Source organism: Enterobacter cloacae complex sp. BZL2005, assembly GCF_049238885.1.
GTDB classification, from domain to species: Bacteria; Pseudomonadota; Gammaproteobacteria; order Enterobacterales; family Enterobacteriaceae; genus Enterobacter; species Enterobacter roggenkampii.
Map to the genome: position 1 here is coordinate 1 of NZ_JBMKGI010000016.1, position 103,404 is coordinate 103,404.

Genomic DNA, 103,404 nt, shown 5'->3' on the forward strand with positions numbered 1-103,404 from the left:
ACGCCGTAGCGCCGATGGTAGTGTGGGGTCTCCCCATGTGAGAGTAGGGAACTGCCAGGCATCAAACAAGTGAAGAGGCCATCCGGAAGGATGGCCTTTTTGCGTTTATGCGCCAAAAAACGGTAGGCCGGTTAAGGCAAAGCCGCCACCCGGCAAGTCAGACCGCACTCCAAGCCACAATAAACTGCGCAATCCCGTCCACATCATTTAAATCCAGCACTGGAACCTCAAGTTCCACTGCCACATCGCTGGCCACCGCAATCACATGTTCATCCAGCGTTAACTCGCTCAAATCATGCCCGGCATTGCTTCTGAAAAGTAAGATCTTAGGCACGGCCTCATGCTTAAATCCCTCAACCAGCACCAGATCCAGCGTGGAGTGATCCATCCGGCTAACCAGATAAGCGAGATTCAGCGGCGCCTCATCCGGCGTTTCTGTCATTAACGCCCAGCGCTGAGGGCTTGCTACCATCGTTTGTGCTGCTCCGGCCTTACGCAGCTCATAGCTGTCTTTTCCGGGCGTATCAATGTCCATGTTGTGATGACTATGCTTAATCAAACCAGGGCGAAGCCCTCTGGCACAAAGCGCAGGAATGAGCTTTTTCAACAGCGTGGTTTTCCCGGTCCCACTCCAGGCGGAAATGGCTACAACAGGTATCATCTTTTCTCCTGCATCATCTGCAAATCTTCACTCGTATTTACGTTCACAAACGCTGATTTCACATCGCTAAAATCAACGGAATGGCCTCCAGACTCACGCATAAAGACCATCACTCTGCGCTCTCGCGCGGCCAGGTAGGCCTGCAGAGCAGGCGCTAGCGATCGATGCATCAACGCGATAGCAGGATGGTCACGCTCGCCGTCATGCACCCAAACCACAGGAGCCGTACCACGAAGCAGGAACAGACGCTCGACAAGACAGGACGGAATAAACGGGGTATCGCAGGGGCAGAAGATGAACCACTCTCCGTGCGACTGTTGCATGACTGAAAGCATACCGGCAAGCGGCCCCGGGTAATTCTCAAGGCTATCCTGATAAACGGCGTACCCGCTTTGCCGGTAAGTGTCGATATGCCGGTTAGCGCTGATGGCCATTGCCGTCACCTGGCCGGCGAGCGTATCGGCGACATGCTGCCACAAGGGTTTTCCATTAAGAAGCTGAAGCCCCTTATCTTTACCGCCCATTCGCGTTGCTCTGCCGCCTGCCAGAACGACCCCGATGATTTCCTGGCTAACATTCACGAATATCGCCTCTTTTATTGTGGGATTGACCCTGCTAACGTGTCACTCTAAATGAAAGGAGCACCACCATGAAATGTAAACGTCTGAATGAAGTTATTGAACTCCTCCAGCCCGCCTGGCAAAAAGAGCCAGAGCTCAATCTGATGCAATTTTTACAGAAACTGGCAAAAGAGTCAGGTTTTGACGGCGATCTGGCAGACCTTTCTGACGACATCCTGATCTACCACCTTAAAATGCGCGACTCTGCCAAAGATGCTGTTATTCCTGGTATTCAGAAAGATTATGAGGAAGATTTTAAGACTGCATTGCTGCGCGCCCGAGGCGTAATTAAAGAGTAAAAGCTTGTAAGCGGCGGCACCGAAATCGCCACAAGATGATATCCTGAATCATTCGTATAATTTCCGGATGATCGGATGAACGACCAGGCTTTTACTTTCCAGACATTACACCCGGACACCATTATGGATGCCCTGTTTGAACAGGGTATTCGGGTGGATTCCGGGCTAACACCGTTAAACAGCTACGAAAACCGCGTCTATCAATTTCAGGACGAGGATCGTCAGCGCTATGTCGTAAAATTCTATCGTCCTGAACGCTGGTCCGCTGAACAAATTCAGGAAGAGCATCAGTTCGCTCACGATCTGCTGGATGACGATGTCCCCGTTGCCGCACCGCTAAAATTCAATAACCAAACGCTCCTTACGCACGAAGGGTATTACTACGCAGTATTCCCAAGTCTGGGTGGCCGTCAGTTTGAAGCGGATAATATCGATCAGATGGAGTGGGTTGCCCGCTATCTTGGGCGTATACACCAGACGGGACGCAAAAAAGCCTTTATTGCCCGCCCGACTATGGGGATTCAGGAATACCTTCTTGAACCGCGCACAATATTCGAAACGTCTGCAATGATCCCCGCAGCGCTAAAGGATGATTTCCTCAACGCCACCGATAAGCTTATTGCTGCAGTGAAAACCTGCTGGCGTGATGATATTTCCGTCCTGCGCCTGCATGGCGATTGTCACGCCGGGAATATTCTCTGGCGTGACGGCCCGCTGTTTGTCGATCTCGATGATACGCGTATGGGGCCAGCGGTTCAGGACCTGTGGATGCTGCTGAATGGCGACAAAGCCGAGCAACGCATGCAGCTTGAAACCATTATTGAAGCTTATGAAGAATTTAGCCCGTTTAATTCAGACGAAATTGCCCTGATTGAGCCTTTACGTGCGATGCGTTTTGTTTATTATCTCGCATGGTTAATCAGGCGTTGGGACGATCCGGCATTTCCTCGTAATTTCCCGTGGCTTACCGGAGAGGATTACTGGCGTAGCCAGATATCTACATTTACTGAGCAGGTTAAGGTTCTTCAGGAGCCCCCTCTGCAATTAACGCCGATGTATTAATGGACACACCCAGGAGAGAGTTAATCATGAAAAAAATTTGGCTGGCGCTGGCAGGTATGATTCTGGCATTTAGCGCTTCTGCTGCACAGTTTACCGACGGCAAACAGTACATCACGCTGGAGAAGCCGGTCGCTGGCGAGCCACAGGTACTGGAGTTCTTCTCGTTCTATTGCCCACACTGTTACCAGTTCGAGCAGGTGTTGCATGTCTCTGACAACGTGAAGAAAAAGCTGCCGGAAGGCACCAAAATGACCAAGTACCACGTCGAGTTCCTGGGCCCATTGGGTAAAGACCTGACTCAGGCATGGGCGGTGGCGATGGCACTGGGCGTAGAAGATAAGATCACTTCGCCAATGTTTGAAGCCGTACAGAAAACCCAGACCGTTCAGACCACTGCGGATATCCGTAAAGTGTTCGTTGATGCCGGCGTGAAAGGTGAAGAGTACGATGCCGCATGGAACAGCTTCGTGGTGAAATCACTGGTTGCCCAGCAGGAAAAAGCGGCTGCTGACCTCCAGCTTCAGGGCGTTCCGGCGATGTTTGTTAACGGCAAATATCAGCTGAACATGCAGGGCATGGACACCAGCAGCATGGATATTTTCGTACAGCAGTATGCAGATACCGTGAAATACCTGGTTGAGAAGAAGTAATTTCGTTAATGTAAAAACGCCGGTCACTGACCGGCGTTTTTGTATGAAGATTTTATCTTGTCTATCTGTTCGTCTTTCTCTTTCCAGAGCGTATTAAGCCACTGCTGGAAACGACGTTTGAAGTTCTTATCGTTTACGTAATCACCGTGCAGTTCAGCGTCAATCGGGACCAGGTCGACGTGCACGACAATACGCGTCAGTTTGCCGCTGAGCATATCGAAGAACGGCGTCTTATCGTTTTCCGGATAGCAGAGCGTGACGTTAAGAAGTTTATCGAACTGTGCTCCCAGCACGTTAAGCGCCATCGCAATCCCCGCTGCCTTTGGCGGCAGCAGATGCTGATACGGAGAGCGCGTTTGCTGGCGCTTCTCTTCCGTAAACCGGGAGCCTTCAACAAAGTTCACGATGGCCGTTGGATGCGCACGAAACTTTTCACAGGAGCGGCGCGTGGTCTCCACATCCTTACCGCGACGTTCCGGATGACGAATCAAATAGCTGCGCGAATAGCGTTTCATAAACGGCATATCGAGCGCCCAGCAGGCCAGCCCGATAAAAGGCACCCAGGCGAGCTGCTGTTTCAGGAAATATTTGTTCATCGGGATGTGTTTGCGAAAAAGCACGCATAACACCACGATGTCCGCCCAGCTGTGGTGATTGCAGATCAGCAGGTACCAGTTCTTTTTGTTAAGGTTCTCCAGCCCTTTGACATCCCACATCAGGTGCGGGTTAAGGCGCAACAGGATCGCCAGTCCTTCGCACCAGCAATACATCATGAAATTACAAAATGCGGACACGGCTCGCCACACCACGGGTACAGGCAGCAACAGTTTAATGATCCCGGCGAGAATGATCGGTACGGAACAGGCGATCGTCACCAGGATAGTTAAAATGATGCTTAGCAGTAATGTTATTGCAGCGAGCAATCTCGACATGATGAGCTTTTTCAGGTGGTTAGCTGTAAGTGAGCGACCGGATAGTCGACGCTGGGCGCTGATTTTACCAGAAAACAGACAAATGAATGGCGCTTTCACAGGGTGATTTGGCGGCTTTTACCCCGGCGCAGAAGATTTCGCTGTTGTTCTGCGTAAATCAAGGCTTATATCCACATAGACTAAATTGCCATCAGTTGGCCATATAGAGGCGATCTCATAACATAACAATCTGATAATTAAGATCTAAATATTGCCTTATATGTATTTTTTACGTCTGTTATTCATGTGAAGTGAAAATACTCACAAACTTATCCACAGTTTGATTTTTACGAGCGATCCTCACGATCGCAAAATCTTTTCCTGTATCGGGCCTGAATAACTGATGTTTTCATCCTTCTGTGGCATCCTTTACGCATAAATTGATTAAAGGCACGGACATTATGGTTCAGATCCCAGAAAACCCTCTTATTCTCGTCGATGGCTCTTCTTACCTGTATCGGGCGTACCATGCGTTTCCTCCTCTGACCAACAGCGCAGGGGAACCTACCGGCGCAATGTATGGCGTGCTGAATATGCTGCGCAGCCTGATCCTTCAGTATCAGCCAACCCATGCGGCCGTCGTGTTTGATGCGAAAGGCAAAACGTTCCGCGACGAGTTGTTTGAACATTACAAATCCCACCGTCCGCCAATGCCTGACGATCTGCGTGCGCAGATAGAGCCGCTGCATGCGATGGTGAAAGCGATGGGTCTGCCGCTGCTGGCCGTTTCTGGGGTTGAAGCGGATGACGTCATCGGTACGCTGGCGCGTGAAGCCGAAAAGATGGGTCGTCCGGTACTGATTAGCACCGGTGATAAAGATATGGCGCAGCTGGTGACGCCAGGGATTACCCTGATTAACACCATGACCAACACCATTCTTGGGCCGGAAGAGGTGGTCGCAAAATATGGCGTGCCGCCAGAGCTGATTATCGACTTCCTCGCGTTGATGGGCGACTCCTCGGATAACATTCCTGGTGTCCCTGGCGTCGGTGAGAAAACCGCGCAGGCGCTGCTTCAGGGGCTGGGCGGGCTGGATACGCTCTACGCGGAATCAGACAAAATCGCCAGTCTCTCCTTCCGTGGTGCCAAAACCATGGCTGGGAAGCTGGAAGAGAACAAAGAGGTGGCTTATCTCTCTTATAAGCTGGCCACAATCAAAACCGATGTCGAGCTCGAACTGGGCTGTGAACAGCTGGAAGTGCAGCAGCCTTCTGCGGACGAGCTTCTAAGCCTGTTTAAGAAATACGAATTTAAGCGCTGGACCACCGACGTGGAAGCCGGTAAATGGCTGCAGGCAAAAGGGGCAAAACCTTCCACAAAGCCGAAGGAGACGATTGTCGTTGATGCTGAAGAGCAGGCGGAAGAAGAAGCCGTGGCGCTTTCCTTCGACAATTATGAAACCCTTCTTGAAGAGTCACAGCTCATTGCCTGGATCGAGAAACTGAAAAAAGCGCCGGTCTTTGCCTTTGACACCGAAACGGACAGTCTCGATAACATCTCTGCCAATATGGTAGGCCTGTCATTTGCGACAGCGCCAGGTCATGCGGCCTATGTTCCCGTGGCGCACGATTACCTGGATGCGCCGGAACAGATCTCCCGTGAACGCGTGCTTGAACTGCTGAAGCCGATCCTGGAAGACGAAAAGGCGCTCAAGGTTGGGCAAAACCTCAAGTACGACCGCGGCATTCTGCAAAACTACGGCATTGAACTGCGCGGGATCGCCTTCGACACCATGCTTGAATCTTACATTCTGGACAGCGTCGCGGGCCGTCATGATATGGATTCCTTATCTGACCGCTGGCTCAAGCACAAAACCATCACCTTCGAAGAGATTGCCGGCAAAGGGAAAAATCAGCTCACCTTTAACCAGATTTCTCTTGAAGAGGCAGGACGCTACGCGGCGGAAGACGCTGACGTTACGCTGCAGCTCCACCTGAAGATGTGGCCAAAACTGCAAAAGCACGAAGGTCCGCTGAATGTGTTCCAGCATATTGAGATGCCGCTGGTACCCGTGCTGTCCCGCATTGAACGCAACGGCGTGAAAATCGATCCAACGGTGCTGCATAACCACTCCGGGGAGCTGGCGCAGCGCCTGACCGAGCTGGAGCAAAAAGCGCATGAGCTTGCAGGCGAGCCGTTTAACCTCTCTTCACCGAAGCAGCTGCAAACCATTCTGTTTGAAAAGCAGGGCATCAAGCCGCTGAAGAAAACCCCTGGCGGTGCGCCTTCAACCTCTGAAGAGGTGCTGGAAGAGCTGGCGCTGGATTACCCGCTGCCAAAAGTGATTCTGCAGTACCGTGGTCTCGCGAAGCTGAAGTCTACCTACACTGATAAGCTTCCGCTGATGATCAACCCGAAAACGGGCCGCGTGCACACCTCATATCATCAGGCTGTCGCGGCGACCGGTCGTCTCTCGTCAACCGATCCCAACCTGCAGAACATCCCGGTACGTAACGAAGAGGGCCGCCGTATTCGCCAGGCTTTCATCGCACCAGAGGATTATCTGATTGTCTCTGCTGACTACTCGCAAATTGAGCTGCGCATTATGGCGCATCTGTCCCGCGACAAAGGCCTGCTGACCGCGTTTGCCGAAGGGAAAGATATCCACCGGGCAACCGCGGCGGAAGTCTTCGGCTTGCCGCTGGACAGCGTGACCAACGAACAGCGCCGCAGCGCTAAAGCGATCAACTTCGGTCTGATCTACGGCATGAGCGCGTTCGGCCTTTCACGCCAGCTCAATATTCCGCGTAAAGAGTCGCAGAAGTATATGGATCTCTACTTCGAACGCTACCCGGGCGTGCTGGAATATATGGAACGTACCCGCGCGCAGGCGAAAGAGAAAGGCTACGTTGAAACGCTGGACGGCCGCCGTCTCTACCTCCCGGACATCAAATCCAGCAACGCGGCGCGCCGCGCGGGCGCAGAACGTGCCGCGATCAACGCCCCCATGCAGGGGACCGCGGCGGACATTATTAAGCGTGCAATGATCGCCGTGGATGCCTGGCTCGAGAAAGAGAAACCGCGTGTGAAAATGATCATGCAGGTACACGATGAACTGGTATTTGAAGTGCACAAGGACGACCTCGACGCCGTGTCGAAGAAGATCCACGAACTGATGGAAAGCAGCATGACGCTGGACGTGCCGTTGCTGGTGGAAGTGGGAAGTGGTGAAAACTGGGATCAGGCTCACTAAGGGTTCTTCGCATAACGCGCTTTTTATGTAAGTTTGCAACATGGCAACGCGCGTTTTGTGACGATCATTAGAATTCCCTATGTAAAGAATGAAAAAAAACTACAAAAAGTGCTTTTTCTGCAACACAAAAAGGGGTAGAGTTATCGGCGTAGGGTACAGAGGTAAGATGTTCTATCTTTCAGACCTTTTACTTCACGTAATCGGATTTGGCTGAATATTTTAGCCGCCCCAGTCAGTAATGACTGGGGCGTTTTTTATTGCGGCAAAGAAATGTTCAGGCAAAAAAAAGCGCGGCCATTGCCGCGCTCGGTATCACTCTTCTTCCGCTTCCGTCGCGGGTTCCAGCTCGCTAAACCAGGTGTCGAGCTTCTGACGCAGCTTGTCCACGCCCTGCTTTTTCAGCGAGGAGAACGGCTCAACCTGCACATCGCCGTTGAACGCCAGCACCGCTTCACGAACCATATTCACCTGCGCTTTACGCGCACCGCTTGCCAGCTTATCGGCTTTCGTCAGCAGCACCAGCACGGCGATATCGCTTGCCACCGCCCAGTCGATCATCTGCTGATCGAGATCTTTCAGCGGGTGGCGAATATCCATCAATACCACCAGACCTTTCAGGCACATGCGTTTTTCGAGGTATTCACCCAGCGCACGCTGCCATTTGATTTTCATCTCTTCGGGTACCTGCGCATAACCGTACCCCGGTAAGTCGACCAGGCGTTTGCCCTCTGCGACTTCAAACAGGTTGATCAGCTGGGTACGGCCAGGTGTTTTTGAGGTACGCGCCAGGTTCTTCTGATTGGTCAGCGTATTCAGGGCGCTGGATTTACCCGCATTAGAGCGGCCAGCAAAGGCCACTTCAATACCGGTATCAGAGGGGAGGTGGCGAATATCGGGCGCACTGGTGACAAAATGCGTCTGTTGGTAGTTCCAGGTAGTCACGTGGTCGTCTCCAAAAATCGTAATCTGAGGGGAATTATACCTGAATGCGGGCAAAAGACTTTTTTCATTGCACTCAGCTTGTAGGCTTAAGCCCTGGCCGCTGTGAGAGATTGGCTATACGTACTATGGGAGATTTCAGAGAAATCGCAGGAGCAAGAAAAAGGCAAACTGTTTTAAATCATCATCTTATTTCCAGGTAATTATCTGAAAATCCGTTTTTGTACCGTTTCGTTGCTTGTTAGTTTAAGCGAACACGGTAAAGTATGCGGCAAGGCGAGGAAGCCAACAGGATGATGACTTAAGGATAAGGGTCAGGAGCGCCAGGAGGCGAAGACGCAGGATTGTCAGGACGACCAGCGCCTGGAGGCGTTTTAACAGGAAATGGAACCGTATCACGGACGGTATTAGCCAAGGGATAAACAGGGTTTGTTGTTGGCAAACATGGAATGTCTGACCCGTTAAGGGTTGTGAGTCAGGAAAAAAGGCGACAGATTGCTCTGTCGCCTTTTTTCTTTGCTTGCTTTCTGCTAGATTTCGCCGCAATTCTATACTGAATAAAACGACTTAAAGATAAAACATCATGAAAAAACCAACCTCCGCTGCGGGCGCGAAACGCCCTGCAAAAGCACGCCGCAAAACGCGCGAAGAACTGAACCAGGAAGCGCGCGACCGCAAACGCGACAAAAAACATCGCGGTCATGCTGCGGGTAGCCGTGCCAACGGTGGTGGTGCAGCGGGCGCTTCTGCAAAAAGCAAGCAGCAGAAAGATCCTCGTATCGGCAGTAAAACTCCCATTCCACTGGGCGTGACAGACACCCCGGTCACTAAGCAGCACAAACCAAAGAGCGAGAAACCTATGCTTTCACCGCAGGCTGAGCTGGATTTGCTGGAGAACGATGAGCGCCTGGACGCGCTGCTGGAACGTCTTGAAGAGGGTGAAACCCTGACCGCCGAAGAGCAGTCATGGGTGGATGCCAAACTGGATCGCATCGACGAGCTGATGCAGAAGCTGGGTCTGTCTTACGATGACGAAGACGACGAAGAAGAAGACGAAAAGCAGGAAGATATGATGCGTCTTCTGAAGGGTGGAAACTAACATTTGCACCCGGCAGGCTCGATAGTCCTGCTTATAACCCTTCCGGTTATATGTTATCTGGTGTGGTTATTCGTTAAACTACGGCGGTTGTCGCGGCGACAGAAGTGGCTGCGCACCCGAATGATGGCCCGCAATGGGGTCAGAGCGGGCCGCCGTATACGAACGCGACACCAACGGAAGGAGTGAGCATGTCAGCACCAACTATCGACTGGGATTTGGCCCTAATCCAGAAATATAACTATTCCGGGCCGCGTTATACGTCATACCCCACCGCGCTGGAGTTCTCCGATGCCTTCGGCGAGGGGGATTTTCAGCAGGCTGTTGCGCGCTATCCTGAGCGTCCGCTGTCGCTCTACGTCCATATTCCGTTCTGCCACAAGCTTTGCTACTTCTGCGGCTGCAATAAAATCGTGACCCGCCAGCAGCATAAAGCCGACCAGTACCTTGACGCGCTTGAACAGGAAATTGTGCATCGCGCGCCGCTGTTTAAAGGCCGTCACGTCAGCCAGTTGCACTGGGGCGGCGGTACGCCAACCTATCTGAATAAAGCGCAAATCAGCCGCCTGATGACCCTGCTGCGCGGCAATTTCAGTTTTAACGACGACGCTGAAATCTCGATCGAAGTCGATCCGCGCGAAATTGAGCTGGATGTGCTGGATCACTTACGCGCAGAAGGCTTCAACCGCCTGAGCATGGGCGTGCAGGACTTCAATAAAGAGGTTCAGCGTCTGGTGAACCGCGAGCAGGACGAAGACTTTATTTTTGCCTTACTCAACCATGCGCGTGACATCGGTTTTACGTCGACCAATATTGACCTGATTTACGGTCTGCCAAAGCAGACGCCGGAAAGCTTCGCCTTTACGCTGAAGCGCGTGGCTGAACTCAGTCCGGACCGCCTGAGCGTCTTTAACTACGCGCATCTGCCGACGCTCTTTGCCGCCCAGCGCAAAATCAAAGATGCCGATCTGCCCTCTGCCCAGCAGAAGCTGGATATCCTGCAGGAAACCATCACCTCGCTGACCGACACCGGCTATCAGTTTATCGGCATGGATCACTTTGCCCGTCCTGATGACGAGCTGGCCGTTGCTCAGCGCGAAGGGGTACTGCACCGCAACTTCCAGGGCTACACGACCCAGGGCGATACCGATCTGCTCGGCATGGGCGTCTCCGCCATCAGCATGATCGGCGACTGCTACGCGCAGAACCAGAAAGAGCTAAAGCTGTATTACCAGCAGGTGGATGAGACCGGCAACGCGCTGTGGCGCGGCATCGCATTAACCCGTGACGACTGCATCCGTCGCGATGTGATTAAGGCGCTTATCTGCAACTTCCGTCTTGATTTCAGGGACGTGGAAGCGCAGTGGGCGCTGAACTTCAGCGATTATTTCGCGGAAGATCTGAAGCTGCTGGCGCCGCTGGCGAAAGACGGGCTGGTGGATATGTCGGAGAGCGCGATTGAGGTCACGCCGAAAGGGCGTCTGTTGATCCGCAATATCTGCATGTGCTTTGACGCATACCTGCGTCAGAAAGCGCGTATGCAGCAGTTCTCGCGGGTGATTTAAACGGTAATGCCGGGTGGCGGCTTCGCCTTACCCGGCCTACAAAAGTGCGAAATGTAGGCCGGGTAAGCGAAGCGCCACCCGGCTTTTCATCGCCAACTCGCTAGCTAAACAGCCCAACCAGCGCCGCACACAGCACCGCCGCAACGGCGGTTTGTGGCGTGTGGCTTTCAGCGGCTCCGCTAGAGAGCATATTCACGAATGTTTCCAGCATGATGTTCACCCCCAATTTCCGGGCACGATCATACAAAACTCATCGGAACAGTAAAGCGCAAAATAACGGCAATTTGCGCTCAATTAATAACCTTTACACAAGCGCGGATATTACTCCATTCCCAGCTCTTTCAGCTTGCGCGTCAGGGTATTGCGTCCCCATCCTAACAGGCGAGCGGCTTCCTGCTTATGACCCTGGGTATGACGAAGCGCGGTGGTCAACAGCGTACGCTCCATCTCAGGCTGAGCCTCAGACAGCAGGTTTTGATGACCGGAACGCAGCGCGCGGTCGGCCCACTGCGCCAGCAGCGTCGCCCAGCTGTCCGGCAGCGCGTGTCCGCTACTGCTTTCCGGCGCGGTCGCCTCAAACAGCTCGGCCGGTAAATCCTGAATCAGCACTTCCTGACCGGCAGCCATCACGGTTAACCAACGGCAGGTGTTTTCCAGCTGACGCACGTTGCCCGGCCACGCCAGACGCGTCAGAGCGGCATCGGTTTCGGGATGAAGCTGCTTAGCTTCCACGCCCAGCTCGCGGGCGGCCACCTGCAGGAAATGACGCGCCAGGCGGGGAATATCTTCCCGGCGTTCACGCAGCGGCGGCAGATGAACGCGAATGACGTTCAGACGATGGAATAAATCCTCACGGAATTTGCCTTCCTGCACGCGCTGCTCCAGGTTCTGGTGGGTCGCGGCGATAATACGCACGTCCACCTTCACCGGCGCGTAGCCGCCCACGCGGTAAAACTGCCCGTCGGCCAGCACGCGCAGCAGACGGGTCTGAACGTCCAGCGGCATATCGCCGATCTCATCCAGGAACAGCGTGCCGCCGTCAGCCTGTTCGAAGCGCCCCTGGCGAATGGTATTTGCGCCGGTAAACGCACCTTTTTCGTGGCCGAACAGTTCGGATTCAATCAAGTCCTTCGGGATCGCCGCCATATTGAGGGCGATAAACGGCGCTTTTGCCCGCGGGCTGTGGCGATGCAGCGCATGCGCCACAAGCTCTTTACCGGTGCCCGATTCGCCGTTAATCAAGACGCTGATGGAGGAGCGGGACAGACGGCCAATAATGCGAAACACGTCCTGCATCGCCGGCGCTTCGCCGATGATGTCGGTGGTTGGCCCAAAATCGGGCGCGTGGCGCGGCTGCTGCTGCTCCTGATAATGGCTAATCGCGCGCTCAACCAGCGCCACCGCTTCGTCGATATCAAACGGTTTGGGCAGATAATCGAATGCCCCTTGCTGGTAAGCGCTCACCGCGGCATCCAGATCGGAATGAGCCGTCATTATGATGACCGGAAGCATAGGGTGGCGTTGTTTGATCTGCTTTAACAGCGCCAGCCCGTCCATGCCCGGCATACGGATATCCGACAGCAGAACATCGGGCGTTTTAGTGGTGAGTGCGTCGAGCACTTCGCTGCCGCTCTCAAACGTCGTGCAGCTTAATCCAGCCCCTGTGAGCGCGCGTTCAAGCACCCAACGGATGGAGCTATCGTCATCGACTACCCAGACTATCCCTCGTTGCATAAACGTCACCTTTATTTTTTAATCGGCAGGAAAACCGAAAACTCGGTATGTCCCGGCCAACTGGTAAATTCAATTTTTCCAGAGTGTTGGTCGATCAAACTGCGGGCAATGGATAAGCCCAGGCCGGTTCCGCCTTCGCGGCCGCTGACCATCGGGTAGAACAGAGTGTCCTGAAGATGCGATGGAATACCGGGGCCGTTATCCTCGACGTCGATACGGGCCGCAAGCCGATAGCGCACGCCGTGTAACGTGAGCTGGAAGGCGGTGCGGGTGCGTAAAATAATCTCGCCCCCTTCCGGTCCCAGCGCCTGCAGGGCATTGCGCACAATATTCAACAGGACCTGCTCAATCTGATCCGGGTCATGGGCCAGTTCCGGCAGGCTTGGGTCGTAATCACGCACCAGCGTGACGTTCTCCGGCAGCTCCATCGAGACGAGCTTCACCACCCGCTCGGCCACTTTATGGATGCTTTCTGTGACGTGCATTCCCGGCTGCTGTGGCCCGAGAAGACGGTCAACCAGATTCCGCAGGCGGTCCGCCTGCTCGATGATGACGTTGGTATACTCCGCCAGCGCAGGGTCGGGCAGCGCCTTGGTCAGAAGCTGCGCCGCGCCGCGTAACCCACCCAACGGGTTTTTGATTTCATGCGCCAGGCCGCGCACCAGGTCTCGGGCGGCAATTTGCTGCGCATGCTGAAGCTGCTCCTGGCTCAGGCGACGCTGATTATCCATCGGCGCCATTTCCAGCAGGATCAAGCCTTCGGGAAGACGTTGCGCGGTCAGCGACAGAATGTGCGAGCGCCCGTCGATCACCAGCGTCACTTCGTTATCGGTGAAACCCTGGCCCGCCTGTAAACTTTCCTGCATCAGGCCAATATTCAGCGAAAAATAGCTCAGAAGTTCCGGAAGCGGGGTGCCGAACAGTTTGCGTGCGCTTTGGGCGAGCAGCTGCTGTGCCGCCGGGTTGGCGTAATGAACGGCCAGCTCGTCATCCACCAGCAAAATGCTGTTAATCAAAGAATTGAGGATCTGCCCAGCATCGGGCAGCGTGCCAGTTGCCATTCAGCAGTCTCCTGGAGTCGTTTGCACTAATTTAGTGCAGTATAGCGTTTTCGGCGTCAAAAGCGCGTGAGATCAGGTTGTTGGTGGAGAAAAAAGCCCATCCGGAGATGGGCTAAAAGTTTCCACGGCAACTACTCCCGGCGCTTGTCACGCCGGGTAAAACAACTTAATTAAACGCTGTAGTACAGTTCGAACTCAACCGGATGCGGAGTCATGCGCACGCGGTCGTTCTCTTCAGTACGCAGGGCGATGTAGGCATCGATAGCGTCGTCAGTGAATACGCCACCTGCGGTCAGGAACTCGCGGTCTGCGTCCAGCGCCTGCAGGGCTTCTTCCAGAGAGCCAGCAACCTGTGGGATCTCTTTCGCTTCTTCTGGCGGCAGGTCGTACAGGTTTTTGTCCATCGCTTCGCCTGGGTGAATCTTGTTCTTGATACCGTCCAGACCGGCCATCAGCAGTGCTGCGAAGCACAGGTATGGGTTAGCCGCTGGATCCGGGAAGCGAACTTCGATACGACGCGCTTTAGGAGACGCCACCACCGGGATACGGATAGAAGCAGAACGGTTACGCGCAGAGTAGGCCAGCATCACTGGCGCTTCGTAGCCCGGGACCAGACGCTTGTAGGAGTTGGTGGTTGGGTTCGCCAGGGCGTTGATCGCTTTAGCGTGTTTGATTACGCCGCCAATGTAGTACAGCGCCTGCTCGGACAGACCGGCATATTTGTCACCAGAGAACAGGTTGGTACCGTTCTTGGACAGAGACATGTGGCAGTGCATACCGGAACCGTTGTCGCCAAACATTGGTTTTGGCATGAAGGTCGCGGTTTTACCGAAACGGTGCGCAACGTTGTGCACAACGTATTTGTAGATCTGAATTTCGTCCGCTTTTTTGGTCATGGTGTTGAAGCGGGTAGCCACTTCGTTCTGACCCGCAGTCGCCACTTCGTGGTGGTGCGCTTCAACAACCAGGCCCATCTCTTCCATCACCAGACACATGGTGGAACGAATGTCCTGTGCAGAGTCGACCGGAGGAACCGGGAAGTAACCGCCTTTCACGCCTGGACGGTGACCTTTGTTACCACCTTCGTATTTGGTGGAGGAGTTCCATGCGCCTTCGATGTCGTCGATAGCCACGTGGGAGCCAGAGATAGAGGCACCAAAACGGATGTCATCGAACAGGAAGAACTCTGGCTCTGGCCCGAACAGAACGGTGTCCGCGATGCCGGTAGAACGCAGGTACTCTTCAGCGCGTTTCGCGATAGAACGTGGGTCGCGGTCGTAGCCCTGCAGCGTGCCTGGCTCGAGGATGTCGCAACGGATGATCAGGGTAGGTTCTTCGAAGAACGGATCAATGACCGCAGTGGTTGCATCTGGCATCAGAACCATGTCGGATTCGTTAATGCCTTTCCAGCCACCAATGGAGGAGCCGTCAAACATTTTGCCTTCTTCAAAGAATTCGGCGTTCACCTGATGAGCAGGGATTGTGACGTGCTGTTCTTTACCTTTGGTGTCGGTGAAGCGGAGATCAACAAACTTCACTTCATGTTCGTTCAGCATCGTCAAAACGTGTTCAGCGGACATACTTAACTCTCCAGATTGGTCATTGTCGTCGTGGTAACGAGGTCTTCAGTTTCTGTTTGTACTGGCTGTTGCCATGTAATTTTTATAAAGCGAAATCTGTGCCAACTTTTAAAACACCCCAAAAAGGCGTTATCATGCGCACCATAGTGCAAAAGGGCTGCACCACAATGGTAATGTTGCACCAGTATAGTGCTTCAGTGTGAACAATGAGCACCATATTGGTGCAATTTTCGTTAAAGTGCCCTTTTTCGCTCCGTGAAAGCGATCACAAAGCATCTCTGCGATACTTGTTTGCGGAGGATGTTTGTGATCCTGTTTTGTAGTGCGATTAATCCGTGTACAATAACGCGCTATTTCTAATGCCTGAGGCAAAGTTGTGATCGAAAATTTGCGTAACATCGCCATCATCGCGCACGTTGACCATGGTAAAACTACCCTGGTTGATAAGCTGCTGCAGCAATCCGGTACGTTTGATGCACGTGCCGAAACTCAAGAGCGTGTGATGGACTCCAACGATTTGGAGAAAGAGCGTGGGATTACTATCCTCGCGAAAAACACCGCTATTAAATGGAATGACTACCGTATCAACATCGTTGATACCCCAGGGCACGCCGACTTCGGTGGTGAAGTTGAGCGCGTGATGTCCATGGTGGATTCCGTGCTGCTGGTGGTTGACGCATTTGACGGCCCAATGCCGCAAACGCGCTTCGTGACCAAAAAAGCATTTGCCCATGGCCTGAAACCAATTGTTGTTATCAACAAGGTTGACCGTCCTGGCGCACGTCCTGACTGGGTTGTTGATCAGGTATTCGACCTGTTCGTTAACCTCGACGCGACCGACGAACAGCTGGACTTCCCTATCATTTACGCTTCGGCGCTGAATGGTATCGCGGGTCTGGACCACGAAGATATGGCGGAAGACATGACCCCGCTGTATCAGGCGATTGTCGATCACGTACCGGCACCGGATGTTGATCTGGATGGTCCACTGCAGATGCAGATCTCCCAGCTGGACTACAACAACTACGTTGGCGTCATCGGTATCGGCCGTATCAAACGCGGTAAAGTGAAGCCAAACCAGCAGGTTACTATCATCGATAGCGAAGGCAAAACCCGCAACGGTAAAGTTGGCAAAGTGCTGACTCACCTGGGTCTGGAGCGTATCGACAGCGATCTGGCTGAAGCGGGCGACATCATCGCGATCACCGGTCTGGGCGAGCTGAACATCTCTGACACCATCTGCGACCCGCAGAACGTGGAAGCGCTGCCGGCCCTGTCTGTTGATGAACCAACCGTTACCATGTTCTTCAACGTCAACACCTCTCCGTTCTGTGGTAAAGAAGGTAAGTTCGTTACCTCTCGTCAGATCCTTGACCGCCTGAACAAAGAGCTGGTGCACAACGTTGCGCTGCGCGTTGAAGAAACCGAAGACGCTGATGCCTTCCGCGTATCCGGTCGTGGTGAACTGCACCTGTCTGTTCTGATCGAAAACATGCGTCGTGAAGGTTTCGAGATGGCGGTTTCCCGTCCGAAAGTTATCTTCCGCGAAATCGACGGCCGTAAACAAGAGCCGTTCGAAAACGTGACGCTGGACGTTGAAGAGCAGCACCAGGGTTCTGTGATGCAGGCGCTGGGTGAGCGTAAAGGCGACCTGAAAAACATGAATCCAGACGGCAAAGGCCGCGTACGTCTCGACTACGTGATCCCAAGCCGTGGCCTGATCGGCTTCCGTTCTGAGTTCATGACCATGACCTCTGGTACCGGTCTGCTGTACTCCACCTTCAGCCACTACGACGACGTGCGTCCGGGCGAAGTGGGCCAGCGTAACAACGGCGTACTGATCTCCAACGGTCAGGGTAAAGCGGTTGCGTTTGCGCTGTTCGGTCTGCAGGATCGCGGTAAGCTGTTCCTGGGTCACGGTGCTGAAGTTTACGAAGGCCAGATCATCGGTATTCACAGCCGTTCTAACGACCTGACCGTAAACTGCCTGACCGGTAAGAAACTGACCAACATGCGTGCGTCCGGTACTGACGAAGCAACGGTTCTGGTTCCACCGGTCAAGATGACTCTGGAGCAGGCTCTGGAATTCATCGATGACGACGAACTGGTAGAAGTGACTCCGCTGTCTATCCGTATCCGTAAACGTCACCTGACCGAGAACGATCGTAAACGTGCTATGCGCGGTGCGAAAGAAGAGTAATTCGGTTATGCCGTAGGCCGGGTATGCGCATGCGCCACCCGGCAACGAAAAAGCCGCTGAGCGATCAGCGGCTTTTTTTATTAGAACGAATACCGTAGCCCTAAACGGATCCGGTACTGCTCCCGGTTGTAATCATTCCATCTGTCCAGCCACTGCAGTTCGAGGTACGGCAGCCAGTTTCTGTCGATCTTATAGCTAAACTTATTGGTAATTTCCCAGTGATGGTCTTTGCCATTTTTGCTGTGGTAGTCATTCACCCGCTGGAAAAAGTGCGGTTCAAAGGTGTAGAAAAATGCATCCGTTACTTTGAAATTCCAGTAGTTGGCAAATTCATGCGTGTCGTTCTTATCCATCTGCCCGTTATAGTCCGGCGTATCGTAGTTGTTATGGTTATAGCGATAGCGGAACGTCAGATTAAACCAGTCTGTAAATTTGTAGTTGGTATCTAAATAAACCGCGCCACCCGAACCGGCGCTGCTGTCGTTAATCAACCCGCCGGGCTGGAAGGTGAGTTTATCGGTCGGCTTAAAGAGCGGATACCACCCCTCGATTTCGTTATAGCTGTGCTTAAGTTCATCCCATTTACCCACGTTATAGGCGTTGGTGAACATCAGTCCCGCGCCCATATCGAAGTTATAGCCCGCACGCAGGATCACCTCGTGCATCTCTGAGGCCGTATTGTAGGCTTCACGCGTTTCGACATAGGCCCCGGCAAATACCGGGCAGGACACAGACGACACGATCAGTACAGTGATGATTCTTTTCATAATTTGTCCATGTATCAGGTACAGAAAGGCCTCCCTCCTGATAAACAGGAAGGACATAGTGGCCGGATTTATTGTTATAAAGTGACTGCTGACGCTTTATTGTTGGTGGTTATCTCAGGGGTATTCACGGTTTGTTTCTTCCGTTTTCCAATCTCCTCGATAATAAAGGCGAAGCGCGCTTCGTTGAGTTTATAAAACAGCCCCATGGTCACGGCAGCAACAATCGCCAGGCCGCACGGCCAGAGGAAAATCAGCTGACGCAACCCAAGCAGCGTGCCCGCGCTCTGCACGGCATGGGGAACGTAGCCAATCTGGGTCAGCATAATTCCAGGCAGGAAACCGGCGAGCGCGGCGGAGATTTTGCGCGAGAAGGTATAGCCGGTATACACCGACCCTTCGGCGCGAATGCCGGTTTTCCACTCGCCGTAATCAACGGTATCCGGCACCAGCGCCCAGTTCAGGCTGTTCACAAACGCCGTGCCGAAGAAGGCCATGCAGGAAAACAGCACGAACAGCAGGGAACTGGTCCCCCAGAAGAAATTCAGCACGTCGCCCACCGCCCACAGCGCCAGCCCGCCCAGATAGACCGGTTTCTTGCCAAAGCGCTTTACCGCGCCGGGCACCAGAAACACGCCAATCAGAATGCAGCCCATGCTGAAAAAGCCCATCCACGACAGCAGATGCAGATCGTTCAGCACGTACTGGGTGTAATAGACCTGAATCGCCAGCTTGATGTTGAAGGCGGCGAGGGTACACAGGTTGGCGATGCACAGCACCAGCAGCGGTGGATTGCGGAAAATCGCGCAGAATGATTTCAGAATGCCGGGCTTATGGTGATCGGGCGTAAGCTCGACGTAGCGTTCTTTCACCCCGCTGTAGCACCACCACATGCAGAACAGGCCGCCGGTAACGAACACCAGCGCGGCCACCAGATAGCCGAGTGAGGGCTGGTGGACGAACAGCGCCTGAATGGGCATAAAGCCGACGGTGCAGAGCAACAGTCCTACCGTTGCGCCGCCCTGACGCCACGCCGCAAGCTGCGCGCGCTCGTTCGGGTTTTTGGTGATGGCCGGGACCATCGCACCGTAGGCGCAGTTCATCAGGCTATAGCAGAGGCCAAACATCATGAAGAGCACGGTGGCCAGGGCCGTTTTCACCGTCAGGCTAAAGTCGTTGGCCATAAACTGCGCCGTCGCCACCAGCGCCACCGGAACGGAGGCGTAAAGAATGAACGGCCTGAATTTTCCCCGCGCGCCGATGTTACGTCGGGAGTCCAGCAGCACCCCGGTCAGCATGTCGGTAAAGGCGGTGAAAAACTTCGCGACGAGGAAAATAATGCCGCCGTAGAACGCCGGCATGCCCAGTTCATCGGTGTAAAACTTCAGCAGATACAGCGTGCCAATACACAGCATCAGGTTCGAGCCAAAATCGCCCATCCCGTAGGCGCACTTCTCTCGCAGGCTCAATTTGAGGGTTAACGGATCAGTATTATGTGTCATGGTCGATCCTCAAAGCGCCCCGCAGGGCGCTCTATCACGTCATTATGCCGTACGTTTGCGCAGTTCGATCTCTTCGACGATGCGCACATACATCTTCTCGTTGAGGTTGTAGAAGCAGCCCATCGCCACGATGGTGATGACCGCCAGCAGGCTCGGGTAGATAAATATCAGCTGCCGCAGCCCTTCAACCGTGCCACTGGATTGCACCACGTTGGGCACATAGCCGATCTGCGTGAGCATGATCCCCGGGAAGAAGCCCGCCAGCGCCTGGGAGACCTTCCGGAAGAAGGTAAAACCGGTATACACCGTTCCTTCGGAGCGCACGCCGGTGCGCCACTCACCGTACTCCACGGTATCGGACACCAGCGCCCAGTTCAGGCTGTTCACGAACGCGGAGCCGAAAAAGGCCAGGCAGGAGAACGCCACAAAGCTCACCGAGCCGCCGCCGAAGAAGTAGTTGAGCAGATCGCCCGCCACCCAAATCATCAGCCCGCTGATGTAGACCTTTTTCTTGCCGAAGCGCCGCACCGCGCCGGGCATCATAAAGACGCCGATAAAAATGCAGCCCATGCTGAAGAAGCCCATGTACGACAGCAGGATCGGGTCGTTCAGCACGTACTGCGTGTAGTAAACCTGAATGGCGAGTTTGACGTTAAAGGCGCCCAGCGTGCACAGGTTCGCGATGCACAGGATAAACAGCGGGCGGTTTCCGGCGATGGCGCGAAACGACTGCAGCAGCCCCGGTTTTTGCGCCGGGTTAGCGGGCTGCGCCTCGACGTAGCGTTCGGTCACCCCCTTGTAGCACCACCACATAAAAAACAGTCCGAACAGCGAGAAGAGGGTGGCGGCAAAGATATAGCCAAGCTGGTCATTGCCTTCAATCAGGTTCATCACCGGAACAAAACCCACGGTACAGAGCAGCAGGCCCAGCGTAGCGCCGCCCTGACGCCAGGCGGCCAGCGAGGCGCGCTCGTCCGGGTTTTTGGTAATGGCGGGCACCATCGCGCCGTAGGAGCAGTTCATCATGCTGAAGAACAGGCCGTACAGCATGAACAGCACCGTCGCCATCACCGTTTTACCGGTGATTTCAAACGGCGTGCCGACGAAGTTGGCAATCGCCAGCAAGGTCACCGGGAACGCCGCATAGAGCACGAACGGGCGGAATTTCCCTTTCGGGCCGATCTTGCGCCGGGAGTCGAGCATGATCCCGGTGCCCATATCGGTGAAGGCGGTAAAGAACTTCGCAATCAGGAAGATAATTCCGCCGTAGGTGCCCGGCAGGCCCAGCACGTCGGTGTAAAACTTCAGCAGATAAAGCGTGCCGATATCCAGCAGGATGTTTGAGCCGAGATCGCCCATCCCGTAGGCGAGTTTTTCTTTAAACGGCAGGCGTAGGGTTGCCGGATCGGAAGTATGTTGACTCATTATTGTTCTCCGTCTGCCCGCAGGTGGCCCCGCGGGCGAGCCTTATCAGATATGACGTAAGGTGCTAAACAGATCTGCCCATTCGCTGTGCTGGCGGTAGAAGACCGGCGGCTTGCCGAGCGGGGCATCAACGGTGACGTCACCGCCCTGGCAGATTTCCCCGGTCCACGCATTCACCCAGCTGTCCTGCGGCAGATAGAGCGACCAGTCGCGGCGCCCCTCTTCATGAACCGGCGCTACCAGCAGATCGCGGCCAAACAGGTACTGGTATTTCAGCGTGTAGGCGCGCGCGTCGTCTTCATAGTGCAGGAACAGCGGGCGCATCACCGGCAGGCCGCTTTTCGCGTTCTGCGCGACCGCGGCTTTGATGTACGGCTTCAGGGTGGTGAAGACGGTGGTCATGCGCGCGAAGTGCGCGATAGTTTCCGCGTCGCCGTCGAACTGCCAGTTATCGCCTGGACGGTTGCCCTCATGGGTACGCATCATCGGCGTAAAGGCGCTGAAGTCGCACCAGCGCAGCAGCAGCTCTTTGCTGCGCTTCATCTCGAACAGGGTCGTATAGCCGCCGATGTCGCTGTGGTGCAGGCCGTGCCCGGTCATCGCCAGCGACAGCGCCGCAGGGATGACGGACGCCAGACCGTCGTCCAGGCTCCAGTCGACGTTCTGATCCCCCGCCCACATCATCACCGAGTGCTTCTGGCTGCCGGTATAGCCCGCGCGCATGAAGAACAGGATCTCGCCGAGCTTGCCGGTCTCCTGAAGCGCTTCGTAGTTACATTTGGCCCACAGGGCAGGCCAGGCGTTATGCATGATCTCCGCGCTCACGCCGTTATGCAGGAAGGTGTCGGTCGGCAGGTACTCCCCGAAATCGGCCATCCAGCCGCCGCAGCCCAGTTCGATCAGGTTCTTTTTAATGACCTCTTTGTACCAGTCGTAGGCTGCCGGGTTGGTCAGGTCGATAACGCCCGCGTAGAACTCGCCGAACTCGACGTGGTAGTCCTCGCCGTTGGCGTTTTTGGTCAGATAGCCGCGTTTCGCGGCCTCTTCGCAGAGATCTTTATCGCTGGCGACGTACGGGTTGATATAGGAGAGGAACTGCACGCCTTCCTCTTTCCACTTCGCAATCCGCGCATCAAGCTGCGGATAGAGCGCGCTGTTCCACTTCCAGTTCCACATCACGCGCTTGCCGAAGGAGGTCATGCGAATGCCGGACCAGTCCTGCGCCCAGATGCCGTTGACCTTCACGCCGCCCTCGCGCATGGCGTCGAGCTTCTGCTGACACACCTCGGTGCCGCCCTGAATGCCCAGCGTCACGCCGTCGTACACCCAGTCCGGCAGCTCCGGCTGACGCCCCAGCAGGCCGGTCAGTTTTTCCAGCAGATCGACGTAGGTTTCTGCGCATTCGAAGCGCAGCGTGGCGTTATCTTCCCAGAACGCCAGCTCGTGGAAATCCGGCGCGCTGAAGTCGAAGTTCATATAACAGCTGTTATCCACGTGGCAGTAGTACTTCTGGGTGCTCACGAAGGTAGGCTGCGGGAAGAAGGTCCAGTAGTAGTCGCCGCCCGCGTTCTCTTTGCAGTCGGCCTGCCAGGTGACGTAGGTTTGCTTATTGCGGCCCACGCCCTGCTCGCTGGTCCACAGCGGGAACGGCTTGCCGCGCAAATCGAAATACGAGAACTGCTCGCCGCAGCCGTAAATATGATCGTCTGGCTGCGCCGCCAGCCGCAGCCAGATGCGGTTATGGCTGGCGGCGTCATTTTTCAGCTTCAGCTCCAGACGGCCTTCCGCATCCACGCCCACCAGCAGCGTCGCGCTTACCGCATCGCCGCGGGTAAAGCGGATCGCCCAGCCCGCGTTTTGCTGCGTGACGGTCGCGTCCGTCAGGGCAATCTTTTCGTTGAGCTTGTCTTTGATGCTGAAGTTGCCGCGAAACATCTCGATATCCGCCTCGCCTGCGCCAATCCACAGGCAAGGGGCATCCGCGGTGTGGGATAAAATCAGACGGTCCTGCCAGCGCAGGGTGAAGCCACTTTCGTTATTTTTCAGGTCAATATTGTGTAGGGTACGCATAAACACTCCGTCTTAATTATTTGGCCTGGCTATCCAGTAATCCGGCGGCGACGGCAGGGGCTAAGCCCGGGGCCAGCGGCAGGCGGGGGATCACCAGGCAGTGCAGCAGGTGGTAAATATCCTGCTTGCCGTCCCAGACTTTGGTCGTCACTTCGTTATTGGTGTCCAGCTCCTGCCACCAGGAACCGTTTTCGTAATCCATCAGGTACTTGATGCAGTAATCCCACCACTTCTGATACCAGGCTTCGTACTGCGCTTCGCCGGTCACGGTATAGAGGGCATAGGCCGTGCCCATCGCCTCGACGATTGGCCAGCGTACGCGTTCACGCACAATAGGCTTGCCGTCCCAGCCCACGGAGTAGACAAATCCATCGGCCCCGTCGGGTGCCCAGGCGTCGCGGATGGTGGCGTGGAACAGTCCTTTCGCATCTTCCAGCAGCCATTCCGGCGGGGTCTCAAAGCGCGCTTCCAGCGCGGCGCGCAGGTGCAACATCAGGCGGCCCCATTCAATCCAGTGTCCCGGCGTGCCACCGTAGGCGCGGAAGCGGTGGGCGGGGTTATCGATGTTGTAGTCGCGGATCGGGTTCCAGTCGGTGTCGAAATGCTCGTTAACGCGGTACTCCCCTTTGCGCGCCACGTCGTGAATAATCACCGAGGCGATGCGCAGGGCGCGGTCGAGCCATTTACGGTCGTGGGTCACGTCATAAACGATCAGGAAGGCTTCCACGGCGTGCATGTTGGCGTTACCGCCGCGATAGTCTTCCGTTTTGCTGAAGGCTTCATCCCAGGACTCCAGGCACATCTGCTCCTGTTCGCTCCAGAAGTAGCGCTCAATCACCTCGATGGCATCGTCCAGCAGCTTACGTGCCTGCGGGTGGCCGGTGGTGGTGGCGCTCGCCGCGCCCAGCAGGACGAAGAAATGCTGATAGCCCTGCTTGGACGCATCAATCACGCCTTCATCGTTAACGCAGGCGTACCAGCCGCCGTGCTGTTTGTCGCGCAGCGGGCCGTTCAGGGCGTTAATGCCGTGCTCAACCAGGGCATATGCACCGGGGCGTCCCATGTTCGCCGCCACCGCGTAAACGTGCAGCATGCGGGCGGTGATCCACAGATGCGTGCCCATATCGCTACGCACCTGGCCGTTATTGCCCAGCCAGCCAAAGCCGGTCGGTACGGCGGCGTTTTTACCGAAATCGAGAATGCGGTCGGTCTCTTGTTCGAGCCAGCGGTTATGGCTCAGGGTGTTAAACCATTTCATGTTCGGGTCCTTTGTTAACGGCGAGCCATCATTTCGTCGACGATCTCACCCAGACGCTGAAGTTTGGGGACGGAGATATCACGCAGCATCAGCTCGGTGTCCGGCAGGCCAATCACAGAGGACCAGACGGCGCGACCGGCTAAAAAGCCCGATGCCCCCGCCTGCATGGCGACGCTTACGGCGCGCGGGAAGAGCTTATCGTCCACGCCGGAGGAGAGGATCACCCACGGCATGGCGATGTTCTCGTTCAGCTTTTGCGAGGCCGCCAGCAGTTCCTGCTGCGTGCCCTTACCAAACAGCGGCATCTCCACCTTATAGAGGTCGGCACCGCTGTCGCCCAGCTCTTTCGCCGCATCGATAATCGCCTGTTCGCGGTTAAATTCGGCTCCGCGACGCGGCGGACGCACCACCGGCTCGATAATGCTCAGCAGCCCGTTGTCGTGGCACAGCGTATTGAACGCTTTCACCATCTCCAGGCGCTGCTGCGGATCTTCATCGCTGCGCCACAGCACCAGCAGCTTCAGTGCTTTGCCGCCATCGCGTTTGACCACCTGCGCGTCGACGTTCTTGTCGATCGCCACGCTGTCGACCGGAATACCGTTCCCCGGAATAAACTCGTCGGCGGCCACAATCATCGCGCAGCTTTTGGCCACGGCCTGCTGCTCGACAATCTGGCGATAGCAGAACTGCTGGTCGACGAGAATGGCAGAGGCGTACGGCGACAGAATTTTTGCCGCGTTGACCTTAAAATCGGTCAGGTTCTGGTCGGTTACCGGCACCGGCGCGCCTGCGGCGGCAAACATCAGGCGCATCGCTTCGCGCTGATCCACGGCCAGCATCGCAAAACCGCCGGAAGGTCGGGTGATATCTTTCAGGGTGTACATCGTCATTCCTCAGTCCTTTCGTATCAGTGTGTTTTTTTCAGCCCGGCAGATGCGCGAACCTGTTCAAGAATGGCCGTCCAGTCTTCGCGCCCGCGCCCGGCGGCGCGTGCCTGGTTGTAAACTTCGCGGGAAGCCGCGCCCAGCGGCATCGGAACGTGGAGCTGGTTGGCCACGTCGAGGGCGATCCCCAGATCTTTATGCGCAAGGTCGATCATGAAGGCGGGAGAAAGATCCCCTTTCAGCACCTTGTTCGGCCAGGATGTCGTGAAGTGGCCTTTACCCGCCGGCGTACCGCTCATGACCTTGAGCGCCACGTCAAAGGAGAGGCCAAGCGCTTCGCACAGCACGGCGGCCTCGGCGGAAAGGGCGTTCAGGGCAATGCTCATGTAGTTATTGATAAGCTTCACGCGAATGCCCATGCCTGGCCCGCCGGCGTTAATCAGCTCATTGCCCATCGCCATTAAGACCGGGGTGGCGCGCTCAACCTGCTGCGCCGTGCCGCCTGCCAGCAGGAGCAGCGTGCCGGCGATGGCATGGTCAGAGGTGCGCCCGACAGGCACGTCCATCAGGCTGAAGCCTTGCTCAGCCATGTCGCGGATCAGCGCGTCGGTTTGCAGCGGGTGAATGGTGGACATATCAATGACCAGCGCGTCGCGGGATAACCCTTCGCACACGCCGTGCTCGCCGAACAGGACGCTGCGTACCAGGTCGCCGTTTGGCAGCATGGTGATCACGAATTCGGCGTCCGTTGCTGCCTGCGCGGGCGTTGCCGCCGCCCGAGCGCCGCTTTCAACCAGCGCCTGAATCGCCTGCGGGTTTACGTCAAAGACGTTAAGCTGGTGACCTTGTTTCAACAGATTCTTCGCCATTGGCGCGCCCATCTGTCCTAAGCCGATAAATGCGATTGCTGACATGCCTTTCTCCTGTCACATCGTGTCAATTTTTGCGCGTTTATGTTGTCTGTTTTTGATCGTATTTGTAATTTATAGTCAAAAAATTGACACGGGTCACTTTTTAAACATTTGATGAAATTAAAATGAAGGCATCAGAAATCGCAGAAGGAATCACCATGACTCGCATCGTTTGTGTCGGCATTACCGTGCTGGATCGCATCTGGTATCTCGATGATTTACCAAAAGAAGGTGGGAAATATGTCGCAAAAGACTATACGGAGGTGGGCGGCGGTCCGGCGGCAACGGCGGCAGTGGCGGCGGCGAAACTGGGCGCGGAAGTGGATTTTATTGGCCGGGTGGGGGACGACGATACCGGCAGACGACTGCTTGCGGAGCTGGAATCCCTGGGGGTGAACACCCGCTATACGCGCATAGTTAAGGGAGCCCGATCGTCGCAATCGGCGGTGCTGGTGGAAGCAGGTGGGGAAAGAGTGATTGCCAACTACCCCAGCCCCGATCTCCCTGCGGCGGCAGACTGGCTGCATGAAATCGACTTCTCTCAGTGGGATATTGTCTTAGCCGATGTGCGCTGGCATGACGGGGCAAAACAGGCGTTTACCCAGGCCCGTCAGCAGGGCGTACCGACGTTGCTTGATGCGGATGTCACCCCGCAGGACATCGCGGAGCTGATCGCCCTAAGCGACCACGCGGCCTTCTCCGCGCCGGGATTGCGGCGTTTAACGCAGCGGGATGACACCGAAGACGCGCTGAAAAAAGCACAAACGCTCACAAATGGACATGTGTATGTTACGCAGGGGCGAGACGGGTGCTTCTGGCTGGAAAACGGTGCATTGTGTCATCAGCCCGGCTTTGAGGTGAACGTGGTGGATACCACCGGGGCGGGCGACGTGTTCCACGGTGCGCTGGCGGTCAGCCTGGGGCAGCAATTGCCCGCCGCAGACGCCGTGCGTTTTGCCAGCGCCGTCGCAGCGCTGAAATGCACAAAGCCCGGTGGACGCGCGGGTATACCCGACTGTGATCAAACCCGCTCTTTTTTGTCACTTTTTGTATAAAATGCGGGGCGTGATGGTTTTCAGAGGACAGCCCATGAGCCTTACCGAACTGACCGGCAACCCGCGTCACGATCAGCTGCTGACGCTGATTGCCGATCGCGGCTATATGAACATTGATGAACTGGCGCAGCTGCTGGATGTCTCCACGCAAACCGTGCGCCGGGATATCCGTAAGCTCAGCGAGCAGGGCCTGATCACGCGTCATCATGGCGGGGCGGGCAGGGCATCCAGCGTGGTGAACACGGCGTTCGAGCAGCGTGAAGTCTCGCTTACCGAAGAGAAGCGGGCGATTGCCGAAGCCATTGCGGACTATATTCCCGATGGCTCGACTATTTTCATCACCATCGGCACGACCGTAGAGCACGTTGCCCGGGCGCTGCTCAACCATAACCACCTGCGCATTATCACCAACAGCCTGCGGGTGGCGCATATTCTGTATAAAAACCCGCGTTTTGAAGTGATGGTACCCGGCGGCACGCTGCGCCCGCACAATGGCGGGATTATCGGGCCTGCGGCAACGGCGTTTGTGTCTGGTTTTCGGGCGGATTATCTCGTGACCAGCGTGGGGGCAATTGAGCACGACGGCGCGATGATGGAGTTTGACGTCAATGAAGCCAGCGTGGTGAAAACCATGATCGCCCACGCTCGCCACATTCTGCTCGCGGCCGATCATACGAAATTTACCGCATCCGCGGCGGTAGAGATTGGCAACGTGGCGCAGGCCACGGCACTCTTCACCGATGAGATGCCTGGCTCGGCTCTGCAAACTCACCTGAAATCCAGTAAGGTTGAAATCATCCTGGCCAGTACCAGCGATGATATTGCCTGAAGCAAAAAAAGCCGCTGAGCAAACAGCGGCTTAAATATTGTTATTTAAAGCTATATTTCACCCCTAACATCCCCTGCGTATCGCTGTAGCCTTTATCGCCTATCTGCTGAGCCACGTTGCCCCATACGCTAAGCTGCGGCGTAATCTGCCCCTCTACGCCGGTCTTGAGTTCACCGATATTGCGCGTACCACGCATGTCATTGCTGACGTCATCCATGCGGATACGCGTGGGCTGGGTGTTGTGGATCCAGTTCGCTTCGATAAACGGCTGGAAGGTCCGTGATTTACCGTCGTCAATCGCGTTATGTCCGCTGATGTAGGCCTTTACGCCGAGACGTGTCATCAGGTTGCCCTGAGTCTCGTCTTTCACCCGCGTGCCGTTGCGCTCGCGATGATCGTCAGCCTGCACGTCCATCCAAACGGCCTGCGCTTTCGGCTGGATCCAGTAGCTGTTGCGGTCGCTTTCGCCCACCTTAACGCTATAGCCCGCTTCGACAGAGGCGGTCACGCCGCTGGAACGATAACTCTCAGTGGCCTGATCCTGTCCCATTACCTTATTGTCGAACCAGTTATACAGCACCCAGCTATCAACGTAGGTGCCACTTTTATCCGCCTCGTTTGCGTACCAGGTACCATACAGACCGACGCTATAGCCATTCACTTCACCGCGTGAGCGGTAGCCGGTCAGGCTGGAAGCGCTCCGGCTCTGGCTGTTGCCGTAGCCCGCCATCAGGCCGAGATGCCAACGGTCCAGGCCATCGGTGCTCCACTGGGCGACATCACCACCCAGCTGCAGCACGTAGCGATTGGCGGTGGTTTTTAGCTGGCCGCTGCCGTCTTTAAAACGCGTATGACCGCCGACGTTACGCATCCACAGGCTCGTCACTTTCTGCTCGCCCGTAAGCATGTCGATGTATTGCGTTTCACCCAGACGATCGTGCAGACGGGTCATAAACAGCGTATTGGCCGCATAGCTGTTTGCCAGATAGCTGCCAAATTCCGGACGATACTGGTGCTCGCTTTTCGGTGGTGCGGCTGGGGGAACCGGCTCTTGCGGCGGGATCACCGGGTCAACGGGCGGATCTACCGGGTCCACTGGGTCAACAGGTGGATCTACGGGGTCGACCGGTGGGTCTACAGGATCAACGGGCTCGACCAGGCTGGTCAAAAACCAGTTTTTACCTTTTTGCACAACGTTATAGTCATAGCCCCCCGCCACGATACGGCTGGCCTTCTCAAACGTCCCCTCAGAGTTGCCGCCAACGCTGACAATTTCAATCCCTTCTACGGTTTGCGCGCCGGCACCGCCAATGTTGTTCACTTCCACCCCGGTATGACCGGAGGTGTTGCCTTCAACGATCAGTTTGTCCGTTTCCGAAGTGTCGTCAAACAGCACGGTATTGAAAACCAGCTTGCCGCCGTTGCCGATAAAGTCATCCTTGATGGTCAGCGTTTGCCACGCCGCGTCCTCTGCATGCTGGAAATTAATCGTGCCGCCCGCATTCAGCGTCAGGCTGGTCAGCGTGGAGCTGTCGCGCAGATTCCAGACGGCATCATTCATCGTCAGTGCGATAGTACCGATACCCGCGGCGTTGCTCTCAATGAAGGACGCCCCGTTCCACAGGGAGTTGTCATCCATAATCAGCGTAATGGTACTGTTTTGTGCCGGAAGCGTGCTGGTGGCCGCGACGCCGCCTGCGGAAAGGATATCGCCGTTGAGGATGAACTTGCCTCCTGCGGACGCATCAATCACCCCGCCGTTACTGGCGTTCAGGGCATAGCTACCGCTGTCGCGCTGGCCTGCGGTGGTAATGGTTGCACCACCCGCGAGCGCTATCACGCCGCGCGACCAGGCATACATCCCGTGCGGCGCCTGCGCGGAGCTGCTGGTTTTCTCGCTGCTGTTTACCGCAATGGTGACGTTATCTCCCAGATTCACCGCACCGGTGTACGCGTAGACGCCGTGCGCACTGGCACCGTTGGTCGTGATGGTGACGCCTTCATCAAGGGTGATGTTTGACGAGCCGGTAGAATAAACCCCGGAGGCACTGGCCGCGTCGGTGGTTATCGTCGCGCTTTTGCCTAGCTCAATTTTTGACGCAGAACCCGCGTACAGGCCATAGGCCGATGTGCCGTACGTTTCGATGGTCGCCTCATCGCCCAGCCGGACGTATGAGCCGCTCTGGTTGGTGCGAATGCCCTCAGCGTAAGTCCCGCGCGTCACAATATGCGCACGATCGCCGACGATAACGTTATTTTTTGCCTTTGAGGCATCATTCAGTGCATAAGCGCTAATCCCGCGCCCGGTGCTGCCCGTGGTTTCGATATAGAGATCGTCACCCACATAAATATTGGCGGAGCCGAGAGAACCCTGACTGAAGGAGCTGTACCCGGCATTGATGCCGTCACCGCTTTGGCCGTTAACGTAGATATGGGTGCGGTCACCGGTAATGATAAATACCGGATTGTCCGGCGTGTTCATCCCGTGGGTACGAATACCGTCGACGTCTTTACCATTATTGGCAGCCACTTTTGACTGGGTGCGAATAGTCAGATCGTCACCAAATATCACCCCCGGGCTGCCGGACGTGGAGTTCTGAATAACGGTAACGGAATGCTCAAAGGCTTCCGCCCCAGGCCCTTCGAGGGTGATCCCATCTCCGTAAATCGGGATATTCCCCGGGCTGTACTGGTAGACATAGTTAGGATCTCCGGTATTTTTGCTAAAGTTCGCGTTTGCCGTTGCGGGTATCAGCGCCTGTATTTCTGCAGGCAAATCCGTTACCGCTCCGGAGGCAGGTAAATTAGCAAAATCTATTACCGCTGCATGTGCGGTAAATAGCGCTGACGTTAACGCCAGCGAAATCGCAGCGGCGACTGGTGAGTGTTTCATTAAATATGGCATGACTGCCCCCTTTCTTTCAGGCGTAGAACATCCTCCACACCATTAGATGTGGGTAGGTAAACAGGTTGAAATTACAAAATAGAAACGAGAACTTTATGAATACTGGTGCCTAACTTCCTCTCAAGTCGTATTTTATGAACATAAATTTTTTTAACATCAATGCCGTCTGATTTTATAATCTCCTGGAGGCAAGCACCTGACAAAAATCTGTTCAGTAACGTAAATTCAACAGCGTTCAACATGCTGCCGCGTCTGCTATTTAACCGTCTCCCGGAGAAAAGATGGCTGATTTTTTCCTTTAATATAAAGTCGTTATCATTCGAATAAATAATTCCCTTTATTTCACTGCGCTGCATGAAAAAATAATTGGCCAATGCTTCCAGTTTGCGGTCTGTGATAATCACGATGTTCATGTTAGTTCTCACCAGACGTTCAATCCATTGCGGATCGGCAAGTACGCGCAGGTTGCAAAACGAAAAGTCAACAAATATAAAGCCGCGTAATAAGTGATTCTTGTTTCCTTGCAATATTTTATTTTCTACTGCAATCTGCAGGAAATGGTTACCACCAGGCCAAACTGCGAATGAGGCATTTCCACAATATTGTGAACGTACTGCGTTATCTGGAAATAACTGACAGGACAATTCACAGCTCATACAGCGGACAACCTTATGCGACGATGTCATCATCCAGTCCACTCCTGTCTTATTTTCACTGTCAATATTTCACTGCCATCCAAATGTGTCAATCTTGAAACATATCTCGTGCCCCTCTCTTGTTTATGATAAATAGTGGTGAAGAATATAAATTCCTGGTGATGTCTATTTTGTCAGGCCGTAGCCATAGCGAAAGGACATACTTTGGCCATCGTATTCCAGGACTATTCTTCAGCCCCTTAAGATTATTCGACAAAAAAAATCCCGCAGGACGATTTACGAAATAGCACTAATAGCTAAAGATTCGTTTCTTAAATCGGCTGTAACGACAGTCTTTTCGCGACTTGGGGCTCAATATAATGAGTGGGCCGGGCGAAGTGTAATGAAATCTCATTATGTCGTTTTAGATGAGAGAAACCTAAGAAAACTGTCTTTTAACTGATTGAAAAACAATGTGTTATTCTTAATCTTAGTTGGGGTGGTATCGCGTCCTGATCCTTCTGACCTATACTGTTGTTAAATATACGTATATCTTTCTGGTGTATATAGTTAAGGGTTGTTATTGCTGAGGAAAGGAAAATTGTATCTTATTAACAAATTGGTCGAGTATGATCCAGAAAACAAAAACCTGGTAAATCATATTACCGGGCGCTCGATACAATTGCAGCTTCCTGCCAACCTCTGTTTTCTTTATCTCATCACCCATCCCGGAGAAATAATTTCGCAAAACCAGTTAATGGTGGTGGGATGGGGGGAGCGCAATGACGTCACTACGCCGAATACCTTTTACCAGGCTATTTTGACATTACGCAATGCCCTCGCTGAGGTGGGCTTACCGCGCGATACGGTAAAAACGATTTCGCGTCGCGGGCTTATGCTTTCCGAGGCTACCGAGGTTGAATTATTTGTCCCAACCGCTGAGCCAGTCATAGCCAATAAAGACGCGGTCGTTGCCAATGGCGCCGCAAGGCAGAGGCCAGCCTGGCTGATAATAACGACCGCAACGCTTTTGTTGATCGCGCTTATCAACGGGGGAATATTATATAAAAAGCACCAGAACATGCCGTTTAGTCACTACATTCCCCTTTCAACGGGCAGCATGCCCCAGGCCTGCCAACTTTTTTATGCACCTAACGAACATATTCAGGATCATTACGTGCGCCTGCTAAACAATAATCCCGGTCTGTGTGCCGAAAAACGATACGTTTTTCTCGTCGGCTATAGTAAAACGGAGCGAATCGCGGCGTTTGTCTGTAATAACGATGCGCGAAGGGACGCGACGGCGTTATGTACTACCCATTATTTTTGGGCGCACGAAAAATGATGACTCTCCGGAACGGTATCATTTTGCTGGCGGCATTTCTGGCGGCCGCTATCACCAGTGGCTGGTTAGCTTATTCGCATTTATCGAGTACGCCGATACGCTGTACGGGAGATGTGGAATGGACGATTGGTAAAAACCGATTTGTGGGTACGGTTTCCTGGCGGATGCAGCATCGGGAGGGGTCTACGGTTATTAACGGTAAATTATTTGGTCAGACGGTTACTGAAGTTAATCGTACAATCTATTTTCACTACAGTGACCATGAGAACGCGCGCGTGTTAAATAACAATCGTATTGTTAAAACCTTTGCCGATAATGCGGATGAGGCTGATATCAACGCAACGCTACCGGGTTTTTACCGCACGCCGGGTAGGGAGCTGAGCCTGATGATCGATGAGTATCGGGGGGCCTGGATTTTTGCCGCGTCAAATGTCCCTTCGCTTTACTGTCGTAAAAACGCGCCGTAAAAATCGATCGCACACCTTAGACCGCATCCATAGTCAAATCTCTTTATTCCCGCTACAGTTACCTCTCCACGGCGAGCAGGAGATAAACATGCTTTATATCTTTGATTTAGGAAACGTCATCGTCGATATCGATTTTAATCGCGTGTTGGGTGCATGGAGCGATTTTAGCCGCGTGCCGCTGGCGACCTTAAAGCAGAATTTCGCGATGGGCGAGACCTTCCACCAGCATGAGCGCGGTGAAATCAGCGATGAAGCATTCGCTGAACGTTTCTGCCAGGAGATGGGGCTTTCGTTAAGCTATGAACAGTTTTCCCACGGCTGGCAGGCGGTATTTGTGGCGGTTCGCCCTGAGGTGATCGACATCATGCACAAACTGCGCGAGCAGGGGCATCGGGTCGTTGTGCTGTCAAATACCAACCGTCTGCACACCACGTTCTGGCCTGAAGAATACCCTGAAGTTAAGGCGGCGGCGGATAAGATCTACCTCTCGCAGGAGATGGGGATGCGTAAGCCTGAAGCGCGAATTTATCAGGCTGTTCTGCAGGCAGAGGGATTCACCGCGGCCGATGCGGTCTTTTTCGACGACAACGCCGATAATATAGAGGGAGCTAACCAGTTGGGTATTACGTCAATTCTGGTGACCGGAAAAGAGACGATACCAGACTACTTTGCGAAGCAGCTATGCTAAAAACCGTTCATCAAAAAGCCACGCACCATACTCGCCCGCTGCGGGCCTGGCTGAAACTGCTCTGGCATCGGATTGATGAGGACAATATGACCACGCTGGCGGGTAACCTCGCCTACGTGTCGCTGCTCTCATTGGTGCCGCTGGTGGCGGTCATCTTTGCCCTGTTCTCCGCCTTTCCGATGTTTGCGGACGTCAGCGTGCAGCTTCGTCATTTTGTCTTCGCGAATTTCATTCCGGCAACCGGGGATGTCATCCAGAACTACATTGAGCAGTTTGTTGCTAACTCCAGCAAGATGACGGCAGTGGGGGCATGTGGTCTTATTATCACCGCGCTGCTGTTGATGTACGCCATCGATAACGCGCTGAACACGATCTGGCGGAGTAAAAAAGCGCGGCCAAAGGTCTATTCCTTTGCCGTGTACTGGATGATCCTCACGCTGGGGCCGCTGCTGGCCGGGGCGAGCCTCGCGATCAGTTCGTATCTGCTCTCCCTGCGCTGGGCGAGCGATTTAAACGGCGTGATTGATAATGTGCTTCGCATCTTTCCGTTGATCCTGTCGTGGCTCTCGTTCTGGCTGCTCTATAGCGTGGTGCCGACCACGCGCGTGCCTAACCGCGATGCGGTCGTGGGGGCGCTGGTGGCGGCGTTGCTCTTTGAGCTCGGTAAGAAAGGGTTTGCCCTTTACATCACCATGTTTCCGTCCTATCAGCTGATTTACGGCGTGCTGGCGGTGATCCCCATTTTGTTTGTCTGGGTCTACTGGACCTGGTGTATCGTCTTGCTTGGTGCTGAAATAACTGTCACTCTCGGTGTATACCGCGAACTTAAAAAAGCAGCAGAAGCTGAAAAACAACAAGAAGCAGACCAACCATGATTGCATTGATACAGCGCGTAACCCGTGCCAGCGTCACCGTGGAGGGAGAGGTGACGGGTGAAATTGGCCCAGGACTTTTGGTGTTGTTAGGTGTCGAAAAGGATGATGACGAACAAAAAGCCAACCGCTTGTGTGAGCGCGTGCTGGGCTACCGTATTTTCAGCGATGCGGAAGGCAAGATGAACCTGAACGTCCAGCAGGCGGGCGGCAGCGTGCTGGTGGTTTCCCAGTTTACGCTGGCAGCGGATACCGAGCGCGGCATGCGCCCGAGTTTCTCGAAAGGCGCCGCGCCGGATCGTGCAGAAGCACTTTACGAGTACTTTGTTGAGCGTTGTCGCCAGCAGGAAATGAATACGCAAACCGGACGATTCGCTGCAGATATGCAGGTATCGCTGGTGAACGATGGCCCCGTCACATTCTGGCTCCAGGTATGAGCATACTTACGGCATGGCCGCGGGTAACAAGAGAGAGTACAGCTATGTATCACCTTCGAGTACCGCAAACGGAAGAAGAGTTAGACGCTTATTACCAGTTCCGCTGGGAAATGCTACGCAAGCCATTACATCAGCCAAAAGGCTCTGAGCGCGACGCCTGGGACGCGATGGCCCACCATCAGATGGTGATGGACGAAGAGGGCAACCTTGTGGCCGTCGGGCGTTTGTATATCAACGCCGATAACGAAGCGTCTATTCGCTTTATGGCGGTTCATCCCTCCGTGCAGGACAAAGGTCTGGGGACGCTAATGGCGATGACCCTGGAATCCGTCGCCCGCCAGGAAGGCGTTAAGCGCGTCACCTGTAGCGCCCGCGAAGATGCCGTGGAATTCTTCGCTAAACTCGGTTTTGTGAATCAGGGTGAAATCACAACCCCGCAAACCACCCCGATTCGTCATTTTTTGATGATCAAACCCATCGCCACGCTGGACGATATTCTGCATCGCGCCGACTGGTGCGGACAGCTGCAGCAGGCCTGGTATCAGCACATTCCGCTCAGCGAAAAAATGGGCGTACGCATTCAGCAGTACACCGGACAAAAATTTATTACCACCATGCCGGAAACCGGCAACCAGAATCCGCACCACACCCTGTTTGCCGGAAGTCTTTTCTCACTGGCCACGCTCACCGGCTGGGGGCTTATCTGGCTAATGCTGCGCGAGCGCCATCTGGGCGGCACCATCATTCTGGCCGATGCCCACATTCGCTATAGCGCGCCGATAAGCGGCAAGCCGACCGCCGTGGCCGATCTGGGATCACTGGGTGGCGATCTTGACCGTCTGGCACGCGGTCGCAAGGCGCGCGTACAAATGCAGGTCGAACTGTTTGGCGATAAAACGCCGGGCGCGGTGTTTGAAGGCACCTACATTGTTCTTCCGGCGAAGCCTTTTGGCGCGTATGAAGAGGGCGGGAACGAGGAGGAGTAATCTCCTGTTTACGCTCCCCGGGCGTGCTGAATCCGTCCGGCGATATCCCGCATAACATCTCGCGCTGATTGGCTAATTCCACCAAGCTGGAAGAAGCCATGTATTACTCCCAGCCATCGCTGAGCGGTACACGTCACTTCTTGCTCCGTGAGGCGTTGAAACAGCGCCTCTCCTTCATCGCATAACGGATCGTACTCAGCGGTAACGATATGGACAGCTGGCAGGCCGCTGAAGTCTTCTCGCCACAGCGGGCTAACCTCAGGATGCTTACGGTCGGCTCCAGCCAGATATATTTCATAGCCGCTCAGCAGGGTATCGCGAGTAATTACGTAATCCATGCCGTTGAGGGTATAGCTTTCAAAACTGGCCGTGGCGTCGAGCATGGGGTAGATAAGAATAAGCTGTACAGGCTGCCAGAGCCCTTTAGCCTTAAGCCGCAGCGCCGTTACCAGCGCAAGATGTCCCCCCGCGCTGTCTCCACAAAGTGTAATCCGGTTTTTATCCACGCCCAGTTTGTCCGCATATTGCCAGACCAGATCTGCACCTCTTTCCGCATCGTCATGTGCGGCGGGGAAGGTATGCTCCGGCGCCAACCTGTATTGAATCGCAACCACCCGGCAATTGCCGTAGCAGGCTAACTGACGGAGCTGGTTGTCATGGGTATCAAAGCCGCCGCTGATAAAGCATCCGCCGTGGTAGTAGATGGCAGCAGGCAATAGTTCAGGCGCATTGAGAGGTGAAAATACCCGAATGGTAAGACCCTCAAGAACAAGCGTCTCCACCTGAACGCGCGTTTCGGTCTCCCCGGCAAGCCCTGTGCTGGCAATATAGCCTGCTCGTCGCACCTCAATGCTTTGGCGACGTGACGAGGGCCGCCCTGCAGCGATAAATCCCTGAACCAGCTGTGCAATACCCTTTTCCAGCGCCATGAATAATCCCTTTTACTGTATGGATAAACAGTTTTATAGCCTGGTTTGATTCAAAAGAAAACAAGAATAGTGTTGAGGGCAACAACCTGGAAAGCGGCTCGCAAAGGCGATAACGCGTCTCTCAACGAGAATGGAGAGTATCTGGCATGAAAGGCGGCGGGTATTGCTGTCGAATTACAGGCCGGGCAAGCACGCGCCGCCCGGCACTGTCACAGGGAATTACTCCCCTTCGCCCGGGAACAGGAACGGGTTAATCGAGCTGCGGGCAAAGCCCTCCTGCTCCATCTTCGCGTCCAGAATCAGCGAGGCGAGATCGTCGGCCACCGCTTCGACTTTCGGGTCCTTTTCCTGATAGAGAATCTTCAGGTAGGTGCCGCAGTCGCCGCAGCTTTCGGCTTTCACCGCCGCGTCTTCGTTTTCCAGCGACCAGTAGTTCAGATCGCGGGTCTGCTCGCAGTTGCTGCACTTGATGCGCACCACGTGCCACTCGGTTTCACACAGGTTGCAGTGCAGGTAGCGCAGCCCCTGAGTGGTGCCGATTTGCACCATGCTGGAGACCGGCATTGAGCCACACACCGGGCAGAACTGACGCGCCTCGCCGTATTCGGCGCGAGCTTTGCCCGGGATCAGGCTTGCCATTTGTGCCCAGTAGAGCGACAGGGCTGCCCAGATAAACGGCGCCTTATCGCTGCTGACCAGCGAGAAGTCGGACGCGAACAGCGCGCTCGCCATCTCTTCAAGCTCTTGTTCGGACGCTTTTTCCAGATTCTCAATGACCGCCAGCGCGGTTCCGCTCATTTCCGGCTTCAGCTCGGCAATCAGCGAATGCAGCAGCTTTTGCCAGTGCTTGTCGCGCGGCAGGACGTGAATGTCCAGCGGCGGCTTGCCCTGCGCGTTGGCTTCTTTGATGCGCGCGGTCAGGTCCATTTGCAGCGGGTGGTCGTACAGCACCACTTCCTGCGCGTGGGCGACCAGCGCGGCAAAGCGCAGAAAATCACCCAGCGGGTTGTTCTCTGCCAGCTCGCGCAGACGCTCTGCGCGGCGGTTGTAGAGGTTCTTGAGTCTGGGGAATAACAACGGCGGAATATAATCCGCCGTGCGTTTCTCGCTCGACCCCAGCTCATCTTGCGGGATTATGCGAATACTCATTCAGATGACTTTTCCTGTTTCTGGCGGACTTCACGGTACCAGCGCGGGTGATGTTTCTTCGCCCACGTGCTGGTGACCCATCCCTCCACCATCGCGGTAATGGTGCCTTTCACCCAGAGGGCGGCGTATATATGCACCATGATAACCACAATTAACGCCACTGCGGCAAATGAATGCAGCATCAGCGCGAATCGGATCACCGGGATTGAGAAAGCAGGCGCAAAGTACGGACGCCAGATGATCACGCCGCTGACCAGCAACAGGACCAGGAAGATAATCGCCGCCCAGAATACGCATTTCTGGCCGAAGTTATAACGCCCGGTGTCACCCACTTCCTCGTTGACGACGATCTTACGAATATTCTTCGCCCAAAAGATATCATCCCGATTGATTAGGTTATGGTGCCAGTAGCGGAAAAACATGATGATGAACGACGCGAACATGATGACGCCCACAAACGGGTGCAGGATGCGCGCCAGCTGTGGTGTCCCCATGATCTGCATCAGCCAGTTGAAGGACGGGAAGAAGAACCCCAGCCCGCTTATCGCCGCCAGCATGAAGCAGAAGGCGGTGACCCAGTGGTTGATGCGTTCCGGCGCGGTGTAGCGCACGATGGTGTCACGTTTTCTCATTTGCGCACCTCGTCTTTCTCTTCATGCAGGTTGTCGTCTTCCTCTTCCGCGCGGTTCGGACCGACGCCGACGTAGTGGAAGATGCTCGCTGCAAAGGTGGCAGCAAAGCCCACCGCTGCCAGCGGTTTCCAGATGCCTTTCCAGAACTTCACGGTAGCGCTGATTTCCGGGTTCTCCGGCAGGCCGTGATACAGATTCGGCTTGTCGGCGTGGTGCAGCACGTACATCACGTGCGTACCGCCAACACCGGCCGGATCGTACAGGCCCGCATTGTCGTAACCACGGGTTTTCAGCTCGCCCACGCGCTCTGCCGCCAGCGTTTTCATATCCTCTTTAGAACCAAAGTGGATGGCGCCGGTTGGGCAGGTCTTCACGCAGGCAGGCTCCTGGCCGACGGTAACGCGGTCCACGCACAGGGTGCATTTGTAGACGCGGTTGTCTTCCGGGTTCAGGCGCGGTACGTCGAACGGACAGCCCGCGATGCAGTAGCCGCAGCCAATGCACTGCTCGGACTGGAAGTCGACGATGCCGTTGGCATACTGAATGATAGCCCCTTCTGACGGACATGCCTTCAGGCAGCCCGGATCCGCACAGTGCATACAGCCGTCTTTGCGGATAAGCCATTCCAGCTTGTCGTTCTGCTCTACTTCCGAGAAACGCATCACCGTCCAGGACTTGGCGGTCAGGTCCGCAGGGTTGTCGTACACCCCGACGTTGTGGCCCACTTCGTCACGCAGATCGTTCCACTCAGAGCAGGCCACCTGACAGGCTTTACAGCCGATACAGGTGGTCACGTCGATAAGCTTCGCCACTTCCTGCTGGTGGTCCCGCGCCTGAGGCGCGGGCGTGAAACCGTTAGTCGCGGAACGACGGATGATGTCTTGAGATTGATAAGCCATAAGTCGTCTCCGTTACACCTTTTCCACGTTCACGAGGAAGGCCTTAAACTCCGGCGTCTGCGTGTTCGCATCACCGACGAATGGCGTCAGGGTGTTCGCAATGAACCCTTTCTTCGCCACGCCCTCATAGCCCCAGTGAATTGGGATGCCGATGGTATCCACCTGCTGACCGTGAACGTTCAGCGTGCGAATACGCTTGGTCACCACCGCCTTGGCCTTGATGTAGCCGCGGTTAGAGGAGACCTTCACGGTATCGCCATGGGCAATGCCGAGCTTGTTCGCCAGCTTCTCGCCGATCTCCACAAACTGTTCCGGCTGCGCGATGGCGTTAAGCAGCGCGTGTTTGGTCCAGTAGTGGAAGTGCTCGGTCAGACGGTAAGTGGTGCCCACGTACGGGAACTTGTCCTTTTTACCCAGCGCTTCAAAATCGCTCTTGAAGATACGGGCTGCCGGGTTAGAGACCACGTTCGGGTGCAGCGGGTTGGTGCCCAGCGGCGTCTCAAACGGCTCGTAGTGTTCCGGGAACGGACCTTCCGCCATCTTATCGATAGCGAACAGACGCCCCATCCCTTCAGGCTGCATGATAAACGGCCCGACGTCGCTGCCTGGTGCGGCAGTGCTGTAGTCCGGAATATCCACGCCGCCCCATTTCGCACCGTCCCACTTCAGCAGCTGACGCTTCGGATCCCACGGGTTGCCCTGCGGGTCAGCGGACGCGCGGTTATAGAGGATACGGCGGTTGAGCGGCCATGCCCATGCCCAACCCAGCGTATTGCCCAGACCCGACGGGTCGGCGTTATCGCGGTTGGCCATCTGGTTGCCTTTCGGCGTCCAGCTACCGGCAAAGATCCAGCAGCCGCTGGAGGTGGTGCCGTCGTCACGCAGGTGCGCGAAGGTACTGAGCTGATCGCCTTTCTTCGCCAGCACGGTGCCGGTGGCCGGGTCGATAACGTCCGCCAGCGCCTTACCGTTGCTCTCCATCGCCACTTCTTCCGGCGCTGGGTTTTCCGGCGTCGAGTAGTTCCAGGTCATGTTCAGCACAGGCTCAGGGTTCGCGCCGCCTTCAGCCGCATACATCTTACGCAGGCGTAAGAAGATACCGGCCAGGATCTCGCCGTCGTTCATGGCGATGCCCGGGGCGTCCGCGCCTTTCCAGTGCCACTGCAGCCAGCGCCCGGAGTTGACGATAGAGCCGTTTTCTTCCGCAAAGCAGGTCGATGGCAGACGGAACACTTCGGTCTGAATCTTCGACGGATCGACGTCGTTCGATTCACCGTGGTTCTGCCAGAAGGTCGAGGTTTCGGTATTGAGCGGGTCAATCGTCACCAGGAACTTCAGTTTCGACAGCGACTCAACAACCTTGTTCTTGTTCGGGAACGAGGCAACCGGGTTAAAGCCCTGGCACAGATAGCCGTTCACTTTGCCCTGGTGCATCATCTCGAAATATTGCAGAACGTCGTAACCTTTATCCCACTTCGGTAGCCAGTCAAAGCCCCAGCTGTTTTCCGCCGTCGCTTTGTCACCGAAGAACGCTTTCATCATCGAGACGAAGAACTTCGGATAGTTGCCCCAGTAGTTCACCTGGCCTTCAAGCAGCGGTTTAGGCGTGCTGGCCGTCAGGTAGGTTTGCAGGTCGGTCTGTTTCTCGCTTGGCAGGTTCATGTAGCCCGGCAGGCTTTGGGACAGCAGGCCGAGGTCGGTCAGACCCTGAATGTTGGAGTGACCACGCAGGGCGTTCACGCCACCGCCTGCCATCCCCATGTTGCCGAGCAGCAGCTGAACCATCGCCATGGTGCGGATGTTCTGCGCGCCGATGGAGTGTTGCGTCCAGCCGAGGGCGTACAGGAACGACGCGGTTTTGTCTTTCGCGCTGGTTTCGGCGATCAGCTCGCACACCTTCAGGAAGTCCGCCTTCGGCGTACCGCAGATGTTTTCGACAACCTCCGGCGTGTAGCGGGAGACGTGCTCTTTCAGCAGGTTCCACACGCAGCGCGGGTGTTGCAACGTGGTGTCACGCTTCGCAAAACCTTTCTCATCCAGCTCGTAGTTCCAGCTGGTTTTGTCGTACTTGCGTTTTTCAGCGTCGTAACCGCTAAACAGACCATCTTCGAAGTGGTAATCCTCACGCACGATCAGGCTGGCGTTGGTATAGGCTTCGGTGTATTCGCGGTTGTATTTTTCGTTGGTCATCAGGTACAGCAGTACGCCTGACAGGAAAGTGATGTCAGTACCTGAACGAATAGGGGTGTAGAAATCCGCCACTGACGCAGTACGCGTGAAGCGGGGATCGATCACAATCAGTTTCGCACCGTTGTGGATTTTGGCTTCCATCGCCCAGCGGAACCCGACAGGGTGCGCTTCAGCGGCGTTACCGCCCATCACCACAATGAGGTTGGCGTTCTTGATGTCGACCCAGTGGTTGGTCATCGCACCGCGACCAAATGTTGGAGCAAGACTTGCTACCGTTGGTCCGTGTCAGACACGCGCCTGGTTGTCGACCGCGAGCATACCGAGTGCGCGCGTAAATTTCTGGGTTAAATAACCGGTTTCGTTGCTGGAGGCAGAGGCACACAGCATCCCGGTGGAGAGCCAGCGGTTGACCGTAACGCCGTCGGCGTTTTTCTCAACAAAGTTGGCATCGCGGTCTTCTTTAATCAGTTTAGCGATGCGGTCAAACGCCTCTTCCCAGCTGATTTGCTGCCATTTGTCGGAACCCGGCGCGCGGTATTCAGGGAATTTCAGGCGGCTTTCGGAGTGGATAAAGTCCACCAGACCGGCCCCTTTCGGGCACAATGCGCCGCGGTTAACCGGGTGATCCGGGTCGCCTTCGATATGGAAAATAGACGCTTTGGCGTTTTTAGCACCGTCGCCGAGGCTATACATCAACAGCCCGCAACCGACAGAGCAGTACGTACAGGTATTACGGGTTTCACGGGTGCGCAGCAGTTTATACTGCCGCGTTTCCGCCAGCGCTACGCCGGGCGCAAAGCCCAGTGCCGCTGCCGTGGTGCCTGCCATACCGCCAGCGCAGATCTTAAAGAACTGCCTTCTGCTGACCTGCATGGGTCACTCCTTGTTTCGACATTGCTTACATATGTAGTTTTGACTTCGCGGTTGAAGAATGACCGCAAAGGAAAAAATTTGCGTTAATCCCTCAATTCCACGAGGGATATCATCAGAATACCACATTGTCGGTACAGCTGTTCTAATGGCGTTAATACAAAGTGAACGTATTATCACCATGTTGATTATAAAGTGTGATATTGATCACGTTAACAGCTCTGCATGTTAAAGCGGTGTAGCCGGTGGCAGGTTGCACCCCTGCTAAATGAGTAGGAGAATGGTTGTCGAAAAGTTGATCCATACTATGCGTACAGCCTGTGGTTTATGCTGCAATAGCACGCTCGCTTCCGTGGTTGTTCAGGAATACCGCTGTGTCTAAACAAAACCGTGATCCCCACTCGTCACCCCTGCCTGCCGGCATTGTGGAACTGTCGGTACACCGACCGCCCCACATAACCGATGCCATACCCGATTTTCTGGCCGAAGAAGTGCCCGTTGCGCTCGTTTACAACGGCATATCGCATGTGGTGATGATGGCGTCTCCGAAAGATCTTGAGCTGTTCGCCATCGGTTTTTCCCTCTCGGAAGGCATCATTGAGCATCCGCAAGATATCTATGGCATGGACGTGGTGCAGGCCTGCAACGGCCTGGAAGTGCAAATCGAGCTCTCCAGCCGCCGCTTTATGGGGCTGAAAGAGCGTCGACGCGCGCTGGCCGGACGTACCGGCTGCGGCGTGTGTGGCGTTGAGCAGCTCAACGATATTGGCAAACCTGTTTCACCACTGCCGTTTACTCAGACCTTTAATCTGGCGCACCTCGACCCTGCGCTTGAGCACCTCAACGATGTACAGCCTATCGGCCAGCTCAGCGGCTGCACGCACGCGGCGGCGTGGGTATTGCCGTCGGGAGAGATTGCCGGTGGGCATGAAGACGTGGGCCGCCACGTGGCGCTGGATAAGCTGCTCGGTCGTCGTGCGCGTGAAAGTGAGGTTTGGCAGCAGGGCGCCGCGCTCGTTTCCAGCCGCGCCAGCTATGAGATGGTGCAAAAATCGGCGATGTGCGGGGTGGAGATCCTGTTTGCCGTGTCGGCGGCAACGACGCTGGCGGTGGAGGTGGCCGAGCGCTGCAACCTGACGCTGGTGGGCTTTTGCAAGCCGGGAAGGGCAACCATTTATACCCATCCACAGCGATTAATAGTTAATCAGTAATTTTGAATGATAATAGCAAATCCTTCCGCTTTTAGTTGTTCGCGATGAGGTCTAGTATTTATCTCATCAAGGCACGGTGCCTTACCTAAACAACTTAATGAAAGGGTTTATATTATGAAAAGCATCAAAACTTTTGTCGCTGTAATCGCTCTGGCTACTTCTTTTGGTTCTTTCGCTGCGCAGACCGTAACCGCAACCGCCTCTACCATTGATGGTGCAGAAGCGAAAATCGCGGCTCAGGCTCAGGAAGCGGGTGCGTCATCATACAAAATTACCCAGGCATTCACCGGTAACCGCGTACACATGACTGCTGAACTGAACAAATAAGCGAGTCACACCGTCGAAAGAGCGCCCCCGGGGCGCTTTTTTAGTTTATGCCCGCCACGCGCAGCAATGCCGTCACCACTGCCGCGGCCACAATGACCACGATTAACGGCATTTTCCGCCAGGCCAAAAACACCGCAAACGCTACGCCCAGCACGCGCGCCATGCCCGCGAAGTGGTCTCCCTCATAAAAGGTGGTCGCCAGCGCCACGGAGAACAGCAATACCGTTGCCGCATCTGACAGCAGCGCCTGAGAACGCTCCGACAACGCCAGCCGGTTGCCGAGTTTGGCGCCGCCAAGGCGCATTAAATAGGTTCCGGCAGAAAGAATGGCGATGCCGAGAATAAAGACTGTCATGTTTTCCATTATTTTTTCCTCGCGGCAAGACCGAGTAAAGAGAGCAGTACCGGTAATCCCACCGGGGCAAACGGCACGGCGGCCAGCGATAACACGGCGCCGCTGCAGGCGCGGATCAGCGTGGTACGGTTTTTAAAAGCGGGAACCACTAATGCCAGCAGAATGGCCGGAAATACCGCATCCAGCCCGATGGTTTCTGGGTCCGGCAGCAGCTTGCCGACCATAGCCCCCAGCAGCGCGCCAAGCGGCCAGACGAGGGCGACGCCTAAGCCGCACAGCCAGTAGGCGGCTTTACGCTGCTCGGCGGTTTTTTGCGACAGGCCAAACACCACGCTTTCATCGTTCATGATGTGGCAGCCCAGCAGGCTCAGACCGCGCTTGCCCACCAGCTCACGCACCGTCACGCCAAACGGCACGTGCCGGGCGTTGACCAGCAAACCTGCCGCCGCGGCCGCCAGCGGATTGCCGCCGCTCGCCACGATGCCGATAAACATGAACTCAGACGCGCCCGCCAGCACGGTAATGGAGAGCACAAACGGCACCCAGACCGGGAAACCGTAGGCCATCGCCAGCGAGCCGTAGGACATCCCGACCACGCCCACCGCGAGGCAGACCAGGATGATTGCTTTTATGGTGTCGCCTTTCAGACAAGAGAGATGATGCTTCATACAATTTTAGCCATATCGAACGTGTATCCATTATAATGAACGCAACGAAACTGATTTTCAAGACGAACGAATCGTTCGTTTTATAGAACGCGAGGCCGTTATATGACGCAGCCGATCAGCCTGATCGCCAAAAGTCTGGTGCGAGAACGCCTGCGAACCGGGCTTTCACTGGCGGAAATTGCCCGCCGTGCCGGGATCGCAAAATCCACGCTTTCCCAGCTGGAGTCCGGCAACGGTAACCCTAGCCTGGAAACGCTGTGGTCGCTCTGCGTGGCGCTGGATATTCCTTTCGCCCGTTTGCTTGAGCCGCAGCTACCGACCACGCAGGTGATCCGCCGTGGAGAAGGGACAAAAGTGGTGGCTGGAGAGGCTAACTATGAAGCCATTTTACTGGCGGCATGCCCTCCCGGCGCGCGCCGCGATGTCTATCTTCTGATGACCCAACCGGGTGCAGACCGTCTTTCTCAGCCGCATCCGCCGGGCTCGGTGGAACATATTATTGTGACGCAGGGGCGGGCGCTGGTCGGCCTGCTCGACGCGGCGGAAGAGCTCGGCGCAGGGGATTACATTTGTTATCCCGCCGACCAGCCGCACATCTTCAAGGCCCTGGAGCCAGACACTTACGCGCTGCTGGTGGCGGAACAAAACTAACAGAGATACGGAAACTCATGTCGCTTAAAGCCATTGCCAAAGAACTGGGGCTGTCAGTCACCACCGTCAGCCGCGCCCTTAACGGATATGACGACGTTTCTGACGAGACGCGCGCTCGCGTAGAAGCGGAGGCCCAGCGACGCGGCTATCGGCCTAACACCTTCGCCCGTCGTCTGAAGATGGGCAAAATCGACGCCGTTGGGCTGGTGTTCCCGGTCCATCCTGTTCCGCTCAATAACAGCGTATTTATGGACATGGTGGGTGAGATTAGCCACGAGCTGGCGCGACATGAAATCGACCTGCTGCTCATCGCAGACGACGATCTGGCGGATAAGCACAGCTACATGCGGATGGTGCAAAGCCGCCGCGTGGATGCGCTGATCGTGGCACACACGCTGGATCGCGATCCGCGACTTGAGCAACTGCAGGCCGCCGGATTCCCCTTTCTGGCGCTTGGTCGCAGCCAGCTGCCGCAGCCGTACGCGTGGTTCGACTTCGACAACTATGCCGGTACGTACAATGCTACCCGCTGGCTGATCGGAAAAGGCCATCAGCGCATTGCCCTGCTGGGCGAAAGCAACAATCAGGCATTCATCACCCAGCGTCGTCAGGGCTATCTGGACGCGTTGCGGGAAGCCGGGCTTTCCAGCGAATGGCTGCGCGCCATGCCCCCTTCACGCCGGGTGGGGTATGCCACCACGAAAGAGCTTCTCTCGCTGTCGCAGCCGCCCACGGCCATCATTACCGACTGCAACACTCACGGCGACGGCGCGGCGATGGCGCTGGCGGAGCTGGGCCGCCTGACCGGCGAGAACGCCGTTGCGCTGGTGGTTTATGACGGGCTTCCGCAGGATAGCATCGTCGATGCTGACGTGGCGGCAGTGATCCAGTCCACCCGTCAGGGCGTCGGGAAACAGATTGCCGATATGGTTCGCCAGCTGATCAACGGCGAGGCGATTGAGCAGCTCCAGGTACTCTGGCAGCCCGAATTCTCTCCCGGCCAGACGGCCTGAATCTCTCCATTTTCTAAACCCGATCACAAATCCGAAACGTTTTGGTTTGTATCCGAAACGTTTCGGATCAAAACTCAGGGCATCCCATGACAGGAGATGTCTGATGCAAGATTCCATTTTACGACTCGAAAGCGCGACGGTGGATGTGGTGATAAAAACGCACTCGTTCGTCGAAATTATCTACTGGGGGCCGCATCTTCAGTACTTTTCGCCGCAGAATGCTGAAACCCTTTCCCGGCCAGTTGCCAACGGCAGGCTGGATGTGGATTCTCCGGTCACGCTGATGGCCGAGCTGGGGCACGGCCTGTTTGGGTCGCCCGGTATTGAAGGGCATCGTCTGGGCCGGGACGGTTCGCCTGTCTTTAGCACCACAGACGTCCAGCAGCAGGGCCAAACCCTGACGATTACGGCAGAAGATGAACATGCGGGCCTGCGGCTGACCAGCGAGCTGACGCTGGACGCCAGCGGCGTGCTGGCGGTGCGTCACGGCTTAACCAACCTGAAAGCGCAGGCGTGGCAGGTGGACCGTTTTGCCATAACGCTACCCGTGGCCGAACGCGCACGGGAGGTGATGGCCTTCCACGGGCGCTGGATCCGGGAATTTCAGCCGCACCGCGTGACGCTTGAACACGACAGCTTTGTGATTGAAAACCGCCGGGGTAAAACCTCCCATGAACACTTCCCGGCGCTGATTTCGGGTACGCCGTCGTTCAGCGAAATGCACGGCGACGTCTGGGGCGTGCATCTGGGCTGGAGCGGCAACCACCGCCTGCGTGCGGAAGCCAAAACCGACGGCCGCCGCTATCTGCAGGCTGAAGCCCTCTACCTGCCGGGCGAAATGGCGATTGAGGAGGGCGACACGCTCTGGACGCCGCGCCTGTATGCAAGCTACTCCGCACAGGGCCTGAACGGCATGAGCCAGCAGTTTCACCAGTACCTTCGCGACAACGTTATCCGCTTCCCCGAAAACAAACCGCGCCCGGTTCACCTCAATACCTGGGAAGGCATCTACTTTAACCACGATCCGGACTACATCATGCGCATGGCCGACGAGGCGGCCGCGCTGGGCGTGGAGCGCTTTATCATCGACGACGGCTGGTTCAAAGGTCGCAACGACGACTACGCCGCGCTGGGTGACTGGTATCTGGACGAGAAGAAGTACCCGAACGGCCTCACGCCGGTCATCAGCCATGTGAAACAGCTCGGCATGGCGTTTGGCATCTGGGTTGAGCCGGAGATGATTAACCCGGATTCCGATCTTTATCGTGCGCATCCCGACTGGGTGCTGGCGTTGCCCGGCTACAGGCAACATACCGGGCGGCACCAGCTGGTGCTTAACCTGAACATTCCGCAGGCGTTTGATTACCTGGTGGAGCGCATGAGCTGGCTTCTGGGTGAACATGAGGTCGACTACGTGAAGTGGGACATGAACCGTGAGCTGGTACAGCCGGGTCACGACGGGAAGGCCGCCGCCGACGCGCAAACCCGCCAGTTTTATCGTCTGCTGGACGTGCTGGGCAAGCGTTTCCCGCACGTCGAATTTGAATCCTGCTCCTCCGGCGGGGGGCGAATTGATTATGAGGTGCTGACGCGCTGCCACCGCTTCTGGGCCTCGGACAACAACGATGCGCTGGAGCGCAACGCTATCCAGCGCGGCATGAGCTATTTCTTCCCGCCGGAGGTGATGGGGGCGCATATCGGTCATCATAAATGTCACGCCACCTTCCGCCAGCACAGTATTGAATTCCGCGGTCTGACGGCCCTGTTTGGCCATATGGGGCTGGAACTGGATCCCCTCACCGTTGATGAGCAGGAGCGCGAAGGTTATCGCCGTTACGCCGCGCTGTATAAGCAGTGGCGCGAGGTTATCCATCAGGGCACCCACTGGCGCGTGGATATGCCGGATGCCACTACGCTGGCACAGGGTATTGTGAGCGAAGATAAAACGCAGGGACTGTTTATCGTCAGCCAGCTCGCCATGCCGGACTACACGTTGATGATGCCGCTGCGCATGCCGGGACTTGAGGCCAGCGCGCAGTATCGTATTTCGCTGCTCGATCACCCTGATATTCGCATCACCGGTGAGGGAGGCCATACCATGCGCAAGCTGCCGGCATGGATGGAGACCCCGCAAACGGCGAGCGGTGAGTGGCTGATGCAGGCGGGCATTGCGCTGCCGATTCTCGATCCGGAAAGCGCCATCCTGATTGGCGTGGAACGCGTGTAAAGGTGACGGGCCGGGAAACTGGCCCTCCGTTGAGGATAAAAATAATGAACACAACAACCTGTACCCACAAAGACAACCCTAATTTCTGGATATTCGGGCTGTTCTTCTTTCTCTACTTTTTCATCATGGCCACCTGCTTTCCGTTCCTGCCGATCTGGCTGTCGGATATCATCGGCCTCAATAAAACCCATACCGGCATCGTCTTCTCCTGCATCTCACTCTCGGCCATTGCCTTCCAGCCGGTGCTTGGGGTGATCTCGGATAAACTGGGGCTGAAAAAACACCTGCTGTGGATCATCTCCGTGCTGCTGTTCCTGTTTGCCCCTTTCTTCCTCTACGTCTTTGCGCCGTTACTGAAAGCTAACATCTGGCTGGGCGCGCTGAGCGGCGGCATTTATATCGGCTTTGTCTTTTCGGCGGGCTCAGGAGCCATTGAGGCCTACATTGAACGCGTGAGCCGTAACAGTTTCTTTGAGTACGGCAAGGCGCGCATGTTTGGCTGCCTCGGCTGGGGGCTGTGCGCCTCAACGGGCGGGATCCTGTTCGGCATCGATCCGTCGTATGTTTTCTGGATGGGTTCGGGGGCGGCGCTGCTGTTGATGCTATTGCTGGTGGTCGCAAAGCCAAGACCCAACCAGACGGCGCAGGTGATGAATGCGCTGGGTGCCAACCAGCCGCAGATCACCGCGAAAACGGTCTTTAGCCTGTTCCGCCAGCGCAGAATGTGGATGTTTATTCTGTACGTGATTGGCGTGGCCTGCGTCTACGACGTCTTCGACCAGCAGTTTGCTACCTTCTTCAAAACGTTCTTCGCCACGCCGCAGGAGGGCACTCGCGCCTTTGGTTTTGCGACCACTGCCGGGGAAATCTGCAACGCGATCATCATGTTTTGTTCACCGTGGATCATTAACCGCATCGGCGCGAAAAACACGCTGCTCATCGCCGGGGTGATTATGGCGACGCGCATTATTGGCTCGTCGTTTGCCACCACCGCCGTAGAAGTGATTGCCCTGAAGATGCTGCACGCGCTGGAGGTACCGTTCCTGCTGGTAGGGGCCTTCAAGTACATCACCGGGGTGTTTGATACGCGTCTTTCGGCGACTATCTATCTGATTGGCTTCCAGTTCGCGAAACAGTCGGCGGCGATTTTTCTCTCCGCGTTTGCCGGGAATATGTATGACCGGATCGGTTTCCAGGAGACGTACCTGATGCTGGGCTGTTTCGTGCTGGCGATTACGGTGGTGTCGGCGTTTACGCTCAGCAGCAGGGAGGAGATAGCGGCGGGCAATAAGGCGCTAGAAGTCCATTAACACCCTGAACCCATTCACTATTCCGGCGTTGGTCAAAAAATGAATAACCTTATAAAAACTACGGCATTGATAATCATTTTCAATATCATTTAATTAACTATAATGAACCAACTGCTTACGCGGCATTAACAGCTGTGCCGCCCGACAATAATGGAGAGGATTATGAGTTATACACTGCCATCCCTGCCGTATGCCTACGACGCACTGGAACCGCATTTCGACAAGCAGACGATGGAAATCCATCACACTAAACACCACCAGACCTATGTGAATAACGCGAACGCCGCGCTGGAAAGCCTGCCTGAGTTCGCTAACCTGCCTGTTGAAGAGCTGATCACCAAGCTGGACCAGCTGCCAGCGGACAAGAAAACCGTGCTGCGCAACAACGCGGGCGGTCACGCTAACCATAGCCTGTTCTGGAAAGGCCTGAAAACCGGTACTACCCTGCAGGGCGACCTGAAAGCGGCTATCGAGCGCGACTTCGGTTCCGTTGATAACTTCAAAGCGGAGTTCGAGAAAGCCGCTGCAACCCGCTTCGGCTCTGGCTGGGCGTGGCTGGTACTGAAAGGTGACAAACTGGCCGTGGTTTCTACCGCGAACCAGGACTCCCCGCTGATGGGTGAAGCGATCTCTGGCGCATCCGGCTTCCCAATCCTGGGTCTGGACGTGTGGGAACACGCTTACTACCTGAAATTCCAGAACCGTCGCCCGGACTACATTAAAGCGTTCTGGGACGTGGTGAACTGGGACGAAGCAGCAGCGCGTTTCGCCGCTAAAAAATAAGGTTGCATTGACGCCTGTGAGAAGCGAGTCTGATGGCTCGCTTTTTTTGTATCTGCGTAATGGAGGCAGCGATGCATTATCCGGTGAATGTATTTACAGGCAAGGTAAGGGAGTACGACGGCAGCCGCCCGAGCGCCATCGCCAAAATTCAGGTCGACGGTGAGCTGACGTTAACCGACCTCGGGCTTGCGGGTGACGAGCAGGCCGAAAAGAAGATCCACGGCGGGCCGGAGCGCGCGCTGTGCCACTATCCGCGCGAGCACTATCAGCACTGGAAGGCGGAGTTCCCCGAGCAGGCGGATCTCTTCGTTGCTCCCGCGTTTGGTGAAAATCTCTCCACTGAAGGGCTCACCGAAAAGAACGTGTTTATTGGTGATATCTACCGCTGGGGCGATGCCCTGATTCAGGTGACGCAGCCGCGCTCGCCGTGCTTCAAGCTCAACTACCATTTCGGCATTCATGACATGTCGGCTCAGATGCAAAGCGCGGGTAAAACCGGCTGGCTGTACCGGGTGGTGCTGGCTGGGCAGGTTTCAGCGGATGCGCCGCTTGAGCTGGTATCACGCCTGAGTGAGGTGTCTGTTTACGATGCCTGCGCCATTGCGTGGCATATGCCGTTTGATGACGAGCAGTATCATCGCCTGCTGTCGGCGGCGGGGCTGTCGACCAGCTGGACAAGAACGATGCAGAAACGGCGTTTAAGCAGCAAGATCGAGGATAATTCGCGGAGGTTGTGGGGAAAATAGACCTCCGTAAAAAGTAGGCCGGGTAAGGCGAAGCCGCCACCCGGCACTAACAGCTACGAACGCTTATACAACGGTAGCCACAGCGTTAACCGCAGCCCACCCAGCGGGCTGTCGTCGGCTTTCACCCAGCCGCGGTGCTGCTGCATGGCGGTTTCCACAATCGCCAGCCCCAGTCCCGTACCGCCCGATTCCCGGTCGCGCGCCTCGTCGGTGCGGTAGAACGGACGGAAAATCTGCTCGCGGTCTTCCGGGCTGACGCCAGGACCGTCGTCGTCGACGATGACGGTGATCCCGTCTTTATCCACCGAGAACGCCACCTCAATCTTCGTGTGCGAGTAGCGCAGGGCGTTACGCACGATATTTTCCAGCGCGCTTTCCAGCGCGTTGGGGTTACCGTACAGCGGCCATGGACCCGGCGGGAAGTTAACGGTGAAGGATTTGCCCATCTGCTCCGCTTCGAACGCCGCGTTATCCAGCACTTCATGCCACAGATGATTGGCTTTCACCGTTTCGCTCACCAGCGCGTTTTTCTGCTGATTGCGCGACATGACCAGCAGGTCGTTGATCATGCTGTCCAGACGATGCGCTTCGGTTTCGATGCGCTCCAGCTCTTTGCTTTCTCCGCTGCGGCGGCGCAGCAGGGCGGTGCCCAGCTGTAAGCGCGTGAGCGGGGTACGCAGTTCGTGCGAGATATCCGACAGCAGGCGCTGCTGGGCCGTCATCATGCGATCGAGCGCGCTCACCATCTGGTTAAAACTGGTCCCGGCGGCCAGGAACTCCTGCGGTCCGGACTCCAGTTCCGGGTGCTGCCTCAGGTTGCCCTGCGCCACTTCGTCGGCGGCGTTTTTCAGCTTACGTGCGGGTTTTGCCAGGCTCCACGCCAGCCATAACAGCAGCGGCGAGCTGACCAGCATCGTGACAATCAGCAGCAGGAGAGGGCGGTCAAACAGCAGGTTGATAAAATCGGACTGGGAGCTGCTTGCGGGGCGAATCAGGTAGAGCTGATAGTTATCCTCGCCATCTCTGACGGAGAACGGCCCCACCATCTCTACACGGCCATATTTTTTCTTCTGGGGGTGATCGGCATTATCTGCCTGGCCAATGAAGTTGCGGATGATCTGCATTTCATTGCGATCGGCGCCAATCACGCGGCCTTCGCTGGTCACCAGCAGCAGGCGTTGTCCGGGCGGCGCCCACTTGTCGATAGCGCGAAATAGCCTGCGCCACCACATCAAATCGTTTGGCGGATCGTTTGCCAGCTCGGCTTCCACGTGCTGCTCGATCATCACGCCCTGACGTTGCTCGCTGTCGAGCAGCTCCGTCATCTGGCGTGAGTCGAGTTTTGGCAACATCAGTACGAGCATTAAAACCAGTGCCAGCGTCAACCAGAAGATGGCGAAGATGCGGGCGGTTAAACTTCCTATCATGAAGCGGAAACCATCAGATAACCGCGACCACGCAGGGTTTTAAACCATGGGTGACCGTCTTTACGCTCCGGCAGCTTACGGCGCAGGTTAGAGATGTGCATGTCGATGGCGCGGTCAAACGGGGTAAGACGCTTGCCCAGCACTTCCTGACTTAAATGTTCACGCGATACCACCTGGCCGAGGTGCTGTGCCAGCAGATACAGCAGGGTGAACTCGGTGCCGGTGAGTTCGAGCGTCTGGCCATCAAAGCTCGCTTCCTGGCGGCCCGGATTCAGGCTCAGGGAGTCGACTTCAAGGGTCGGTGAACTGTTGTCTGTATTCTGCTGCTGCTCGCTCCAGTGGGAACGACGCAGGATCGCGCGAATACGGGCGACCAGTTCGCGGTCGTTAAACGGCTTCGGTAAATAGTCATCCGCGCCCAGCTCAAGGCCGAGTACGCGGTCGAGTTCGCTGCCGCGCGCGGTCAGCATGATAACGGGAGTCTGGTGTGTCTGGCGAAGCTCTTTCAGCGTATCAATGCCGTTTTTCTTCGGCATCATCACGTCGAGCAAAAGTAAATCGATGCTGTCGTCAAGGAGACTCAGCGCCTGCTCGCCATCATGGGCAACCAGGACGTTGAAACCTTCCATGTCGAGCAACTCCTTTAAAAGGGATGTGAGCTCTCGGTCATCATCAACTAACAGGATTTTATTCATTGTTTAAATACCTCCGAGGCAGAAATTACGACATCAAGGCTGTCTAATCCATGACTTTACGTTGTTTTACACCCCCTGACGCATGTTTGCAGCCTGAATCGTAGACTGTCTCTCGTTGAATCGCGACACGAAAGATTTTGGGAGCAAGTGATGCGCAAAGTTACCGCTGCCGTCATGGCCTCAACGCTGGCGTTCAGTGCGTTTAGCCAGGCTGCTGTAGCTATCATCAGCGATAACGGTTCCTCACAAGAGGACACAACGCAGCACAGTAGCCAAAGCCATATGTTTGACGGCATAAGTTTAACCGAACATCAGCGTCAACAGATGCGAGATCTGATGCAGAGGGCGAGACACGACCAGCCCCCTGTTAATGTTAGCGAAATGGAGACAATGCATCGCCTTGTCACCGCAGAAAATTTTGACGAAAGCGCTGTGCGCGCTCAGGCCGAAAAAATGGCACAGGAACAGGTTGCTCGCCAGGTAGAGATGGCGAAGGTCCGCAACCAGATGTTCCACCTGCTAACGCCGGAGCAGCAAGCGGTTTTGAACACCAAACATCAGCAGCGTATGGATCAGCTGCGTGAGGTTGCACGGATGCAGCGAAGCTCAGAAACCTCGTTTTTCAGTAGCAATAGCAGTACCCGTAGTAACCAGTAAACCCTGTTTTCCTTGCCATAGACACCATCCCTGTCTTCCCCCACATGATGTGGGGTTTTTTTTTGCCCCACATTCTGGTTTGTTAACCGTTTATTCATCCTTCGACTCCACATGCTTCCGTTATACTAGCGGCATGACATGACAGGAGCGTTTATGAATCAATCCTATGGAAGACTGGTCAGCCGGGCCGCCATCGCGGCGACCGTCATGGCATCCAGCCTGTTACTGATTAAAATCTTTGCCTGGTGGTATACCGGCTCGGTCAGTATTCTGGCGGCGCTGGTGGATTCGCTGATGGACATTGCCGCCTCATTGACCAACCTGCTGGTCGTACGTTACTCGCTGCAGCCAGCGGATGAAGAGCACACCTTTGGGCACGGTAAAGCGGAGTCGCTGGCCGCGCTGGCGCAAAGCATGTTCATATCCGGTTCTGCGCTGTTCCTGTTTCTCACCGGCATACAGCATCTCGTCTCGCCGACACCGATGAACGATCCCGGCGTCGGCGTCGTTGTGACGGTCGTTGCACTTATTTGCACACTTGTTCTGGTAACGTTCCAGCGCTGGGTCGTTCGCAAAACGCAAAGTCAGGCCGTACGGGCGGATATGCTTCATTATCAATCTGATGTTATGATGAATGGGGCTATTCTTATTGCGCTCGGTCTGGCCTGGTATGGCTGGCATCGGGCCGATGCGTTGTTTGCGTTAGGGATTGGTATCTATATTTTATATAGCGCCCTGCGGATGGGGTATGAAGCAGTGCAATCGCTGCTTGACCGCGCCCTCCCGGACTCAGAACGTAATGAAATTTTTTCTATCGTGACCGCCTGGCCCGGCGTCAGCGGTGCACACGATCTTCGAACGCGGCAGTCAGGGCCGACCCGCTTTATTCAGATTCATATTGAAATGGAAGACAACCTGCCACTGGTTCAGGCTCACGTGATTGCTGAGCAGGTCGAGCAGGCGATTTTGCAGCGTTTTCCTGGTTCAGACGTCATCATTCACCAGGATCCCTGCTCGGTTATACCCGGACATGTTGGGCTTTCGTAATTCGTTGTAAAAAAGTGAGCCAGGCCAGCATTTTGTGTATAAATTACCGCCATTTGGTCTGACCTGAATCAATTCAGCTGGAAGGGATTGATATACTATTTGCAGTATTCGTTGGTCGATAAGTTTCTTCCGGCAACAGATTTCAATTTTGCATTCCTAAGTTCAGAGGTAGTCATGATTAAGAAAATCGGTGTGTTGACAAGCGGCGGTGATGCGCCGGGCATGAACGCGGCAATTCGTGGGGTTGTCCGCGCGGCGCTGACGGAAGGTCTGGAAGTTTTTGGTATCTATGATGGTTACCTGGGTCTGTATGAAGACCGTATGGTTCAGCTCGACCGTTACAGCGTGTCTGACATGATCAACCGTGGCGGTACCTTCCTTGGGTCTGCGCGCTTCCCGGAATTCCGTGATGAACACGTTCGTGAAGTGGCTATCGAGAACATGAAAAAACGTGGACTGGACGCCCTGGTGGTTATCGGCGGTGACGGCTCGTACATGGGTGCAAAACGTCTGACTGAAATGGGCTTCCCGTGCATCGGTCTGCCGGGCACTATCGACAACGACATCAAAGGCACCGACTACACCATCGGTTACTTCACCGCGCTGGGCACCGTTGTGGAAGCGATTGACCGCCTGCGTGACACCTCTTCTTCCCACCAGCGTATCTCTATCGTTGAAGTGATGGGGCGTTACTGCGGTGACCTGACCCTGGCTGCGGCGATTGCGGGTGGCTGTGAATTTGTCGTGGTTCCGGAAGTGGAATTCAGCCGTGAAGATCTGGTAGCTGAAATCAAAGCCGGCATCGCGAAAGGCAAAAAACATGCGATCGTGGCTATCACCGAGCACATCTGTGACGTAGACGAGCTGGCGAAGTACATCGAAACCGAAACCAAGCGTGAAACCCGTGCAACCGTACTGGGGCACATCCAGCGTGGCGGTTCCCCTGGCCCGTATGACCGTATTCTGGCGTCCCGTATGGGCGCGTACGCAATCGAACTGCTGCTGCAGGGCCACGGCGGCCGCTGCGTCGGTATTCAGAACGAGAAACTGGTTCACCATGACATCATCGACGCGATTGAAAACATGAAGCGTCCGTTCAAAGGTGACTGGCTGGACTGCGCGAAAAAACTGTACTGATCGGCGTTTGGTTTGTGCCGGGTGGCGGCTTCGCCTTACCCGGCCTACAAAAGCACGACTCGTAGGCCGGGTAAGGCGTAGCCGCCACCCGGCTTTTTTATGCGTACACGCTTTTTTATTCCACTACGTTATAGCCAATCTTTTTTTATTCTTTAATCCTCGATTCGCTTTCTGGCACGCTGCATTCATCAAAACACTACACAAGAGAGCTGGGCGATGAATAAATGGGGCGTGGGTTTAACATTATTGCTGGCATCGACCAGCGTTCTGGCTAAGGATATCCAGTTACTGAACGTGTCATACGACCCGACGCGTGAACTGTATGAACAATACAACAAAGCGTTTGCGGCACACTGGAAGCAGGAAACCGGCGACAATGTCGTGGTTCGCCAGTCTCACGGTGGTTCTGGCAAGCAGGCGACCTCCGTCATCAACGGTATTGAAGCCGACGTGGTGACCCTGGCGCTGGCCTACGATGTTGACGCGATCGCCGAGCGTGGCCGTATCGACAAAAACTGGATCAAACGCCTGCCGGATAACTCCGCGCCCTACACCTCGACCATCGTTTTCCTGGTACGTAAAGGCAACCCGAAACAGATCCATGACTGGAATGACCTGATTAAGCCGGGCGTGTCAGTTATTACCCCTAACCCGAAAAGCTCCGGCGGCGCACGCTGGAACTATCTGGCCGCCTGGGGCTATGCATTGCACCACAACAACGGTGACCAGGCTAAAGCCCAGGAATTCGTGAAAGCGCTGTACAAAAACGTCGAAGTGCTGGACTCCGGCGCGCGCGGTGCAACCAACACCTTCGTCGAGCGCGGGATTGGCGACGTGCTGATCGCATGGGAAAACGAAGCCCTGCTGGCGACCAACGAACTGGGTAAAGATAAGTTTGAGATCGTGACCCCAAGCGAATCTATTCTGGCTGAGCCGACCGTCTCTGTTGTCGATAAAGTGGTTGAGAAGAAAGACACCAAAGCGGTGGCGGAAGCCTACCTGAAGTACCTCTACTCGCCGGAAGGTCAGGAGATTGCAGCGAAGAACTTCTATCGTCCACGCGATGCGGCTGTGGCGAAGAAATATGACGGCGAATTCCCGAAACTGAAGCTCTTCACCATTGATGATGTTTTCGGTGGCTGGACGAAAGCGCAGAAAGAGCACTTCTCTAACGGCGGCACCTTTGACCAGATCAGCCAGCGCTGAACATAAATAAACGACACGGTGACCCGGCGTGAGAAATCCGCCGGGTTTTTTATTTGGTCATCATTTTGCGTTACTCTTTTGCCTCTATTGAAAACAGGGAACGCGTCGTGAAAAAAATTATCTTATTGATCCTCATTGTCATCGCCCTTGCCGCTGGCGGCTGGTACTGGATGAAAGCGGGTAATCCGAATGCGTTGCGACATATCGTTCTCGACCAGTGCCTGCCGAATCAACTGCAACACCGTAACCCGGCACCGTGTGCGCAGGTGAAGCCTGACGCAGGCTATGTAGTCTTTAAAGACCGCAACGGGCCGCTGCAATATCTGCTGATGCCGACATATCGCATCAACGGCACCGAAAGCCCGCTGTTGACCGAAGCGCATACGCCGAACTTTTTCTGGCTGGCCTGGCAGTCGCGAAGCTTTATGACCCTGAAGCGTGGAAGCGAGGTGCCCGACAGCGCCATTTCGCTGACGATTAACTCGCCGACAGGGCGCACGCAGAACCATTTTCACATTCATATCTCCTGCCTGCGCCCGGACGTGCGCGAGAAGCTGAACGCGGCACAGGGAGACATCAGCACCCAGTGGCTGCCCCTTCCTGGCGGCCTGGAAGGGCATGAGTATCTTGCTCGTCGGGTGACGGAGAATGAACTGGTGCAGCGCAGCCCGTTCATGATGCTGGCTGAAGAACTGCCGGAAGCGCGCGACCATATGGGGCGCTTCGCGCTGGCAATGGCGCAGCAGTCAGATGGTTCGTTTGTGTTGCTGGCCACCGAGCGCAACCTGCTGATGCTTAACCGCGCGTCGGCTGAGGAACTGCAGGATCATCAATGCGCTATCCTTAATTGACCCCACCATAAATAGCGTTTACTCGCCCTGCCTGTCGCCGTAGACTTGCTGAAAAATTCTACAGGAGACAGGTATGTCGCTCTGGTCAACGTATCCTCTGTTGCTACCTTCACTGATTGTGGGCGTCACCATCGTACTATGGGCGACGTCGCTATTGCCTGAGTTCATTACCGCGCTGCTGTTCTTCACGGCGGCAATGACCGCGAAGATCGCCCCGCCGGAGACGATCTTCGGTGGTTTTGCCTCGTCGGCTTTCTGGCTGGTCTTCAGCGGATTCGTGCTCGGCGTGGCGATACGTAAAACCGGGCTGGCGGACCGGGCCGCCCGGGCGCTGTCGGCAAAGCTCACCGACTCCTGGGTATTAATGGTAGCGAGCGTGGTGCTGCTGAGCTATGCGCTGGCGTTTGTGATGCCGTCGAATATGGGACGTATTGCGCTGCTGATGCCGATTGTCGCCGCAATGGCGAAACGCGCCGGTATCGCTGACGGCTCCCGCGCCTGGTTTGGTCTGGCGCTGGCGGTAGGGTTCGGGACGTTCCAGCTTTCGGCGACGATTCTGCCCGCTAACGTGCCTAACCTGGTGATGAGCGGTGCGGCAGAAGGTTCGTACGGCATCCACCTGAACTATGTCCCGTATCTGCTGCTGCACACGCCGGTGCTGGGCATTCTCAAAGGCCTGATCCTGATTGGCCTGATCTGCTGGCTTTTTCCGGGTCATCCCAAACCCCCTCAGAAACAGGTGCCGTCTGAACCCATGGGCCGGGATGAAAAGCGTCTTGCCTGGCTGCTGGCGATAGTGCTGGGGATGTGGGTGACGGAGAGCTGGCACGGCGTGGGGCCCGCCTGGACCGGGCTGGCGGCGTCGGTCATCGTTATGCTGCCGCGCATCGGTTTTATCACCGGGGAGGAGTTTTCTGCGGGGGTGAATATGCGCACCTGCATCTACGTTGCCGGTATTCTGGGGCTGGCAATCGTCGTGACGCAAACCGGTATCGGAACGGCGGTGGGCGAGGCGTTGCTCCGCATTATGCCGCTGGATGCAGACCGGCCGTTCACCAGCTTCCTGGCGCTGACCGGTATTACCACCGCACTCAACTTCATCATGACCGCCAACGGCGTTCCGGCGCTGTATACCACCCTGGCGCAGAGCTTCTCGGATGCGACCGGCTTCCCGCTGCTGTCGGTGATCATGATTCAGGTGCTGGGCTATTCTACGCCGCTGCTGCCGTATCAGGCGTCGCCGATCGTGGTGGCGATGGGGTTAGGAAAAGTGCCTGCCAGGGCGGGGATGGTGCTCTGTCTGGCGCTGGCGGTGGCAACGTATCTGGTGCTGCTGCCGCTGGATTATCTGTGGTTTAGCCTGCTGGGACGGCTGTAAAAAAGCCCGGTGGCGCTAACGCTTACCGGGCCTAAAGAACCGTAGGGCGGGTTAGCAAAGCGCCACCCGCCACAAAGGCAATTACGCCTGTTTAGCCGCTTCTGCCGCTTTAACGATCACCGCGAAAGCGTCCGCTTTCAGGGATGCACCGCCAACCAGCGCGCCATCGATGTCTGGCTGGGTGAACAGCTCAGCAGCGTTAGACGCGTTAACGGAACCACCGTACTGGATGATCACTTGCTCAGCCACTTTGGCGTCAGCTTTCGCAATGTGGTCACGGATGAATTTGTGCACCGCCTGAGCCTGCGCAGGGGTGGCTGATTTGCCGGTACCGATCGCCCAGACTGGCTCGTAAGCGATAACCGCGCCTTCGAACGCTGCTGCGCCCTGCGTTTTCAGCACTGCGTCGATCTGACGTGCGCACACTTCTTCAGTTTTGCCCGCTTCGTTTTCTGCTTCGGTTTCACCGATGCACAGAACCGGGATCAGACCCTGCTCTTTCAGCACGGCGAATTTCTTCGCGATGAACTCGTCGGATTCTTTGTGATAGGTGCGACGCTCGGAGTGGCCGATGATGATGTATTTCGCGCCGATATCTTTCAGCATTTCAGCGGACGTTTCACCGGTGAACGCGCCAGACAGGTTAACGTCAACGTTCTGCGCGCCCAGAATGATGTGGCTGCCGTCAGCGGCACGTTTAGCCAGATCCAGGTACATATCCGGCGGAGCGATAGCAACCGCGCAGCCGGTCACGCCAGCCAGCTCTTTACGCAGGTTCGCAACCAGTTCGTTTACCATGTGGCGGCTGCCGTTCAGTTTCCAGTTACCCATCACTAAAGGATGTCGCATTTCAATTCTCCACGCTCAATAAGCGAATTAAGGAATATGGCCACCCTGTCGGGCAGCATGGTCTGTGAATCAGTATAGAGATTTTCCCTCGAAAGGCTTTGCTTTTTGTCATTAATTCGCCCCGCCGAGGGTGTCAGATAGTGCCAGCTTAATCGGTTCAACAGCGAAGGTCAGTCCTTTTTCGCCGTTGTCCGCCACCACATAGCGGATTGCGCCTTCGGTATCGGCGTAGTAACGCTTATTTTTACCGGCGGTGAGGAGTTTTTGCAGCTTTTGCTGGCTTTGCTTTTTCGTCAGCGCAGGGGTAAACGCCTGCAATACCGCGCTCATATACTCCAGCGCTTTCGCCTTCGCGGCTTTCTGCTCTGGCCCTTGTATCGGCAGCCAGGTGATTTGCATGCTTTTGATTTTTAACGTCCCGCGCTCCAGCGCCGTGGAGGCATACAAATTCTCGTTAATCTTGCTTGCCGCACGGGTCAGGGTAGGAGTGTCGCGGGGGCCATCAATGGCACGAAACTCATCCAGCGGCAGCGTGGGATTGGCCTGATTGAAGGCTTCACGAAACTGGCTGATAGACTGATCGAACGACGGTGCGCCCGCCAGCAGGTACGGTGCTGTGGTCGGGGCTGTGGTTTCGGCGGCGTGCAGGGTAAAACCCGCGCTGAGCAGCGCTAAACACAGGAATAGAGAATGTGCCGAACTTTTCATCAACATTGCCCCTGGCCGTAAGTGCTCATGATTAAAACGATATCTGGTCGGCTTGTCAAAAGGTCACAACTCCAGGGTAAAATGCGGGCTAAACGATAATAAGGAACCTTACATGACCATACAGCAGTGGCTGTTTTCATTCAAAGGGCGTATTGGACGCCGTGATTTCTGGATCTGGATGGTGACGTGGGTTGTCGCCATGCTGCTTCTGTTTTTCGTCGCCTATAACGCGTGGCTGAGCACGCAAACGGCGGCCTTCGCGCTGGTCTGCCTGCTCTGGCCAACGGCGGCTGTCGTGGTGAAACGCTTGCACGATCGCGGCCGCTCCGGCGCGTGGGCATTTCTGATTATTCTGGCGTGGATGCTGGTGGCGGGAAACTGGGCGATGCTTCCGTCCATCCTGCCGTGGGTAGTGGGTAGGATGGTGCCGAGCATTATCTTCGTGATGATGGTTGTCGATCTGGGCGCGTTTATTGGCACCCAGAGCGAAAACAAATACGGTAAAGACACCGTTGAGGTGAAATACCGCTGATCACCAGTAGTGTTCGGCGGTCATATGGCCCGGTCGGCGGCGAAGATGTTTCGTCATCTGCCGGGTATCCTTCAGAAGCTGCTGCGTGTCGCGTACCATCTGCGGGTTGCCACACAGCATGACGTGGCTGGTTTCAGCCGTCATCGGTAAACCCACCGCCTCTTCCAGGGCACCATTCTCAATTAACGCCGGCACGCGACCGGTCAGCGTTCCTGCTACGGTTTCGCGGCTGACCACCGTCTGAATCTTTAACTTTCCGCCGTACTGCTGTTCCAGCGTCTGCATCTGCGGCAGGTAGCTCAGGTCTGCGGCGTAGCGCGCAGCGTGAACCAGCACGATGTTTTTAAAACGCTCCAGGTCTTTGCCGTACTGCAAAATAGAGAGATAAGGGCCGATGGCCGTACCGGTTGCCAGCATCCAGAGCGTGTCACAATCCGGGATCTCTTCGAGCACAAAGAAGCCTGCTGCTTCACTCACGATTTGCACCTCGTCGCCGGGCTTTAGGGCGGCAAGGCGCGGGCTGAGTTTACCGTCAGGAACGGTGACCAGATAGAACTCGAGATCCGGGTTATCAGGCGCGTTAACGTAAGAGTAGGCGCGCTGCACGCGCTCGCCGTCGACATCCAGCCCCAGCTTCGCAAATTGCCCGGCTTTAAACGGGTGGACGGGAGCAAGCAGGGTGAGACTAAATAGCGCATCGGTCCAGAACTGTATCTTTGTGACTTTACCTGTTACCCAGTCCGCCATGATCTTCTCCTGTGCTGTTTCTCTGTTCTATCTTCCGTACTTAACGGGGAGATTTCCAGCCCATTTAGGCCGGAAAGCTCTATCGATCAAACGGTTTTACAGAATGTGCGTCTGTACGTCCGGGTCTTTGCGGTCGAGATAGTGGATAGACTGGATGCGGCGAATGGTGCGTGATTTTCCGCGGATCAGCAGCGTTTCAGTGGTGGCCATATTGCCCTTGCGGCTGATGCCGTCCAGCAGATCGCCTTTGGTGATACCTGTCGCCGAGAAGACCACGTTATCGCTACGGGCCATATCATGCAGCGCCAGCACTTTGTTGGCCTCGATGCCCATCGCTTCGCAGCGTGCCAGCTCGTTTTCCCCGATACGGCGGTTCTCTTCGCTGTCGCCTTTCACCTCGTGGCGGGGCAGCAGACGAGCCTGCATATCGCCGTCCAGCGCGCGGATCACTGCCGCAGAGACTACGCCTTCCGGCGCGCCGCCGATGCCGTACAGCACGTCTACTTCGCTGTCCGGCATGCAGGTCAGGATCGAGGCGGCAACGTCACCATCCGGAATGGCAAACACGCGCACGCCGAGCTTTTGCATCTGCACGATGGTGGCGTCGTGGCGCGGTTTGGCCAGAATAGTGACGGTGAGTTCGCTCAGCGGTTTGTTCAGCGCGCTGGCGACGTTACGCAGGTTCTCTTCCAGCGGCAGGCTGAGGTCGATTGCGCCTTTCGCACCAGGACCGACAATCAGCTTTTCCATGTACATATCCGGCGCGTTAAGGAAGCAGCCTTTATCGCCCACGGCCAGCACCGCCAGGGCGTTGGCCTGACCCATTGCGGTCATGCGCGTGCCTTCTATCGGGTCGACGGCGATATCCACGGCATCGCCTTTACCGGTACCGACTTTTTCACCGATGTAGAGCATTGGCGCTTCGTCGATCTCGCCTTCGCCGATCACGATGGTGCCGTCGATGTTGACCTGGTTAAGCACAATGCGCATGGCATGGACGGCTGCGCCGTCTGCGGTATTTTTGTCACCACGACCCAGCCACTTATAGCCTGCAAGGGCAGCCGCTTCGGTGACGCGGGAAAACTCGATAGCAAGTTCACGTTTCATGAGGTACTCGTACAATCAAAAGGAATTGCACGAAGTTTATCACAGAGTGGGGAGGGGCGAGGGGACCGGTGCGGTCCGGGCCCCTCACCCTGACCCTCTCCCCAGGGGAGAGGGAATATATGATTACTCTTCGTGCTCTTCCCACGCCAGTGCGCGTTTCACCGCTTTCTTCCAGCCGCTGTAGCGGAAGTTACGCTCGGTGGTTTCGATGCCAGGGCGGAATTCGCGTTCGATCACCGCTTTTTCCTGCAGCTCGTCCAGGTTCTGCCAGAAGCCTACCGCCAGACCGGCAAGGTATGCCGCGCCCAGCGCCGTGACTTCACGCACTTCAGGACGCTCAACGCGGGTACCCAGAATGTCGGACTGGAACTGCATCAGGAAGTTATTCGCTACCGCACCGCCGTCCACGCGCAGGGCGTGCAGACGAATGCCGGAGTCCGCCTGCATCGCTTCCAGCACGTCGCGCGTCTGGTAGGCGATGGATTCCAGGGTGGCGCGAATAATGTGGTTAGAGTTAACGCCACGCGTCAGGCCAAAAATTGCGCCGCGTGCATACGGATCCCAGTACGGCGCGCCCAGACCGGTGAATGCAGGCACCACGTACACGCCGTTGGTGTCTTTCACTTTGGTCGCGAAGTACTCGGAGTCGAACGCATCGCTGATCAGCTTCATCTCGTCGCGCAGCCACTGGATAGACGCACCGGCCATGAACACCGCACCTTCCAGGGCATAGTTCACTTCGCCGCGTGGTCCACAGGCGATGGTGGTCAGCAGGCCGTTTTCTGATTTCACCGCTTTCTCGCCGGTGTTCATCAGCATAAAGCAGCCGGTGCCGTAGGTGTTCTTCGCCATCCCTTCTTTGACGCACAGCTGGCCGAACAGCGCCGCCTGCTGGTCACCGGCAATACCGGCGATAGGAATACGGGTGCCGCCTTTACCGCCGATGTTGGTCTGGCCGTAAACCTCAGAAGACTTGCGCACGTCAGGCAGCATCGCACGTGGGATATCCAGCGCGTCCAGCATCTTGTCATCCCACTCCAGGGTGTTGATGTTGAACAGCATGGTACGCGAGGCGTTGGTGTAGTCGGTGACGTGGACGCGTCCCTGGGTCATCTTCCAGATAAGCCAGGTGTCGACGGTGCCGAACAGCAGCTCGCCGCGTTTTGCACGTTCGCGTGAACCTTCCACGTGGTCGAGGATCCACTTCACTTTGGTGCCAGAGAAATACGGGTCAACCACCAAACCGGTGGCGCTGCGCACGTACTCTTCCATGCCGTCGCGCTTCAGCTGCTCGCAGATCTCAGAGGTACGGCGGCACTGCCAGACGATGGCGTTGTAAATAGGCTTACCGGTTTCACGTTCCCAGACAATCGTCGTTTCACGCTGGTTAGTGATACCAATCGCGGCAATCTCGTCGGAACTGATATCCGCTTTTGCCAGCACTTCGACCAGCGTGGAGCTTTGTGACGCCCAGATCTCCATTGGGTCGTGTTCGACCCAGCCTGGACGAGGATAAATTTGCTCAAATTCGCGCTGTGACACGCTGACGATGTTCGCGTCATGATCCATTACGACAGCGCGGGAGCTGGTAGTGCCCTGGTCGAGCGCAACGATATATTTTTTTTCGGTCATGGTATGTGTCCCGTAGTCAGATTACAGCGGAGCTTTTTGTTGTGCGGTAGAAGTCGTTTCCTTCTCCTCTTCCACACAGGTGTCGCACGGTAAATGGCGACCAATTAATTTGCGGTAGCTGAACGCACCCAGCGCAGCCCCGACAACTGGCGCAAACAGCGGTACCAGGAAGTAAGGAATGTCTTTGCCACCGGTGAAGGCGACATCGCCCCAGCCTGCGATAAAGGCGAACGCTTTAGGTCCGATATCACGCGCCGGGTTCATCGCGAAGCCGGTCAGCGGGCCCATGGAGGCACCAATCACCGCAATCAGCAGGCCAATCAGCAGTGGGGCCAGCGGGCCGCGCGGAATGCCGTTTCCGTCGTCGGTCAGCGCCAGGATAACGCCCATCAGAATAGCGGTAATCACCATTTCAACTGCGAACGCCTGCACAAAATTGATATGCGGGTTTGGATAGGTTGAGAAGATGCCTGCCAGATCCAGACTTTCGACGCTGCCGCGCACCATATGATGCGTCTGTTCGAAGTCGATGAAAAGATTGTAATAAAGCCCGTAAACTAACGCCGCTGCGCAAAACGCGCCGGCAAACTGAGAAAGAATGAAAGGAACTACTTTGCGTCCGTCGAAGCACGCGAACAGCCACAGTGCGATAGTCACCGCCGGGTTAAGATGTGCACCAGACACCCCTGCAGTCAGGTAGATGGCCATCGCCACGCCCAGACCCCAGATGATACTGATTTCCCACTGACCAAAACTGGCACCCGCCACTTTCAGTGCAGCGACACAGCCCACTCCGAAGAATATCAACAACCCGGTACCAAGGAACTCGGCAATGCACTGGCCTTTTAAGGTTGATGTCTGACTCATAATCGGAATCCTGAAGAAATTGATGTTTATTGTTAGCATGGCCGCCCGTGACAGCCACGATGCCCTGTAGACATAGTGTTAATTTATCGTTAACGAGCAAAAACGAGAAATATCGAAATCGAAATGTGTGGTCTGTGTCAATAAAATGAGCGTTTTCGCGCCATAAAGCACATTTTTGCAGCAGTACAGGATCAGTACAGGAATGTGAGCTGAATCATTTCATTAACGAATCAGTTAACAATTTAGGGGTATATGATGCGAACGCACCAGGACCAGACCTAAAAGTGTTGCAAACCGCGATCTGCGCGGTGTGTCGCTGGACACAGAGCGCCGCGCTCCATACAATCGACGGTATATGTCGTGCGCGTTTATGTTAAAGCGTCGCCTTGCAATTCAGGAGAGGTAGCATCATGTCTTTAGAAGTGTTTGAGAAACTGGAATCGAAAGTACAGCAGGCGATTGACACCATCACCCTGCTGCAGATGGAAATTGAAGAGCTGAAAGAGAAGAACAACAGCCTGGCGCAGGAAGTACAGAACGCGCAGCACGGCCGCGAAGAACTGGAGCGCGAAAACAACCAGCTGCGCGAACAGCAGAACGGCTGGCAGGATCGCCTGCAGGCGCTGCTGGGACGTATGGAAGAAGTCTGATTCCCACTGGGATGAACTGAACAGGCCGGGTAAGGCGATGCCGCTACCCGGCTTTTTTTATGGTTCTCGCTGACTGACACCCAACCATAAAAAAGGCCGCCAAAGGCGGCCTTAACGCTACTTGTCCTGCGCTATCATAGTAAAAGCAACGAACACATTCGGTTCATCACTCTTTACAACGAGTACGCTGGCGACAATGAACGCGATACATAAATAGCGTTTCATTATGCGGTCCCTGCAGCTAACCGCTCCACCGTTCACCACCGGTGATAAGTCGGTGGACACAAGCCCGGTTAAAGGTTGCTATACGGTTGTGAATACACCTTTCCCTGGACCGATGCCCATGTGCGAGATGGCGGAAAGGGACGATGCATCATAATGAGCAGCAGCAGCGTAGTTAAGGTTTTAATAGTTAATTAGGAATTTATAAAGGGTCGATGGGGTTACCTGAGATTTGAACCAGGGTAAGATAAAAATCCTGGTTAAAGGTTGCAAAACTCCCCAACGGACCGCGAATCCCGAGGGACAAAAAAACCGCCACATTGCTGTTGGCGGTTTTTTTATGGTCCACGCTTACGGTTTTATTACTCGATATCCAGCGGATCTTCGGAAAGGATAATGCCGGTATTATCGGCGTAGAGATGGTCGCCTGAGAAGAAGGTCACGCCGCCGAAATTGACGCGCACGTCGCTTTCGCCGATGCCGTCACCTGCCGCCCCTACCGGTATGGCTGCGATGGCCTGAATCCCGATATCCAGGTCTTCCAGATCGTCCACCTGGCGCACGGAACCGTACACCACTATGCCTTCCCACTCGTTTTGTGCGGCAATACCGGCCAGTTCAGCATCAATCAATGCGCGGCGTACGGAACCACCGCCATCGACCACCAGTACGCGGCCACGGCCGTTCTGTTCGAGCAGATCGTACAACAACCCGTTATCCTCGAAACATTTCACCGTGACGATCTGTCCGCCAAACGACGACCGCCCACCAAAGTTGGAGAACAGCGGTTCAACGACGTTGACATCTTCCTGGTAGATGTCACAAAGCTCGGAGGTATCGTATTTCATAGGTTTAACGCTCAGTTGCTGCGAATGTGTTCAGTATATCGTGCGAAATGCGTTGTTGGCAAAATCATCAATTGTTAATTGATATTTGTCAGCTAACTGAGCGTCTGGCTTAAGACAATCCCGATGACGAACAACAGGTTAGTCAGCAGCGCGCCTTTTACCGTGCGTTCCAGCATTGGCGGCATGGCGGCCGGACTGCGTTCGCGCATTACAAAACGGGCCTGCTTAATCAGCAGCGGCGCGGCAAGCACAAACAGCCAGCCCCACAGACTGTGCAGGGAAATAAGGTTAAACAGCGCCAGGCAGACCAGGGCACCCATCAGCAGGCAGGCATGGTAGCGACGCGCATTCACCGGCCCCAGACGGACCGCCAGGGTGTTTTTGCCGTTCTCCCGGTCGCTGTCGATATCGCGCAGGTTGTTGATGTTGAGCACCGCGGTCGCCAGCAGACCGCAGGCGGTCGCAGGCAGGAACAGCGCAGGGATCACCGTATGCGCCTGTAAGTACCAGCTTCCCATCACGCTCAGCCAGCCGAAGAACACCAGTACGGAGATATCCCCGAGCCCAATGTAGCCGTAAGGACGCGTGCCGACGGTGTAGGTGATGGCTGCGATAATGGCCAATAAACCCAGCACCAGGAAGCCAATAAAATCGCTGGGGGTCTTAGACGCCACTGTCACCAGCGCCAGACCCGATAAACAGATCAGCACCACGGTGATAATCAGCGCGCGCTTCATCTGCGCCTGGGTAATCACCCCTTTTTGCATCCCACGCAGCGGCCCGATACGGTCAGGTTTGTCGCTGCCTTTCACCGCGTCGCCATAGTCGTTGGCGAGGTTGGAGAGAATTTGCAGCAGGCCGGCGGTAATCAATGCCAGCGCGGCAACCAGCGGATCGAAATAACCCTGCCACCAGGCAAGCGCCGTACCGACGATAATCGCGGCAAAGGCCAGAGGGAGTGTTTTAGGGCGCAGACTTTCGAGCCACGCCTGAGTACGGCTGATGTCAGTCATAAGTATTTAGCCAATAAAAATGGGGGCATTAGCCCCCATTAAACGTGATGAGAATCCAGTAACCGCGATTATAGGATAAAACGGCTCAGATCTTCATCTGCCACTAACGCATCCAGATGTTTACTCACATATTCTGCGTCAATGGTAACGGTTTGACCGTTCAGATCGCTCGCGTCGTAAGAGATATCTTCCACCAGGCGTTCCAGCACGGTATGCAGACGACGCGCACCGATGTTTTCGGTGGTTTCGTTCACCTGCCATGCTGCCTGGGCAATACGTTTGATACCGTCTTCGGTGAACTCGAGGTTCACGCCTTCGGTCGCCATCAGCGCTTTGTACTGAACGGTTGCAGAGGCGTTTGGCTCGGTCAGGATACGTTCGAAGTCTTCGGTGGTCAGCGCCTGCAGCTCAACGCGGATAGGCAGACGGCCCTGCAGTTCCGGGATCAGATCCGACGGGCTGGCAACCTGGAAGGCACCTGATGCGATAAACAGGATGTGGTCCGTTTTCACCATGCCGTGCTTGGTGGAGACGGTGCAGCCTTCTACCAGCGGCAGCAGGTCGCGCTGAACGCCTTCGCGGGACACGTCCGGGCCGGAGCTGTTGCCGCCGCGCTTACAAATTTTGTCGATTTCGTCGATAAACACGATACCGTGCTGCTCAACCGCGTCGATAGCGTCCTGCTTCAGCTCTTCCGGATTGACCAGCTTCGCCGCTTCTTCTTCAATCAGCAGCTTCATCGCGTCTTTGATTTTCAGCTTACGTGTTTTTTGCTTCTGACCGCCCAGGTTCTGGAACATGGACTGCAGCTGGCTGGTCATCTCTTCCATGCCCGGAGGTGCCATGATTTCCACACCCATTGGCGCGGCAGCGAGATCGATCTCAATCTCTTTATCATCCAGCTGGCCTTCACGCAGTTTTTTGCGGAACGCCTGACGCGCAGCGGACGGTTCCGCCTGCTGTTCAGCCTGACCCCAGTTGTTTTTTGCCGGTGGGATCAGCACGTCGAGAATGCGCTCTTCGGCCATCTCTTCCGCGCGATAGCGGTTTTTCTCAATGGCCTGGACGCGCACCATTTTGATCGCCGAGTCGGTCAGATCGCGGATGATGGAGTCCACTTCTTTACCCACATAGCCCACTTCGGTGAACTTGGTGGCTTCAACTTTGATGAACGGCGCGTTAGCCAGCTTTGCAAGACGACGGGCGATTTCGGTTTTACCGACGCCGGTCGGGCCGATCATCAGAATGTTTTTCGGCGTCACTTCGTGGCGCAGCTCTTCGTCAAGCTGCATACGACGCCAGCGGTTACGCAGGGCGATAGCCACGGAACGCTTAGCGTTATCCTGGCCGATAATGTGTTTGTTCAGTTCGCTGACAATTTCGCGTGGGGTCATTTCAGACATGGGAGATCCTTACGCTTTGGAGGTCAATTCTTCGATGGTGTGGTTGTGGTTGGTATAGATGCAGATATCACCTGCAATATCCAACGCCTTCACCGCGATATCACGCGCGTTCATGTCGGTATTTTCCAACAGTGCGCGGGCAGCAGCCTGGGCATAAGGGCCGCCAGAGCCGATAGCAATCAGGTCATTTTCCGGCTGAATCACGTCACCGTTACCGGTGATGATCAGCGAAGCGGTTTCATCGGCGACCGCCAGCAGCGCTTCGAGCTTGCGCAGCATGCGGTCGGTACGCCAGTCTTTCGCCAGCTCAACGGCGGCTTTCACCAGATGACCCTGGTGCATTTCCAGTTTACGTTCAAACAGTTCAAACAGCGTGAAGGCATCTGCCGTGCCGCCTGCAAAGCCGGCGATCACTTTGTCGTTGTAGAGACGACGCACTTTCTTCACGTTGCCTTTCATGACGGTATTACCCAGCGTGGCCTGGCCATCACCGGCGATTACCACATGGCCGTTACGGCGTACACTTACTATTGTTGTCACGAGCAGACCCCCTGGTTACAGAATCGGGAAACAGAAGCCCTGAGCCTGTGCCCAGGGCTGAATTAAATGATAGATGGGGGGGATTTTGGGGGTTTCAACCCCCGGAGGCGAGTCGAATGCAGTTTGTGTGACCGGCGATTTTCAAACGAGAAAGGGTGCCATCGGCATTTTCTTTGCCTTTGACCGGACCAATCACCACGCGATTCCAGCCGTTATTGGTGGTAATACGCGAATCAAACCCTTCAAAGGCCAGCTGCGCGCGCACCGTTTCCGCCTGCTCCGCACCTTTGAACGAACCGCACTGTACCATCCAGCGACGTTCGTCTTTTTTCTCCGCCGTCTGCTTCGGCGCTTCGGTCTCTTTCGTGACCGGCGCGGCCTGCTGCGTTTTCGGCTGCTGGGCGGTGGTGTGCGCTGGCGTCTGGAGCAGATCCTGATACGGCTGAGCCGCCTGCTTCTGCGGCTGCGCTTTAGGCTGCTGCTGGACAGGCTGAGACTGCACCGTACGCGTCGGCTGCTGATACGGCTGTTCCGTTACCCGCGGCTGTGCCTTCGGCTGCTGTACCGGCTGGGTTTGCGCCCACTGCTGTTGCTGCTGAATCTGCTGTTGTGCCTGGCGACGCTGCAGCGTTTGCTGACGCTGTTCCGGCGTTTGCTCATTCCACGGCACTTCGTTCAGCTGCGTAGGCTGCTGGCGCATATCGGCCTGCATTTGTGCCAGCAGCTGACGCTGTTCATCCGTAAGCTGATTCGCATTCTGCACTTCACCACCCGCAGAAGGTTCGGTTGGCGCACGTACCCCAGGCTGACGGCTTTCCAGCTCTTTGATATAGCGCCAACGCTCTTCAGGCTTCGGAGGGAGGCCATTTCCGGCGACTTTACTGGCCTGAAGCGCCTCAGACTCTTCTTTTTTATGGTGCGTGATAAAGTACAGGCCACCAATAAAGGCGACGACTACAGCCGCAGCAATAGCGACCATTGCTGGCGAGACAGCAGGCAGGTTACGTTGCTTTTTTCTTGAGCTACTCTTTTTGCGTCGCGAAGGTGCCGGCTGGCCGCGACGTACATAATCTCGTTGTGCCACTATCGTTTCGCTGTATTTATTCGTTCGTCAGTCCGCCATGTTACTTAAGCGGCGGGGCTTTGACCAGATAAGGGTATCCGAAAGACGTTTACTTTAAGTCAATGCCTGGGTCGTGCCGCGGACGATCAGTTCGCAGTCCAGCAACCGTGAGCCGCTGCTAACTGTTTGACCGTGAAGCTGATCCAGCAGAAGCAGCATCGCTTCGCGGCCGATTTGATAGCGCGGCTGAGCGACCGTTGAGAGCGGCGGATCGCAAAATTCCGAAAGCGAAATATTATCGAAACCGATGATGGATAAATCTTTCGGTATGCGAAGGCCGCGGCGTTTGGCATACGATAATGCGCCCAGCGCCATCACGTCGCTGTGGCAAAATACGGCGGTTGGCGGCTCAGGCAGGTCCAGAAGTTTCTCCAGCGCCTGTCCACCCGCAGCGAAGGTAAAATCACCGCGCGCAATGTAGTGCGGATCGACGGTCACGCCGGTACGGCGCAGCGCCTGAACGTAACCCTGCAAACGGTAGTGACACAGCGGCATCTCTTCCGGTCCGGCGATGCAGCCAATACGCTTATGCCCCAGCTCCTGGAGATAGTTTACGGCGTTAAACGCGGCGGTAAGGTTATCGATATGGACCGTCGGCAGCTCCAGCTCTGGCGCAAACTCGTTGGCCATCACCATCGGCGGTAAATTACGCTGCTCTTCGATGCTGGCATCAAACGGCAGGCGAGAGCCAAGCAGCAGCATGCCGTCGATCTGCTTGGTGATAATGAGGTCGATGAAGGTTTTTTCCTGCTGGTTCTGATGGGCGCAGTCGCCAATCAGCACCAGGTACCCCTGCTCCGCCGCAGTGACTTCTATGCCGCGGATAATCTCGCTAAAGAAAGGGTCACAGATGTCCGGCACAATCACCAGGATGGTGCGCGACTCGTTGCGTTTGACGTTACGTCCCATTGCCTGCGGAAAATAGCCCACTTCAAGCGCAGCCTGCTCCACCCGGTTACGGGTCGCCTGGGAGACTTTATCCGGGTTCATTAATGCGCGGGATACTGTTGCCGTAGAGACCTGTGCTTTCTGGGCAACGTCTTTCATGGTCGCAGCCGCAACCTCTTTCCTGGACTTCAACGTCTTCTCCTCGCCTGAACACCGAACTTCTGACATCACCATTTTTACAGATAGTTAATGGAATCGGTTACAGAATTTTCATAAAAAGTGTGAGGAGCGTTAAATTTTTCGATCCAGCTTCAGCCTTCGATAGGGTCGACGTCCAGCACCCACTTCACTTTTCGCGCTTCGGGCAGGGTGTTAATCAGCACCAGCGCGCCGCTGACAATATGCTGAAGACGAATGCGCGAGGGGTGCTGGAGCAAGATCTGCCAGCGGAAACGGCCGCCGCGTTTTGGCGCGAGGGCAGGCACCGGGCCCAAAATCCACAGCTGACTATCCACCAGCGGGCTGGCCTGCAGGAGGTTTCTCAGCTGCTGCAGGAAAAGTGGCGCCTGCTGGTTGTTATGATCTTCCGCGCGGATGATGACATGGCTGGTCCACGGCGGTAGCTGCATGGTCTGGCGTTCGGCCAGCGCCTGCTCGGCAAAGGCGTCATAGCCTTTGTGCAGCAGGGTTTGCAGCAGCGGGTGCTCCGGGTGGTGCGTTTGCAGCACCACTTCGCCCTGTTTACCGGCGCGTCCTGCACGCCCTGCAACCTGGGTGTAAAGCTGGGCGAAGCGCTCGGCGGAGCGGAAATCTGCCGAGAACAGCGCGCCGTCCACGTCCAGCAGGGCGACCAGCGTCACGTCCGGGAAGTGGTGGCCTTTGGCCAGCATCTGGGTGCCAATCAGGATGCGCGCGCCACCGCGATGCACTTCCGCCAGCTGCTGTTCGAGTGCGCCTTTGCGGCTGGTGGTGTCCCGGTCGATACGCGAAATCGGCACGTCCGGGAAAAAGGGCCCAAGCGCCTGCTCCAGCTGTTCCGTCCCCAGACCGACCGGCACAATATGCGTTGAGCCACACGACGGGCACTGGCGCGGCACCGGACGCTGGCTGTCGCAGTGGTGGCAGCGCAGATGACGCTGGGCCTGATGGAAGGTGTAGTAGTGATCGCAGCGCGGGCATTCGGCAATCCAGCCGCAGTCGTGGCACAGCAGGGCAGGTGCAAATCCGCGACGGTTGAGGAACAGAATGACCTGATTCCCCGCCTGCAAATGCTGGCGCATGCGGGTAATAAGCGCGGGCGCTAGCCCTGCCTGAACCTGCTGACCTTTCAAATCCAGCACGTGCTGAATGGCCGGACGGGCATTCCCCGCGCGACGCGTCAGGCGCAGCATGTGGTATTTACGCTGGCGCACGTTGTGCAGCGTTTCGAGCGCAGGCGTGGCGGATCCCAGAACAATGGGAATTTGCTCGCTGTGCGCGCGGTAGACGGCCAGATCGCGGGCGTGATAGCGCCAGCCTTCCTGCTGTTTATAGGAGCTGTCGTGCTCTTCGTCGATCACGATAACGCCAAGATTTTTAAACGGCGTGAACAGCGACGAGCGGGTGCCGATCACAATCGCTGCTTCGCCGTTTTTCGCTTTCAGCCAGGCGCTGAGCCGCTCGCTGTCGTTCAGGCCGGAGTGCAGCACCTCAACCGGCGCGTTAAAGCGCTCGCGGAATCGGGCGATGGTTTGCGGCGTCAGGCCAATTTCCGGCACCATCACCAGCGCCTGTTTGCCCTGCGCGAGCACGTTTTCCAGCACGCTCAGGTAAACTTCGGTCTTGCCGGAACCGGTGACCCCCGCCAGCAGCCAGGCAGAGAAACGATCGGAGGCGCTATGAATTGCGCCTACCGCGGTGGCCTGCTCGGTATTCAGACGCAGGCGATCCCCTGAAACGGAGAAACTCTCCCGCCAGTCGTTAAGGGCAGGCGCCTCGCTTGCCAGGTCGCTCAGCCCTTTTTTTCTTAATGCCTGTAGCGCCGTTTCGCTGACCTCAAGCTCGTCGACCTGATGCCGCCAGATTTTCCCCTGACGCAGCGCCGCCAGCGCCTGCTGCTGTTTCTGCGAGCGCTTCAGGCTGTTGATGTCGACGGCCTGGCCTTCCTCCGTGGCAAACCAGTACCACATTGGCGCATGGCTGGCGCTCTTGCCCTGACGCAGCATAATTGGCAGGGCGTGGAACAGGACGTCGCCGATGGGGTGATGATAATAATCCGCCGCCCACAGCAGCAGTCGCCAGGTGCTGGTGGAGTAGACGGGCTCGCTGTCCAGCACCTCAACGACCGATTTCAGTTCGTTAAGCGGCAGTTCGCTCTTATCGCTGACGGAGACGACGATCCCCACGCGCTGCTGTTTGCCAAACGGCACGGTCACGCGACAGCCCGCTTTGGCGCTCATGCTGTCGGGCAGCAGATAGTCAAAGGTGCGGGGAAGCGGAACGGGCAGGGCAACGTGAGCGACGGGCATCGAATCTTCCTGACTTGAAAAGTGGCGCGTTAGTATACACATTAGTAAAAGCGGCGTGCGGATCAGTTTGCATACGTTGGTCAAATTCTGTATGATTCGCCGCCTTTGGTGTACTTTACGCCAAAGAACTTACAATCAACATCGCGTGGTGTCTGGCGTTAGGGCTGGAAGAGCGACGCGGCCTTAACTGAGGTTCTCCCATGAAAAAAGATATTCACCCGAAATACGAAATGATTACTGCAAACTGTTCTTGCGGTAACTCTATCCAGATCCGCTCTACCGTGGGTCACGATCTGAACCTGGACGTGTGCGGCAAATGCCACCCGTTCTACACTGGTAAGCAGCGTGATGTTGCAACCGGTGGCCGTGTTGACCGCTTCAACAAGCGTTTCAGCATCCCGGGCGCTAAATAAGTTTCCCGAAAAAAAGGCACCGCAAGGTGCCTTTTTTGTATCCGCTTCTCAGTATTCCCACGTCTCCGGGTCAATACCCAGTTCACGCATGATCACCTTCGCCTCTTCCGGGATTTCGTCACTACGCTCTTTGCGCAGATCGTCATCGTTCGGCAACGGTTGACCGGTAAACGCATGCAGAAACGCTTCGCACAGCAGTTCGCTGTTGGTTGCGTGGCGCAGGTTGTTCACCTGACGACGCGTACGTTCATCGGTGAGGATCTTCAACACCTTCAGAGGAATGGAAACCGTAATTTTCTTTACTTGCTCACTCTTCTTACCGTGCTCAGCGTATGGGCTGATATATTCGCCGCTCCATTCAGCCATGAGATACCTTTAATCCTCTCAGTCATTTATCTAAAGGTGCAAAACCGGTAACCACCCGTTTTGAACCGCAATCTTGCCTAGTTTACCGTAGAGACGATACCGTGGCACGGATATTGCCGCTGCAGCGTGCACTAAAGCATATAATTTTAACGGCTATTTGCGCATTGCTCAATCTATACGCAAAGAAGTTTAGATGTCCAGATGTATTGACGTCCATACTTTCAATGTTTACTCTGGTGCCTGACTTTTCACCTCATTCGCCAGGAAGCCCTCACCATGACGCGTAAACAAGCCACTATCGCAGTGCGTAGCGGATTAAATGATGACGAGCAGTACGGCTGCGTTGTTCCGCCCATTCATCTTTCCAGTACCTACAACTTCACCGGATTTAATGAACCCCGTGCGCATGATTACTCGCGTCGTGGCAACCCTACGCGTGACGTGACCCAGCGCGCGCTGGCCGAACTGGAAGGTGGCGCAGGGGCAGTATTAACCAATACCGGCATGTCTGCCATTCATCTGGTGACCACGGTGTTCCTGAAGCCTGGCGACCTGCTGGTTGCGCCGCACGATTGCTACGGCGGCAGCTATCGTCTGTTTGACAGCCTGGCAAAGCGCGGCTGCTATCGCGTGCTGTTTGTCGATCAAAACGACGAACAGGCGCTGAAACAGGCGCTGGCAGAGAAACCGAAGCTGGTTCTGGTGGAAAGTCCAAGCAATCCATTGTTGCGCGTTGTCGATATTGCGAAAATTTGTCAGCTCGCAAGGGATGCGGGAGCGATAAGTGTAGTGGATAATACGTTCCTCAGTCCGGCCCTTCAGAACCCACTCGCACTGGGTGCCGATCTGGTGTTGCATTCATGCACTAAATATCTGAACGGCCATTCTGACGTGGTAGCAGGCGTGGTGATTGCCAAAGATCCTGACGTTGTCACCGAACTGGCATGGTGGGCCAATAATATTGGCGTCACCGCAGGCGCCTTCGACAGCTACCTGCTGTTGCGCGGCATCCGTACGCTGTCGCCGCGCATGGACGTGGCGCAGCGCAATGCTCAGGCGATTGTCGACTTCCTGAAAACCCAGCCGCTGGTGAAGAAGCTGTACCACCCGTCGCTGCCGGAAAACCAGGGGCACGAGATTGCCGCGCGCCAGCAGAAAGGGTTTGGCGCGATGTTAAGTTTTGAACTGGACGGTGACGAGCAAACGCTGCGTCGCTTCCTGAGCGGGCTGTCATTGTTTACGCTGGCGGAATCCTTAGGTGGGGTTGAAAGCTTGATCTCCCACGCCGCGACCATGACGCACGCAGGAATGGCACCCGAAGCACGTGCCGCCGCCGGGATTTCTGAGACGCTGCTGCGGATCTCAACCGGTATCGAAGATTCTGAAGATTTAATTGCCGATCTGGAAAATGGCTTCCGGGTCGCAGCCAAGGGGTAATCATGAGTGTGATAGCGCAGGCAGGGGCGAAGGGTCGTCAGCTGCACAAGTTTGGTGGTAGTAGTCTTGCTGATGTGAAATGTTACCTGCGTGTCGCAGGGATCATGACGGAATATTCACAGCCGGGTGACATGATGGTTGTCTCGGCGGCGGGCAGCACCACCAACCAGTTGATTAGCTGGCTGAAACTGAGCCAGACCGATCGCCTTTCTGCGCATCAGGTGCAACAGTCATTACGTCGCTATCAGAGCGAATTGATTGCCGGCCTGCTGCCTGCGGACGTGGCGGACGGGCTGATCGGCGCCTTCACGCACGATCTTGAGCGTCTGGCTGCCCTGCTGGACAGCGGCATTACCGATGCGGTGTATGCCGAAGTGGTGGGCCACGGTGAAGTATGGTCCGCGCGCCTGATGGCTGCGGTTCTGCAACACCTGGGTGTGGACGCCGCCTGGCTTGACGCGCGTGATTTCCTGCGTGCCGAACGCGCCGCGCAGCCGCAGGTGGATGAAGGGTTATCCTACCCGCTGCTGCAACAGCTGCTGGTGCAGCACCCGGGCAAACGCATTGTGGTTACCGGCTTTATCAGCCGCAGCAACGCGGGTGAAACCGTGCTGCTGGGCCGTAACGGCTCCGACTACTCGGCGACGCAAATCGGTGCTCTGGCGGGCGTGTCCCGCGTCACCATCTGGAGCGACGTGGCCGGTGTTTATAGCGCGGACCCGCGCAAAGTAAAAGATGCCTGCCTGCTGCCGCTGCTGCGCCTGGATGAAGCCAGCGAGCTGGCGCGTCTGGCGGCACCGGTGCTGCACGCCCGTACGCTGCAGCCGGTTTCTGGTAGCGATATTGACCTGCAGCTGCGCTGCAGCTATACCCCGGATCAAGGCTCCACGCGCATTGAGCGCGTGCTGGCCTCTGGTACCGGGGCGCGTATTGTTACGAGCCACGACGACATCTGCCTGATTGAGTTCCAGGTTCCTGCGGGCCAGGACTTCAGGCTGGCACATAAAGAGATCGACACGATCCTGAAACGCGCCCAGGTGCGTCCGCTGGCCGTGGGTGTGCATAATGACCGCCAGCTGCTGCAGTTCTGCTATACCGCAGAAGTGGCGGACAGCGCGCTGAAAATTCTGGATGAAGCGGGCCTGCCGGGCGAGCTTCGCCTGCGTCAGGGGCTGGCGCTGGTGGCGATGGTGGGCGCGGGCGTCACCCGTAACCCGCTGCACTGCCACCGCTTCTGGCAGCAGCTGAAAGGCCAGCCGGTGGAGTTCACCTGGCAGTCGGAAGAGGGCATCAGCCTGGTTGCCGTTCTGCGCAAAGGGCCAACCGAAAGCCTGATTCAGGGTCTGCATACCTCTCTGTTTCGCGCGGAAAAACGCATCGGCCTGGTGCTGTTTGGTAAAGGCAACATCGGTTCCCGCTGGCTGGAGCTGTTCGCCCGCGAACAGGTCACGCTCTCGGCGCGTACCGGGTTTGAATTTATTCTCGCAGGCGTGGTGGACAGTCGCCGCAGCCTGCTGAACTACGAAGGGCTGGATGCCAGCCGCGCGCTTGCCTTCTTTAATGATGAAGCCGTCGAGCAGGATGAAGAGTCGCTGTTCCTGTGGATGCGTGCGCACCCGTATGACGATCTGGTGGTGCTGGACGTGACCGCCAGCGAACAGCTTGCCGATCAGTATCTTGATTTCGCCAGCCACGGTTTCCACGTCATCAGTGCGAACAAACTGGCGGGGGCAAGCAGCACCGATAAATACCGCCAGATCCACGACGCGTTTGAAAAAACCGGCCGTCACTGGCTGTATAACGCCACCGTGGGCGCGGGCCTGCCGGTAAACCACACCGTGCGCGACCTGATTGAAAGCGGTGACAGCATTCTGGCGCTGAGCGGTATCTTCTCCGGTACGCTCTCCTGGCTGTTCCTGCAGTTCGACGGCACCGTGCCGTTCACCGACCTGGTGGATCAGGCGTGGCAGCAGGGCTTAACGGAACCCGATCCGCGCGTTGACCTCTCCGGTAAAGACGTGATGCGCAAGCTGGTGATCCTGGCGCGTGAAGCCGGTTATGACATCGAGCCGGATTCCGTCCGCGTCGAGTCGCTGGTGCCTGCCGGCTGTGAAGAGGGTTCTGTGGATCATTTCTTTGAAAATGGTGAAGAGCTTAACGAGCAGATGGTGCAGCGTCTGGAAGCGGCGAACGAGATGGGTCTGGTGCTGCGTTACGTAGCGCGTTTCGAGGCCAACGGAAAAGCGCGCGTCGGTGTCGAGGCGGTGCGTCCTGAACATCCGCTGGCGGCGCTGCTGCCGTGCGATAACGTCTTCGCCATCGAAAGCCGCTGGTACCGCGATAACCCGCTGGTGATCCGCGGCCCGGGCGCCGGGCGCGACGTCACCGCTGGGGCAATCCAGTCCGACATCAACCGTCTGGCTAAGCTGCTGTAAAAACTCAATTTCCCTCTCCCTGTGGGAGAGGATTAGGGTGAGGGCATCGGACCGCGCTCACCCCCATCATGAATTTCCCTCATCTTCCCTGAGCAAACCTCACCGTTATTGTTGATTATTTCTATTGACGTCCCCCCGCTTTTCCGTCATTTTTACATCTGGACGTCTAAACGTATAGAAGTTCACAAAACAACAGACAATGACACGCGATTGATAGGGGTAGGGTATGAGCTTTTTTCACGCCAACCAGCGGGAAGCACTGAACCAGAGCCTGGCCGAAGTAAACGGCCAGATTAACGTCTCTTTTGAATTTTTCCCGCCGCGCACCAGTGAAATGGAGCAAACCCTGTGGAGCTCTATCGATCGTCTCAGCAGCCTGAAACCAAAGTTTGTCTCCGTGACCTACGGTGCGAACTCTGGCGAGCGTGACCGTACGCACAGCATCATTAAAGGCATCAAAGATCGTACCGGTCTGGAAGCGGCGCCGCACCTCACCTGTATCGACGCTACCCGCGACGAGCTGCGTGCCATCGCCCAGGACTACTGGAATAACGGCATCCGTCATATTGTCGCGCTGCGCGGCGACCTCCCGCCCGGCAGCGGCAAGCCAGAGATGTATGCGGCCGACCTGGTTGGGCTGCTGAAAGAGGTGGCAGATTTCGATATCTCCGTGGCTGCTTACCCTGAGGTTCACCCGGAAGCGAAAAGCGCCCAGGCGGATCTGCTTAACCTCAAGCGTAAAGTGGAGGCCGGTGCCAACCGCGCCATTACCCAGTTCTTCTTTGATGTCGAAAGCTACCTGCGCTTCCGTGACCGCTGCGTCTCCGCGGGCATCGACGTTGAAATTATCCCGGGCATTCTGCCGGTCTCTAACTTCAAACAGGCGAAGAAATTCGCCGATATGACCAACGTGCGCATTCCGCTGTGGATGTCCAAAATGTACGAAGGTCTGGATGATGACCCGGAAACCCGCAAGCTGGTGGGGGCCAATATCGCCATGGACATGGTGAAAATCTTAAGCCGTGAAGGGGTGAAAGACTTCCACTTCTACACGCTAAACCGCGCGGAGATGAGCTATGCCATCTGCCATACTTTGGGCGTTCGCCCCGCGTAAAACACCGAAAGCCCTCTTAAATAGAGGGCTTTTTAACAGGGTAAAAAGTTAAAAGGTATCAGCTATCGAATCTGTGGATTAATTCAACTATAACTTATTGCTAGTGGTGTATATCGTAACGGTAACACTGTAAAAGGGAGCATAGCGATGAGCACGTCAGACGAGACCAATAAAGCGGCATCAGTCGGCAAATGCCCGTTCCATCAGGGCGGCGTCGATCACAGCGCGGGCGCAGGTACAGGCAGCCGCGACTGGTGGCCAAAACAACTCCGCATCGATCTTCTTAACCAACATTCCAATCGTTCGAACCCGCTGGGTGAAGACTTCGACTACCGCAAAGAATTCAGCAAGCTTGATTACTCTGCCCTTAAAGGCGACCTCAAAGCACTTTTAACCGACTCTCAACCGTGGTGGCCTGCCGACTGGGGCAGCTATGCGGGCCTGTTTATCCGTATGGCGTGGCACGGTGCGGGTACCTATCGCTCCGTGGACGGGCGCGGTGGGGCAGGACGCGGTCAACAGCGCTTTGCGCCACTGAACTCCTGGCCGGATAACGTAAGCCTGGATAAAGCGCGCCGTCTGCTGTGGCCTATCAAGAAAAAATACGGACAAAAAATCTCCTGGGCCGACCTGTTTATCCTCGCGGGTAACGTGGCGCTGGAGAACTCCGGCTTCCGTACCTTTGGTTTTGGTGCCGGGCGTGAAGACGTCTGGGAACCGGATCTGGACGTGAACTGGGGTGATGAAAAAGCCTGGCTGACCCACCGTGACCCGGAAGTGCTGGCTAAGCGTCCTCTGGCAGCCACCGAAATGGGCCTGATCTACGTGAACCCGGAAGGGCCGAACGCCAGCGGTGAACCGCTGTCAGCGGCGGCAGCGATTCGTGCGACCTTCGGCAACATGGGCATGAACGATGAAGAGACCGTCGCGCTGATTGCAGGCGGCCACACCCTCGGCAAGACTCACGGCGCGGGTGAAGCCACCCACGTGGGTACCGACCCCGAAGCCTCACCGATTGAAGCACAGGGCCTGGGCTGGGCCAGCACGCACGGCACGGGGGTTGGTGCTGATGCCATTACCTCCGGGCTGGAAGTTATCTGGTCACAAACCCCGACCCAGTGGAGCAACTACTTCTTCGAGAACCTGTTCAAATACGAATGGGTACAGACCCGCAGTCCGGCAGGGGCGATTCAGTTTGAAGCCGTGGATGCGCCGGAAATCATGCCCGATCCGTTCGACCCGTCGAAAAAACGCAAGCCTACCATGCTGGTCACCGACCTGACGCTGCGCTTCGACCCGGAATTCGAGAAGATTTCCCGCCGCTTCCTGAACGACCCGCAGGCTTTCAACGAAGCCTTCGCGCGTGCCTGGTTCAAGCTGACCCACCGTGATATGGGGCCAAAATCGCGTTACCTTGGCCCGGAAGTGCCGAATGAAGATCTGATTTGGCAGGACCCGCTGCCGCAGGCGGTGTTCAATCCGACGAAAGAAGACATTGAAAGCCTGAAGGCGGAAATCGCTGCCTCTGGTCTCTCCGTGAGCGAACTGGTTTCCGTTGCCTGGGCGTCAGCCTCGACCTTCCGCGGCGGCGATAAGCGTGGCGGTGCCAACGGCGCGCGTCTGGCGCTGGCGCCTCAGCGTGACTGGGACGTGAACGCTGCGGCGGTTCGCGCGCTGCCAGCCCTGGAAGCTATCCAGCGCACCACCAACAAAGCCTCTCTGGCCGATATCATCGTACTGGCGGGTGTGGTAGGCGTTGAGCAGGCCGCAAAAGCGGCAGGTGTGTATGTCACCGTACCGTTCACGCCGGGCCGCGTTGATGCGCGTCAGGATCAGACGGATATCGAGATGTTTAACCTGCTCGAACCGATTGCCGATGGTTTCCGCAACTACCGTGCGCAGGTGGATGTGTCCACCACGGAGTCTCTGCTGATTGATAAAGCCCAACAGCTGACGCTGACTGCGCCAGAACTGACGGTGCTGATCGGCGGCCTGCGCGTACTGGGTGCCAACTTTGATGGCAGCAAGAACGGCGTGTTTACCAACCGTGAGGGCGTGCTGAGCACTGATTTCTTCGTGAACCTGCTGGATATGAACACGCAGTGGAAGGCGACCGATGAGTCCAATGAGCTGTTTGCCGGAAGCGATCGCACCAGCGGTGAAGTGAAATATACCGCCACCCGCGCCGATCTGGTCTTCGGCTCTAACGCCGTCCTGCGCGCGCTGGCCGAGGTTTACGCCAGCGATGATGCGCATGAGAAGTTTGTCCGCGACTTCGTTGCCGCCTGGGCGAAGGTCATGGATCTGGATCGGTTTGACGTGAAGTAGCCAGTGTGCCGGGTGGCGGCTACGCCTTACCCGGCCTACAAATTAAAGTGCCATGTAGGCCGGGTAAGCGCAGCGCCACCCGGCTTTTTTATTACTCCCACTCCTGCAGGAATCGCTGTCCATACTGGTCTGCCACCAGCAGCGCCGCATACACCTGATCCGGCGTGACGCCCCCCGGCATGTTGTGGATCGTTTCTCCTTCCGCACATGAGGCTTCGGCAATCAGACGCATTTTGGCTGGAATATCCTCTTTGATGTTCAGCTGTGCCAGGGTGATCGGCAGCCCTACGCTGTGGCAAAGCGCCGCGACGGTCTCAATTTCTTCTACCGGCGCGTTTTCCAGCACCAGCTGCGTCAGCGTACCAAACGCCACTTTCTCCCCATGATAGAAGTGATGCGCGTCCGGCACCGCCGTCATGCCGTTATGAATAGCGTGTGCCGCCGCCAGCCCGCCACTTTCAAAGCCGACGCCGCTGAGATAGGTGTTGGCTTCGATAATGCGTTCCAGAGCAGGCGTCACCACATGCTGTTCCGCCGCCAGCATCGCTTTTTCACCCTCTTCAACCAGCGTGTTGTAGCACAGCTCGGCGAGCGCTAATGCCGCCTGTGTGCATTTACCCCCGGCCATAGTGGTCGCGCCGCTGCGCGAGCAGGCGCGTGCTTCAAACCAGGTCGCCAGCGCGTCGCCAATCCCGGCGGCCAGCAGACGTGCAGGCGCACCTGCTACTACTTTCGTATCCACGATGACCATGTTCGGGTTGTGCGGCAGCATCAGGTAGCGATCGAACTCGCCGCTGTCGGTGTAAATAACGGAAAGGGCGCTGCACGGCGCGTCGGTGGACGCGATAGTCGGCGCAATGGCGACCGGCACGTCCATAAAGTGAGCCAGCGCTTTCGCGGTATCAAGCGTTTTACCGCCACCAATACCCAGCACCGCCAGGCAGTCGGCGCTGTCGGCCAGCTTTTTCAGGCGATCGATTTCATTTTGCGAACATTCGCCGCCAAACGGCGCAATTTCGGCATGCAGTTCGGCTTTTTTAAAACTCTGGCGCAGGGTCTCTTCGACAAAACCCAGCACAAACTTATCGCCGACGACCAGCCAGCGGTTTGCCAGGGGTTTCAGATAGTTGCCGAGACGAGTCAGCACATCCGCGCCCTGGATATATTTCCCCGGCGATTGAATGATACGGTCCATAACAGTTCTCCCTTAGAGGTTGAGGTTACCAAACGCGTTTTTCCAGTCCTGCTCGAACTTCTCTATGGCTGACTCTACCGCCGGCGTACCGAGCATGTGTTGCGCTACGTCTAAGGGAAGCGTGATTGCTTCACATCCTGCCAACAGGCAGTCGAGCGCCTGACGCGGCGTTTTGAAGCTGGCGGCCAGTACTTTACTGCCCGGCGCGTGCAGCTCCAGCAGGGACTGCAGTTCCTGAACCATGCGAATGCCGTCACCGCCCTGCGCGTCGACGCGGTTGACGTACGGCGCGACATATTTCGCCCCTGCGAGTGCGGCGAGCAAGCCCTGCGCCGCGCTGTAAACGGCGGTGCCCAGCGTGGTTATCCCCTCTTTTTTCAAGGCCTTAATTGCGATAAGTCCCTGAGCCGTTACCGGGATTTTCACCACAATGCCCGGAATGGCGTTACTCAGACGTTTGGCTTCTGCCACCATGCCTTCGGCATCGCGGCTCATGGTTTGAGCAAACAGCGTGCCTTCCGGCCCGATGGCTTGTTGCAGGCGCGGCAGCACGTCCCAGATGGATTCACGGCTGGCGGCAATGATGCTCGGGTTGGTGGTGACGCCCGCAATGGGAAAAATGCGCGCCAGGCGTTCAACTTCCGCCACGTTGGCGGTATCCAGGTACAGTTCCATTATTTTTCCTTAAGTCAGAAAGGTTGAATAAAGAATACGGCGCACCCAGGCGCGGCGAATACAGGTCAATTTTGCCAAATACTGGACAAATGTAATGTCCTTGGCGAAGTGAGAGAGCGATCACAATGCTACTTTTTGGCGATCAGCTGGCTATGGTACTGGCGTCGATATTCGGAAGGGGAACGTTCGGTGTGCTTGCGAAAGAGACGGCAAAAGTAGTTGCTGTCCGTAAATCCACAGCGTGTGGCGATATCTTTAATTTTGAGATCGTAGCCTTTCAGCAGCTGACGCGCATGTTCCAGGCGCGTTTTTGTTAAATATTCATTGAATCCGACGCTGCCGACTTTCTGGAATAGATGGGAAAGGTAGTTTGGTGAGATGTAGAACGCCTGTGCCACGGATTCGCGAGTTAACAAAGAGGCATAATTTTCTTCGATATAGCTCCGAACGGCTTCGAACAGTGCCCGGCTGCGGCTGTCGGTGTGAATTTCGCTTCCAAGCAGATCCCGGCAGTGGCTGAGCAGGCTTAAAACCACCAGCCTTGCTGTGTCCTGCTCTTCTGGCTGCATCTGTAATTCGGTGAGCGTTTGCAGAAGAAAAGCCCCCGTTCGCGGACCACGTCGGGCAACCTGGAGTTGTTGTAAGAGCACATTGTCATGCTGTAACTCGATTGTAAGCTGCTGCTTACCGAAATGTATGCTCAGGGCGTGAGGCGCAGGATGCGTAATTTGTCCAAAAAAAGAAAAAATCGCCTCGCAGGGTGTGTCAAGGGTAATGCCGAGGCAGGGAGAGGTTCGGGGATGCTGTTCAGCCAGCGCTGAGAAATGAATCTGACCCAGCGGTAACGTGCGGTTCACCAGGTCTGTCAAAATCTGGGTGATATCGGAATGCATAAGGAGACTACCGAAATTTGCCGGGTGGCGCTAACGCTTACCCGGCCTACTTATCGTAGGCCCGTGCAAGCGCAGCGCCGCCGGGCGTAAAGCATTAGCCGGTGTTACGCATACCCGCCGCAACGCCCGCAATCGTCACCATCAGCGCCTGTTCAACGCGTGGATCCGGCTCTTTCCCTTCTTCTTCCGCCAGACGCGAACGGTGCAGCAGCTCTGCCTGCAGGACGTTCAGCGGGTCGGTGTAGATGTTACGCAGCTGGATAGACTCGGCAATCCACGGCAGGTCCGCCATCAGGTGTGAGTCGTTAGCGATGTCCAGCACCACTTTGATGTCGCCTTCCAGCAGTTCGCGCAGCTCTTTGCCCAGCGCCCACAGCTCGGGCTTCACCAGGCGCTGATCGTAGTATTCCGCCAGCCACAGGTCGGCTTTCGAGAAGACCATCTCCAGCATTCCCAGACGGGTAGAGAAGAACGGCCAGTCGCGGCACATGGTTTCCAGCTCGCTCTGTTTACCGTCTTCCACCACTTTTTGCAGTGCGGCACCGGCACCCAGCCAGGCGGGCAGCATTAAGCGGTTCTGCGTCCAGGCAAAGATCCACGGGATTGCACGCAGAGACTCTACGCCGCCGGTCGGACGACGCTTCGCAGGACGCGAGCCCAGCGGAAGTTTACCCAGCTCCTGCTCAGGCGTGGCTGAACGGAAGTAAGGCACGAAATCTTTGTTTTCACGCACGTAGCCGCGGTACAGATCGCAGGAGATAGCCGACAGCTCGTCCATGATGTGGCACCAGGAGGCTTTCGGCTCCGGCGGTGGCAGCAGGTTGGCTTCCAGGATCGCGCTGGTATACAGCGACAGGCTGCTGATGGTCACTTCCGGCAGGCCGTACTTGAAGCGGATCATCTCGCCCTGCTCGGTCACGCGCAGGCCGCCTTTCAGGCTTCCCGGCGGCTGTGACAGCAGTGCCGCGTGTGCTGGCGCGCCGCCACGGCCAATGGAGCCACCGCGTCCGTGGAACAGGGTCAGCTCGATACCGGCTTTCTCGCAGGTTTTGATCAGTGCGTCCTGCGCCTGATACTGCGCCCAGGATGCCGCCATTACGCCCGCATCTTTTGCGGAGTCGGAATAGCCGATCATCACCATCTGTTTGCCCTGAATAAAGCCGCGATACCAGTCGATGTTCAGCAGCTGGCTCATCACGTCGTTGGCGTTGTTCAGGTCGTCGAGGGTCTCAAACAGCGGGGCGACAGGCAGGGCGTAGTCGATTCCCGCTTCTTTCAGCAGGAGGTGAACGCCCAGCACGTCGGATGGGGTTTTCGCCATGGAGATCACATAGGCGGCGACCGATCCTTTCGGTGCGTCCACGATCGCTTTACAGGTGTTGAGCACTTCGCGGGTATCGTTGCTTGGCTCCCAGTTGCGCGGCAGCAGAGGGCGCTTGGAGTTCAGCTCGCGGATCAGGAACGCCTGCTTGTCGGCTTCGGACCAGCTTTCATAGTCGCCGATGCCGAGATAGCGGGTCAGCTCGCCCAGCGCTTCGGTATGACGGGTACTTTCCTGACGAACGTCGATACGTACCAGCGGCACGCCGAAACACTTCACGCGACGCAGGGTGTCGAGCAGTTCGCCGTTGGCGATAATGCCCATCCCGCACGCCTGGAGTGATTTATAACAGGCGTACAGCGGCTCCCAGAGCTGTTCGTTCTGGCTCAGCAGGCCTTCTGGTTTTGGCAGACGCTGGCCTTTCAGGCGCGCTTCCAGCCAGGCCTGAGTGGCCATCAGCTGACCACGCAGTTTTTTCATCAGGAAACGGTACGGCTCGCTGGCGCCTTCTTCACCGGCCAGCGCGCGCAGTTCCGGCGTCGCTTCTACCATCGACAGCTCGGAGATCAGTACCTGAATGTCTTTCAGGAACAGATCGGTCGCTTTCCAGCGGCTCAGCAGCAGGACGTGACGGGTGATTTCTGCGGTGACGTTCGGGTTGCCGTCGCGGTCGCCGCCCATCCAGGAGGTAAAGCGCACCGGCACAAAGTCGACCGGCAGACGGTAGCCCAGGTTCGCTTCCAGCTGTTCGTTCAGCTCGCGCAGGTAGTTCGGTACCCCTTCCCACAGGCTGTTTTCCACCACCGCAAAGCCCCATTTAGCTTCGTCGACCGGGCTTGGGCGATGCTTACGAATTTCATCGGTGTGCCAGGACTGAGCAATCAGCTGGCGCAGACGGCGCATCAGCTGGTTGCGTTCATAGTCGGCAATGTCTTTGTTATCCAGCTGCTTCAGGCAGTTGTTCACTTCCACCATTTTGTGGATCAGGGTGCGACGGGTGATCTCGGTTGGGTGAGCGGTCAGTACCAGCTCCAGCGAAAGTGACTCCACTGCTTTTTTGATAGTGGCTTCGTTGAGGTCTGGCTGGTCTTTCAGTTTACGAAGGGTGCGGGCAATGACTTCCGGGTTGCTGGCCGCTTCGCCGTTTGGCGAAATGCTGTGGTATTGCTCAGCGGTGTTGGCCAGGTTCAGGAACTGGCTGAATGCGCGTGCAACGGGCAGCAGCTCGTCGTTCGAGAGGTTCTGCAAGGTGGTGAGCAGCTCCTGACGACTGGCCTCGTTACCGGCACGGGAAGATTTAGACAGCTTGCGGATGGTTTCAACGCGGTCGAGGATGTTCTCCCCCAACGCATCTTTGATGGTATCTCCAAGCACTTTGCCGAGCATACTGACATTACTACGCAACGCGGAATATTGTTCGTTCATAAAAACCCAGTCACCCCATCATTTTTGTTTATGCCCAGGCGAAAATCTTCTGGACATTATTTTGTCATCTCCCTTTATAAAGCCACGTAAAACCCCCGTCGTCAATTGCTGCGAAAACGGTTCAGCAAACGAATAAATGTGGGCAATTTACGAAATTTAATTCGCATTGCGTCAGATAAGAGATGCTTATGGAAATGTGACGGAGATCGCGGGATTTTCCCCTCTCTTCCGAGAGGGGAAAGGTCATTAATGCCAGCAGAAATGATGTACAACCTGGGTAATCAGTTCGCGGGTGGGCTTGATAAAGCGGGTTTCAAGATATTCATCCGGCTGGTGCGCCTGGTTGATGGAGCCAGGGCCAAGAACCAGCGTCGGGCACAGCGTCTGAATAAACGGCGCTTCGGTGCAGTAGTTCACCACGTCAGTCTTTTCACCGAGCAGCTTTTCCACCACTTCGACCAGCTGATGGTCCGGCGGGCATTCATAACCCGGGATCGGCGGGTGCAGTTCCGAGACCGTCAGGCGGCCCGGCCAGCGCTCACTCACCGGGGCCAGCGCTTCGTTCAGTAAACCATCCAGATCGCTCAGGGTCATGCCCGGCAGCGGTCGGATGTCCATGTGCAGCTCGCAGCAGGCGCAGATACGGTTCGAGGCATCACCGCCGTGCAGGCTGCCGAGATTGAGCGTTGGATACGGCACGGTGAACGCCTCATAGTGGTAACGCTCTTTCAGATCGTCGCGCAGGGTCATGATGCGGCCGATGGCGTCATGCATCAGCTCAATGGCGTTGACGCCGCGCGCCGGATCGCTGGAGTGGCCGGACTGGCCGAGCACGCGCACGGCGGTAGAGATATGGCCTTTATGCGCGCGAATCGGTTGCAGAGACGTCGGCTCGCCGATGATCGCGCAATCCGGACGAATCGACGTGTTTTCTGAGAAGTAGCGCGCGCCCGCCATGCTGGTTTCTTCATCAGCGGTCGCCAGAATGTAGAGCGGTTTTTTCAGCTTCGTCACGTCCACGTCACGCAGCGCGTCGAGGATAAAGGCGAAGAAGCCTTTCATGTCTGCGGTGCCCAGACCGTAGAGCTTGTTGTCGTGCTCGGTCAGGGTGAACGGATCGCGCGTCCAGCGGCCATCGTCAAACGGCACGGTGTCGGTGTGACCGGCCAGCAGCAGGCCGCCCGCACCGGTTCCGGTACTGGCGAGCAGGTTAAATTTGTGGCGAGTGCCGGGGACGGGCTGAACCTCAACGTTAAACCCAAGATCGCTAAACCAACCCGCCAGCAGATTGATTAAAGACTCATTGCTCTGATCCAGCGCTTCTTCCGTTGCGCTGATGGACGGTGTGGCAATCAGGGCGCGGTAGATCTCGATAAATGGCGGTAAGTTCATTTTCATTGTTGACACACCTTAGGTCGTGATAGTATCAATATTCATGCAATAAATGTGAATAAAAATACATTAACGTTGAGCATAAAGGAACCCGATGTTGAATACGCTGATTGTAGGCGCTAGCGGTTATGCGGGCGCAGAGCTTGTAAGCTACGTGAATCGCCATCCACATATGACCATAACCGCTTTGACCGTGTCAGCGCAAAGCAATGATGCAGGAAAGTTAATTTCCGATTTGCATCCGCAGCTTAAGGGCCTGGTCGATCTGCCTTTGCAGCCCATTTCTGACATCAGCGAGTTTACCGACGGCGTCGACGTGGTGTTTTTAGCCACCGCGCACGAGGTCAGCCACGACCTGGCGCCGCAGTTCCTTGCGGCTGGCTGCGTGGTCTTCGACCTCTCCGGCGCGTTCCGCGTTAACGACGGCGCGTTCTACGAAAAATATTACGGTTTCACCCATCAGCATCCGGATCTGCTTGAAAAAGCGGTGTACGGCCTGGCGGAGTGGAGCGCAGATAAACTGAAAAAAGCGGACCTGATTGCCGTTCCGGGCTGCTACCCGACGGCGGCGCAGCTTTCCCTGAAGCCGCTGATCGACGCGGGTCTGCTGGATCTGAACCAGTGGCCGGTGATCAACGCCACCAGCGGCGTGAGCGGAGCAGGGCGCAAGGCCGCCATCTCCAACAGCTTCTGCGAAGTGAGCCTTCAGCCGTATGGCGTGTTTAATCATCGCCATCATCCTGAAATCACCACCCATCTGGGCGCGGACGTGATTTTCACGCCGCATCTGGGCAGCTTCCCGCGTGGGATCCTCGAAACCATTACCTGCCGCCTGAAGCCTGGCGTGACCAAAGAGCAGGTGAATGAGGTCTTCACGCAGGCGTATGCGGACAAACCGCTGGTGCGCCTGTACGACAAAGGCGTGCCGGCGCTGAAAAATGTGGTCGGCCTGCCGTTCTGCGACATCGGCTTTGCCGTGCAGGGTGAGCATCTCATCGTGGTGGCCGCAGAAGATAACTTACTGAAAGGCGCTGCCGCTCAGGCAATGCAGTGTGCAAATATTCGTTTCGGTTTCCCGGAAACGCAGGCTCTTATTTAAGGTGTGATGATGAACCCATTAATTATCAAACTCGGTGGTGTACTGCTGGACAGCGAAGAAGCGCTGGAGCGTCTGTTTACCGCGCTGGTGAACTATCGCGAATCACACCAACGTCCGCTGGTGATTGTGCACGGCGGCGGCTGCGTGGTGGATGAGCTGATGAAAGGGCTCAACCTGCCGGTGATCAAGAAAAACGGCCTGCGCGTGACGCCTGCGGATCAGATTGACATTATCACCGGTGCGCTGGCGGGTACGGCGAACAAAACCCTGCTGTCCTGGGCGAAGAAACACCGCATTGCTTCCGTTGGCCTCTACCTGGGGGATGGCGACAGCGTAAAAGTGACCCAGCTCGACGAAGCGCTCGGTCACGTTGGACTGGCGCAGCCGGGTTCGCCTAAGCTGATTAACACGTTGCTGGAAGGCGGTTTTCTGCCGGTGGTGAGCTCTATCGGCGTGACCGAAGAGGGTGAGCTGATGAACGTTAACGCTGACCAGGCGGCAACTGCACTGGCGGCAACGCTGGGCGCGGACCTGATCCTGCTTTCCGACGTGAGCGGCATTCTGGACGGAAAAGGCCAGCGCATTGCAGAAATGACTGCGGCAAAAGCCGAGCAGCTGATTGCGCAGGGCATCATCACCGACGGCATGATCGTGAAAGTGAACGCCGCGCTGGATGCGGCGCGCACGCTGGGCCGTCCGGTTGATATCGCCTCCTGGCGTCACGCGGAGCAGCTTCCGGCGCTGTTTAACGGCACGCCGATTGGCACGCGTATTCTGGCTTAAGATTCTGTGCCGGATGGCGCTTCGCTTATCCGGCCTACGTGAATTTTGTAGGCCCGGTAAGCGCAGCGCCACCGGGCAAAAATATCATCATTAAGGAAATTCGTTATGGCACTTTGGGGTGGGCGTTTTACACAGGCAGCGGATCAGCGGTTCAAACAGTTCAACGACTCTTTGCGCTTCGACTACCGCCTGGCCGAACAGGATATTGTCGGCTCTGTGGCCTGGTCCAAAGCGCTGGTGACCGTTGGCGTACTGACCGCAGACGAACAGCAGCAGCTGGAAGAGGCGCTGAACAATCTGCTGGAAGAAGTGCGTCTGGATCCGCAGCAAATTCTGCAGAGCGATGCCGAAGACATTCACAGCTGGGTGGAAGGCAAGCTGATCGACAAGGTCGGTCAGTTGGGTAAAAAGCTCCACACCGGGCGTAGCCGTAACGACCAGGTCGCCACCGACCTGAAGCTGTGGTGTAAAGATACCGTCGCGGAGCTGCTGGCGGCTAACCGTCAGCTGCAGACCGCGCTGGTGGAGACCGCACAGAATAATCAGGACGCGGTGATGCCGGGTTATACCCACCTGCAGCGCGCGCAGCCGGTGACCTTTGCGCACTGGTGTCTGGCCTACGTTGAGATGCTGGCGCGTGACGAAAGCCGTCTGCAGGATACCCTGAAGCGTCTGGACGTCAGCCCGCTGGGCAGCGGCGCGCTGGCGGGTACCGCTTACGAAATCGACCGTGAACAGCTGGCAGGCTGGCTGGGCTTTGCCTCCGCCACCCGTAACAGCCTGGACAGCGTCTCTGACCGCGACCACGTGCTTGAGCTGCTCTCCAATGCCTCTATCGGGATGGTGCACCTGTCGCGCTTTGCTGAAGATCTGATCTTCTTTAACTCCGGCGAAGCGGGCTTCGTTGAGCTGTCCGATCGCGTGACGTCAGGCTCATCCCTGATGCCGCAGAAGAAAAACCCGGACGCGCTGGAGCTGATCCGCGGGAAATGTGGCCGCGTGCAGGGCGCGCTGACCGGCATGATGATGACCCTGAAAGGGCTGCCGCTGGCGTACAACAAAGATATGCAGGAAGACAAAGAAGGGCTGTTCGACGCGCTCGACACCTGGCTCGACTGTCTGCATATGGGCGCGCTGGTGCTGGACGGCATTCAGGTGAAGCGTCCGCGCTGTCAGGAAGCGGCGCAGCAGGGCTATGCGAACGCGACCGAGCTGGCGGATTATCTGGTGGCGAAGGGCGTACCGTTCCGTGAAGCGCACCATATTGTCGGTGAAGCGGTAGTGGAAGCCATTCGTCAGGGTAAACCGCTGGAAGATCTGGCGCTGGCCGATCTACAGAAATTCAGCGCGGTTATCGGGGATGATGTGTATCCGATTCTGGCGCTGCAGTCCTGCCTGGATAAGCGTGCGGCGAAAGGCGGCGTGTCGCCTAAGCAGGTGGCGCAGGCAATTGCGGAGGCGAAAAACCGCCTGATTTGATGCCTGAAACGTCGGGTGGCGGCTTCGCCTTACCCGACCTACAAAACCCCAGCCCAACCCTGAGTTGGGCTTTTTTACGCAAAAAAAAAGCGGACCACGGGGTCCGCAAAAGTTCACGTTGGCTTTAGTTGTTCGAGTTTTGAGAGAAACTCGCTGACGGTGGCGGGGACGTCAAGGGTCAAACACGTGCCGCCTCGTCTATGTGGTGTATTATTCAACAGAATGCTTGATAGGGATAATCGTTCGTTGCTATGCTATCTATCGCCATGAACTATCGTGGCGACGGAGGATGAATAATGAATATTCGTGATCTTGAATACCTGGTAGCGTTAGCCGAGCATCGTCACTTTCGCCGCGCGGCAGATTCCTGCCACGTCAGCCAGCCCACGCTGAGCGGCCAGATCCGCAAGCTTGAAGACGAGCTGGGCGTGATGCTGCTGGAGCGCACCAGTCGTAAGGTTCTGTTCACACAGGCAGGTCTTCTGCTGGTGGATCAGGCGCGCACCGTGCTGCGCGAGGTCAAAGTGCTCAAGGAAATGGCAAGCCAGCAGGGGGAGGCGATGTCCGGCCCGCTGCATATTGGCCTGATCCCAACCGTTGGCCCGTACCTGCTACCGCACATCATTCCGATGCTGCACCAGACGTTCCCGAAACTCGAAATGTACCTGCACGAAGCGCAGACGCATCAGCTGCTGGCGCAGCTGGACAGCGGCAAGCTCGACTGCGCCATTCTGGCACTGGTAAAAGAGAGTGAAGCCTTTATTGAAGTGCCGCTGTTCGATGAGCCGATGATGCTGGCGATCTATGAAGATCACCCGTGGGCGAACCGCGATCGCGTGCCGATGGCCGATCTGGCGGGTGAAAAGCTGCTGATGCTGGAAGATGGCCACTGCCTGCGCGACCAGGCGATGGGCTTCTGTTTCGAAGCGGGTGCTGATGAAGATACCCACTTCCGCGCAACCAGCCTGGAAACCCTGCGAAATATGGTCGCGGCGGGAAGCGGTATTACGCTGCTGCCTGCGCTGGCGGTGCCGCACGAGCGTAAACGTGATGGCGTGGTCTACTTGCCGTGCATTAAGCCAGAGCCGCGTCGTACGATTGGCCTGGTTTATCGCCCGGGTTCACCGCTGCGCAGCCGCTATGAGCAGCTGGCAGAGGCCATCCGCGGTGCGATGGATGGCCATTTCGACAGCGCGTTAAAACAGGCGGTTCAGGCCGTTTAGTGCCGCTACCCGGTAGGCTTCCGCCATGGTCGGGTAGTTAAAGGTGGTGTTGACGAAGTACTCAATGGTGTTACCACCACCTTTCTGCTCCATGATCGCCTGGCCGATATGAATGATTTCCGCGGCGCGTTCACCGAAGCAGTGAATCCCGAGGATCTCTTTCGTCTCGCGATGGAACAGGATCTTCAGCGTTCCCACGCTCATCCCCACGATTTGCGCCCGCGCCAGATGTTTAAACTGCGCACGACCCACCTCGTAAGGCACCTTCATTGACGTCAGCTGCTGCTCGGTTTTGCCGACTGAGCTGATTTCCGGGATGGTGTAGATACCCGTCGGGATATCTTCGATCAGATGCGCCGTCGCTTCGCCTTTCACCAGCGCCTGAGCCGCAATGCGTCCCTGGTCGTAAGCGGCGGAGGCCAGGCTTGGGTAGCCAATCACGTCGCCGACCGCGTAAACGTGCGGCAGGGCGGTCTGATACATGCTGTTGACCTTCAGCTGACCGCGGCTGTCGGTTTCAAGCCCGATATTTTCCAGCTGCAGGGAATCGGTGTTGCCGGTACGGCCGTTGGCGTACAGGAGGCAGTCCGCTTTCAGCTTCTTGCCTGACTTGAGGTGCATGATCACCCCGTCGTCGCAGCCTTCGATCTTCTCGTACTCTTCGTTGTGGCGAATCACCACGCCGCTGTTCCAGAAGTGGTAGGAGAGGGAGTCCGACATCTCCTGATCGAGGAAGGCCAGCAGACGGTCGCGAGTGTTGATCAGGTCAACTTTGACGTCCATTCCGCGGAAGATCGACGCATATTCGCAACCAATGACCCCTGCGCCATAGATAATGACGTGACGGGGTTCATGGTGCAGGCTCAGAATCGAGTCGCTGTCGTAGACGCGCGGGTGCGAGAAGTCCACGTCGGCCGGATGGTACGGGCGTGAACCGCAGGCAATCACAAATTTTTCAGCGGTGATGGTTTCAACCGACCCGTCGTGGCATTCGAGTGCCAGGGTGTGTTCATCCACAAAATGCGCGTTGCCCTGCAAAATTTCACAGTGGTTACGCTCATAAAACCCCTGACGCATGCGCGTCTGCTGGTTAATGACGGTATCCGCGTGATTCAGGATGTCGGCAAAAGAGGAACGAAGAAGTCGGGAGTGGTCGCTGTAAAGAGGATTCTGGTTAAATTCGATAATGCGGCTAACGGCGTGGCGGAGGGCTTTCGAAGGGATGGTGCCCCAGTGGGTGCAACCGCCGCCGACATTATGGTAGCGCTCAATAACCGCTACTCTGGCTCCCTGTTTCACCAGACCCATAGCAGCACCTTCGCCGCCGGGGCCGGAACCAATAACTATTGCGTCGTAATCGTAGGAATGTGGCATGGTAAGGCTTACCTGTTCTTATACATAAAAGCAACAGAATCATAACATCATTGCCAGAGTAACCCAATTATCGTTGTGCTTTTTTCCGGCAGTGGAGCACAAACCGCACGTAAACAATCATTCACAAAGCCAGGTAAACAGATTAATTTTATTCTCTGGTATAGTGCCATCAGGCCTTTGGAAGGATTCAACTATCGTGATGGGCGTAAGAGCACAACAAAAAGAGAAAACCCGGCGTTCGCTGGTGGAAGCCGCATTCAGTCAACTGAGTGCTGAGCGAAGTTTTGCCAGTTTGAGCCTGCGCGAAGTCGCACGCGAGGCCGGGATTGCGCCAACGTCCTTCTATCGTCACTTCCGTGATGTGGATGAACTGGGCCTGACCATGGTCGACGAGAGCGGTTTGATGCTGCGCCAGCTGATGCGCCAGGCGCGTCAGCGTATCGCCAAAGGGGGCAGCGTGATCCGTACCTCCGTGTCGACCTTTATGGAATTTATCGGCAATAACCCCAACGCGTTTCGTCTGCTTCTGCGCGAGCGTTCGGGCACGTCGGCGGCGTTTCGTGCCGCCGTCGCGCGCGAAATTCAGCACTTCATCGCGGAACTTGCCGACTATCTTGAACTCGAAAACCATATGCCGCGTGCGTTTACCGAAGCACAGGCCGAGGCGATGGTGACGATTGTGTTCAGCGCGGGTGCCGAAGCGCTGGATGTCAGCATTGAACAACGCAAGCAGCTTGAAGAGCGACTGGTATTGCAGCTCAGGATGATCTCCAAAGGCGCGTACTACTGGTATCGCCGTGAACAAGAGAAACTGGCACATCAAACCGAAGAGTGAAGGTGAGTAATGAAACAGTCAGGTCAGGATAAAGGGACGCTGTTGCTGGCATTGATCGCTGGCTTATCCATTAATGGTACGTTCGCCGCTATTTTTAGCTCCATCGTGCCGTTTTCGATTTTCCCGCTGATTGCGCTGGTGCTGACGGTGTACTGCCTGCATCAACGCTACCTGAACCGCACCATGCCGGTGGGGTTACCGGGGCTGGCCGCCGCCTGCTTTATTCTGGGCGTATTGCTGTACAGCACGGTGGTGCGCGCGGAGTATCCGGATATCGGCTCTAACTTCTTCCCTGCGGTACTGTCTGTTGCGCTGGTGTTCTGGATTGGCTCGCGCATGCGTAGCCGCAAGAGCCAGTTACCGGAGTAAAGGTTTTTGTCATTGTAGGCCGGATAAGCGAAGCGCCATCCGGCTTTTTTGGCAGGTGGCGCTTCGCTTACCTGCCCTACAAGGCCACATTACTTCGCCGTGAGCAGTACGCCGCACTCCATATGGTGCGTATACGGGAATTGATCGAACAGCGCCAGACGTTCAACCTTGTGCGTCTGGCTTAACGTTTCCAGGTTCTTGCACAGCGTCTCCGGGTTACAGGAGATGTACAAAATACGCGGGTACGCCTGCACCATTTTCTCGGTTTCGCTGTCCAGGCCACTGCGCGGCGGGTCGACAAAAATCGTCTCACACTGGTAGCTCTTCAGATCGATGCCTTCCAGACGGTTAAACTGGCGAACACCGTTCATCGCCTGCGTGAACTCTTCTGCGGCCATACGAACGATCTGCACATTGTCGATATGGTTGGCGGCAATGTTGTACTGCGCGGCGGCCACCGACGGTTTGGCGATTTCGGTTGCCAGAACGCGCTCGAAGTTACGCGCCAGCGCCAGCGAGAAGTTGCCGTTACCGCAGTAGAGTTCAAGCAGATCGCCCTTAGACCCTTCCGTCGCCTTCAGCGCCCACTCCAGCATCTGCACGTTCATCGCGGCGTTCGGCTGGGTAAAACTGTTCTCCACCTGACGATAGACCATCTCTTTACCCGCCACCGGCAGGCGCTCGTCGACGTAGTCCTGATCCAGCATGATTTTGGTTTTTGTCGCACGGCCAATCAGGTGAACGTTGATGTTCTGCGCACGCAGCGCATCACGCAGGGCTTCGGCCTGCTCGCGCCACTCGTCGTTCAGGGCTTTGTGGTATAGCAGGGAGACAATCGCCTGGTTACTTTGCGTGGTCAGGTAGTCAATCTGGAACAGCTTGTGGCGCAGCACCGGGTTGTTACGCACGCCTTCAACGATCAGCGTCATCAGCTGATTGATAAGCTCGCTCGCTGCCGGGAAGCTGTCCACGCGAATGCGGGATTTCGTCTGCTGATCGAAAATGATGTGGTACAGGTCGTCACCGTCGTGCCAGATGCGGAACTCGGCACGCATGCGGTAGTGGCTGACAGGAGAGCGGAACACCTCGGGAACGGGCGCGTTGAAAGGCGTCATCATACTTTGCAGGCGGACGATTTTCTCTGCCAGCTGCGCGTCGTACTGTTCTGTCGGGAGGTGTTCTGGGGTCATGATGCGTCCTGAGTGATAAAGAATTACGCGGCGATTGTAGGCATTGTTCAGGGGATGTCCAGAGTTAATGGCCAATAGCTGTCTGGACATCCATACGTGTCTAATTGTAGCATTCTGTTTCCGGTCTCCTGAGAGTGAAAAGGGAATCCAGTGTAAATCTGGAGCTGACGCGCAGCGGTAAAGACTGGCGGGATGAGCGTTGTAGACACTGTGAAAATGGGAAGTCTTCATCCTTATATAGCCACCTAGCCCGAAGACCTGCCGGGATCACGTCGCATTTGGTTTCATCATCGCGTGCTATCGATGAGGCCTGCGGCATCCTTCTTATATTGTGGATGCTTTAACAATGATTAAAAAAGTATCGCTGTTGACGGCGTTGTCCGTTACGGCATTTTCGGGCTGGGCGCAGGATAGCGCAGACTCGTTGGTGGTGACGGCAAATCGTTTTGAACAACCTGAAAAAACTATTCTGGCTGCAACCTCGGTTGTGACGCGTGCCGATATTGACCGCTGGCAGTCGACCTCGGTGGTGGACGTTATGCGTCGCCTGCCCGGCGTGGATACGGCGCAAAGTGGTGGGATGGGGCAACTCTCCTCTCTCTTTATCCGTGGCACCAACTCCAGCCACGTCCTGATCCTTGTAGATGGGATCCGCCTTAACCAGGCGGGCGTCACGGGGTCGTCCGATCTCAGCCAGTTCCCAATCTCCCTGGTGCAGCGAATCGAATATGTTCGTGGACCGCGTTCGGCGGTATACGGCTCAGATGCGATTGGTGGTGTCGTAAACATTATTACTACTCGTGCGAAGGACGGTACCACGCTGAATGCTGGCGTAGGCTCACACGGCTATCAGAATTATGGCGGCAGTACTCAGCAAACACTGGGCGACAGCACGCGCGTCACGCTTGCGGGTGATTACACCTATACCAAAGGGTTTGATGTGGTTGCGGACGGCAACAATGGTGGCCTTGCCCAGACCGATCGCGATGGCTTTATGAATAAAACGCTCTACGGTGCACTGGATCACGCATTCTCGGACCAGTGGAGCGGTTTTGTGCGCGGCTTTGGCTACAGCAACCGTACGGCCTACGACGGCTACTACAGCTCATTTACGCCTGACGTGCTGGTCGATACCCGCCAGCTCTATAGCCAGACCTGGGATGCAGGATTGCGCTTCAACGATGAAATCTTTCATTCGCAACTGCTCGCCAGCTATAGCCACAGCAAGGACTATAACTACGACCCAAATTTAGGCCGCTACGATTCGACAGCCACGCTGGATGAAATCAAACAGTACAACGTCCAGTGGCTCAACTCCGTTGATGTTGGCCATGGGAACATTGGCGCGGGCGTTGACTGGCAGAAGCAGAGCACCGAGCCGGGTACAAACTACGTGACCAACGGCTACGACCTGCGTAACACCGGCGTCTATCTGACCGGGCTGCAGCAGTTTGGTGACTTCACCCTGGAAGGGGCGGTTCGCAGCGATGACAACTCTCAGTTCGGTCGTCATGGCACCTGGCAAAGCAGTGCGGCCTGGGAGTTCGTGGAGGGTTACCGTTTCGTTGCTTCTTATGGTACGGCCTATAAGGCACCGAATCTGGGTCAACTCTACGGTTTCTATGGCAATGACCATCTTGATCCAGAAGAGAGCAAGCAGTGGGAAGGTGCGTTTGAAGGCCTGACGGCGGGCGTGAGCTGGCGCGTATCCGGCTACCGTAATGACGTTGATAATCTCATCGACTTCGATAATAACCTTCAGCAATATTACAACGTCGGTAAAGCGCGCATTAAAGGCGTGGAGGCGACAGCATCGTTTGATACGGGTCCGTTGACGCATACTGTTGGCTATGACTACGTGGATGCCCGAAATGCCGCAACCAACGAACTTCTGGATCGTCGTGCTAAGCAGCAGGTGAAATATCAGCTCGACACGCAGATCTATGATTTCGACTGGAGCCTGACTTATCACTATCTCGGTACGCGTTACGACACTGACTTTGGTACTTACCCGTCTGAGAAAGTAAAAATGGGCGGTGTAAGCCTGTGGGATGTCGCAGTTTCGTATCCTGTCACCTCACACCTTACAGTTCGTGGTAAAATAGCCAACCTGTTCGATAAAGATTACGAGACAGTTTATGGCTACCAAACTGCAGGACGGGAATACACCTTGTCTGGCAGCTACACCTTCTAATCCGCGCCCTACCGTGCTGGTGTTTGATTCCGGCGTCGGTGGGCTTTCGGTCTATGATGAGATTCGGCATCTCCTGCCGGATCTCCATTACATCTACGCCTTCGATAACGTCGCTTTCCCGTATGGGGAAAAGAGCGAAGATTTTATTGTCGAGCGCGTGGTGGAAATCGTCACTGCGGTACAACAGCGTTATCCCCTTGCGCTGGCCGTTATCGCGTGTAATACGGCGAGCACCGTTTCTCTTCCCGCCCTGCGTGAAAAATTCCAGTTCCCGGTTGTGGGCGTCGTCCCGGCAATAAAGCCTGCCGCGCGTCTGACGGCGAACGGCATTGTGGGCCTGCTGGCCACGCGAGGTACGGTAAAGCGTCCTTATACCCGCGAGCTGATCGACCGTTTCGCCAACGAATGCCAGATTGCGATGCTCGGTTCGGCTGAGCTGGTAGAGATGGCGGAAGCGAAGCTGCATGGCAAGGCGGTATCACTCGACGAGCTGCGTCGTATTCTTCGTCCGTGGCTGCGGATGCCTGAACCCCCGGATACCGTTGTGTTGGGCTGTACCCACTTCCCGCTACTCCATGAAGAGTTATTAGAGGTGCTGCCGGAGGGGACACGCCTGGTGGATTCCGGAGCGGCTATTGCCCGTCGTACGGCCTGGTTGCTGGAGCATGAAGCCCCGGATGCGAAATCTACGGATGCGAATATCGCGTTTTGTATGGCGTTAACAAAAGAAACTGAACAACTTTTACCCGTTTTACGCCGTTATGGCTTTGAAACGCTCGAAAAACTGGCGCTATAGCACGGTTTTGAGCAAAAAAGAGACGGTTGAAAGTTTTTTTTTAAAGAGGGGTTGTCAACGTCTGAGAACTCCCTATAATGCGCCTCCACTGACACGGAACAACGGCTTACAGGCCGCCGGGTTAGCGGGGTTCAGAGATGAACGCCAACAGAGAAAAGCGAAAATAATCACTTGACTCTGAATGAGGAAAACGTAATATACGGGACCTCGCAACGGTGAGCGAAAGCCGCGTTGCACTGCTCTTTAACAATTTATCAGACAATCTGTGTGGGCACTCAAAGTGACATGGATTCTTAACGTCCTCGGACAATAAATGAATACCAAGTCTCTGAGTGAACATACGTAATTCATTACGAAGTTTAATTCACGAGCATCAAACTTAAATTGAAGAGTTTGATCATGGCTCAGA

At 56.1% G+C, this 103,404-nt stretch carries 92 protein-coding genes and 1 riboswitch; of the genes, 45 read left to right on the forward strand and 47 right to left on the reverse strand.

All coding sequences use genetic code 11. From position 1 onward, the window contains the following. Nucleotides 1–157: 157 nt before the first annotated feature. Nucleotides 158–661, reverse strand: coding sequence for a molybdopterin-guanine dinucleotide biosynthesis protein MobB (gene mobB, locus ACOTXI_RS20395; RefSeq protein WP_058654062.1), 504 nt, complete (start codon nt 659–661; stop codon nt 158–160). After that, nucleotides 658–1,242, reverse strand: a complete 585-nt coding sequence (gene mobA, locus ACOTXI_RS20400; protein ID WP_058654061.1) for a molybdenum cofactor guanylyltransferase MobA — start codon at nt 1,240–1,242, stop codon at nt 658–660. Before mobA ends, mobB begins: the two co-directional genes overlap by 4 nt. Before the next feature lie 68 nt (nt 1,243–1,310). Here mobA and ACOTXI_RS20405 point away from each other — a divergent pair, with 68 nt between their 5' ends. The 3 genes from ACOTXI_RS20405 (at nt 1,311) to dsbA (ending at nt 3,292) form a co-directional block, all read left to right on the forward strand. Beyond that, the gene (locus tag ACOTXI_RS20405; RefSeq protein ID WP_008501866.1) at nt 1,311–1,580 is read left to right on the forward strand and encodes a YihD family protein; all 270 of its coding nucleotides are present in this window, start codon (nt 1,311–1,313) and stop codon (nt 1,578–1,580) included. Between the two features lie 75 nt (nt 1,581–1,655). Next, nucleotides 1,656–2,642 carry a serine/threonine protein kinase gene (locus ACOTXI_RS20410; RefSeq protein WP_421633962.1) on the forward strand — a complete coding sequence of 329 codons (987 nt, stop codon included), beginning with the start codon at nt 1,656–1,658 and terminating at the stop codon, nt 2,640–2,642. Nucleotides 2,643–2,668: 26 nt separating this feature from the next. Then, a complete protein-coding gene (dsbA, locus tag ACOTXI_RS20415; RefSeq protein ID WP_008501864.1) occupies nt 2,669–3,292 on the forward strand; it encodes a thiol:disulfide interchange protein DsbA in 624 nt (207 codons plus the stop codon). 23 nt (nt 3,293–3,315) lie between these two features. Here the strand turns inward: dsbA and ACOTXI_RS20420 are convergent, their stop codons facing one another. Continuing rightward, complete coding sequence (locus tag ACOTXI_RS20420; RefSeq protein WP_230964520.1) at nt 3,316–4,167, reverse strand: acyltransferase; 852 nt, start codon at nt 4,165–4,167, stop codon at nt 3,316–3,318. On the opposite strand from ACOTXI_RS20420, the gene ACOTXI_RS20425 reads away from it, so the two are divergent. After that, nucleotides 4,064–4,330, forward strand: coding sequence for a hypothetical protein (locus ACOTXI_RS20425; protein WP_227009869.1), 267 nt, complete (start codon nt 4,064–4,066; stop codon nt 4,328–4,330). The two genes, ACOTXI_RS20420 and ACOTXI_RS20425, sit on opposite strands and share 104 nt — an antisense overlap. A 334-nt stretch (nt 4,331–4,664) precedes the next feature. After that, nucleotides 4,665–7,457, forward strand: coding sequence for a DNA polymerase I (polA, locus tag ACOTXI_RS20430; RefSeq protein WP_058654059.1), 2,793 nt, complete (start codon nt 4,665–4,667; stop codon nt 7,455–7,457). Between the two features lie 312 nt (nt 7,458–7,769). Here the strand turns inward: polA and yihA are convergent, their stop codons facing one another. Further along, on the reverse strand, nt 7,770–8,399 hold the full coding sequence (gene yihA, locus ACOTXI_RS20435) for a ribosome biogenesis GTP-binding protein YihA/YsxC (RefSeq protein ID WP_008501861.1): 630 nt from the start codon (nt 8,397–8,399) through the stop codon (nt 7,770–7,772). A 580-nt stretch (nt 8,400–8,979) separates the two neighbouring features. Here yihA and yihI point away from each other — a divergent pair. Together yihI and hemN are read left to right on the forward strand one after the other, a co-directional pair. Then, nucleotides 8,980–9,495, forward strand: coding sequence for a Der GTPase-activating protein YihI (yihI, locus tag ACOTXI_RS20440; RefSeq protein WP_008501860.1), 516 nt, complete (start codon nt 8,980–8,982; stop codon nt 9,493–9,495). Between the two features lie 188 nt (nt 9,496–9,683). Beyond that, nucleotides 9,684–11,057, forward strand: a complete 1,374-nt coding sequence (gene hemN / locus ACOTXI_RS20445; protein ID WP_039025245.1) for an oxygen-independent coproporphyrinogen III oxidase — start codon at nt 9,684–9,686, stop codon at nt 11,055–11,057. Between the two features lie 100 nt (nt 11,058–11,157). Here the strand turns inward: hemN and ACOTXI_RS20450 are convergent, their stop codons facing one another. The 4 genes from ACOTXI_RS20450 to glnA form a co-directional block, all read right to left on the reverse strand. Beyond that, complete coding sequence (locus tag ACOTXI_RS20450; protein WP_032622955.1) at nt 11,158–11,268, reverse strand: YshB family small membrane protein; 111 nt, start codon at nt 11,266–11,268, stop codon at nt 11,158–11,160. A 110-nt stretch (nt 11,269–11,378) separates the two neighbouring features. Beyond that, the gene (gene glnG, locus ACOTXI_RS20455; protein ID WP_008501858.1) at nt 11,379–12,791 is read right to left on the reverse strand and encodes a nitrogen regulation protein NR(I); all 1,413 of its coding nucleotides are present in this window, start codon (nt 12,789–12,791) and stop codon (nt 11,379–11,381) included. Between the two features lie 11 nt (nt 12,792–12,802). Next, entirely contained in the window at nt 12,803–13,852 is a 1,050-nt protein-coding gene (gene glnL / locus ACOTXI_RS20460; protein ID WP_008501857.1) for a nitrogen regulation protein NR(II), read from the reverse strand. A 170-nt stretch (nt 13,853–14,022) separates the two neighbouring features. Continuing rightward, complete coding sequence (glnA, locus tag ACOTXI_RS20465) at nt 14,023–15,432, reverse strand: glutamate--ammonia ligase (protein WP_008501856.1); 1,410 nt, start codon at nt 15,430–15,432, stop codon at nt 14,023–14,025. A gap of 376 nt (nt 15,433–15,808) precedes the next feature. On the opposite strand from glnA, the gene typA reads away from it, so the two are divergent. Beyond that, nucleotides 15,809–17,632, forward strand: coding sequence for a ribosome-dependent GTPase TypA (typA, locus tag ACOTXI_RS20470; RefSeq protein ID WP_058654057.1), 1,824 nt, complete (start codon nt 15,809–15,811; stop codon nt 17,630–17,632). A gap of 80 nt (nt 17,633–17,712) precedes the next feature. On the opposite strand, the gene ompL is transcribed toward typA, so the two are convergent. The 7 genes from ompL to yihU form a co-directional block, all read right to left on the reverse strand. Beyond that, the gene (ompL, locus tag ACOTXI_RS20475; RefSeq protein WP_032637905.1) at nt 17,713–18,399 is read right to left on the reverse strand and encodes a porin OmpL; all 687 of its coding nucleotides are present in this window, start codon (nt 18,397–18,399) and stop codon (nt 17,713–17,715) included. A 74-nt stretch (nt 18,400–18,473) separates the two neighbouring features. After that, complete coding sequence (locus ACOTXI_RS20480) at nt 18,474–19,898, reverse strand: MFS transporter (RefSeq protein ID WP_048962884.1); 1,425 nt, start codon at nt 19,896–19,898, stop codon at nt 18,474–18,476. Between the two features lie 42 nt (nt 19,899–19,940). Further along, nucleotides 19,941–21,323: an MFS transporter gene (locus ACOTXI_RS20485; RefSeq protein WP_025912315.1), complete on the reverse strand. Its 1,383-nt coding sequence runs from the start codon at nt 21,321–21,323 to the stop codon at nt 19,941–19,943. A gap of 45 nt (nt 21,324–21,368) precedes the next feature. After that, nucleotides 21,369–23,393 (reverse strand): alpha-glucosidase, encoded by a 2,025-nt coding sequence (locus ACOTXI_RS20490; RefSeq protein ID WP_058654055.1) that lies wholly within the window; start codon nt 23,391–23,393, stop codon nt 21,369–21,371. A gap of 16 nt (nt 23,394–23,409) precedes the next feature. Beyond that, nucleotides 23,410–24,651, reverse strand: a complete 1,242-nt coding sequence (gene yihS / locus ACOTXI_RS20495; protein WP_421633963.1) for a sulfoquinovose isomerase — start codon at nt 24,649–24,651, stop codon at nt 23,410–23,412. Nucleotides 24,652–24,665: 14 nt separating this feature from the next. Continuing rightward, nucleotides 24,666–25,541: a sulfofructosephosphate aldolase gene (yihT, locus tag ACOTXI_RS20500; protein WP_058654053.1), complete on the reverse strand. Its 876-nt coding sequence runs from the start codon at nt 25,539–25,541 to the stop codon at nt 24,666–24,668. A 17-nt stretch (nt 25,542–25,558) separates the two neighbouring features. Next, nucleotides 25,559–26,449: a sulfolactaldehyde 3-reductase gene (yihU, locus tag ACOTXI_RS20505; protein ID WP_025912311.1), complete on the reverse strand. Its 891-nt coding sequence runs from the start codon at nt 26,447–26,449 to the stop codon at nt 25,559–25,561. Nucleotides 26,450–26,604: 155 nt separating this feature from the next. Here yihU and ACOTXI_RS20510 point away from each other — a divergent pair, with 155 nt between their 5' ends. Then, the gene (locus ACOTXI_RS20510) at nt 26,605–27,501 is read left to right on the forward strand and encodes a sugar kinase (RefSeq protein ID WP_058654052.1); all 897 of its coding nucleotides are present in this window, start codon (nt 26,605–26,607) and stop codon (nt 27,499–27,501) included. A 34-nt stretch (nt 27,502–27,535) separates the two neighbouring features. Then, nucleotides 27,536–28,330 (forward strand): DeoR/GlpR family DNA-binding transcription regulator, encoded by a 795-nt coding sequence (locus ACOTXI_RS20515; protein ID WP_021242785.1) that lies wholly within the window; start codon nt 27,536–27,538, stop codon nt 28,328–28,330. Between the two features lie 40 nt (nt 28,331–28,370). Here the strand turns inward: ACOTXI_RS20515 and ACOTXI_RS20520 are convergent, their stop codons facing one another. Then, nucleotides 28,371–31,235: an autotransporter outer membrane beta-barrel domain-containing protein gene (locus tag ACOTXI_RS20520; RefSeq protein ID WP_058654051.1), complete on the reverse strand. Its 2,865-nt coding sequence runs from the start codon at nt 31,233–31,235 to the stop codon at nt 28,371–28,373. A gap of 71 nt (nt 31,236–31,306) precedes the next feature. Then, nucleotides 31,307–31,924 (reverse strand): hypothetical protein, encoded by a 618-nt coding sequence (locus ACOTXI_RS20525; protein WP_045352966.1) that lies wholly within the window; start codon nt 31,922–31,924, stop codon nt 31,307–31,309. A 547-nt stretch (nt 31,925–32,471) separates the two neighbouring features. Between ACOTXI_RS20525 and ACOTXI_RS20530 the strand changes: the two genes are divergently transcribed. The 6 genes from ACOTXI_RS20530 (at nt 32,472) to fabY (ending at nt 36,665) form a co-directional block, all read left to right on the forward strand. Continuing rightward, entirely contained in the window at nt 32,472–33,215 is a 744-nt protein-coding gene (locus ACOTXI_RS20530; RefSeq protein WP_008501841.1) for a winged helix-turn-helix domain-containing protein, read from the forward strand. Then, a complete protein-coding gene (locus ACOTXI_RS20535; RefSeq protein WP_227009864.1) occupies nt 33,179–33,682 on the forward strand; it encodes a hypothetical protein in 504 nt (167 codons plus the stop codon). The genes ACOTXI_RS20530 and ACOTXI_RS20535 overlap by 37 nt, the downstream gene beginning before the upstream one ends. An 88-nt stretch (nt 33,683–33,770) precedes the next feature. After that, nucleotides 33,771–34,370, forward strand: a complete 600-nt coding sequence (gene yihX, locus ACOTXI_RS20540) for a glucose-1-phosphatase (protein ID WP_008501839.1) — start codon at nt 33,771–33,773, stop codon at nt 34,368–34,370. After that, the gene (locus ACOTXI_RS20545; protein WP_032622951.1) at nt 34,364–35,245 is read left to right on the forward strand and encodes a virulence factor BrkB family protein; all 882 of its coding nucleotides are present in this window, start codon (nt 34,364–34,366) and stop codon (nt 35,243–35,245) included. Before yihX ends, ACOTXI_RS20545 begins: the two co-directional genes overlap by 7 nt. Continuing rightward, nucleotides 35,242–35,679 (forward strand): D-aminoacyl-tRNA deacylase, encoded by a 438-nt coding sequence (dtd, locus tag ACOTXI_RS20550; protein ID WP_008501836.1) that lies wholly within the window; start codon nt 35,242–35,244, stop codon nt 35,677–35,679. Before ACOTXI_RS20545 ends, dtd begins: the two co-directional genes overlap by 4 nt. A gap of 44 nt (nt 35,680–35,723) precedes the next feature. After that, on the forward strand, nt 35,724–36,665 hold the full coding sequence (fabY, locus tag ACOTXI_RS20555; protein ID WP_008501835.1) for a fatty acid biosynthesis protein FabY: 942 nt from the start codon (nt 35,724–35,726) through the stop codon (nt 36,663–36,665). 8 nt (nt 36,666–36,673) lie between these two features. On the opposite strand, the gene ACOTXI_RS20560 is transcribed toward fabY, so the two are convergent. The 5 genes from ACOTXI_RS20560 to fdnG form a co-directional block, all read right to left on the reverse strand. After that, on the reverse strand, nt 36,674–37,594 hold the full coding sequence (locus tag ACOTXI_RS20560) for an alpha/beta hydrolase (RefSeq protein WP_008501834.1): 921 nt from the start codon (nt 37,592–37,594) through the stop codon (nt 36,674–36,676). A gap of 219 nt (nt 37,595–37,813) precedes the next feature. Then, nucleotides 37,814–38,743, reverse strand: coding sequence for a formate dehydrogenase accessory protein FdhE (gene fdhE / locus ACOTXI_RS20565; protein WP_008501833.1), 930 nt, complete (start codon nt 38,741–38,743; stop codon nt 37,814–37,816). Next, complete coding sequence (gene fdoI / locus ACOTXI_RS20570; RefSeq protein ID WP_008501832.1) at nt 38,740–39,375, reverse strand: formate dehydrogenase cytochrome b556 subunit; 636 nt, start codon at nt 39,373–39,375, stop codon at nt 38,740–38,742. Before fdoI ends, fdhE begins: the two co-directional genes overlap by 4 nt. Next, nucleotides 39,372–40,274, reverse strand: coding sequence for a formate dehydrogenase subunit beta (fdxH, locus tag ACOTXI_RS20575; protein ID WP_008501831.1), 903 nt, complete (start codon nt 40,272–40,274; stop codon nt 39,372–39,374). Before fdxH ends, fdoI begins: the two co-directional genes overlap by 4 nt. A gap of 12 nt (nt 40,275–40,286) precedes the next feature. Continuing rightward, on the reverse strand, nt 40,287–43,337 hold the full coding sequence (fdnG, locus tag ACOTXI_RS20580) for a formate dehydrogenase-N subunit alpha (protein ID WP_088728449.1): 3,051 nt from the start codon (nt 43,335–43,337) through the stop codon (nt 40,287–40,289). A gap of 371 nt (nt 43,338–43,708) precedes the next feature. On the opposite strand from fdnG, the gene fdhD reads away from it, so the two are divergent. Then, entirely contained in the window at nt 43,709–44,545 is an 837-nt protein-coding gene (gene fdhD, locus ACOTXI_RS20585) for a formate dehydrogenase accessory sulfurtransferase FdhD (protein WP_023326326.1), read from the forward strand. Nucleotides 44,546–44,659: 114 nt separating this feature from the next. Next, on the forward strand, nt 44,660–44,872 hold the full coding sequence (locus tag ACOTXI_RS20590) for a DUF1471 domain-containing protein (protein ID WP_008501827.1): 213 nt from the start codon (nt 44,660–44,662) through the stop codon (nt 44,870–44,872). 40 nt (nt 44,873–44,912) lie between these two features. On the opposite strand, the gene ACOTXI_RS20595 is transcribed toward ACOTXI_RS20590, so the two are convergent. Further along, nucleotides 44,913–45,236, reverse strand: a complete 324-nt coding sequence (locus tag ACOTXI_RS20595) for an AzlD domain-containing protein (protein ID WP_021242796.1) — start codon at nt 45,234–45,236, stop codon at nt 44,913–44,915. After that, a complete protein-coding gene (locus ACOTXI_RS20600; protein WP_023293608.1) occupies nt 45,236–45,895 on the reverse strand; it encodes an AzlC family ABC transporter permease in 660 nt (219 codons plus the stop codon). Before ACOTXI_RS20600 ends, ACOTXI_RS20595 begins: the two co-directional genes overlap by 1 nt. 102 nt (nt 45,896–45,997) lie before the next feature. Between ACOTXI_RS20600 and ACOTXI_RS20605 the strand changes: the two genes are divergently transcribed. The 6 genes from ACOTXI_RS20605 (at nt 45,998) to yiiM (ending at nt 52,625) form a co-directional block, all read left to right on the forward strand. Next, the gene (locus ACOTXI_RS20605; protein WP_021242797.1) at nt 45,998–46,546 is read left to right on the forward strand and encodes a helix-turn-helix domain-containing protein; all 549 of its coding nucleotides are present in this window, start codon (nt 45,998–46,000) and stop codon (nt 46,544–46,546) included. A gap of 17 nt (nt 46,547–46,563) precedes the next feature. Next, nucleotides 46,564–47,559 carry a LacI family DNA-binding transcriptional regulator gene (locus ACOTXI_RS20610; RefSeq protein ID WP_023345118.1) on the forward strand — a complete coding sequence of 332 codons (996 nt, stop codon included), beginning with the start codon at nt 46,564–46,566 and terminating at the stop codon, nt 47,557–47,559. A gap of 103 nt (nt 47,560–47,662) precedes the next feature. Beyond that, on the forward strand, nt 47,663–49,786 hold the full coding sequence (locus ACOTXI_RS20615) for an alpha-galactosidase (RefSeq protein ID WP_058654050.1): 2,124 nt from the start codon (nt 47,663–47,665) through the stop codon (nt 49,784–49,786). 44 nt (nt 49,787–49,830) lie between these two features. Further along, nucleotides 49,831–51,096, forward strand: coding sequence for an MFS transporter (locus tag ACOTXI_RS20620; RefSeq protein ID WP_021242800.1), 1,266 nt, complete (start codon nt 49,831–49,833; stop codon nt 51,094–51,096). Between the two features lie 162 nt (nt 51,097–51,258). Next, nucleotides 51,259–51,879 (forward strand): superoxide dismutase [Mn], encoded by a 621-nt coding sequence (sodA, locus tag ACOTXI_RS20625; RefSeq protein ID WP_003861999.1) that lies wholly within the window; start codon nt 51,259–51,261, stop codon nt 51,877–51,879. A gap of 71 nt (nt 51,880–51,950) precedes the next feature. Then, nucleotides 51,951–52,625 (forward strand): 6-hydroxyaminopurine reductase, encoded by a 675-nt coding sequence (gene yiiM / locus ACOTXI_RS20630; protein WP_008501820.1) that lies wholly within the window; start codon nt 51,951–51,953, stop codon nt 52,623–52,625. 53 nt (nt 52,626–52,678) lie between these two features. Here yiiM and cpxA read toward each other — a convergent pair whose 3' ends face one another. Continuing rightward, entirely contained in the window at nt 52,679–54,052 is a 1,374-nt protein-coding gene (gene cpxA, locus ACOTXI_RS20635; RefSeq protein ID WP_003862003.1) for an envelope stress sensor histidine kinase CpxA, read from the reverse strand. Further along, complete coding sequence (gene cpxR / locus ACOTXI_RS20640) at nt 54,049–54,747, reverse strand: envelope stress response regulator transcription factor CpxR (RefSeq protein ID WP_006179159.1); 699 nt, start codon at nt 54,745–54,747, stop codon at nt 54,049–54,051. The genes cpxA and cpxR overlap by 4 nt, the downstream gene beginning before the upstream one ends. 150 nt (nt 54,748–54,897) lie before the next feature. Here cpxR and cpxP point away from each other — a divergent pair, with 150 nt between their 5' ends. The 6 genes from cpxP to ACOTXI_RS20670 all read left to right on the forward strand — a co-directional run bounded on the left by cpxP (nt 54,898) and on the right by ACOTXI_RS20670 (nt 61,023). Next, complete coding sequence (cpxP, locus tag ACOTXI_RS20645; RefSeq protein WP_045336228.1) at nt 54,898–55,404, forward strand: cell-envelope stress modulator CpxP; 507 nt, start codon at nt 54,898–54,900, stop codon at nt 55,402–55,404. Between the two features lie 153 nt (nt 55,405–55,557). After that, on the forward strand, nt 55,558–56,451 hold the full coding sequence (gene fieF / locus ACOTXI_RS20650) for a CDF family cation-efflux transporter FieF (RefSeq protein ID WP_058654110.1): 894 nt from the start codon (nt 55,558–55,560) through the stop codon (nt 56,449–56,451). 174 nt (nt 56,452–56,625) lie between these two features. After that, on the forward strand, nt 56,626–57,588 hold the full coding sequence (pfkA, locus tag ACOTXI_RS20655; protein ID WP_008501816.1) for a 6-phosphofructokinase: 963 nt from the start codon (nt 56,626–56,628) through the stop codon (nt 57,586–57,588). A 216-nt stretch (nt 57,589–57,804) separates the two neighbouring features. Then, nucleotides 57,805–58,794 (forward strand): sulfate ABC transporter substrate-binding protein, encoded by a 990-nt coding sequence (locus ACOTXI_RS20660; protein ID WP_021242803.1) that lies wholly within the window; start codon nt 57,805–57,807, stop codon nt 58,792–58,794. Between the two features lie 107 nt (nt 58,795–58,901). Next, complete coding sequence (locus ACOTXI_RS20665; RefSeq protein ID WP_025912303.1) at nt 58,902–59,645, forward strand: CDP-diacylglycerol diphosphatase; 744 nt, start codon at nt 58,902–58,904, stop codon at nt 59,643–59,645. Nucleotides 59,646–59,718: 73 nt separating this feature from the next. Continuing rightward, entirely contained in the window at nt 59,719–61,023 is a 1,305-nt protein-coding gene (locus ACOTXI_RS20670; RefSeq protein ID WP_058654111.1) for an SLC13 family permease, read from the forward strand. A gap of 81 nt (nt 61,024–61,104) precedes the next feature. Here ACOTXI_RS20670 and tpiA read toward each other — a convergent pair whose 3' ends face one another. Continuing rightward, nucleotides 61,105–61,872 carry a triose-phosphate isomerase gene (gene tpiA / locus ACOTXI_RS20675; protein WP_003862019.1) on the reverse strand — a complete coding sequence of 256 codons (768 nt, stop codon included), beginning with the start codon at nt 61,870–61,872 and terminating at the stop codon, nt 61,105–61,107. Between the two features lie 111 nt (nt 61,873–61,983). After that, nucleotides 61,984–62,580, reverse strand: a complete 597-nt coding sequence (locus ACOTXI_RS20680) for a DUF1454 family protein (RefSeq protein WP_021242806.1) — start codon at nt 62,578–62,580, stop codon at nt 61,984–61,986. 112 nt (nt 62,581–62,692) lie between these two features. Here ACOTXI_RS20680 and ACOTXI_RS20685 point away from each other — a divergent pair, with 112 nt between their 5' ends. Beyond that, complete coding sequence (locus ACOTXI_RS20685) at nt 62,693–63,112, forward strand: DUF805 domain-containing protein (protein ID WP_045416909.1); 420 nt, start codon at nt 62,693–62,695, stop codon at nt 63,110–63,112. Here the strand turns inward: ACOTXI_RS20685 and fpr are convergent, their stop codons facing one another. The 4 genes from fpr to ACOTXI_RS20705 form a co-directional block, all read right to left on the reverse strand. Beyond that, nucleotides 63,113–63,859: a ferredoxin--NADP(+) reductase gene (gene fpr, locus ACOTXI_RS20690; protein WP_058654112.1), complete on the reverse strand. Its 747-nt coding sequence runs from the start codon at nt 63,857–63,859 to the stop codon at nt 63,113–63,115. Between the two features lie 96 nt (nt 63,860–63,955). Next, nucleotides 63,956–64,966, reverse strand: a complete 1,011-nt coding sequence (gene glpX / locus ACOTXI_RS20695; RefSeq protein ID WP_058654113.1) for a class II fructose-bisphosphatase — start codon at nt 64,964–64,966, stop codon at nt 63,956–63,958. Nucleotides 64,967–65,089: 123 nt separating this feature from the next. Then, the gene (glpK, locus tag ACOTXI_RS20700; RefSeq protein ID WP_008501808.1) at nt 65,090–66,598 is read right to left on the reverse strand and encodes a glycerol kinase GlpK; all 1,509 of its coding nucleotides are present in this window, start codon (nt 66,596–66,598) and stop codon (nt 65,090–65,092) included. A gap of 21 nt (nt 66,599–66,619) precedes the next feature. Then, on the reverse strand, nt 66,620–67,465 hold the full coding sequence (locus ACOTXI_RS20705; RefSeq protein ID WP_058654114.1) for an MIP/aquaporin family protein: 846 nt from the start codon (nt 67,463–67,465) through the stop codon (nt 66,620–66,622). Between the two features lie 410 nt (nt 67,466–67,875). On the opposite strand from ACOTXI_RS20705, the gene zapB reads away from it, so the two are divergent. Continuing rightward, a complete protein-coding gene (gene zapB, locus ACOTXI_RS20710; protein ID WP_010436935.1) occupies nt 67,876–68,115 on the forward strand; it encodes a septal ring assembly protein ZapB in 240 nt (79 codons plus the stop codon). A 584-nt stretch (nt 68,116–68,699) separates the two neighbouring features. On the opposite strand, the gene rraA is transcribed toward zapB, so the two are convergent. The 7 genes from rraA to priA form a co-directional block, all read right to left on the reverse strand. Further along, the gene (rraA, locus tag ACOTXI_RS20715) at nt 68,700–69,185 is read right to left on the reverse strand and encodes a ribonuclease E activity regulator RraA (RefSeq protein ID WP_008501805.1); all 486 of its coding nucleotides are present in this window, start codon (nt 69,183–69,185) and stop codon (nt 68,700–68,702) included. Between the two features lie 92 nt (nt 69,186–69,277). After that, nucleotides 69,278–70,198, reverse strand: a complete 921-nt coding sequence (menA, locus tag ACOTXI_RS20720; protein ID WP_008501804.1) for a 1,4-dihydroxy-2-naphthoate polyprenyltransferase — start codon at nt 70,196–70,198, stop codon at nt 69,278–69,280. Between the two features lie 68 nt (nt 70,199–70,266). Further along, complete coding sequence (gene hslU / locus ACOTXI_RS20725; RefSeq protein WP_008501803.1) at nt 70,267–71,601, reverse strand: HslU--HslV peptidase ATPase subunit; 1,335 nt, start codon at nt 71,599–71,601, stop codon at nt 70,267–70,269. 9 nt (nt 71,602–71,610) lie between these two features. Further along, entirely contained in the window at nt 71,611–72,141 is a 531-nt protein-coding gene (gene hslV, locus ACOTXI_RS20730) for an ATP-dependent protease subunit HslV (RefSeq protein ID WP_008501802.1), read from the reverse strand. A gap of 94 nt (nt 72,142–72,235) precedes the next feature. Then, nucleotides 72,236–73,225, reverse strand: coding sequence for a cell division protein FtsN (gene ftsN, locus ACOTXI_RS20735; RefSeq protein ID WP_032675654.1), 990 nt, complete (start codon nt 73,223–73,225; stop codon nt 72,236–72,238). Between the two features lie 93 nt (nt 73,226–73,318). Beyond that, nucleotides 73,319–74,344 carry a DNA-binding transcriptional regulator CytR gene (gene cytR, locus ACOTXI_RS20740; protein WP_023293597.1) on the reverse strand — a complete coding sequence of 342 codons (1,026 nt, stop codon included), beginning with the start codon at nt 74,342–74,344 and terminating at the stop codon, nt 73,319–73,321. Between the two features lie 119 nt (nt 74,345–74,463). Further along, nucleotides 74,464–76,659 carry a primosomal protein N' gene (priA, locus tag ACOTXI_RS20745; protein WP_025912299.1) on the reverse strand — a complete coding sequence of 732 codons (2,196 nt, stop codon included), beginning with the start codon at nt 76,657–76,659 and terminating at the stop codon, nt 74,464–74,466. A 200-nt stretch (nt 76,660–76,859) separates the two neighbouring features. Here priA and rpmE point away from each other — a divergent pair, with 200 nt between their 5' ends. Further along, complete coding sequence (gene rpmE, locus ACOTXI_RS20750; RefSeq protein ID WP_003862040.1) at nt 76,860–77,072, forward strand: 50S ribosomal protein L31; 213 nt, start codon at nt 76,860–76,862, stop codon at nt 77,070–77,072. 48 nt (nt 77,073–77,120) lie between these two features. Here the strand turns inward: rpmE and metJ are convergent, their stop codons facing one another. After that, the gene (metJ, locus tag ACOTXI_RS20755) at nt 77,121–77,438 is read right to left on the reverse strand and encodes a met regulon transcriptional regulator MetJ (protein WP_003862042.1); all 318 of its coding nucleotides are present in this window, start codon (nt 77,436–77,438) and stop codon (nt 77,121–77,123) included. Between the two features lie 276 nt (nt 77,439–77,714). Between metJ and metB the strand changes: the two genes are divergently transcribed. From metB to katG, 4 genes are all read left to right on the forward strand, one after another. Next, a complete protein-coding gene (metB, locus tag ACOTXI_RS20760; RefSeq protein WP_021242813.1) occupies nt 77,715–78,875 on the forward strand; it encodes a cystathionine gamma-synthase in 1,161 nt (386 codons plus the stop codon). A gap of 2 nt (nt 78,876–78,877) precedes the next feature. Then, a complete protein-coding gene (locus ACOTXI_RS20765) occupies nt 78,878–81,310 on the forward strand; it encodes a bifunctional aspartate kinase/homoserine dehydrogenase II (RefSeq protein ID WP_021242814.1) in 2,433 nt (810 codons plus the stop codon). A gap of 226 nt (nt 81,311–81,536) precedes the next feature. Beyond that, nucleotides 81,537–82,424, forward strand: coding sequence for a methylenetetrahydrofolate reductase (metF, locus tag ACOTXI_RS20770; RefSeq protein WP_008501796.1), 888 nt, complete (start codon nt 81,537–81,539; stop codon nt 82,422–82,424). Between the two features lie 147 nt (nt 82,425–82,571). Next, entirely contained in the window at nt 82,572–84,752 is a 2,181-nt protein-coding gene (gene katG / locus ACOTXI_RS20775) for a catalase/peroxidase HPI (RefSeq protein ID WP_058654116.1), read from the forward strand. 91 nt (nt 84,753–84,843) lie between these two features. Here katG and gldA read toward each other — a convergent pair whose 3' ends face one another. The 5 genes from gldA to argE form a co-directional block, all read right to left on the reverse strand. Further along, nucleotides 84,844–85,947 (reverse strand): bifunctional L-1,2-propanediol dehydrogenase/glycerol dehydrogenase, encoded by a 1,104-nt coding sequence (gene gldA, locus ACOTXI_RS20780; RefSeq protein WP_049122419.1) that lies wholly within the window; start codon nt 85,945–85,947, stop codon nt 84,844–84,846. Between the two features lie 12 nt (nt 85,948–85,959). After that, the gene (gene fsa, locus ACOTXI_RS20785; protein ID WP_008501793.1) at nt 85,960–86,622 is read right to left on the reverse strand and encodes a fructose-6-phosphate aldolase; all 663 of its coding nucleotides are present in this window, start codon (nt 86,620–86,622) and stop codon (nt 85,960–85,962) included. A 128-nt stretch (nt 86,623–86,750) separates the two neighbouring features. After that, on the reverse strand, nt 86,751–87,515 hold the full coding sequence (locus tag ACOTXI_RS20790; RefSeq protein ID WP_008501792.1) for a helix-turn-helix transcriptional regulator: 765 nt from the start codon (nt 87,513–87,515) through the stop codon (nt 86,751–86,753). Between the two features lie 94 nt (nt 87,516–87,609). Further along, on the reverse strand, nt 87,610–90,261 hold the full coding sequence (gene ppc, locus ACOTXI_RS20795; RefSeq protein WP_008501791.1) for a phosphoenolpyruvate carboxylase: 2,652 nt from the start codon (nt 90,259–90,261) through the stop codon (nt 87,610–87,612). 246 nt (nt 90,262–90,507) lie between these two features. Beyond that, entirely contained in the window at nt 90,508–91,659 is a 1,152-nt protein-coding gene (gene argE / locus ACOTXI_RS20800) for an acetylornithine deacetylase (protein ID WP_008501790.1), read from the reverse strand. 88 nt (nt 91,660–91,747) lie between these two features. On the opposite strand from argE, the gene argC reads away from it, so the two are divergent. The 4 genes from argC (at nt 91,748) to oxyR (ending at nt 96,237) form a co-directional block, all read left to right on the forward strand. Continuing rightward, nucleotides 91,748–92,752 carry an N-acetyl-gamma-glutamyl-phosphate reductase gene (gene argC / locus ACOTXI_RS20805; RefSeq protein ID WP_058654117.1) on the forward strand — a complete coding sequence of 335 codons (1,005 nt, stop codon included), beginning with the start codon at nt 91,748–91,750 and terminating at the stop codon, nt 92,750–92,752. A gap of 6 nt (nt 92,753–92,758) precedes the next feature. Next, nucleotides 92,759–93,535 (forward strand): acetylglutamate kinase, encoded by a 777-nt coding sequence (argB, locus tag ACOTXI_RS20810; protein ID WP_088728450.1) that lies wholly within the window; start codon nt 92,759–92,761, stop codon nt 93,533–93,535. Between the two features lie 105 nt (nt 93,536–93,640). Beyond that, nucleotides 93,641–95,014, forward strand: coding sequence for an argininosuccinate lyase (gene argH / locus ACOTXI_RS20815; RefSeq protein ID WP_008501787.1), 1,374 nt, complete (start codon nt 93,641–93,643; stop codon nt 95,012–95,014). A 296-nt stretch (nt 95,015–95,310) separates the two neighbouring features. Beyond that, nucleotides 95,311–96,237 carry a DNA-binding transcriptional regulator OxyR gene (oxyR, locus tag ACOTXI_RS20820; RefSeq protein ID WP_044597477.1) on the forward strand — a complete coding sequence of 309 codons (927 nt, stop codon included), beginning with the start codon at nt 95,311–95,313 and terminating at the stop codon, nt 96,235–96,237. On the opposite strand, the gene sthA is transcribed toward oxyR, so the two are convergent. After that, entirely contained in the window at nt 96,211–97,611 is a 1,401-nt protein-coding gene (sthA, locus tag ACOTXI_RS20825) for a Si-specific NAD(P)(+) transhydrogenase (RefSeq protein ID WP_008501785.1), read from the reverse strand. The two genes, oxyR and sthA, sit on opposite strands and share 27 nt — an antisense overlap. A 196-nt stretch (nt 97,612–97,807) precedes the next feature. Here sthA and fabR point away from each other — a divergent pair, with 196 nt between their 5' ends. Beyond that, entirely contained in the window at nt 97,808–98,446 is a 639-nt protein-coding gene (gene fabR, locus ACOTXI_RS20830; protein ID WP_008501784.1) for an HTH-type transcriptional repressor FabR, read from the forward strand. 9 nt (nt 98,447–98,455) lie between these two features. Next, entirely contained in the window at nt 98,456–98,815 is a 360-nt protein-coding gene (locus tag ACOTXI_RS20835) for a YijD family membrane protein (RefSeq protein WP_008501783.1), read from the forward strand. Between the two features lie 89 nt (nt 98,816–98,904). Here ACOTXI_RS20835 and trmA read toward each other — a convergent pair whose 3' ends face one another. Continuing rightward, nucleotides 98,905–100,005 carry a tRNA (uridine(54)-C5)-methyltransferase TrmA gene (gene trmA / locus ACOTXI_RS20840; protein ID WP_058654118.1) on the reverse strand — a complete coding sequence of 367 codons (1,101 nt, stop codon included), beginning with the start codon at nt 100,003–100,005 and terminating at the stop codon, nt 98,905–98,907. Nucleotides 100,006–100,109: 104 nt separating this feature from the next. Next, a riboswitch (cobalamin riboswitch) is annotated at nt 100,110–100,285 on the forward strand. A gap of 66 nt (nt 100,286–100,351) precedes the next feature. Between trmA and btuB the strand changes: the two genes are divergently transcribed. Both btuB and murI read left to right on the forward strand, forming a co-directional pair. Continuing rightward, nucleotides 100,352–102,199, forward strand: coding sequence for a TonB-dependent vitamin B12 receptor BtuB (btuB, locus tag ACOTXI_RS20845; RefSeq protein WP_058654119.1), 1,848 nt, complete (start codon nt 100,352–100,354; stop codon nt 102,197–102,199). Then, on the forward strand, nt 102,144–102,995 hold the full coding sequence (gene murI, locus ACOTXI_RS20850) for a glutamate racemase (protein ID WP_008501780.1): 852 nt from the start codon (nt 102,144–102,146) through the stop codon (nt 102,993–102,995). Before btuB ends, murI begins: the two co-directional genes overlap by 56 nt. Nucleotides 102,996–103,404 lie beyond the last annotated feature (409 nt).

Coding starts and splice junctions, on each gene's coding strand:
- mobB (WP_058654062.1), bottom strand. CDS start 661: ATGATACCTGTTGTAGCCATTTCCGCCTGGAGTGGGACCGGGAAAACC.
- ACOTXI_RS20405 (WP_008501866.1), top strand. CDS start 1,311: ATGAAATGTAAACGTCTGAATGAAGTTATTGAACTCCTCCAGCCCGCC.
- ACOTXI_RS20410 (WP_421633962.1), top strand. CDS start 1,656: ATGAACGACCAGGCTTTTACTTTCCAGACATTACACCCGGACACCATT.
- dsbA (WP_008501864.1), top strand. CDS start 2,669: ATGAAAAAAATTTGGCTGGCGCTGGCAGGTATGATTCTGGCATTTAGC.
- ACOTXI_RS20425 (WP_227009869.1), top strand. CDS start 4,064: ATGAAATTACAAAATGCGGACACGGCTCGCCACACCACGGGTACAGGC.
- polA (WP_058654059.1), top strand. CDS start 4,665: ATGGTTCAGATCCCAGAAAACCCTCTTATTCTCGTCGATGGCTCTTCT.
- yihI (WP_008501860.1), top strand. CDS start 8,980: ATGAAAAAACCAACCTCCGCTGCGGGCGCGAAACGCCCTGCAAAAGCA.
- hemN (WP_039025245.1), top strand. CDS start 9,684: ATGTCAGCACCAACTATCGACTGGGATTTGGCCCTAATCCAGAAATAT.
- ACOTXI_RS20450 (WP_032622955.1), bottom strand. CDS start 11,268: ATGCTGGAAACATTCGTGAATATGCTCTCTAGCGGAGCCGCTGAAAGC.
- glnG (WP_008501858.1), bottom strand. CDS start 12,791: ATGCAACGAGGGATAGTCTGGGTAGTCGATGACGATAGCTCCATCCGT.
- glnL (WP_008501857.1), bottom strand. CDS start 13,852: ATGGCAACTGGCACGCTGCCCGATGCTGGGCAGATCCTCAATTCTTTG.
- glnA (WP_008501856.1), bottom strand. CDS start 15,432: ATGTCCGCTGAACACGTTTTGACGATGCTGAACGAACATGAAGTGAAG.
- ompL (WP_032637905.1), bottom strand. CDS start 18,399: ATGAAAAGAATCATCACTGTACTGATCGTGTCGTCTGTGTCCTGCCCG.
- ACOTXI_RS20480 (WP_048962884.1), bottom strand. CDS start 19,898: ATGACACATAATACTGATCCGTTAACCCTCAAATTGAGCCTGCGAGAG.
- ACOTXI_RS20485 (WP_025912315.1), bottom strand. CDS start 21,323: ATGAGTCAACATACTTCCGATCCGGCAACCCTACGCCTGCCGTTTAAA.
- ACOTXI_RS20490 (WP_058654055.1), bottom strand. CDS start 23,393: ATGCGTACCCTACACAATATTGACCTGAAAAATAACGAAAGTGGCTTC.
- yihS (WP_421633963.1), bottom strand. CDS start 24,651: ATGAAATGGTTTAACACCCTGAGCCATAACCGCTGGCTCGAACAAGAG.
- yihT (WP_058654053.1), bottom strand. CDS start 25,541: ATGACGATGTACACCCTGAAAGATATCACCCGACCTTCCGGCGGTTTT.
- yihU (WP_025912311.1), bottom strand. CDS start 26,449: ATGTCAGCAATCGCATTTATCGGCTTAGGACAGATGGGCGCGCCAATG.
- ACOTXI_RS20510 (WP_058654052.1), top strand. CDS start 26,605: ATGACTCGCATCGTTTGTGTCGGCATTACCGTGCTGGATCGCATCTGG.
- ACOTXI_RS20515 (WP_021242785.1), top strand. CDS start 27,536: ATGAGCCTTACCGAACTGACCGGCAACCCGCGTCACGATCAGCTGCTG.
- ACOTXI_RS20520 (WP_058654051.1), bottom strand. CDS start 31,235: ATGCCATATTTAATGAAACACTCACCAGTCGCCGCTGCGATTTCGCTG.
- ACOTXI_RS20525 (WP_045352966.1), bottom strand. CDS start 31,924: ATGATGACATCGTCGCATAAGGTTGTCCGCTGTATGAGCTGTGAATTG.
- ACOTXI_RS20535 (WP_227009864.1), top strand. CDS start 33,179: ATGTACTACCCATTATTTTTGGGCGCACGAAAAATGATGACTCTCCGG.
- yihX (WP_008501839.1), top strand. CDS start 33,771: ATGCTTTATATCTTTGATTTAGGAAACGTCATCGTCGATATCGATTTT.
- ACOTXI_RS20545 (WP_032622951.1), top strand. CDS start 34,364: ATGCTAAAAACCGTTCATCAAAAAGCCACGCACCATACTCGCCCGCTG.
- dtd (WP_008501836.1), top strand. CDS start 35,242: ATGATTGCATTGATACAGCGCGTAACCCGTGCCAGCGTCACCGTGGAG.
- fabY (WP_008501835.1), top strand. CDS start 35,724: ATGTATCACCTTCGAGTACCGCAAACGGAAGAAGAGTTAGACGCTTAT.
- ACOTXI_RS20560 (WP_008501834.1), bottom strand. CDS start 37,594: ATGGCGCTGGAAAAGGGTATTGCACAGCTGGTTCAGGGATTTATCGCT.
- fdhE (WP_008501833.1), bottom strand. CDS start 38,743: ATGAGTATTCGCATAATCCCGCAAGATGAGCTGGGGTCGAGCGAGAAA.
- fdoI (WP_008501832.1), bottom strand. CDS start 39,375: ATGAGAAAACGTGACACCATCGTGCGCTACACCGCGCCGGAACGCATC.
- fdxH (WP_008501831.1), bottom strand. CDS start 40,274: ATGGCTTATCAATCTCAAGACATCATCCGTCGTTCCGCGACTAACGGT.
- ACOTXI_RS20590 (WP_008501827.1), top strand. CDS start 44,660: ATGAAAAGCATCAAAACTTTTGTCGCTGTAATCGCTCTGGCTACTTCT.
- ACOTXI_RS20595 (WP_021242796.1), bottom strand. CDS start 45,236: ATGGAAAACATGACAGTCTTTATTCTCGGCATCGCCATTCTTTCTGCC.
- ACOTXI_RS20600 (WP_023293608.1), bottom strand. CDS start 45,895: ATGAAGCATCATCTCTCTTGTCTGAAAGGCGACACCATAAAAGCAATC.
- ACOTXI_RS20605 (WP_021242797.1), top strand. CDS start 45,998: ATGACGCAGCCGATCAGCCTGATCGCCAAAAGTCTGGTGCGAGAACGC.
- ACOTXI_RS20610 (WP_023345118.1), top strand. CDS start 46,564: ATGTCGCTTAAAGCCATTGCCAAAGAACTGGGGCTGTCAGTCACCACC.
- ACOTXI_RS20615 (WP_058654050.1), top strand. CDS start 47,663: ATGCAAGATTCCATTTTACGACTCGAAAGCGCGACGGTGGATGTGGTG.
- ACOTXI_RS20620 (WP_021242800.1), top strand. CDS start 49,831: ATGAACACAACAACCTGTACCCACAAAGACAACCCTAATTTCTGGATA.
- sodA (WP_003861999.1), top strand. CDS start 51,259: ATGAGTTATACACTGCCATCCCTGCCGTATGCCTACGACGCACTGGAA.
- yiiM (WP_008501820.1), top strand. CDS start 51,951: ATGCATTATCCGGTGAATGTATTTACAGGCAAGGTAAGGGAGTACGAC.
- cpxA (WP_003862003.1), bottom strand. CDS start 54,052: ATGATAGGAAGTTTAACCGCCCGCATCTTCGCCATCTTCTGGTTGACG.
- cpxR (WP_006179159.1), bottom strand. CDS start 54,747: ATGAATAAAATCCTGTTAGTTGATGATGACCGAGAGCTCACATCCCTT.
- cpxP (WP_045336228.1), top strand. CDS start 54,898: ATGCGCAAAGTTACCGCTGCCGTCATGGCCTCAACGCTGGCGTTCAGT.
- fieF (WP_058654110.1), top strand. CDS start 55,558: ATGAATCAATCCTATGGAAGACTGGTCAGCCGGGCCGCCATCGCGGCG.
- pfkA (WP_008501816.1), top strand. CDS start 56,626: ATGATTAAGAAAATCGGTGTGTTGACAAGCGGCGGTGATGCGCCGGGC.
- ACOTXI_RS20660 (WP_021242803.1), top strand. CDS start 57,805: ATGAATAAATGGGGCGTGGGTTTAACATTATTGCTGGCATCGACCAGC.
- ACOTXI_RS20670 (WP_058654111.1), top strand. CDS start 59,719: ATGTCGCTCTGGTCAACGTATCCTCTGTTGCTACCTTCACTGATTGTG.
- tpiA (WP_003862019.1), bottom strand. CDS start 61,872: ATGCGACATCCTTTAGTGATGGGTAACTGGAAACTGAACGGCAGCCGC.
- ACOTXI_RS20680 (WP_021242806.1), bottom strand. CDS start 62,580: ATGAAAAGTTCGGCACATTCTCTATTCCTGTGTTTAGCGCTGCTCAGC.
- ACOTXI_RS20685 (WP_045416909.1), top strand. CDS start 62,693: ATGACCATACAGCAGTGGCTGTTTTCATTCAAAGGGCGTATTGGACGC.
- fpr (WP_058654112.1), bottom strand. CDS start 63,859: ATGGCGGACTGGGTAACAGGTAAAGTCACAAAGATACAGTTCTGGACC.
- glpX (WP_058654113.1), bottom strand. CDS start 64,966: ATGAAACGTGAACTTGCTATCGAGTTTTCCCGCGTCACCGAAGCGGCT.
- glpK (WP_008501808.1), bottom strand. CDS start 66,598: ATGACCGAAAAAAAATATATCGTTGCGCTCGACCAGGGCACTACCAGC.
- ACOTXI_RS20705 (WP_058654114.1), bottom strand. CDS start 67,465: ATGAGTCAGACATCAACCTTAAAAGGCCAGTGCATTGCCGAGTTCCTT.
- zapB (WP_010436935.1), top strand. CDS start 67,876: ATGTCTTTAGAAGTGTTTGAGAAACTGGAATCGAAAGTACAGCAGGCG.
- rraA (WP_008501805.1), bottom strand. CDS start 69,185: ATGAAATACGATACCTCCGAGCTTTGTGACATCTACCAGGAAGATGTC.
- menA (WP_008501804.1), bottom strand. CDS start 70,198: ATGACTGACATCAGCCGTACTCAGGCGTGGCTCGAAAGTCTGCGCCCT.
- hslU (WP_008501803.1), bottom strand. CDS start 71,601: ATGTCTGAAATGACCCCACGCGAAATTGTCAGCGAACTGAACAAACAC.
- priA (WP_025912299.1), bottom strand. CDS start 76,659: ATGCCCGTCGCTCACGTTGCCCTGCCCGTTCCGCTTCCCCGCACCTTT.
- rpmE (WP_003862040.1), top strand. CDS start 76,860: ATGAAAAAAGATATTCACCCGAAATACGAAATGATTACTGCAAACTGT.
- metJ (WP_003862042.1), bottom strand. CDS start 77,438: ATGGCTGAATGGAGCGGCGAATATATCAGCCCATACGCTGAGCACGGT.
- metB (WP_021242813.1), top strand. CDS start 77,715: ATGACGCGTAAACAAGCCACTATCGCAGTGCGTAGCGGATTAAATGAT.
- ACOTXI_RS20765 (WP_021242814.1), top strand. CDS start 78,878: ATGAGTGTGATAGCGCAGGCAGGGGCGAAGGGTCGTCAGCTGCACAAG.
- metF (WP_008501796.1), top strand. CDS start 81,537: ATGAGCTTTTTTCACGCCAACCAGCGGGAAGCACTGAACCAGAGCCTG.
- katG (WP_058654116.1), top strand. CDS start 82,572: ATGAGCACGTCAGACGAGACCAATAAAGCGGCATCAGTCGGCAAATGC.
- gldA (WP_049122419.1), bottom strand. CDS start 85,947: ATGGACCGTATCATTCAATCGCCGGGGAAATATATCCAGGGCGCGGAT.
- fsa (WP_008501793.1), bottom strand. CDS start 86,622: ATGGAACTGTACCTGGATACCGCCAACGTGGCGGAAGTTGAACGCCTG.
- ACOTXI_RS20790 (WP_008501792.1), bottom strand. CDS start 87,515: ATGCATTCCGATATCACCCAGATTTTGACAGACCTGGTGAACCGCACG.
- ppc (WP_008501791.1), bottom strand. CDS start 90,261: ATGAACGAACAATATTCCGCGTTGCGTAGTAATGTCAGTATGCTCGGC.
- argE (WP_008501790.1), bottom strand. CDS start 91,659: ATGAAAATGAACTTACCGCCATTTATCGAGATCTACCGCGCCCTGATT.
- argC (WP_058654117.1), top strand. CDS start 91,748: ATGTTGAATACGCTGATTGTAGGCGCTAGCGGTTATGCGGGCGCAGAG.
- argB (WP_088728450.1), top strand. CDS start 92,759: ATGATGAACCCATTAATTATCAAACTCGGTGGTGTACTGCTGGACAGC.
- argH (WP_008501787.1), top strand. CDS start 93,641: ATGGCACTTTGGGGTGGGCGTTTTACACAGGCAGCGGATCAGCGGTTC.
- oxyR (WP_044597477.1), top strand. CDS start 95,311: ATGAATATTCGTGATCTTGAATACCTGGTAGCGTTAGCCGAGCATCGT.
- sthA (WP_008501785.1), bottom strand. CDS start 97,611: ATGCCACATTCCTACGATTACGACGCAATAGTTATTGGTTCCGGCCCC.
- ACOTXI_RS20835 (WP_008501783.1), top strand. CDS start 98,456: ATGAAACAGTCAGGTCAGGATAAAGGGACGCTGTTGCTGGCATTGATC.
- trmA (WP_058654118.1), bottom strand. CDS start 100,005: ATGACCCCAGAACACCTCCCGACAGAACAGTACGACGCGCAGCTGGCA.
- btuB (WP_058654119.1), top strand. CDS start 100,352: ATGATTAAAAAAGTATCGCTGTTGACGGCGTTGTCCGTTACGGCATTT.
- murI (WP_008501780.1), top strand. CDS start 102,144: ATGGCTACCAAACTGCAGGACGGGAATACACCTTGTCTGGCAGCTACA.